This is a genomic window from Sphingomonas sp. BL-S-29, from assembly GCF_055521495.1.
On record NZ_CM145482.1, the window covers coordinates 4085668 to 4198896 of the forward strand.

Below are 113229 nucleotides of genomic sequence, written 5' to 3' on the forward strand. Positions count from 1 at the left end.
TCGAGCGCTTCATCTCGGCGCGCTTGGGCGGCACGACCTTGCGGTCGAGGCTGGCGATCGGCCCTTCCGGCATCTCGTTCAGGCACTGCTTCATGATCCGCACTGACTGGCGGACCTCCTCCACGCGCACCATGAAGCGGTCGTAGCAATCGCCGCGGGTGCCGACCGGCACGTCGAAATCCATCTTCGCGTACACGTCATAGGGCTGCGACTTGCGCAGATCCCACGGAATGCCCGAGCCGCGGATCATCGGGCCGGAGAAACCCCATTTGATCGCATCGTCGCGGCTCACCGTCGCGATGTCGACGTTGCGCTGCTTGAAGATGCGGTTGTCGGCGACAAGGCTGATCGCATCCTCGAACAGGCGCGGCAGGCGGCCGTCGAGCCAGTCGGCAATGTCGGTCAGCAGCTTGAGCGGCGTATCCTGGTGTACCCCGCCCGGCCGGAAATAGGCCGAATGCATGCGGGCGCCGGAGACGCGCTCGAAGAAGTTGAGGCAATCCTCGCGGATCTCGAACAGCCACAGGTTCGGCGTCATCGCGCCGACGTCCATGACATGGCTGCCGAGGTTGAGCATGTGGTTCGAGATGCGCGTCAGCTCGGCGAAGAACACGCGGAGATATTGCGCGCGGATCGGCACTTCGAGATCGAGCAGTTTCTCGATCGCGAGCACGAAGCTGTGCTCCATGCACAAGGGCGAGCAGTAATCGAGCCGGTCGAAATAGGGCAGAGCCTGGATATAGGTCTTGTGCTCGATCAGCTTTTCGGTGCCGCGGTGAAGCAGGCCGACATGCGGATCGACGCGCTCGACGATCTCGCCGTCGAGCTCCATCACCAGGCGCAGCACGCCGTGCGCGGCCGGATGCTGCGGGCCGAAATTGATCGTGTAGTTCTGGATCGCGATATCGCCGACTTCGGGGTCGGCGGCGTCGGTCCTGCCCTCGATCGCTTCGAGATGATCAGCCATGCGCGCCTCCCGGCACTACTAGCTCTTCCCCGGCGAAGGCCGGGGTCCAGTTGGGAAGGTTGAAGTGAAGAAGCGCAACGCCAGCCAAGGAAAGTCCCCCAACTAGGCCCCGGCCTTCGCCGGGGAAGGAAAGAAGAATATCCATCACGACGCCTTCGGCTTGCGCGGCGCGCGCGGCTTCTTCACCACATCCGGATCGGCGGGCTTGGGTTCCGCGTCGGGCGATGCTTTGCCTGCCCCGGTCTGCGCCGTGCTCTCGGTGACCTTCGGCGTCGCCGGCGGCGCAGCGGCGGCGGTCTTGGCCGCATCCGCCTTCTGGATCTCGTCGGCCTTGAGCGGCGTCGGCGCGCCCTTGGCTTCGGGCAGCTTCGCCTTCTCGTCGCCGGGCAGGATATATTCGGCGCCTTCCCACGGGCTCATGAAATCAAAGCTGCGGAAATCCTGGGCGAGCTGGACGGGCTCATAGACCACCCGCTTCGCTTCCTCGGAATAGCGCAGCTCGACATAGCCGGTCAGCGGGAAATCCTTGCGCTGCGGATGGCCGCGGAAACCGTAATCGGTCAGGATGCGGCGCAGATCGGCATTGCCCGAGAACAGCACGCCGTACATGTCGTACACTTCGCGCTCGAGCCAGCCGGCGACCGGCCAGATGCCCGTCACCGACGGCACCGGCTTTTCCTCATCGGTCTGCACATGCACGCGAATGCGGTGGTTGCGGGTCAGCGAGAGCAGGCAATAGACCACTTCGAACCGGTCGGGCCGCTCCGGATAGTCGACGCCGGCGATTTCCATTAGCTGCTGATATTCGAGGCCGGGCGTGTCGCGCAGCGCGATCATCGTCTCGACCAGCGTCTCGCGGTCGACCGTCAGCGCGACTTCGCCCACCGCATCGAGCGACGACACCAGGCTCACGCCGAGCAGCTCGCCCGCGCGATCGATCACCCCGTCATTGGCCGTGTAGGCCGGCGCCGGCGCCCTCACCGTTCGATCGTTCCGATGCGGCGGATCTTCCGCTGCAACTGCATGATGCCGTACAGCAGCGCCTCCGCCGTCGGCGGGCAGCCCGGGACATAGATATCGACCGGCACGATCCGGTCGCAGCCGCGCACGACGCTGTAGCTATAATGATAATAGCCGCCGCCATTGGCGCAGGAGCCCATCGAGATGACGTATTTCGGCTCGGACATCTGGTCGTAGACGCGGCGCAGCGCCGGAGCCATCTTGTTGCAGAGCGTGCCGGCGACGATCATCACGTCCGACTGGCGCGGAGACGCGCGCGGCGCGGCGCCGAAACGCTCCAGATCGTAGCGCGGCATGTTCACATGGATCATCTCGACCGCGCAGCAGGCAAGGCCGAAGGTCATCCACCACAAAGAGCCGGTGCGGGCCCAGTGGAACAGATCCTCGGTCGAGGTGACGAGGAAACCCTTGTCGGTCAGCTCGCCGTTCAGATCGTCGAAGAACGCCTGATCGGGTGGGATGATCGCGCCACCGGAGGCGGCTGGTGTGAGTTCTACTCCCACTCGAGCGCTCCCTTCTTCCATGCATAGACGAGGCCGAGCGCGAGTTCGGCAATGAAGCCCATCATCGCGAACCATGCCGTCCAGCCCAGCGAGAAGACGCTGACCGCCCAGGGATAGAGAAACGCGGCTTCGAGATCGAAGATGATGAACAGGATGGCGACGAGATAGAAGCGCACGTCGAACTGGCTGCGCGAATCCTCGAAGGCGGGGAAACCGCATTCATATTCGGTCAGCTTTTCAGGCGTCGGCTTATGCGCGCCGGTGAAGCGCGCGGCGATGATCGGCAGGAACACGAACGCGCTGGACAGCACGATCGCGACGCCAAGGAACAGCAGGATCGGCAGATATTGCGACAGGTCGACCAATGGGCTTCTCGCAGGTGCGAATGATTGGCGCGGCTTTAGGACGATGACCCCTATTGGGCAAGGCCGCGAGGAGTGAGAATCACTCGCAAAAACCAAGCCTTCCGTTCCTCCCCGAGCTTGCTCGGGGAGGGGGACCACGAAGTGGTGGAGGGGCTTGGAGCGCGGGACAGATGTTCCGCGCTTCAAGCCCCTCCACCACCCGCTGAAGAAGCGGGCGGTCCCCCTCCCCGTTCCGGGGAGGAATGATTAGCGCAAAGCGTTCGCCAGCAGCTTGTGCAGCTTGGATTGCAGCGCGTCGTTCGCGGCCAGGAATTCGCCGCGTTCCATCATCCGGTCGCCGCCGCGGAAATCGGTGACGAAGCCGCCCGCCTCGCGCACCAGCAGGATGCCGGCGGCGACGTCCCAGGGCTTCAGGCCCGATTCCCAGAACCCGTCGAAACGGCCCGCCGCGACCCAGGCGAGATCGAGCGCGGCCGCGCCGATCCGGCGGATGCCCGCCACTTCCGGCGCGATCGCCCCGAAGATGCGGCTCCACTGGGCGAAATCGCCATGGCCGAGGAACGGAATGCCGGTCGCGATCAGCGCGTCGGGCAGGTCGCGGCGCGCCGACACGCGCAGCCGCTGTTCCTGCATCCAGGCGCCCCGGCCCTTTTCGGCCCAGAAACTGTCGTCCGTGATCGGGTTGTAGATCAGGCCGGTGGTGATCTCGCGCTTGCCGTTGGCGAGCGGCTCCTCGACCGCGATCGAGATCGCGAAATGGGGAATGCCGTGGAGGAAGTTGGTGGTGCCGTCGATCGGGTCGACGATCCAGCGCGGCTTGTTGGGGTCGCCGGCGATTTCGCCGCGCTCCTCCATCAGGAACCCCCAGTCGGGGCGCGCCTTGGACAGCTCCTCGAAGATCGTCTGCTCGGCGCGCTGGTCCGCCATGGTGACGAAGTCGGCGGGCCCCTTGCGGCTCACCTGCAGGTGCTGGACCTCGTTGAAGTCCCGACGAATTCGCGGCGCGGCCTTGCGCGCGGCGCGATCCATGACGGTGATGAGGCCTGAATGGGATACCAATGCAATTCTCCTCCCCTCCCGCTTGCGGGAGGAGTGTACGTTCGTCGCTGGGTCCGAAATGCCTCCCAGGCATTTCTCGATCATGCCGGGGGCATGATCGACCCAGCGGCGAACGTACACTGGGGGAGGGCCTGTCAACAATCGGTGGAGGACATGAGGCCCTGGACAGGCCCTCCCCTAGCCCCTCCCGCAAGCGGGAGGGGAGCTTTAGTCCGCGCGCCTTACATAGGTCTGCTCGTAGACATCGACCACGATCCGCGTGCCGGCGCCGATATGCGGCGGCACCATCACGCGCACGCCGTTCTCGAGGATGGCGGGCTTGTAGCTGGAAGACGCGGTCTGGCCCTTCACCACAGCATCGGCCTCGACGATCAGCGCCTCGATCGTGTCGGGGAGCTGCACCGAGATCGGGCGCTCCTCCCAGAGCTCCATCACCACGTCCATGCCATCCTGCAGGAACGCGGCGGCGTCGCCGAGCAGGTCGGCGGGCAGCGTGATCTGCTCGTAATTGATCTTGTCCATGAAGGTCAGCTGGTCGCCCTCGCGGAACAGGAACTGGAAATCGGTGGTTTCCAGCCGGACCTTCTCGAGCGATTCGGCCGAACGGAAGCGGACATTGTTCTTCCGCCCATCGATCAGGTTCTTCATCTCGACCTGCATATAGGCACCGCCCTTACCCGGCTGGGTGTGCTGGATTTTCACCGCGCGCCAGATGCCGCCTTCATATTCGAGGATGTTGCCGGGACGAATCTCGACCGCGTTGATCTTCATGGGGGATGCCTGTGATGGAAAGAGCGAAGGCGGGGCCTTTAACGGGATGACGGCTTTCCGGCAAGGTAGGGGTAGGGATTGATGTCCTGCGCCTGATACCAATGCTGCTCCGGCGTGGCGCGGCTGAGCCCGAAGTGCAGATGGAAATTGCCCGCGCCGGCATTGCCCGTATCGCCGACATAGCCCAGCGGATCGCCCGTCTTCACCACCTGCCCTTCATGGATTCCCGGCGCGTAGCCGGAGAGATGGGCGTAATAATAGACCCATAGCCGGTCGGGCGAGCGGACATAGAGAGTCGTCCCGCCCGCCACGCTCTGGAACAGCTTCTCGATCGTGCCGGGCGCGGCCGCGGTCACCGGCGTGCCGCCGGGCGCCATGATGTCGGTGCCGTGATGCTGGCGGGCGCCGCCGTCGCGCGGATCTTCCCAGCTGTCGGCGATCATGCTTCGCGCCACGCCCGCGACCGGAACGGCGAGTGGTCCGCCCGGGTCGGCCATGGCCGTTGCCGGCGCCGGCGCGGGTACGCCCGCCGGGTTTGCCACCGTGGTTGCGACCGCGACCTTGGGCTGCGGCTTCGCGTCGGGCAGGGCCTGACCGAACAGCACCAGGGCGACAAAGATGCCGGCGATCCCGCCTATCACCGTCAACAGGCCGCAACCGAGCTTTTTCATCGCCTCACTCCTGGAAGATCGCCGGCGTGCCGGGCTTCACCATCAACGATAGCCGCGCCGCGTCCCAATTGCTGAGGCGGATGCAGCCATGGCTTTCGGCGCGGCCGACCGTGCTCGGTTCGGGCGTGCCGTGGATGCCGTAATGCGGCTTGGACAGATCGAGCCAGATCACGCCGACCGGCCCATTCGGCCCCGGCGGCAGCCGGGCAGCCTTGGCACTGTCCTTCGCGTCCCAGAACAGGTCCGGATTATAGTGGAATGGGGGGTTATAGGACGCGCCCTGGATCTTCCAGGTGCCGATCGGCAGCGGATCGTGCGTGCTGCCCATCGTCGCCTGGAACTGGGCGACGAGCTTGCCGTCCTTGTCCAGCACGCGCAGCACCTCGTCCGATTTGTCGACCACGACCTTCGCACCCTCGGGCTGGCTCGCCGACACGTTCAGGTCGTTGAGCGTCTTGCGCCAGTCGGCCGGCAGTTTCGCATCATAGGCGCGCGACAGCGGCAGCGCATTGGGGAAGGTCATCATCGATCCCGGTGCGAGCCGGGTCTGCGGGTCGTTGAGCGCGATCAGCACCTCGGGCGTGGTGTGGAACATCTCCGCCAGCTTCTCGATCGGCGCACGATAACCGAGCGTCGGGAGCTTCGCCTGCTCCTGCGGATCCTTGGGCAGCGGGTTGGTATAGGGACCGGCCAGCGTCTCCGGCGTCAGCGCCAGGGTTCGCGTCGGCCGCCAGGCGCGATAGGGATGAAGCGCCCACAGCGTCGCCTTGTCCATATCCCCGGTGATCTCGAGGCCCCGGCTTTCCTGAAACCCCTTCAGCGCGGCGGTAAGCGACTTGCCCGGCTTGCCATCGAGCATGCCGGGCGAAAATCCGAGATGATCGAGAATCACTTGAACATGCAGAATCGACCGGTCGATCGCTTGCACTTCCTTAAGCTTTGTTCCCTGCGCGGAGACACTAACGGGACAAAAAGAGACAAAAGCGAGACAAGCCGCGCCGATCGTTATTTTTCTCATCATTTCAGGTCCCTACATTGCCACTCATGCAATCAACGATGGACAGCCGGCTTGTTTCCGGCCCGGAACGAGCTGACGGCCCAAACCTTTCGCGACGCGCGCTGCTTGGCGGCGCGATGGCTGCCGGCGCCGCGCTCGCTTTTCCTCTGCCCGCCATGGCGACCGGCGCGGAATTGCGGCTGGCGATCCGCAACGTGCACACCAATGAAAGTGTCGATGCCGTCTTCGCGCGGGGCGGAAGCTTCGTGGCGGACGGGCTCGCCGAACTGAACCACGGCCTGCGCGACTGGCGAACCGGGCAGGTCCACCCGATGGACCCCAGGCTGCTCGCGCTGCTCGTCCAGCTTCGCGAGAAGCTCGACGTGGGCGGCAGCCGCAAGATCGACCTGATCTCCGGCTATCGCTCACCCCAGACCAACGCGTCGCTGCGCGCCCGGGGCGGCGAGCATACCGGCGTCGCCAGCCAGAGCCAGCACATGCTGGGCAAGGCCACCGACATCATGATTCCGGGCGTCTCGCTCGATCGCCTTCGTGGCGCGGCGCTCGCGCTGGGCGGCGGCGGCGTCGGCTATTATCCGCGCGACGGTTTCGTCCATGTCGATACCGGCCCCGTGCGCCGCTGGTAACGACCGACGGGCGGGGGCAACCCGCTTTATAGCCAACCCCGTCAACGAGATGCGGCCGCCGCGCAGGTCGTGATATCATGCACGGCCCAAGGCAGGCCAAGCCACTCACCTGCTTGCTGGACAGACCGCGACAGCTCAGCCACACTCCCTGCCCGTGCGCAGGATTTTTGCCGACGCTGAAAGCGTCCTTGGCTCCCCCGTCCGGAATCTCCTGTCGATCCTGGCTTTTGTCGCCATGGTCGTGGTGGTCGCTACCTGTGCCTATATGGCCGCGGGCTGGAGCTTCAGCGACGCCTCCTACATGGTGGTGCTGACCGTCTACACAGTCGGCTATGGCGAGATCCGGCCGATCGACACGCCCTATCTCCACGCCGTCACCATGGCCACGATGGTGCTCGGCTGCACCGGCATGATCCTGCTGACAAGCGCCCTGGTCCAGATCTTTACCGTCCTTCAACTCAGGCAGTTTTTTGGAGCGAACCGCATGCAGAGCCGCGTCGACAAGCTGTCGGGCCATGTCGTGATCTGTGGCTTCGGCCGGATCGGGGTGATGCTCGCCCGCGACCTCGCGGCGGCGGGGATGCCGCTCGTCGTGATCGAACGGGGCGCGGCCAGGCTCGCCGAGGCGGAGGCTGCGGGTTATCTCTGCCTGGCAGGCGACGCGACGGACGAGGAGACGTTGCATGCCGCCGGGATCGAGCGCGCCAAGGTGCTCGCGACGGTGCTGCCCGACGATGCCGCGAACGTCTTCATCACGCTGAGCGCGCGCAATTTAAACGCGGGCCTGGAGATCATCGCGCGCGGCGAAGCGCCGACGACGGAGCGCAAGCTGCGCCGCGCGGGCGCCGATCACGTCGTGCTGCCGACCCATATCGGCGCCGAGCGGATTGCGCGAATGATCCTGTATCCGGCCAGCGGCGCTTTTGCGTCCGACGAAGAACTGGCCCGGGCGAAGCACGATCTCGGTGAGCTCGGAGTCGATCTCGAACTGGTCATCACGCAGGATGGCGCCGCGATGACCAACCTCACGGTCGGCGAAGCGGAACGCCGGGGCAGCGGCGCCTTTTTCATCGTCCGGATTCGGCGCGGGGAATCCAGCATCGCACGCCCGCCGAGCGACGAGATCATCCGGGCGGGCGACGAAGTGCTGGTGCTGGTTCGGGATGCGGGTGCGGCGGCGCGCAAGATGTTCAATACGAAGGTGGAAATCCGCGCCGGGCGGAACATCTTCTGAAACCGGCGCGCCCGCTCAGCCGAGCACTGCCGCAAACGACTTGATCGCCGCCGCTTCGTCCCCGCCCCACACCGCGTTCGACACGGCGAGGAAATCGGCGCCCGCGGCGACCAGCGCCGGCGCGTTGGCCGGCGTGATGCCGCCGATCGCGACGCACGGGATTTCGAACACCGTGGTCCACCAGCTCAGGATCGAGGGATCGGGGTGGTGGCTCACCTCCTTGGTGGTGGTCGGATAAAAGGCACCGAATGCGACATAGTCGGCCCCCGCCTCGCCGGCCTCCATCGCGAGATGGCGGCTGTCATGGCAGGTGACGCCGATCTGCGCCGCCGGGCCAAGCACCGAGCGCGCCTCGCGCGGATCGCCATCGCCCTGGCCGAGATGCACGCCGTCAGCGCCGAGCCGCTTGGCCAGCGAGATGCTGTCGTTGACGATGAAGGCGACGTCGCGCTCGGCGCAGAGTGCGCGGAGCGGCTCGCCCAGCCGCGTCGCTTCGTGCTGATCGACATCCTTCACGCGAAACTGGAACGCCGCGACCGGTCCAGTATCGAGCGCCCGGGCCAGCCGGTCGGGAAACGTGCCGCCGACATCGAGCGGCGACACGAGATAGAGCTGGCAGGGCGGCCGGCGGATGTCGCGCGTGAACTTGGCGGCGAAATCGGGATCGAGCGGGCCGAGGGGATCTTCTTCAGTCATTCGGGGGCGCCTAGCACGGCCAGCAGGAACCCGTCCCATTTCTTCGCGCCGACCGTCTGGACTGCCGTCGCGCTGAGCCGCGGTTCTGCGGCAACTGCCTCGAACAGCGCGCGCGTGCCCTGGATGCGGTCATCGTCACTGTTCGCGTCGAGCACCCCGCCCTCCCGCACGACATTGTCGACGATGATCGTGGTGCCCGGCCGCCCCAGCGCGATCGCCGCGCGCAGATAGGCAACGTTGCTCGGCTTGTCCGCGTCGATGAAGATGAAGTCGAACGGCCCTTCGCCCGCCGCGATCATCGCCTCGAGCGTCCCGACCGCCGGACCGGTGCGCACATCGACCCTGTCGGCGAAACCGGCCGCCGTGATGTTGGCGCGCGCGACATCGGCATGGTGCGGTTCGAGTTCGAGCGTCACCAGCGCGCCGTCCTCGGGCAGTGCCCGCGCCAGCCAGATCGTCGAATAGCCGCCGAGCGTACCGACTTCCAGGATGCGCCGGGCGCCGGCCATGCGCGCGAGCAGGTGGAGCATCTTGCCCTGCGCCGCGGATACATCGATCGGCGGCAATCCGCCTGCCTCGTTCGCCGCCAGCGCGGCGTCTAGCACCGGATCGGCACCGAGCAGATGGCCGACGATATAGTCGTCGACCGCGGTCCAGGCGGCGTCGCTCATGTTGTCACCACGCCGCTGATCGGGCGGGTCTGGGCCACGGTGTCGAAACCCGCGATCAGCGGTCGGCCGACGGCGATCGCCGCGCGCACCGCCGGGAGCGACAGCGACGCTTGGTGCGCCGCCTTGCTCTCCCAGATCTCGGTGACCCAGAGCGCGTCGGCGTCGGCCACATCTTCGGCCACGACATAGGCCAGGCAGCCCGGCATCGCCTCAGACCCGCCGGCGAGCGCGGCAGCCAGCGCGGCGCGCTGGCCGGGCTTGGCGGTGATCTTGCCGATCATGCCGTAGCGCTCATTCTCCGCCGCGATGGCGGATGCCGGCCAGCCGATCATGGCGATGGCAACGGCACCGCCGATGACCTCGCGACGACCGATGGCCGGCATGTCGCTCACTCCTCGTTCTTGTAGATGCGCACCAGCTTGTCGAGCATCGCCAGCGCTTCGTCGCGCGGCCGCTGGAAGGTGTTGCGGCCGATGATCGAGCCGTTGCCGCCGCCGTCGCGAATGTCGCGCGCGTCCTGATAGACCGCATCGGCGCCCTTGGCCGCGCCGCCCGAGAACACCACGATGCGGCGGCCGGCAAAGCTCGACTGCACGACGTGGCGGACGCGGTCCGACTGCTTCGACCAGTCGGTGCCCTCGTACATCGGCTTGGCTTCCTTCTGCTCGATATGGTCGCTGGGCAGCTTCACCTTGATGATGTGCGCGCCAAGCAGCGCCGCCATGTGCGCGGCATAAGCACCGACATCGAGCGCGAGCTCGCCCGACTTGGGCAGCGCACCGCCGCGCGGATAGGACCAGATGACGGTGGCGATGCCGACCGACTTGGCCTCGGCCGACAGCTCGCGGATCTGGCCGATCATCTCGAACAAATCGTCCGAGCCGGGATAGATGGTGAAGCCGATCGCCGAGCAGCCGAGCCGCACGGCGTCCTCGACACTGGCGGTGACCGCCTGGTTCGCGCCCTGCGCCCAGCTGTTCGAGCTGTTGACCTTCAGGATGGTCGGGATCTGGCCGGCAAAGGTCTCGGCGCCCGCTTCGATCATGCCGAGCGGCGCTGCATAGGCCGAGAGCCCCGCATCGATCGCGATCTGGTAATGGTAATGGGGATCATAAGCGGCGGGGTTGACCGCGAAGCTGCGCGCCGGGCCATGCTCGAAGCCCTGGTCGACCGGCAGGATGATCAGCTTGCCGGTACCGCCGAGCTTGCCCTGCATCAGGATGCGGGCGAGGTTCGCCTTCACGCCGGCGTTTTCGGACTCGTATTTGTCGAGAATGGCCTTCACGGTCGGCGTCATCGTGATCCCCTTTGCTGCTGCAGATGTTGCCCGGCTGTTAGCTCGCGATTGCGCCAGGGGCAACGGGGATGCTGCAATGCGGCACGGCGTCTCGACCGCGCACGGGAGATGCCGCCCATATTGACGCAGCCCCAGCCCTGCATCAGGTTCGCGACAAAGGGGAAAATATCATGGGGGTGTCTTTCTCGCAGGGGTTGAAGCTGGTCGGCCTGGGCCTGGCCGCTCTCCTGCTGACTGCGGCCAAAGCGCCCAAGGTCGGCGATGTCGCGCCCAATTTCGAACTGACCATGATCGACGGATCGAAGGTGACGCTCGACCAGCTTCGCGGCCAGGTGGTGGTGCTCAATTTCTGGGCGACCTGGTGCGTGCCGTGCCGGGAAGAACTGCCGCTGCTGGATAGATATTATGAGGTCCAGCAGAAGGCGGGACTGAGGGTCTTCACGATCGCGACCGAGGATTCGGTGCCGCTATACCAGTTGAAGAAACTCTTCGCGGTAATGCACATCCCCTCGGCGAGGAGGATCAAGGGCGGCTACCCCATCCTGACCGGAGTACCGACCAACTATATCATCGATCGATCGGGCCATATCCGGTACGCCAGGGCCGGGGCGTTCGATCTCGACGCGCTGAACGAGACGATCGTGCCGCTGCTCGAGGAACAAGTGCCGGCGACGGCCGCGAACTGAGCGCATGACAATCGACCCGCCGGACGAAAGACGGATCGGCCGAGGACGGGATCGTCGATGCAAGCGAGTTCGCCAGCTACGGACCGATCCTCGGTTGTGCCGCGATCGCAGCCTTGTTGGCGGCGTAGCTGACGATCGTCGCCCTGCACGCTCTCGGCGCGCCGGATTGGGCGGATTACCTCGTCGGGCTGGCCTATGCCACCCTGCCCTATGCCGCCTTCACGCGGTGGGTCTGGCATAGCAAAGCCGTTCGGCTTGCCAACGGCAGGATCGTCACGGGCAGGGAAGCGCGCCGATTGGCGCTGATGATCTGGGCGCTTACCGCGGCGCTCATCGCGATTCGCCTGGTGGTGGTGCTGAACGGCTGAGCGGCCCCTTCGACTCGGTCTACTCGCCGACGCGTTCCATCGTCACATGATTGTCGCGCACGGGGTTCAGGATGCTCCGGGCGGGGGAATCGCATGGAGACTCCGACATGACCGATGCACCGACGGACAATGACATCGACAACGACACGATCGAAATCGACGAGTCGGACTGGCTCATCGCTTCGAACAAGGTCGAAGGCACCGCCGTCTATAATGAAGACGGCGACAAGCTCGGTACGATCCACAACTTCATGGTCGACAAGCAGTCGGGCCAGGTCGAATATGCCGTGCTCAGCTTCGGCGGCCTGTTCGGGCTGGGCGCCGACTATTACCCGCTCCCCTGGGAAGCGCTGACCTACGACACCGATCAGGGCGGCTATATCGTCGATATCGACAAGGAAATGCTCGAAAAGGCGCCGCGCTACGGTGCCGATGAAGAGCCGACCTTCGACCGCGCCTATGGCGAGCAGGTCTATGGCTATTACGGCCTTACCTACCCCTGACCCTCAGCGCATGGCCCACCCGGCGGGGCAGTTCGAGCTTCGGAGCGGCGCCGCCGGGTGCGCCCTCCAATTCCGGGGCGCTCCACTGGCCATGAAGCCCATCATGACGATCGACTTCGAGGCCTCATGCCTGCCCCGGCACGGCCGGTCATTCCCGATCGAGGTCGGTATTGCGGATTCGCGGGGAATTGCGCGCTCCTGGCTTATCCGTCCGCACGCTTCCTGGTCGGGCTGGACATGGACCGCCGAGGCACAGGCATTGCACGGCCTAACCCTCGATCACCTTGTCTCGCACGGCAAGCCCGCCGATCACGTCATGGCCGAGCTGATCAGCGTCACCCGCGACTATCGCATCGTGGCGGACAGCAAGCTCGACAGCGCCTGGCTGGAGACGCTCGCCCATGCTGCAATGCAGCCGGTGCCATGGCCGATCGACCATGTGGCGACCCTGTTCGACGAGCTCGATATAACCTCGGATGACATCCGTTCGGCTCTCGCCATGATGGACCGAGTGTCGCGCCGGCGGCACCGTGCCGGCGACGATGCCGCATGGCTGGCGGGCCTGATCCGCCACCTGCAGGAAACCGCCACGCGACGCCTTGAAGCGGAAAACCGGCCGATCTTCAGCTGGAACAGCGTGCCCGTCGCCGTGCCGGCGAGCGGATGAGCGCGCGGGTGACCGCATGACGGCGCGAGGAATGTACGCCGCGTATCAGGCCAAGTTGTCGGAGCGATGCCAACGATAAAGAGAGGATTTCGCGTGAACGGAAAACTGGTCGCCGCGGTCGCGGCATGTGCAATGGTGAGCGCCTGTAGCGGACAGGACGCGTCACAGAACAACAGCGCGGCGCAGGCCAAGGCAAGCCTATCGGGCGCCGGCGCGACCTTCCCCGCGCCGCTCTACGCCAAATGGGCGGAAGGCTATCGCACCGAGGCCGATGTCGCGGTCAACTATCAGCCGACAGGCTCGGGCGACGGCATCAAGCAGATCGAAGCGGGCAAGGTCGATTTCGGCGCGTCGGACCGGCCGCTGCAACCGGAAGAGCTGGACAAGAACGGCCTTTACCAATTCCCGACCGTCATCGGCGGCGTGGTGCCGGTCGTCAATCTGCCGGGCATCCAGCCGGGCCAGGTCAAGCTCACCGGCGCGCTGCTCGGCGACATCTATCTCGGCAAGGTGGAGAAGTGGAACGCGCCCGAGATCAGCGCGCTCAACCCCGGCCTGACCTTGCCCAATCTGCGGATCACCCCAGTGCACCGCTCCGACGCGTCGGGGACCAGCTTCCTGTTCACCTCCTATCTGGCGATGAAGAATCCGGCCTGGAGCGCCAAGGTGGGGGCAAGCGACTCGGTCACCTGGCCGGCCGGCATCAGCGGCCAGGGCAATGAGGGGGTCGCGTCGTCGGTGCAGGTGGCCCCCGGGTCGATCGGCTATGTCGAATATGCCTTTGCCAAACAGACCAAGGCGACCCATGTGCTGCTGCAGAACAGCGCCGGGGCCTATCCCCAGCCATCCTCCAGGTCGTTCGCGGCCGCCGCGCTGGGCGCCGACTGGGCGCACGCTCCGGGCAATTACCTGCTGCTGCTCGACCAGGCGGGCGCGCCGAGCTGGCCGATCACCGGGGCGACCTTCATCCTCCTGCCCAAGACCAGGGCGGACGCCGGCAAGCGAGCGGCGGTGCTCCAGTTCTTCGACTGGGCCTATCGCAACGGCGACGCGGCCGCCGGGCGCCTGGACTATGTGCCACTGCCCGCGTCCATCAAGGAACGGATGCGTCAGCAATGGGCATCGACCATCACCGCGAACGGCAAGCCGGTTTATACTGCCGCGCCCTGACCGCGCCGTGCTAGGGGCTGGCGCGACCGTCAACCTCATGCACGGAGCCACTGCGATGGACGCGTCCCCTGCCGACCCGACGGACTATGACGCCCTTCTCCGGGCGAATGCAGCGCGCGTGTTCAGCGAACCGGACGCCGCCGCGCGGCTGCGGGCGATCGCCGAGCTCTGGACCGATGATGCGATTCTTCACGAAAAGGAGGCGACCATTGCCGGTGCGGAGGCGATCTCCGCCAGCATCGGCGCGCTGCTCGCGCGCTTGCCGCCTGATACCCTGTTCGTCCCGATTGCCCCGGCGGCGGGCCATCACGGCGTCGGAAAACTGCTTTGGCGGGCCGAAACCGGCGGCGTTCCCGGCCCTGTGACCGGCACCGACATTGCCGTGATCAGGGACGGGAGGATCGCAACACTCTATGTTTTCGTGGACGCGCCTGCCTGAGCCGGTTCGCCCTACGGTCTCGAGCTCTACGCCGTCAGCGCGGCGACCCCGGGCAGTTCCTTGCCTTCCATCCATTCGAGGAAGGCGCCGCCCGCGGTCGAGACGAAGGTGAAGTCATCGCCTGCCCCCGCCTGGTTGAGCGCGGCCACGGTGTCGCCGCCGCCCGCGACCGAGACGAGCGAACCATCGCGGGTCAGCGCGGCTGCCGTACGGGCGAGCGCGACAGTCGCCGTGTCGAACGGTGGCGTCTCGAACGCGCCGAGCGGGCCGTTCCACACCAAAGTGCGGCAATTCTTGAGCACATCGGCCAGCGCCTCGACCGCGGCGGGGCCGACATCGAGGATCATCTCGTCGGCCGCGACCTCGTGCACGTTGATGGTGCGGATTGGCGGGTTGGCGCGGAATTCCTTCGCCACCACCACGTCGTACGGCAGGTGGATGGTGCAGTTGGCGCGCTCCGCCGCCTCGAAAATCTCCTCCGCGGTGCCGGTCAGGTCATGCTCGCACAGCGACTTGCCGACATCGACGCCGCGCGCGGCGAGGAAGGTGTTAGCCATGCCGCCGCCGATGATCAGGTGATCGACCTTGGCGACGAGATGCTTGAGCACGTCGAGCTTGGTCGACACCTTGGCGCCGCCGACCACCGCCGCGACGGGATGCTCGGGATTGCCGAGCGCCTTGTCGAGCGCGGTCAGCTCCGCTTCCATCGCGCGTCCGGCAAAGGCGGGAAGGAGATGCGCGAGGCCTTCGGTCGACGCGTGCGCGCGATGCGCAGCCGAGAAGGCATCGTTGACATAGAAATCGCCGAGTTTCGCCATCTCGGCGGCCAGCGCGGGATCGTTCTTTTCCTCGCCCGCATGGAAGCGGGTATTCTCCAGCACGGCGATGTCGCCGTCCTTCAGCGTCGCGATCGCCTCGGCGGCGCCCTCGCCCACGCAATCCTCGATGAAGCGCACCGGGCGGCCGAGCACCTGGCTGTACGGCTTGGTTACCAGCGCGAGCGACATCTCCGGATCGCGCGTCCCCTTGGGGCGGCCGTAATGCGCCAGGATCAGCACGATCGCGCCGCGATCCGCGAGTTCGGTCACGGTCGGCAGGGTCGCACGGAAACGCGTGTCGTCGGTGACCGCGCCATCGGCCATGGGCACGTTCAGATCCTCGCGGACCAGCACGCGCTTGCCGGAAACGTCGCCCATATCGTCGAGCGTCTTGAAGGAATTGGTCACGAGTCTTTCGTCCTCTTTCTCAACCGTTCGTGCTGAGTAGGGACTGAGCTTGTCGAAGGCCCGTATCGAAGCACCTGTCCTTCGATACGCCATTTCGACAAGCTCAATGGCTACTCAGGACGAACGGGGATTGGTGGGTCTTCAACCCTGATAACATCACCGATGCGGATTTCTCCGCCACGAATGACTCGCGCCAGTGCGCCGCCACGCCAGTCGGGCGTCAGTGCCGCCTTGAGACCGGGTTCGATCTGCTCCATGCGGCTGCAGGGATCGCATTCGATCGTGATCTCCAGCGCGACCTCGTCGCCGATCCGCAGCAGGGCGCCGGCCCGTTGCGGCAGGTCGAGCCCGTCGACCAGCAGGTTGGCACGCCGCGCCGACCAGTGATGATCGACCCCCAAATCGGCCATCGCCGCCTCCCAGTCGATCCGCTCGATCAGCGAGACCTGCCGCCTCGCCCTGGCGCCGGGCTTCACCGCGCCGCGGAAATCGCCGGCCAGCCCCGCCTCGACCGTTACGCGGACCGACTCGAGCAGCTCGATCGGTCCGCGCGGGCGGCCGTGACGGGCGATGCCGGCAAGCACGCCCATTGCCTTAGAGGAAGGCGCCCATTGCGCCGGCGGTGTCGACCATGCGGTTCGAGAAGCCCCATTCATTGTCGTACCAGCTGACCACGCGGACGAGCTTGCCGTCGAGCACCGCGGTCTCGAGGCTGTCAATCGTGGAACTCGCCGAGGTGTGCATCAGGTCGATCGAGACCAGCGGCTCGTCGGTGTAATCGAGGATGCCGACCAGCGGGCCGCTTTCCGATGCCGCCTTGAGGATCGCGTTGACCTCTTCCTTGGTCGTGTCGCGCTTCGGGGTGAAGGTCAGGTCGACCAGCGAGACGTCCGGCACCGGCACGCGGATCGCCGAGCCGTCGAGCTTGCCCTTCAGCTCGGGCAGGACCTCGCCGACCGCGCGGGCGGCGCCGGTGGTCGTCGGGATCATCGACATGGCCGCGGCACGGGCGCGGCGCAGATCGGGGTGGATCTGGTCGAGGATCTTCTGGTCGTTGGTATAGGCATGGATCGTGGTCATCAGGCCGCGCTCGATGCCGATCGCATCGTTCAGCACCTTGGCGACCGGCGCCAGGCAGTTGGTGGTGCACGACGCGTTGGACACGATGTTGTGGCCGGCCTCGAGCTTGTCGTTGTTGACGCCGAACACCACGGTCAGGTCGACGCCCTTGGCCGGGGCCGAGATCAGCACCTTCTTGGCGCCTGCGTCGATATGCTTCTGCGCGCTTTCGCGATCGGTGAAGAAGCCGGTGCATTCGAGCACGATGTCGATGCCGAGTTCGGCGTGCGGCAGCTTGGCGGGGTCGCGCTCGGCGGTGACGCGGATGCGCTTGCCATCGACGACCAGGTCATTGCCCTCGGCCGAGACCTTGCCCGGATATTTGCCATGGACCGAATCGCGCGAGAACAGCCAGGCATTCGACTTGGCATCGGCAAGGTCGTTGATCGCGACGAGCTCAAGTCCGGTATCGCCCCGCTCCAGTACCGCGCGTGCAACGAGGCGACCGATCCGCCCGAAACCATTGATCGCAACCTTCACCGTCATCGCAATTCCCTCCATCGCGTGAAACCGGGCGCGGCGCGGACTTGCGCAAAGGGGCGACCGGCGAGTCTGATAAGCCGGGCGGTCTTTGCGGTGGGCGGACCCGCCCGTCAACCGTGCCGAGGCCTTTGCGGGGCAAATCGATCTTGCCCGCCCGAAAAGCCGTGCTATCCGGGAGCGATGGCAGACGAGACGCCTCCGCCCGCGCTCGACCGGATCGATCGCGCGATTGCGAGAATCGAAGCAGCAGTCGCTGAGAGGGACCGTGTGGCCGAGGCAGCGGTGCGCCGCCATGCGGTCCTGCGAGCCCGGATCGAGCAGGCGGTGTCGACGCTCGACGACGTCATCGCCCGCGGCGAGGCTGGCGGAACCGGCTGATGGCGGACGTCACCCTCACCATCGGCGATCGCCGCCATACCGTCGCCTGCCGTGACGGCGAGGAGCCGCAGCTCCGCCGGCTCGGGGAATTGCTCGACAGGCATTGGGCGACCGCGTCGCGCGCCTCGGGCGGGCTCAATGGCGAGCGGACCATGTTGTTCGTCGCGCTGATGCTGGCGGACGAACTGGACGAGACGCGTCGCCGCCCGCCCGAAGGTGCCGGAGCGGTGCTGCTCGACCAGGTTGCCGAGCGGCTGGAAAAGCTGGCGGCTACCCTTGAGAAATCGCCCGTAAAAGCCTAGATGAGGGGTGGCGGGCACTGCCCGGTACGAGCCTTACCGATTATCCCTGAGGCGATTATTCTTCCTAGGGGGTTGTCCCTGCGCTGGCCCTGGCCTGTCGTACACGATCCCCACCTGATGCTAACGGCGTCAGAGGATATTCAGGCAAACGGCCATGGCGGTCCCGCCACCGCTATTTCGGCGATGCGTCGGTCATCTACCCTTCTGCTCCCCGGCGAAGGCCGGGGCCCAGTTGGGGGACATTTGCGGGTGAATGCAACGCTTCATCACGGGGGCCTTCCCAACTGGGCCCCGGCCTTCGCCGGGGAACAAGCTAGATGAACCCCGAAAAATCCGCCCTCCGCGCCCGCATCCGCGCCGAGCGCGACCGGTTCTTCGCCGGCGGCCCGCCCGCGATTACCCCTTCGCCCCAATTCCTCGCCCGGCTCGAGCACGGCCTGACCGTCGCCTCCTATGTGCCGGTGGGCAGCGAGATCGACCCTTCGCTGCTTGCCCGCGCCGCGGTGGAGCGGGGCTGCGCGATCGTGCTGCCGCATGTCACCGTCCGCTCGGCGCCGATGCGCTTCCTCGCCTGGGACAGCGAAGCCGCGCTGATCCAAGGCCCGTTTGGCCTGTCGCAACCGCATCACGAGGCCGCGGCGATGGCGCCCGACATCATCCTGACCCCGCTGCTCGCGTTCGATTCGGCGCTGAACCGACTCGGCCAGGGCGCCGGCTATTATGATCGCGCCTTTGTGCAATTCCCCGACGCGTGGCGCGTCGGGCTTGCCTGGTCGGTGCAACAGGTCGAGAGCCTGCCGCACGACCCGTGGGACGTGCCGCTCCACGCCATCATCACCGAACGAGACTGGATCACTGCGAAATGACCCCTTCCTGGCGCAAACCCGTCGGCATGCTCGCGATCCTCGGCATGATCCTGGTCTGGGTGGTTCTGGTGGCGAGCCTGTCCGGCACGGTCGGCCAATGGCACGTGCTGCTCCAGCTCGCCTTCTATCTGGTGACCGGCATCGTCTGGCTGTGGATATTGCCGATGCGCCGCATGCTGCTGTGGATGGAAACCGGACGCTGGCGGTGAAATCTGCGCCTTCCCTCCCGAAATCAGGGAGGGTGGCGCGAGTGACGGGGCTCGAACCCGCGACCTCCGGCGTGACAGGCCGGCGCTCTAACCAACTGAGCTACACCCGCTTGGAAAGCGTGAGGCGGCGCAACTAGGCGAGGTGCCGGAGCCTGTCAACGCCTCGTTTTCATGCCCGCTCAACTATTCCCGGCAACCGTGCCCGTCGGCAGGTCCGGCCGCTCGCGCAACGGCCGGAACGCGAAATACAGGCCTGCCGCGATGATCGGCAGGGTGAGCGTCTGGCCCATCGTCAGCCCCCACCAGAGATGCTCCAGGCCCTTGTCGGGCTGCCTGACCATCTCGAGCAGGAATCGCGCGGCGCCGTAGATCAGCAGGCCCGTGCCAAGCAGCCGGCCCGGCCGGTTGCGGGCATTGGTGAACCAGAACAGCCAGAACAGCACGATCCCCATCACCAGCCCCTCCAGGCCTGCCTCATAGAGCTGGCTGGGATGCCGGGGCAGATCGTCGCCCGCACCGGGGAACACCATGCCCCAGGGAAGAGTCGTCGGCCGCCCCCAGAGCTCGCCGTTGACGAAGTTGGCGAGCCGCACCAGCACCAGGCCGAACGGCGTGGCGCAGGCGACATAATCGCTGACCCGGACCATGTTCAGCCCCTGCTTCCAGGTGAAGAGGCCGAGCGCGACGAGCACGCCGATCAGGCCGCCATGGAAGGACATGCCCCCTTCCCACAGCTTCAGCACCTGAAGCGGATCGCCCCATATCTCGGGCTTGTAGAACAAGGTGTAGCCGAGCCGCCCGCCGGCGATCACCCCGATCATCAGGTAGAAAGCGAGATCGTCGACATGCTCCCGGGTCATCGGCGCGCCGGGTTGCACGACCAGCCTGCGCAGATACCACCAGCCCAGCACGAACATCGCGAGGTAGCTCAGGGCGTACCAGCGGATGTCGAGCGGGCCGAGATGGAAGGCGACCGGCGAAAGGCCGAGATCCTGCCACCGCCAGGGGGCATGCGCGTCGTTCATCATGTCCCCCATCCCGGCCCGGTATCAGTCGTCTCGGTATCAGTCGGCATCGTCTCGCGCGGCCCGCCGCTCGCGACGCTGCTGAGTCAGCGTGCCGTGCTCGAACAGGAAGCCGGCGATGTCGGGCTTGCCCGCGGCGCCGATCACCGTCTGGATGATGATCAGCAGCGGCACCGCGAGCAGCGCGCCGGGCGTGCCCCAGACCCATCCCCAGAAGCTCAGCGAGATCAGGATCATGATCGGGTTGATCGTCAGCCGGTGGCCGACGATGAACGGCGTGATCGCATTCGCCTCGAGCAGATGCGCGCCGATCATGATCGCGGCCGGCAGCAGCGCGACCCAGACGTCGGGAAAGGTCATCAGCCCACCCAGCGCGAGCAGCATCGCCGCGACGATCGGCCCGAAATAGGGGATGTAGTTGAGCAGCGCGACGATGCCGCCCCACATCAGCGGATAGGGCATGCCCATCAGCCACAGCGCGAAGGCGATGACCAGCCCGAGCGACAGGTTGATGATCGTGATCGTGCCGAGATAGGCCGAGGTGTCGTCGACCACATCCTGGATGACGCGCGCCGTCGCCATGGCGCCGCCGAAGCTCGACCGGCTGGTGATCGTCCGCCGCCGCAGCCGGGTCCAGCCCGACAGGAAGAAATAGACCACGAGGATGCCGAAAAAGACCTGGACGATCGCGGTCGGCGCCGAGGTGGCGGCGAGTTCGAGGATCGAGCTGGGCGGCGCGACGGCCGCGGTCTGCGGCGCATTTACCGGCCCGGGCGCCGCGAGATGACGCACGGTGCGGTTCACATATTTTTCGAGGCTCGAATAAAGATCGAGCACCGGCGCGATGTTCATCTGGATCCGGTCGATCCGGTCGGGCAGCTTGCGGAAGAACTCGGTCGCCGGGACGATGATCGCCGCCAGCGCGATATTTGCGGCGACGAGGAACAGCAGCACGCAGGTGAGCGAGGCGAGCGCCGAGGGCACGCGGTGCCGTTCGAGCCATTCGAGCACCGGCACCAGCGCGATGGCGATGACCAGGGCAGCCGTGGTCGGCAGGAAGAATTCGGCGCCCGCCTTCAAGGCGAACGGCGTGCCGAGCGCGAGGCCGAGACCGGCGATCAGGGTCAGCGCGGCTAGCAGCCTGTCGCGGCGTTGCCCAACACGCGCTTCGTCGCCCCCTTCATCGCCGTCGAACGGCAAACCGAAGGCGCCCTCGCCGGAGGCCTGTCCTGCGCCTTGCCCGGTACCGTCCGCCACTTGCACGCCCCTTCACGTTACACCCGCGGGAGCAGCGTAGCCGCATTCCCCTCGCCTGTAATCCCCGCTAGCTTGCCGTCATGTCAGATCTGATCCTTGTCATCGACGAAGGCACCACCTCGACGCGGGCGATGCTGTTCGCTCCGGACGGCAAATGCCTTGGCAGCGAAGCCGCCGAACTGGTGCAACATTATCCGGAAAGCGGGCGCGTCGAGCATGATGCCGCCGAAATATGGGAAAAGACGCTCGCCGTCTGCCGCACCGTGATCGAGCGCGGCGGCGGTGCCGAACGAATCGCGGCGATCGGCATCACCAACCAGCGTGAGACGGTGGTGTTCTGGGACCGTGAGACCGGCGAACCGCTGGCGCCCGCGATCGTCTGGCAGGACCGGCGCACCGCCGCGATCTGCCGCGACCTGCGTGAGGCGGGGAACGAGCCGGTAGTGCAGGCCAAGACCGGGCTGCTGCTCGATCCCTATTTCTCCGGCTCGAAGATCGGCTGGGCAATGGCCAACTGGCCGCAGCTCAGGGAGGCCGGCAGCCGGCTTGCCGTGGGCACGATCGAGAGCTGGCTGATCTGGAAACTGACCGGCGGGCAGCACATCACTGACGCGACCAACGCCAGCCGCACCGCATTGATGGCGATCGGCAGCGGCCAGTGGGACGACGGGCTGATCGACCTGTTCGGCGCGCCCCGCGCCGCCCTGCCGGAGATCGTCGATTGCGCCGGGCAGTTCGGCGAGACGACCCTGTTCGGCGCGGCGATCCCGATCTGCGGCATCGCCGGCGACCAGCAGGCCGCGACGATCGGCCAGTCCTGCCTCAAGCCGGGCGAGACCAAGGCGACCTTCGGCACCGGCGCCTTCGTGCTGACTCAGGCAGGGCCGATCCCGCCAACCTCGCGCAACCGCCTGCTCTCGACGATCGTATGGCAGCTGGGCGGCCGGCGCGCTTATGCGCTGGAGGGGTCGGTGTTCGTCGCGGGCAGCCTGATCAAATGGCTGCGCGATACGCTCAACCTGATCGGCAATGCGGCCGAGACGGAGAAGCTGGCGCGCAGCGTCGACTCGAGCGGCGGCGTCTATTTCGTGCCGGCCTTGTCCGGGCTCGGCGCGCCATGGTGGGAGCCCGATGCGCGCGGGACGATCTCCGGCCTCAGCTTTTCCAGCGAGCGGGCGCATATCGTGCGCGCGGCGCTCGAATCCATGGCGCATCAGGCGAACGACCTGAAGACCGCGTTCGCGGCGGACGGTGTCGATTGGCAATGCCTGCGCATCGACGGCGGCATGGTCGCCAATAACTGGATGGCGCAGGACCTGGCCGACATGCTCGGCGTCAGCGTCGAGCGGCCGCAATTCGCCGAGACGACCGCGCTGGGCGCGGCGATGCTGGCGGGCGTCGGATGCGGGCTGTTCAGGGATCTCGAAGCGGCCAGCGTGATGCGCGGCGCGGTCGAGATGTTCGAGCCGGCTTTGCCGGACGCGGTGCGCGATGCCCGGCTGACGGGGTGGAAGAACGCGGTCGACGGTGTGGTGCGGGCAGCGCGGGAGACGGTAGCGAAAGGGGCGTGATGAGCAGCGAGCAGCAACGTATCGATCTTCTCACCATCATCGGGCTGGGCATGCTGCTGATGCCGTCGCTCACCATGTGGCATGAGATTGGCGGGCATGCTGCCTTTTGCGCGGCACAGGGCGGCCATGTGGCGACGATCGGTGCCTTTTATGTGGACTGCGCCGGACTGACCGGTGCCCCGAGGCTGCTGGTCGCCTGTGCAGGCGTGCTCGTCGATACGATCCTGGCCTGTATCGCTTATGCCCTGTGGAAGAGAGCGAGGGGCGATCGTACGCGCCTGATCCTGTGGCTGATCTGGGTTACCAAGGGATTCGTGGCAGCGGGCTATTTCTGCTTCTCGGGCGCAAGCGGGGTCGGCGATCTCGGCCCGACAGCCGATGGCGGGCTTGGCGCGTTGGCGATGCCCTGGCTGTGGCGCGCGGGCGAGCTCGCATTCGGGATCGCGGCCTATGTCCTGCTCGTACGGGCAGCGATCCGCACCCTCACCGGGATGCTCGGGGATTCGCAGGCGACCGCTGCCCCGCGCAGGGTCATCGCGCACGGCTATTACGCCACGATCGGGGTTGCCGCCGTGCTTGTCGGGCTGCTCAATCCGGTCGGCATTTTCATCACGATCATGTCGGCGGCGGCATCGTCCTTCGGCGGCAATGCCGGCATGATCTCGGTCGGATACGCCGCGCCCCATGGAACGACGGTGCGGCCTTTCACCGTGGCGCGCAACTGGCCGATCATCATGGGCGGCGCCGTCCTGCTTGCGGGATTCGCGCTGATCCTCGGGCCGTCGCTTCGCTTTCCGGGATGAGCGTTTTCGGCGCCCCACCTTAACGGGGAAAGCACGGCTCGATCCAACATTGCTCGAGCCGACGATCGTCGCCGGGATCAGGGTACAACGCCTGACCGGTTGGAACAAAGCGGTACGTAGCGTCATTGCGGGCGAGCGATGCCAACGAAAGGAGATGGGGATGCGTGGATCGACGATCGGCTTGGTGGCCATGAGCGGCGCGCTCATACTTGGCGCCTGTTCCCCAGAGCCCCGCGATCCGCGCGGTGTCCGCCATGACGAGGTGCTGCTCCAGGTCACCGCCAGCGGCCAGGCCGAGACGGCGCCGAACGAGGCGCGCTTCTCCGCCGGCGTCTCGTCGATCGGCGCGACCGCCGATGCGGCGACCACCGCCAACAACAATATCATGAACAAGGTCGTGTCCGCGCTGGAGGGTTTCGGCGTCGCCAAGGCGGACATCCAGACGCAGCGCCTGACCGTCTCGCGAATCGAGTGGGGCGCGAACAAGAACAAGTTCGAGGCGAGCAACGTCGTGGCGGTGCGTATGCGGGCGGTGGACAAGGCGGGCGCGGCGATCTCGGCGGTGACTCAGGCCGGCGCTAACGTGCTGTCCGGCCCCGACCTGCGCGTCGGCGACCCGGAAGCCGCGAGCCGATCGGCCTATGCCAATGCCTACAAGGCCGCGCGGGCGCGGGCGGATACCTACGCCCAGGCGGCCAACCTCAAGGTCGCCCGAATCCTCACCATCCGCGACGGCGGCGCATCTGGCGTACCAATGGGCTATGAATCGATGGGGATGATGGACCGGGTCGCGCCACAGGCCGTCGCGGCGCCGCCCGTCATGGCGGGCACCAATTCCAGCCAGGTAAGCGTCAGCGTCGATTTCGCGCTCGCGCCGAAATAGCGGCGGCTCGATTCAACATCCTGGCGGTCGCGATATCGGGGCGTCGGGCAGCGCGCTGTTTCGAGCGCTGCCCTGCTCTTTCTCACGTTGAAAATCGTTGCAGATCACCGCTCTCTCGCGCGCGATAACAGCGGAAAAATGCGCTGTTATCGCATTGTTTTCCGCTGTTATGGCGTAACAGGGAAAACGAGTATCAAACCGCTGAATTCACACGCTGATTTTCGCCTGAAAATCCAACATAACAGCGGAAGAAAAAATTTAAGCGCCAAGGTCGCATGCGACCAGGTAGAACGTCACCCCGGACTTGTTCCGGGGTCCACTGTCCCGCAAACCTGGGCGCCGATGACTGTGCGGCGCAGTGGATGCCGGAACAAGTCCGGCATGACGGTTAAACCTGATCGTCGAAAATTGGCGCCGGCTATTTCGCCGGCTTGACGAACTTCAGCGTCATGCGGTCGCTCTCCCCGATCGCGGCATATTTCTCGCGGTCCTTGTCGCCCAGGCGATAGCTTGGCGGCAGAGTCCAGACGCCTTCGGCCCAGTCGTGGGTGTCCCTGGGGTTCGCATTGACCTCGCTCGATCCGGCGAACTGGAAGCCGGCGGCTTCGGCCAGCGCGCGAACGGTGGAGACCTTGATATAGCCGCTGGTCTTCTCCCGCGCGCTGTCGGCGTCTTCCGGCAGGCGGTGATCCTCGATGCCGAGCACGCCGCCCGGCTTGAGCATCGCATAGATCTCCTGGAATGCGGCGGCGCTATAGTCCGTCTTGTCGGGGCGCAGATACCCCATCCGCCAGTTATGCACGTTGCGGAAGGTCAGCACCTTGTCGGCCGTGCCGGGCGCGACGCTCGTGCCGCCGAGCGCGCTCGGGAAATTGGCGCGGGCGACCTTGCCATAGGTCGCGGCATCCTTGTCGAGCTTGGCGTTGATGCCTTCCGAGGGGCGCCCCGGCGGCGATACCACGGTCAGCTTGCCGCCAGCGGAAAGATAGGGCGCCAGGATCTCGGTGTACCAGCCGCCGCCGGGCCAAATCTCGACCACGGAATCGGTCGGCTTCACGCCGAAAAAGGCAAGCGTCTCGGCCGGATGGCGGTGCGCGTCGCGCGCGACATTGGCGGGCGAGCGGGTCGAGCCGGCCACCGCGGCGGTCAGCGCCGGCTCCGACTGGAGCAGCGGCATCGAGACGGCGGCACCCGTCAGCGACAGGCAGGCGAGCGAAAGGGCGATGAACGGCAAACGCATGATGACTCTCCCTAAGCGAGATCATGGTCTCGCGACTGACATCTGGCGTGTCGGCGGGGAGCATAGCGTGCCGCCCGAGCATGGGGCAAATGTTAGAGCATTGCTGGATTGTTACGCCCGCCCTTTTCATCGTCCGGTTGAAACGCGGCAAGCGAGATGCTTGAAGCCGGCCAACCCGCCCGAGGAATTGCGCCGTGACGATCGACTATGCCTCCCGCCGCGGGGAAATCTGGACCTGGTACTGGCGCGCGTGGCGGCAGCGGCTGTGGAAATCGCACCTGCGGATATTTCTGATTGTCGCGGTGCTGGCCGATTTGATCCTGTTCGGCACCGCGTCGCCTCATCTGGCCGTTCCGATGGCGATCGGCGCGATCCCGGTCGTCCTGCTGATCCTCTACCCGCAATTGCGCTTCAAGCCGCAGCGCCGCACCGTCACCATCGGCACCTCCGGCATCACGACGGTGGTTGGGCGAAAGAGCGGCAAAATCTCGTGGAAGAATATTTGGTCCGTCACCGAGGAGCGGGGCTATGTGGTCGTCCAGGGCAGCAGCGGGAACGCCTTCATCATCCCGCCCCGCGCCTTCGAAACGCCGGAGGGGCGAGCGCGGTTTGTGGAGGCGATCCGCGAGCGGATGACGACGGCGGAGTAGGCACAGCCCTCCCTCTCTCTCCCGTTCGCCCTGAGCTTGTCGAAGGGCTGTTCTTTCTTCGTCGCACAAGAAGAGCAGGGCTTCGACAAGCTCAGCCCGAACGGGGTTAGGTCTCCGATCCAGGTGACAGGATGGCTATCCCGCCTCTAGGCCGCCTGCCCCACCCGGTCCTCGAACAGTATTTTCAAATCCTTCTTCAGGATCTTGCCGTTGGCGTTACGCGGCAGCGTTTCGTGGACGAAGCGGATCGCGACCGGGGTCTTGAAGATCGCTAGCCGCTCGCGCACCCAGGCCTGGAGTTCGGCCTCGCTCGCTTCCATGCCCGGCGCGAGATGCACCACCGCCGCGGGCTCCTCGCCAAGGGTCCGATGCGGGATGCCGATCAGCGCGCAATCGGTGACGGCGGGATGCGCGTAGAGGACGTTCTCGACCTCCGACGAATAGATGTTCTCGCCGCCGCGGATGATCATGTCCTTGGCGCGGTCGACGATATAGACAAAGCCTTCCTCGTCGACCCGCGCGAGGTCGCCGGTGCGCACCCATCCGTCGATGAAGGTAGCCGCGGTCGCCTCGGGCTTGTTCCAATATCCCTTCACGATCATCGGCCCGCGCGCCCAGAGTTCGCCGACTTCGCCCACGGGCAGTTCGTTGACGCCCTCCTCGTCCATGATCTTCAGGTCGGCGACGGGCACGGGCGGTCCGGCGCTGGTCGGGCGATTGAGATAGTCCTCGCTCGAATGGCCGGTGACGGTCGCCATCGTCTCCGTCATGCCCCAGCCATTGCCGGGGAGTGCGCCGAACTCGGTATGGATGCGCTTGACCAGTTCGGGCGCGGACGGCGCACCGCCATAGGCGATCGCCTCCAGCGAGGAGAGGTCGTATTTGCTGCGGTCGGGATGTTCCAGGATCTGCCAGGCGATGGTCGGCACGCCACCGGTGATGTTGACCTTTTCGCGCTCGATGATCTCCATCGCGCGGACCGTGTCCCATTTGCGCATAAAGATGAGCGAGCTCCCCGCCGCGATGCATCCCATCATGCCCGCGCTGCAGGCCGTGACATGGAAGAGCGGGATGACGGTGAGCGTCACCCGCGGCGTCGGCGCCGGGATTTCCTCGCCGCGGCGGAGCAGCGAGCGCGCGGCGTTATAGCCACTCGACATGATGTTGGTGGTCATGTTGCGGTGCGTACCGAGCGCGCCCTTGGGATGGCCGGTGGTGCCGCTGGTGTAGAAGATCGTCGCCTCGTCGTCGGGCGCGATCTCCACCGTCGGCAGCGCCGCGTCCGGCAACATGGCATAGTCGCCCGGCGTACCGATCAGGTCCTCGAGTCGGGCCGCGCGATCGTCGAGCGGAGTCGAGGCGCGCGAGACGATCATTCGCTCGAGCGCCGGCAACGCGGCGCCATGCGCCTTGACGCGCTGGTAGCGCTCGTCGTCGACGAACAACAGCCGCGCGCCCGAATCGTCGATGCCATATTCCAGTTCGCCGGCCGTCCACCACGCATTGAGCGGCACGACGATCGCGCCGATGCTGACCACGGCGAAGAAGATCACCGGCCATTCGGGCAGATTGCGCATCGCCAGCGCGACCCGGTCGCCCTTGCCGATGCCCATGTCCCGCAGCTTGTTCGCCAGGGCCGCCACCGCACGGAAGTTCGCGTCATAGGTGACGCGCTCCTCCTCATAGATGGTGAAGACCCGATCGCCATGCGCGCGCGACGCCTGGGCAAGCCAGGCGAGCGAGGGCGGCGCGTGCTTCCAGGTGCGCGTCGGCACGCCGTGGATCGTCACCGTCTCCATCTCGAACCGCCCGCCCGGCCCGGTCAGCGCGGCCTCCACCTCGGGCAGGGTCATTTTCGGCCAGGCCGGATCGAGCGCGATGAGCGGTTCGGTATCCAAGACGCATTCTCTCCATGTGAGCAGAGCCGTCTGCGGGCTCAACTTGAATGTCGGGTTTGGCTTATCCGCCATTTTTTCCAAGGTTAGTGTTGATTCACGCGCCGCTCAAGGCAATAGGAAAGTTGATGTTTCGAATGAGGGGTATGGGCAACACATGAAGATCGCCAAGCCCGAGTCGCAGGGTTTCGATGCGTCTCGGCTCGCCCGGATCGATGCGTTCCTGCAGGAACGCTATGTCGATTCCGGCAAGCTTCCCAATGCCCAGCTGCTCGTCGGCCGGAACGGCGAGATCGTGCATTTCGCCCATCTCGGGGCCGCGCGCGAAGGCGGCAAGGCGATCGACGAATCGTCGCTGTTCCGTATCGCCTCAATGACCAAGCCGGTCACCTCGATCGCCTTCATGATGCTGGTCGAGGAGGGCAAGGTCGCGGTGGACACGCCGGTCCATCACGTCCTCCCCGAGTTCAAGAACCTCGGCGTCTATAATGGCGGCGGTGCCGGCGTACCGTTCCAGACCAAGGCGACCGCCGAGCCGATGCGCATGGTCGATCTGCTGCGCCATACCTCGGGCCTGACCTACAGCTTCCAGAATCGGTCGAACGTCGATGCGGCCTACCGCGAAGGCAAGATCGAGAACTGGCACGGCAATCTCGATCTCGACCAGTTCGTCGCCGCGCTCGGGCAGATCCCGCTCGAATTCTCGCCGGGCGAGGCATGGAATTATTCGGTGTCGACCGATGTGCTCGGCGCGGTCGTCCAGCGCGTCTCGGGTATGCCGCTCGCCGAGTTCTTCCGGACCCGCATCTTCGCCCCGCTGAAGATGGACGATACCTTCTTCGAGGTGCCGGCGGACAAGATCGACCGGCTTACCGATTGCTACACCTTCGTGCCCGGCAAGGGACGCGTGATGTACGACCGCGGCGCCGAGAGCGCGTGGAGTCGCCCGCCCAGGCTCGTCTCGGGCGGCGGCGGGCTGGTGTCGACCTCGCTCGACTATCATCGTTTCTGCCGCATGTGCCTGAACGGCGGCGAGCTGGACGGCGCGCGGATCGTCGGGCGCAAGACGCTCGACCTGATGACGCGGAATCACCTGCCCGGCGGATCCGACCTGTCGCGCATGTCGAGATCGCTGTTCAGCGAGGCGGCCAATGCCGGCACCGGCTTCGGGCTGGGCTTCGCGGTCAATATCGACGTCGCCCGATCGATGATCCCCGGTTCGGCCGGCGAATATTATTGGGGCGGGATGTTCTCGACCGCCTTCTTCATCGACCCCGTCGAGCGGCTGACCATGGTGTTCATGACTCAGATGAGCCCGTCCAATGTCTATCCCATTCGCCGCGAGCTGAAGACGCTGATCTATTCGGCGCTGACCTGATCCCCCGCCGTCCCGCGGGACGGTGCTACGAAATCCAAGATTGCAGGAGACACCCATGACTTCCCCGATTCGTACCGAACGCCATGACGATGTGCTGGTCATCATTTCGGACAATCCGCCGGTGAACGCGCTCGGCGCGGCGGTCCGCCAGGGGCTCGAGGCCGGCGTCAAGGAAGGCCTGGCCGATGCCAGCATCAAGGCGATGGTGATCCGCTGCGACGGCCGGACCTTCTTTGCCGGTGCCGACATCACCGAATTCGGCAAGCCGATGCAGGAGCCGGGCCTGCCGACTTTGGTCGACATGATCGAGGCATCCGACAAGCCGGTGGTCGCGGCGATTCACGGCACTGCGCTGGGCGGCGGCTGCGAGGTGACGCTGGCCTGCCACTACCGCATCGCCGTGCCCTCGGCGAAGATCGGCACGCCCGAGGTGAAGCTCGGCCTGCTGCCGGGTGCCGGCGGCACGCAGCGTATCCCGCGCATCGCCGGGGTGCCGCTCGCGCTGGAGATGACCGCCAAGGGCGATCCGATCTCGGCCAAGCGGGCGCTCGATGCCGGGTTGATCGACAAGCTGGCCGGCGAGGGCAGCCTCGAGACCGACGCGATCGCCTTTGCGCGCGGGGTCGCCGATACGACTCCCCTGCCCCGCGCCAGCCAGAAGACGGCCAAGGCCGATCCGGACGCCGTCGCTGCGTTCAAGAAGGAGAATGCCAAGCGCTTCCGCGGCTTCGACGCGCCGGCCGCGAACATCGCCTGTGTCGAAAAGGCGTCGGACGGGTCGAGCTATGAAGAGGGCGTCGCCTTTGAGCGCCAGGAATTCATGAAGCTGATCATGGGCGTCCAGTCCGCCGCGCAGCGCCACATCTTCTTCGCCGAGCGCCAGGCAGCGAAGATCGACGGCGTGCCGGCCGACATCCCGCTCCGCCCGATCAAGCGCGTCGGCGTGATCGGTGCCGGCACCATGGGCGGCGGCATCTCGATGAACTTCCTCTCGGCCGGCATTCCGGTGACGATCGTCGAGATGGCGCAGGAAGCGCTCGACCGCGGCACCGGCACGATCCGCAAGAATTACGAAGCGAGCGCCGCCAAGGGCCGGATGAAGCCGGAACAGGTCGAGGCGGCGATGGGCGCACTCAACCCGACGCTCGATTTCGACGCGCTCAAGGACTGCGACCTGATCATCGAGGCGGTCTATGAGAATATGGACGTGAAGAAGGAGATTTTCGGCCGGCTCGACACCATCGCCAAGCCGGGCGCGATCCTCGCCTCCAACACCTCCTACCTCAACATCGACGAGATCGCCGCGAGCACGTCACGGCCCGAGGACGTGCTGGGCATGCATTTCTTCTCGCCCGCGAACGTGATGAAGCTGCTCGAAGTGGTGCGTGGCGCGAAGACCGCGCCGGACGTGCTGGCGACCGTGATGGCGCTGGCCAAGACGATCAAGAAGGTCTCGGTCGTCGCGGGCGTCTGCTACGGCTTTATCGGCAACCGCATGCTGATGCCCCGCCAGGTCGAAGCCAACAAGCTGCTGATGGAGGGCGCGACGCCCGAGCAGATCGACCGCGTCCATGTCGAGTTCGGCATGCCGATGGGGCCGTTCCAGATGAGCGACCTCGCCGGCGTCGATATCGGCTGGCACCGCGATCCGACCCGGATCGAGAATATCCGCGACGCGCTCGCCGCCGAGGGCCGCTGGGGCCAGAAGACCGGCAAGGGATTCTATGATTATGACGAGAAGCGGAACCCGACGCCATCGCCCCGGGTCGCCGAGATCATCGAGGATTTCCGCTCCAAATCGAACCTCGCCAAGCGCGAGATCAGCGACGAGGAGATCATCGAGAAGACGCTCTACACCATGGTCAACGAAGGCGCGCTGATCCTCGAAGAGAAGATGGCGCAGCGTGCGTCCGACATCGATGTGGTGTGGATCTATGGCTATGGCTGGCCGGTCTATCGCGGCGGCCCGATGTTCTGGGCCGATACCGAGGGCCTGAAGAAGATCGTCGCCGGGCTGGAGAAGCACGGTTTCGCGGTTGCGCCGCTGCTCAGGGAAAAAGCCGAGAGCGGCGGGCGGTTCAACTGAAGCGCGCCACGGGAGAGAGACGATGAGCGATACCGATCTGGAGAGCTTCCGCGCCGAGACCCGCGCCTGGCTCGAGGAGAATTGCCCGCCCGAGATGCGTGAGCCCATGCGCTCCGAAAAGGACGCCGTGTGGGGCGGCCGCGACCAGAGCATACTGACCCCGGCGCAAAAGGCCTGGATGGACCGGATGGGCGCACGCGGCTGGACCGTGCCCGACTGGCCCAGGGCCTATGGCGGCGGCGGGCTGAACGCCGCCGAGAGCAAGATCCTGCGCGAGGAGATGGGGCGCATCCGGGCGCGCAATCCGCTCAACAGCTTCGGCATCTCGATGCTTGGCCCCGCGCTGCTGAAATATGGCACCGAGGAACAGAAGCTCGACTATCTGCCCAAGATCGCGCGCGGCGAAATCCGCTGGTGCCAGGGTTATTCGGAACCCAATGCCGGCTCCGACCTGGCGGCGCTCGCCACCTCAGCGGAGGACAAGGGCGACTATTATCTCGTCAACGGCCAGAAGGTGTGGACCTCTTACGCCGACAAGGCCGACTGGATCTTCTGCCTCGTCCGCACCGACAAGACGACCAAGCAGGGCGGCATCAGCTTCGTGCTGTTCGACATGGCGAGCGAAGGCGTGTCCACCAAACCGATCCTTCTGATCTCCGGCTATTCGCCCTTTTGCGAGACCTTTTTCGACAATGTGAAGGTGCCCAAGTCGCAGCGCGTGCACGACGAGAACAAGGGCTGGGACGTCGCCAAATATCTGCTCGGGCATGAGCGCGAGATGATCTCGGGCATGGGGCTCGGCTCGGTGGGCGGCAATCCGCTGATCGACGGCGCGATCGCGACGGTCGGGCTCGATCATGACGGGCGGCTCGCCGATCCGCTGCTGCGGGCGAGCATCGCGCTGTTCGAGGTGCGGTCCAAGGCATTCGGCAGCATGTCGGAGCGGTTCATCGACGAGCTGAAGGCAGGGCGAGCGCATCCGGCACAGCCGAGCATGATGAAATATTACGGCACCGAGCTGAACAAGAGCCGGCACGAGTTGATGATGGCGGCCGGCGGATCGGACGCGCTCGAATGGGAGAGCGAACGCTCGTCGGGCGGGGCGGGCGCGCGGGCATGGCTACGGACCAAGGCGAATTCGATCGAGGGCGGCACCAGCGAGGTTCAGCTCAACATCATCGCCAAGCGGATCCTGGATCTGCCGAGCAACTGACAAAGAGCCCTCTCCCCTCTGGGGAGAGGGTTGGGAGAGGGGCAGTCCAGACATTTCACCAATCGGGCCGGACGCGAGAGACTGCCCCTCTCCCCGGCCCTCTCCCCAGAGGGGAGAGGGAGTTTTGAATGCCTCTCTATCTCAACGACGAACAGACGATGCTGCGCGACACGGCGCGCGATTTCGTGGCGGAGCATGCCCCGGTCTCGCACATGCGCAAGCTGCGCGACGACAAGAACACGGCGGGCTTCTCGCGCGACTTGTGGAAGAGCTTTGCCGAGATGGGCTTCACCGGCATCCTGATCGGCGAGGATGATGGCGGGCTCGGGCTCGGCCATGTCGATGCCGGGATCGTGCTGGAGGAGATCGGCCGCAACCTCTCCCCCTCCCCGTTCCTCTCCACCGCCATTGCGGCAGTCGAGGCGTTGAAGGGCAGCGCGCAAGCGGGGCGCTGGTTTCCCGGCATCCTCGCCGGCGAGACCGTCGCCGCGTTGGCGATCGACGAAAGCGCCAAGCATCGCGACAGCGTCGCGCTGAAGGCGGAGCGGTCGGGCAATGGCTTCCGGCTGTCGGGCAAAAAACAGTTCGTCACGCACGGCCATATCGCCGATCTGATCATCGTCGCCGCGCGCACGGCCGGTTCGGCGGACGATACGAACGGCATCACCCTGTTCGCGGTCGAGAAGGGCGCGGCGGGGCTGACCGCCGAAGCGGAGCGGCTGGCGGATTCGAGCATCGCCGCACGGCTCGAATTCGACGGCGTCGAGCTGACCGCCGATGCCGTGATCGGCGAGGTCGATGCCGGCCGCGATCCGCTCGCGCGGCTGCTCGCGGCGGGTCGCACCGGTGCGTCGGCCGAGTTGCTCGGCGTCGGCGGCGGGGCGATGGACATGACCGTCTCCTATCTCAAGGAGCGCAAGCAGTTCGGCGTGACGATCGGCAGCTTCCAGGCGCTGCAGCACCGTGCGGCGCATCTCTATTCGGAGATGGAAGTGGCCCGCGCCGCCGTGCTCAAGGCGCAGCAGCTGCTCGATGCCGGTGATGAAAAAGCAGATGCAGCGGTGTCAGTCGCAAAGGCGATGACCGCCCTTGCCACCACGCTCAGCGTGCAGGAAGGCGTGCAGATGCATGGAGGCATCGGCATGACCGACGAATATGACATCGGCTTCTACATGAAGCGCGCCCGAGTCCTGGCCGAGATGTTCGGCGATGCGAACTTCCACGCCGACAAGCTCGCGCGCGCGGCAGGCTACTGATGGACCTCAACACGCCACCCGACACGCCGCCCGAAGCACTCGCCCAGGGCCTGGTCGATCTGCTCGAGGTCGAGGAGATCGACACCGATCTCTATCGCGGCAAGCGCCAGCCGGGCGGCGTGGGGCGCGTGTTCGGCGGGCAAGTGATCGCCCAGGCGCTGCAGGCGGCGCAGCGATCGACTGATGCGCCCAAGATGGCGCACTCGCTGCACGCCTATTTCATGCGGCCGGGAAATGAGGATTTCCCGATCATCTTCCGCGTGGTGCGCGATTTCGAAGGGCGCAGCTTCGCGACGCGGCGCGTGATCGCGATGCAGCAGGGCCAGCCGATCCTCAACATGGCGGCGAGCTTTCAGGTGCCGGAGGAAGGGCTGCACCATCAGGACCAGATGCCCGACGTGCCGGGGCCCGACGAGCTGAAATCGGATGTCGAGCTCCGCCGGGACATGATCGACGAGATTCCGGAGAAGTTCCGGCGCCACATGCTGCGGTCGCGGCCGATCGAAATCCGGCCGGTGCATCCGCGCAGCTGGTTCAGGCCGGTCAAGCAGGAGCCGAAACAGGATAGCTGGTTCCGGCTGGTCGCGCCGATCGGCGACGATGCGGCGATGCACCGCGCGATCCTCGCCTATGCGTCGGACATGTCGCTGCTCGGCACGTCGATGCTGGCGCACGGGATCAACTGGATGACGCACAATGTGCAGACCGCCAGCCTCGATCATGCGCTGTGGCTGCACGAGGAATTCCGCGCCGACGACTGGCTACTCTATTCCTGCGACAGCCCCTGGGCCGGCCATGCCCGCGGCTTCAACCGCGGCCGTATCTACAGCCGCGACGGGCGGCTGGTGGCGAGCGTGGCGCAGGAAGGACTGATGCGGCTGCGCGAATAGCCGGCTGCCCTGAAGCTCAGCGCAGGCCACCCTGGATCAGCGAGAAACCCGGCGGAAGCCGGCGGCGACCGCTGACCGCTTCCTGTTCCTCGGCCAGCCGCGCGGCGATCCGCGCGCCATGTTCGGTAAGGAAAGGCATTTCGTGAAAGACGAGCACACCGACCTGCCAGTTGCCGACCGCGATCAGGCCGCGCTGCTCGAGGCTTCGCTCGGCCTGCGCGTCCACACCGAAGGACCAGCCGCCATGCAGCGCGCGCAACGCATCCCTTTCCGGGGCGCTGAGCGGGCCGTGATCGGGATCATTGGCGTGCACTGTCATCATGGCTGGCAAATCTCTTCACTTGGCGATGAACGGGACATGAAACCGGGTGGCGCAAACTGTCGGCACGCCCCACCGCAACCGTACCGGCTGTGGGATTCGCCCACTAAACACCAGTCGCGGAGTCGATATTAGGGCATCTACCAATGGAGACGCTTGGTGGTTCCCGACATCAGGCCAAGAAAAATGCGGGCCGCGAATCAGTACCAACCACCGCCTCTATACATTTTTTGCTGCACTGCGCAAAGATGGCCGGTTTCAACGCCACGGCACCGACGCCGCGCATGAGTCTAGACTGCGGTCTTGCCATATTCCTGGCGAATCACCGGGTGGCTGGACGAAAGCCCCCCATCGACCGCCAGTGCCTGACCGTTGACATAACTGGCATCGTCCGAGGCGAGGAAGGCGGCGACCCTGGCCAGTTCCTCGGGCTGGGCGCCGCGGCGCAGCGGGTTGAGGCGGCCGACCCGGTCCATCTTCCCGGCCTCGCGCGCATAATCGAAGGTGGGCTTGGTCATGCCGGTCTCGGTCAGGCCGGGGCAGATCGCGTTGACCCGCACGTTCGATCCCGACAACTGCTGGGCGGAGACCATCGCCAGGTTGATCACGCCTGCCTTGGACGCCGAATAGGCCGGGCTGCCGGCGCCCGAGCGAATGCCGGCGACGCTCGCGGTCAGCACGATCGCCCCGCCGCCGCGCTCGGCGATCTTCGGCGCGGCGTGCTTGATCGCCAGATAGGGCCCGATCAGGTTGACGCGCAGCACCTCGGTGATCAGCGCGACGTCCGTGTCGAAGATATTGGCCATGCCGCCCGAGATGCCGGCATTGGCGAACATCACGTCGAGCCCGTCATAATATTCGCAGGCGACCGCGACGGCACGGATCACGTCTTCCTCATTGCCCGCATCGATCCGGATGGCGTGGCCGGTACCGCCGGCCTTGTCGATCATGTCGGCGGTCTCGTCGACCGCGTCCGTGATATCGGCGGCGAGCACTCGCCCGCCTTCGCTGGCGAAAAGCAGCGCCGCAGCGCGCCCGATGCCCGAGCCGGCGCCGGTGACGATGATCGATTTGCCGGTGAACCTTGCCATGTCTCTTCCTCCGTCATGCCGAACTTGTCGCGGCATCCGCCGGGCGGCTGGCCCGGCCTTTGATATTCAACCCTGGGGCCGCCCGCACTGAACTCACAAAACCTCGCTCTTCCCCGGCGAAGGCCGGGGCCCAGTTGGGGGACGATGCTGACTGATGCCGCGCTTCGTTACATCAACCTTCCCACCTGGGCCCCGGCCTTCGCCGGGGAAGCAGAACCTTACACGGCATCAACCCGACCAGGCCCGGGGCGACGCTAGATCGTCACGCCGCCATCGATCACGATCGTCTGACCGGTCATGAACGCGCTCGCAGTCGAGGCGAGGAACACCACGCCGCCGGCAATCTCCTCGGGATTGCCGATGCGGCGCAGCGGTGTCGTCGCATTGCGTCGCTCGGCCAGCTTCTCGTCCTCCCACAGCGCGCGGGCGAAATCGGTCTTGATCAGCCCCGGGGCGATGCAGTTCACGCGCACATTGTCCGGCCCATATTCGACCGCGAGGTTGCGGGCGAGCTGCATGTCGGCCGCCTTGGAGATGCAATAGGCGCCGATCACCGGCGATCCGCGCAAGCCGCCGATCGAGGAAATGATGATGATCGAGCCCGACCGTCGCGCGCGCATCTCCGGCGCGACCATCGAGATCAGCCAGTGGTTGGACACGATATTATTGTCGAGGATCTTGCGGAACTGGTCGTCCGCGATGCCTTCCTGCGGACCGTAATAGGGGTTGGACGCGGCGTTGCAGACCAGCACGTCGATCTGGCCGAAGGCAGCGCGTGTTTCGTCGACCAGGTTCTGCAGCCCGGCCTTGTCCGAGATGTTCGCCGCCACCGCGATCGCGGTGCCCTCGCCGTACCGCGCGTTGATCTCGGCGGCGACCTCGTCACAGGCATCCTGCTTGCGGCTGGAGATGACGATCTTCGCGCCATGCTCGGCCAGCTCGACCGCGCTGGCCTTGCCGATGCCCTTGGACGAGCCGGTGATGACGGCGACCTTTCCGGTCAGATCGAACTGGCTCATTCTCAATCCTCTCTTTCCGTCAGGCCCCCGCCTTCTGGGCAAACCCCCAGGCCGCGGCCGCCAGTCCCGGCACACGCTCGGCGGTCTTTGCCGCCTGGGCGCTCGAGGCAGTGCCGTCGACGATGCGTTTCTTGATGCCTTGGACAATCCCGGTCAGGCGGAACAGATTATACGCGAAATACCAGTCGAGCTGGGGCACGCCGTCGCGCTTCGTCGCGGTGCAATAGCGCGCGACCATGTCCTCGATCGTCGGGATGCCCGTCTCCGGCCCGGCCAGCCCCATCACGCCCGAGCGGCCTTCGGGCTGCGTGACCCAGTTCATCAGGAAATAGGAAAAGTCGGCGAGCGGGTCGCCCAGGGTCGACAATTCCCAGTCGAGCACCGCGATCACCCGCGCCTCGCCCCCCGCGAAGATCATGTTGTCGATGCGATAGTCGCCATGCACGATCGAGGTGCGCGTCTGCTCCGGCAAGGTGCGCGGCAGCCAGTCGATCAGCGCCTCGACCTCGGGCATATGCTCGGTCTCGGACGCACGATATTGCTTGGTCCAGCGCGCGACCTGGCGCTCGAAATAATTGCCCGGCTTGCCGTACTCGCCAAGGCCGGCCGCGCCATAATCGGTGTTGTGGAGCGCGGCGAGTGTATCGACCATCGCATTGTAGATATCGCGCCGTCCCTCAGGCGCCATGCCGGGCAGCGAGCCGTCCCACAAATTGCGGCCTTCGACCAGCTCCATGATGTAGAACATCGACCCGATCACCTCGGGATCGTCGCACAGGCCGAACGGCGCCGGGACCGGGAAGCCGGTCGGGTGCAGTCCGGCGATCAGCCGATATTCGCGGTCGACCGCGTGCGCCGAGGGGAGCAGCTTGCCGAAAGGCTGGCGGCGCAGGACATAGCTCCTGCCCGGCGTGTCGACGCGGTAGGTCGGGTTGGACTGGCCGCCCTTGAACTTCGACAGCGTCACCGGGCCGACAAAGCCTGGCGTATGCGCAGTCATCCAGCGTTGGACGGCGCCCGTATCGATCGAGTCGTCGGCCGGCACCGGGATGGTGCCGACCATCGTGACATCAGCATTTTGGGGCGCCTCGACCATCAGCTGAACTCGATCACCGAGCGCACCGTGTCGCCGGTGCGCAGATTGGCGAAGGCGTGGTTGATGTCCTCCAGCCTGATCCGCTCGGCGACCATGGTGTCGAGATCGAGCTTGCCGTCGAGGTAGAGCTGGACGAGCCGGGGCATGTCGATCGGGAAACGAGTCGAGCCGAGCAACGAGCCCTGGAGCTTCTTGCCGGTGAGGAAGGTCGGCCCCGCGATGCTGACATTGTTGCCGGGCGCGATCATGCCGAGGATCGTCGCCGTGCCGCCGCGGCGCAGGATCGTCCAGGCGAGCTCCGCGGTGTTGGAGCGCCCGACTGCCTCGATCGCATAATGCACGCCGCCGCCGGTCATGCCGATCACCTTCTTGGCGAGATCGGGGTCCATCGCGTCGAGCGCGTGAGTCGCCCCCAGCTTCTCGGCCAGGGCGCGCTTGTCCGGCACCGGATCGATCGCGATGATCTGGCCGGCGCCCGCGATCTTCGCCGCATTGACCGCGGCGAGGCCGATGCCGCCACAGCCGATCACCGCTACCGTCTCGCCGGGACGAAGCCGGCTGTCGTTGAAGATCGATCCCGCCCCGGTGATCACCGCGCAGCCGAGCAGCGCGGCGCGATCGAGCGGCATGTCCTTCGAGATCGCGACGCACGCATTTTCGTGCACCAGCATCATCTCGGCAAAGGCGGACAGGTTGAGAAACGGCGCGAGCGGGGTGCCGTCCTTCAGGCTGAGGCGCGGCGGCGCATCCTTGGCGCGGCGCGTCGAGGGATCGACGCACAAGGACGGGCGGCCGGTGACGCACATCTCGCAGCTGCCGCAGAACACGGTGAAGAAGGTGATGACATGATCGCCGACCTTCAGATGCGCGACGTCGCTGCCGACCGCCTCGATGATGCCGGCCGCCTCATGTCCCGGCACGGTCGGCACGGGATGCGGGAAGGCGCCGTCGACGAAATGCAGGTCCGACCGACAGACACCGACCGCCACCGTGCGGATCAGCACTTCGCGCGGGCCGGGGTTCGAGACCGAGACATCCTCGATCTGCAGCTCGGTCTTCGGCTCGAAAAGGACGGCAGCTTTCAACCCAGTTCCTCACATCCGTTCGCCCTGAGCTTGTCGAGCCGTAGGCGGGCGCAGCCCAACGGCTGCTCTTTCTTCACCGCGTCCAAAGAGAAGGACAGTGCTTCGACAAGCTCAGCACGAACGGAGTTGTGTTGGCTCTACCGACGCACCGCCTCTTTCGCGGCAACCGCCTCAGGCAGATCGGCGTACTTCCCGAACTCGTTGCGCGCGATGGCGCGGTTGTGCACTTCGTCCGGCCCGTCGGCGAAGCGCAGCGTGCGCATCGCGGCCCAGGCATGGGCGAGCTCGAAATCCTGGCTGACGCCGCCGCCGCCATGCGCCTGGATCGCATCGTCGAGGATCTGCAGCGCCATGGTGGGCGCCGCGACCTTGATCATCGCGATCTCGAGCTGGGCGGACTTGTTGCCCGCCTTGTCCATCATATCGGCTGCCTTGAGGCACAGCAGGCGGGTCATCTCGATATCGATGCGCGCCTTGGCGATGCGCTGCTCCCAGATCGAATGGTCGGCGATGCGCTTGCCGAAGACGACGCGGCTGAGCAGGCGCTTGGCCATCGCCTCGATCGCGACCTCGGCGACGCCGATCGTGCGCATGCAATGATGGATGCGGCCCGGCCCGAGACGGCCCTGCGCGATCTCGAATCCACGGCCTTCGCCGAGCAGCAGATTATCCACCGGAACCCGCACATCCCTGAGCTCGACTTCGCCATGCCCATGTGGTGCGTGATCATACCCGTAAACCGAAAGCATGCGCTTGATCGTCACGCCGGGCGCGTCGAGCGGGACCAGGACCTGGCTCTGCTGGCTGTGGCGCGAGCTTTCCGGGTTGGTCTTGCCCATGACGATCGCGACCTTGCAGCGCGGATCGCCGACGCCCGAGGACCACCATTTCGTGCCGTTGATCACATAGTCGTCGCCATCGCGGACCATCGAGGTCTGGATGTTGGTCGCATCGGACGAGGCGACCGCCGGCTCGGTCATCAGGAAGGCGGAGCGAATCTCGCCGTTCATCAAGGGCCTGAGCCACCGCTCCTTCTGCTCGCGCGTACCGTAGCGGTGGAACACCTCCATATTGCCGGTGTCGGGCGCGGAGCAGTTGAAGCATTCCGACGCCCAGCCGACCTTGCCCATCTCCTCGGCGCAGAGCGCATATTCGAGGTTGGTGAGCTGCGTGCCCTCGAACTCGAAACTGTCGTCGACATGGCTCTGGCCGGAATGCGGCGGCATGAAGAAATTCCACAGGCCGGCCTCGCGCGCCTTGACCTTCATCTCCTCGATGACGGGAATGACCTTCCAGCGCTCGCCCTCCTGCTCCTGCCGGTGATACTCGTCCTGCCGGGGCCGGATATTCTGGTCGATGAAGGTCTTTACGCGGTCCCGAAAATAGGTCTCGCGCTCGCTCAGCGTGAAATCCATGGTGCATCCTCCATCGCTCTTTCCATGGCCGTTAGACCGTACCGCGTTTTCGGTAAAGCGCCTTTGCGGCCGAAATCGCAGTCGAACCGGCGCGCAGAAAAAACACTGTCTCTTCGAAAAGAAGATGTTACAGTTTCACTCATGCAAGCTGCCGAAGACGTCCAGGGGGAGGAGGAGGCAGGCACGAAGCGGTTCCGCGCCAAGCGGGATGCGATTCTCGCCGCCGCCGCCGAAGCGATCAACGAACAGAGCGCGAAGGGCATGACCTTCGCCGACGTGGCGCGGCGCGTGGGGCTCAACACCACCAGCGTCACCTATTATTTCAAGCGCAAGGAAGATCTCGCCGCTGCCTGTTTCGAGCATACGCTCGACCGGCTTCAGGCGATGCTCGACGAATCGCAGCAAAAGCCGACGCCGCAGGCGCGGGTCGCGCATTACCTGGCGCTCAACATGGAGCGATTCGCCAGGATCGAGCGCGGCGAGGAGCAGGCCTTTGCCGTGCTCTCCGATCTGCGCGCGATGGAGGAGCCGGTGCGCGGCCGCCTGCTGGCGGGCTGGCAGCGGGTGTTCCGCACGACTCGCAGCCTGTGGGGGCCTGCCGCCAACCGCGCCGAGACCGACCTGCACGGCGCGCGCGCGCACGTCCTGCTGGAGAACACCTTCTGGCTGCCGCTCTGGCTCGTCCGGTACGAGCTCGACCAGTTCGGCCGGATCGAGGAACGGCTGATGGATGTGTTCGAGCACGGCATCGCGGGCCCGAATCAGAATTGGGCGCCCGCGCTGATCAACCTCGAGCATGAAGAACCCGAGCCGGGGCGCGAGGCCTTCCTGCTCGCGGCGACCCGGCTGATCAACGAGCTCGGCTATCGCGGCGCCTCGGTGCAGAAGATCGCATCCGAGCTGAACGTGACCAAGGGCAGCTTCTACCATCATCTCGATGCCAAGGATGACCTGGTCATCGCCTGCTACAAGCGCAGCTTCGACACGATCGCCGATGCCCAGCAGCTCGCCGACGAGCGCGGCGGGAGCCATTGGCAGCGGTTGACGGGCACGATCGCGACCCTGCTCGACGTGCAATTCTCCGAGCGCGGGCCGCTCCTGCGCACCACGGCGCTGTCGGGCCTGCCGCGCACCGTGCGGCGCGCGATGGTCGAGCGCTCCAACCGGATCGCGCGGCGCTATGCCGGCACGATGATGGACGGGATCGCGGAAGGATCGATTCGCCCGGTCGACGCGCTGGTCGCGTCGCAGGCGCTGATGGCGCTGCAGAACGCGGCCTTCGACATGCGCAAATGGGCAAGCACCATGCCGCGCGAGAAGGCCGTCGCCTTCTACGCCTCGACCCTGGCCTTCGGGCTGTTCGACGATCGCGTGCTCGATTTGTGACATCCTCTACCCGTTCGTGCTGAGTAGGGACTGAGCGAAGTCGAAGGCCCGTATCGAAGCAGGGTTGGAGCGGGGTAACGCTTGTCCTTCGATACGCCGCTTCGACAGGCTCAGCGGCTACTCAGGACGAACGGGAGTGGTTGCAAACCCATTTCCCTGCTGGCAGCGGGGCCGCAAGGAGACATTACATGGCCGGCATGGGCGCATTCGACTGGGCGGACCCTTTTTTCCTCGACGATCAGCTCGAAGATGACGAGCGGATGATCCGCGATTCGGCGCGGGCTTATGCGCAGGACAAGCTCGCCCCGCGCATCATCGACGCCTTTGCCAACGAGACCACCGACGAATCGATCTTCCGCGAGATGGGCGAGCTCGGTTTGCTCGGGCCGACCGTGCCGGAGGAATATGGCGGCGTCGGCGCATCGTACGTGGCGTACGGCCTGGTCGCGCGCGAGGTGGAGCGAGTCGATTCGGGCTACCGGTCGATGATGAGCGTCCAGTCGAGCCTCGTGATGTATCCGATCTACGCGTACGGATCCGAGGAGCAGAAGCGCAAATATCTGCCCCAGCTGGCGAGCGGTGAGTGGATCGGCTGTTTCGGCCTGACCGAGCCCGATGCGGGCTCCGACCCCGGGGGCATGAAGACGCGGGCGGTGAAGACCGCGGATGGTTATCGCCTGTCGGGCTCCAAGACCTGGATCTCCAACGCGCCGATCGCCGACGTCTTCATCATCTGGGCCAAGTCCGACGAGCATGGCGGCGGCATTCGCGGCTTCGTGCTGGAAAAGGGCATGAAGGGCCTCAGCACGCCGAAGATCGAGGGCAAGCTGAGCTTGCGCGCCTCGATCACCGGCATGGTGATGATGGACGATGTCGAGGTCGGCGGAGAGGCGCTGCTGCCCGACGTGCAGGGGCTGAAGGGCCCGTTCGGCTGCCTCAACCGGGCGCGCTACGGGATCAGCTGGGGATCGATGGGCGCGGCCGAATTCTGCTTCCATGCGGCGCGGCAATATGGGCTCGACCGGGCGCAGTTCGGCAAGCCGCTGGCGGCGAACCAGCTCTACCAGAAGAAGCTGGCCGACATGGAGACCGAGATCGCGCTGGGGCTACAGGCGAGCCTTCGGGTCGGGCGGCTGATCGACGCCGGCCGGTTCGCGCCCGAGATGATCTCGATCGTGAAGCGCAACAATGTCGGCAAGGCGCTCGATATCGCGCGGGCGAGCCGCGACATGCATGGCGGCAACGGCATCTCGGGCGAATATCAGGTCATGCGCCATCTGATGAACCTGGAGACGGTCAACACCTATGAGGGCGCGCATGACGTCCATGCGCTGATCCTCGGCCGCGCGATCACGGGGATCGCGGCGTTTTGAGGGGCGTCCTCCTTTGTGCTCCCGCGAAGGCGGGAGCCCAGGGTGGGCTCCCGCCTTCGCGGGAGCACAAGGAGTGAACACCCCTCCCCTCACAGGCCTCAAGGTCATCGAACTCGCCCGCATCCTCGCCGGCCCTTGGGCGGGGCAAACCTTGGCCGATCTCGGCGCCGAGGTGATCAAGGTCGAAAGCCCCGAGGGCGACGATACCCGCACCTGGGGACCGCCCTTTATCGAGAACCCCGACGGCAGCCGCGACGCCGGCTATTTCCACGCGACCAATCGCGGCAAGAAATCGGTCGTCCTCGATTTCCGCACGGCGGAAGGCCAGGCCGAGGTGCGGCGCATGGTCGCCGATGCCGATGTGCTGATCGAGAATTTCAAGGTCGGCGGACTCGCCAAATACGGCCTCGATTATGCGAGCCTCAGCGCGATCAACCCGCGGCTGGTCTATTGCTCGATTACCGGCTTCGGCCAGGACGGGCCCTATGCGAGCCGTGCGGGCTACGACTTCATCATCCAGGGCATGAGCGGCATCATGGACCTGACCGGCGAACCGGACGGCGCGCCGCAAAAGGTCGGGGTGGCGTTCGCCGACATCATGACCGGGCTCTATTCGGTGATCGCGATTCAGGCCGCGCTCGCCCAGCGCGAGAAGACCGGGCGCGGGCAGCAGATCGACATGGCGCTGTTCGACACGATGGTCGGCGTGCTCGCCAACCAGGCGATGAACTATTTCGTCAGCGGCGTGACGCCGCCGCGGCTCGGCAATGCGCATCTCAACGTCTCGCCCTATGCGGTTTTCCCGACCAGCGACGGATGGTTCATCCTCGCGGTGGGCAATGACGGACAGTTCGTCCGCTTCTGCGACGCACTCGGACTGGATGCGCTCCGGGCCGATCCGCGCTTCGCGACCAATGCCGGGCGGCTCGAATGTCGCGAGCCGCTGTTCGCGGCGATCCGGGAGGCGACGTCGCAGCACGAACGCGACGCCTTGCTGGCGACGCTCGAAGCCGTGGGGGTGCCCGCGGGACCGATCAACTCGGTGGCCCAGGCCTTTGCCGATCCGCAGATCGTCCATCGCGGCATGGCGCTGACGCTCGACCGGGACGGCATGGCCATCCCGGGGCTGCGCACGCCGATCCGCTTTTCCGACGCACCGCTCGCGCTCGAGCGCGCCGCGCCGATGCTGGGACAGGACGACCCCTTATGAGCGGACCTCTGGCCGGCCTGCGTATCCTCGAAATGGCGGGGATCGGCCCCGGCCCGTTCTGCGCGATGATGCTCGCCGATCACGGTGCCGAAGTGATCCGGATCGAGCGGCCGGGCGACGGCGGTGGTTTCTCGGTGGCGGCGAAGGATCCGTTGCTGCGCTCCCGCCGCGTGATTCAACTCGACATGAAGAAGCCCGAGGCGATGTTTGCCGTACGGCGGCTTGCACAGGGCTGTGACGGCCTGATCGAGGGCTTCCGGCCCGGCGTGATGGAGCGGCTGGGTCTGGGCCCCGAGGTACTGCTCGCCGACAATCCGGGGCTCGTCTATGGCCGTATGACCGGATGGGGACAGACCGGGCCGATGGCGGCCGATGTCGGGCATGACATCAACTACATCGCGATCTCGGGCGCGCTCCATGCCTTTGGCGAGGCGGGCGGCAAGCCGGTCGCGCCGATCAACCTGGTCGGCGACTTTGGCGGCGGCGGCATGATGCTCGCCTTCGGCATGCTTGCCGCGATCCTGCAGGCGCAGGCGACCGGGCGCGGCCAGGTGGTCGATTGCGCGATGACCGACGGCTCCGCGCTGCTGATGAGCATGATGTGGGGGTTCCGCGCGATGGGCCGCTGGGGCGATGCGCGCGGCACCAACCTGCTCGATGGCGGCGCGCATTTCTACGACAGCTATGAGACCGCTGACGGCAAATGGGTGGCGATCGGGGCGATCGAGCCGCAATTCTACAAGGCGTTGCGCGCGGTGATGAGCCTCGAAGGCGCGGAATGGGACGCTCAGTTCGCGCCCGCCATGTGGCCGACGCTGACGGCCGACCTGGCGCGCCGGTTCCGGGAACGGTCGCAGACCGAGTGGGTCGAGGCCTTTGCCGGGCACGAGGCATGTTTCGCGCCGGTGCTCGGCTTCGACGACGCGGCGGCGCACCCGCATAATCGCGCGCGGGGCACTTTCGTGGAAGCCGGCGGCGTGCTCCAGCCGGCCCCTGCCCCACGCTATTCAGTCAGCGACACCGTGCCCCCGGTGATGGCCGGTCCGGCCGAGTCCGACACGATCCTGGCCGACTACGGCTTTTCCGAAGACGAGATCGCCGCGCTGCACGCGGCGGGGGCAATGGGCGCAGCCTAGGGACGCCATGGCGCATCGTATCATGCACGAAACGATCCCCCCTGACTTCACGGATCGCGATGGGAGAAAACTTCATCAAACTATTGATATTCAATATAATATTCTGAAATTCTGATCGACAGATATGGGACATGCTGGTGTCCCATATCTTCCCGAGGATCGATCCCGGCGGACCGAAAGATTTGCCTGTCTCGCGCCGTCATGCGATATGGGTTGCAAAGAAGAACCCATAGGAGAAAGCGCCATGGCCACCGCCGTCCTTCGCAATTCGCAGATGAGCGAAGCCGAATGGGAGGCGCGCCAGCAGCTCGCCGCCTGTTACCGCGTGTTCGCGATGCTCGGCTGGTCCGAGATGATCTACAACCACATCACCTTGAAGATCCCGGGCGAGGAAGGCGCGTTCCTGATCAACCCGTTCGGGCTGCATTTCAGCGAGGTCACCGCCTCGACCCTGGTCAAGATCGACATCGACGGCAACAAGCTCGACGACAATCCCTATCCGGTGAACCGGGCGGGCTTCGTCCAGCATGCGCTGTTCCACCGGCACCTGCCCGACGCGCATTGCATCATGCACACCCACACCACGGCGGGCATGGCGGTCAGCTCGGTCGAGGGCGGGCTGCGCGCGACGAACTTCTACGCATGCAACTTCATCGGCCAGATCGCCTATCATGACTTCGAGGGCGTGACGGTGCGCGACGAGGAGGGTGAGCGGCTGCTCGAGCATCTCGGCGACAAACGCGTGATGCTGCTGAAGAACCACGGCATCCTGGTGATGGGCCGGACCCTGCCCGAGGCCTTTATCAAGCACTGGTCGCTGCAGCGCGCCTGCGAGATCCAGGTCGCGACCGCCGGCATGGGCACGCCGATCGAAGTGCCGCCCGAAGTGGTCGCGGTGCACCAGCGCGACCTGCACCAGGTCTCGATCCCCGGCGGGCCGGGCAAGGCCGATTTCGACGCGATGGTGCGGCTGGTCGACAAGATCGACACGAGCTGGCGGAACTGATCCTTCTATTCCTCCCCCGGGAACCGGGGGAGGGGGACCACCCGCTTCTTCAGCGGGTGGTGGAGGGGCTTGGAGCGCGGCGACGTGGCCTCGCTCCAAGCCCCTCCACCACTTCGTGGTCCCCCTCCCCGTTCCGGGGAGGAACTCTAGCCGAACCTGTAGCCCGACACCGCCCAGCCCATCACATGGTCGGCATAGTCGCACACCGCCGGCCCCTCACCGCCGGCACCAACCGCCACCATCAGCGGCAGCAGATGCTCCGCCTCGGGATGCGCGAACCGCGCATGAGGCAGCTCCTCCCAGCGCGCCACGCGATCCGCGCGTGCGGCAGGATCGGGATCGGTCACGGCCGCCGTCAGCGCGGCATCCCATTGATCCGCCACCGGCGTGACCTGCGGGCCGCGGGCGCGCAGGTTGTGGAAACTCATGCCCGACCCGACGATCAGCACGCCTTCGTCGCGCAACGGCGCCAGGGCGCGGCCGATGGCGATATGGGTCGCGGGGTCGAGATCCTTGCGCAACGACAGCTGTACCAGCGGGATATCCGCGCCGGGCACCGCGACCATCATCGGGATGAAGACGCCGTGGTCCCAGCCCCGCGCCTTCTCCTCGCGCACCGGGAAGCCGGCATGTTCGAGCAGCGCCTCGGCTCGGCGCGCGACATCGGGCGCGCCGGGCGCATCCCAGCGCAGATGATAGGTGTGCTCGGGAAAGCCGTAATAATCGTACAGCAACGGCTGGCCATTGCCGACATGGACCGTCACATCCTCTTCTTCCCAATGACCGGAGACCATCAGGATCGCTTTGGGCCGCTCGGGCAACGACGCGATCAGGCCGGCGAGATACGCCTGCATCGGCCGCCACATCGGATCGGGCGGGCCGCCGGCCGGGTCCATGAAGAAGCAGGGGCCGCCGCCATGCGGCACGAAGAGCGTGGGAAGTGTCATAAACGGGATATCGGCCCTGCCCTGTCCCATCGCAATCGCGCGCCCGGAAACACGCCGTTTCCCAATACCCGCCTTTGCCCTAAGCTGCTGGCATGACCCGCTTCACCGTCAACAACCAGCCCGTCGAATATAAAATGGATCCGAAGACGCCCCTGCTCTGGGCGTTGCGCGACGCCTCCAACCTGACGGGCACCAAATATGGCTGCGGCAATGGCGAATGCGGCGCCTGCACGGTCGATATCGACGGTGAGGCGGTGCGATCCTGCCAGGCGACGATCGGCGCGATCGAGGGCAGCTTCGTCACCACCATCGAAGGCCTGTCACGCGAACGCACCCATCCCGTGCAGCTCGCCTGGATCGCCGGGAATGTGCCGCAATGCGGTTTCTGCATCCCCGGCATGGTCATGGCCGCCGCGGTGTTGATCAAGAAGAACAGGAACCCGTCCGAGGAGGATATCAAAAGCGCGATCACCAATCTGTGCCGGTGCGGCGTCTATCCGCGCGTCGTCGAGGCAGTGATGCGGGCTGCGCGCGTCCAGCGCGGCGACGAAACGATCGATGCCGGCCCCCCGCCCGGAATCGACCCCGCGAGCGCGGCAAGGCTCGTCCCGGCGCTGACGCCGGGCGGACGACAGCAGCGCTGAATCCTTTCGCAATGCTGTCGCCCCAATTCAGAAATGGCTCATCGCCAATAGTGCAAAAGCCATGCATCGTTCGGGCCAATCATGCGCCCGCGTACCGGAAGGACTAAGATGCGTACTTCTTTTATCATCGCGCTTCTGGCGGCGACGGCGGCCATCGTGCCGGCGACCGCCTATGCGCGCGACGCGGACCGTCAGGATCGCGGTGGGGACCGCGGCGCCGAACAGCGCCAGGCACGTCCCGATTTCCAGCGCCCGCAGCAACAACCTGCGCAGCAGCCGCAGCAGCAGCCCCGCGCCGAGCGGCCCGCCAATAATGGCGCTGGCTGGGGCGGCGACCGGGGCCGTGGCAATTGGCAGGGCCGCGCGCCGCAGCAGCAGCAGGGTCAGGCGCAGCCGCAACCGCAGCGCCCGCAGGCAGCCCCCGGCAACCCGGCCGGCCGTCCGGATTTCCGTGGCGGCAACCGTGTCGACTGGCGGAACGGCGGCGCGGCCGTCCCGCCCCAGCAGCCGCAACAGCCCCAGGCCAATGGCGGCCGCCCGGGTGGTCGTGGCGACTGGCAGCAGGGCCAGGGCAATGGCAATCGCGACTGGCGCAACAATGGCGGCCGCGGCGACGGCAATGTGCGTGGCAATGACGGCCGCGGCAACGACGGTCGCAACGACGGCAACTGGCGCGGTAACAACGGCCGCGGCAATGATGGCCGGAACAACGGCGATTGGCGTGGCAACAATGGTCGCGGCAACGACGGCAACTGGCGTGGCAACAATGGCCGGGGCGGTGGCTGGAACGGCAATGACGGCCGCAACTGGAACCGTGGCTGGCGCAGCGACAATCGCTACAACTGGCAGTCGCGCCGCAACCAGTACCGTAACAACTACCATCTGCCGCGCTATTACGCGCCCTACGGCTGGGATTATGGCTATCGCCGCTTCAGCATCGGCCTGACGCTGAACTCGATCCTGTTCGAGCAGAATTACTGGATCGACGATCCGGAATATTACGGCCTGCCGCCGGCCTATGGCCCGTATCGCTGGGTGCGCTATTACAACGACGCGCTGCTGGTCGATGTCTATAGCGGCCAGGTGGTCGACACGGTCTACGACATCTTCTGGTAAGAGGATGCGGTGAAGCGAGGGGTCCGGCGGCATGGTCGCCGGACCCCTTGTTTTTGAGCTCTTGTTTTTTGGGGGCGTAGCGGCAGATTGCGGCGCGATGTCCCTGTTCTCGAAAAAACCCCTTGTCCCGAAAAAACCGGGCGGCCCGTCCCCGATCCGCAAGCTCGCGGGCGAAACCGTCTCGCAACGGCTGGAGGCGAATCCGGCGGTGAAGCGCGCCAGGATCGACAAGGCCCAGGTCTACTACCATCTCGATTTCCTGAACCCGGCACAGTGCACCGCGCTGATGCGGCTGATCGACTCGAACCGCCGGCCCTCCACCCTGCTCTCCGAATCCGGCGACACGACCTTCCGCACCAGCGAGAGTTGCGACATGAATCGCTGGTCGCCGGAGGTTCAGCCGATCGACGAATCGATCGCCAACCTGCTCGGCCTTCCCCCCGTGAATGGCGAGACGATGCAGGGGCAGCGCTACGCGCCCGGTCAGCAATTCCGCGCCCATCACGATTTCTTCCATGAAGGCCAGCATTATTGGGAGGCGATGAAGGCAAGCGGCGGCCAGCGCACCTGGACGGCGATGATCTATCTCAACAATGTCGAGGAGGGCGGCGCGACCTGGTTTCCCCAGGCCGGTATCCGCGTCGCACCGAAGCGCGGATTGCTGCTCGCTTGGAATAACATGAATCAAGACGGCAGCCCGAACGAATTCACCTTGCATGAAGGCATGCCAGTGGTGAAGGGCACGAAATACATCGTCACCAAATGGTTCCGCGAGGGAGCCTGGCTGAAGCAGTAAGGCGGCGCGAGCCGAATGTCGTCGAGCCGATCATGGGTACAATCCTGCTTACGACCGTCGGGACGCTCGGCGACCTTCATCCTTTCCTGGCGATCGGCCTTGCGCTCAAACGGCGCGGACATCATCCCATCCTGGCAGTCCCGGAGGATCATGTCGCCAAGACGCGCGCCGCGGGACTGGACGCGGTCGCCGTGCTGCCGAGCTTTGACGCGATCCGCGAACGCATGGGCCTGGGCGAGGACGATGCGGTCAAGCGCGTCATGGCCGACCAGACCTATCTGCTCGAGCAGGTGCTGCTGCCCTGGCTCGAATCGAGCACCGCCGCGCTCGATGAGATAGTTGGTGGCGCCGACATACTCGTCGGATCGCTGTTCGTGTTCGGCGCGCCGATCATCGCCGAGAAACGCCGCGTGCCACTCGTCTCGGTGATCCTTCAGCCGATGGCCATCCTTTCGGTCCACACGCCGCCGAAAACCTCGGATTTCTGGATGCTGATCCAGCGGCCGGGCAGCCCGATCGGGGTCAGGTGGAATCGGCTTGCCAATGGCGTCATCCGCAAGGTCATGCGGCTACGCTATGGCCGGCGGGTCGACGAGGTCCGGGCGCATCATGGCCTGAGCCCGGCCTGTGACCCGTCGATGTTCGACATCAGTCGCGAAACCGCGCTGACCCTGTGCTGCTACTCGCCTATCTTCGGCCCACCCCAGAAGGACGCGCCAGCCAATACCGATATCGTCGGCTTCCCGGTCTATGACAGCCAGGGCGGCGAGACCGAGGCGCCCGATCCGGAGCTCGAGGCCTTTCTGGCCGACGGCCCGCCACCCCTGGTGTTCACGCTCGGCTCGTTTGCGGTCTATGCACCCGGCGATTTCTACGAGGAGGCCGCCGCCACGGCCAGGCTGCTCGGCGCCCGCGCGGTGCTGCTGACGGGCGAGAAAACCAAATTGAAGTCGGAGGGCAACATCCTGGTGCGCGCCTATGCGCCGCATTCCACGCTGTTCCCCAGGGCCGCAGTGATCATCCACCATGGCGGCATCGGCACGACGGGCCAGGCATTGCGCGCGGGCAAGCCGCAACTGGTCGTGCCGCATATGGGCGATCAGGCCGACAATGCGCATCGCATCCGCAAGATGGGTATCGGCCAGGTCCTCAAGGCGCGGCGCTTCAACGCACGCCGGGCGGCCGTAATGATCTCCTCCCTGCTCGACCGGCCGGCCTATCGCGCCGAGGCGGAACGCGTGGGCGCACTGATCAGTCCCGAAAACGGTGCCGAGGCAGCGGCGATTGCGATCGAGCGGCTGCTACCTTCCTGAGGCCCCTCATCGTTCGCCCCCTGTTCCAGCCATGGCAAAATGTGCGAGAGCAAGCCGGTGAACACCGTACTCAACATCTCGCATTCGATCCTTGGCCAACCCTGGCGCTGGCGCGCGCTGGAAACCGACACGCGCGATCCGGGCTTTTCGCCCGACGATCTGGTGACTCAGCTGCTGCTGTCGCGCGGATGCCCCCGCGAGGCGCTGGACGCGCACAAGGCGCCGAGCATCCGCGGCTTCATGCCGGACCCTTCCATCTTCCGCGACATGGACCGTGCGGCCGAGCGACTCGCCGATGCGATCCAGGCCGGCGAGAAAGTGGCGATCTTCGGCGACTATGACGTGGACGGCGCGACCTCCGCCGCGCTCATGATCCTGTTGCTGCGCGATCTTGGGCTGGAGGCGCGGGCCTATATCCCCGACCGGCTGATGGAGGGGTACGGCCCCTCGGGCGAAGCGCTCGTCCGGCTGAAGGAGGAAGGCGCGAGCCTGATCGTCACGGTCGATTGCGGCGCCCAGGCATTCGAGGCGCTGGAGATGGCGCGCGTGGCGGGCGTGGACGTGATCGTGGTGGATCACCATAAATGCGCGGCCGCCTTGCCTTATGCGCATGCGCTGGTGAATCCCAACCGGCTCGACGAGGCCGAGGGCACCGCGTTCGGCCATCTCGCCGCGGTCGGTGTTGCCTTTCTGCTCGGCGCGGCGCTGGTCCGGCTGCTCAGGACGCGCGGCTTTTTCGAGGGCCGCACCGAGCCGCGCCTGCTCGACCTGCTCGATATCGTGGCGCTCGGCACCGTGGCCGATGTCGCGTCGCTCAAGGGGCTCAACCGCGCCTTTGTCAGCCAGGGGCTGAAGGTGATGGCGCAGCGGCGCAATATCGGCCTGAACGCGCTGATCTCCGCCTCACGGCTGACGCGCGCGCCGACCGCGACCGATCTCGGCTTTGCGCTGGGGCCGCGGATCAATGCGGGTGGGCGGGTCGGCAAATCCGATCTCGGCGTGCGCCTGCTCACCACGCGCGATCCGGCCGAGGCCGCCGGCATCGCCGCCGAGCTCGATCGCCTCAACGAGGAACGGCGCGCGATCGAGACGATCGTGCAGGATGCCGCCGAGGGTCTTGCCAGCGCCAAGGGCAATCGCGCGGTAATGGTCGTGGCCGGGCGCGGCTGGCACCCCGGTGTGATCGGCATCGTCGCCGGACGGCTGAAGGAAAAATTCGGGCGGCCCTCGCTGGTGATCGCGCTCGACGAACAGGGCATCGGCAAGGGATCGGGCCGGTCGATTCCGGGCGTCGATCTCGGCGCGGCGGTGCTGGCCGCCAAGGACAGCGGCCTGCTCGTCGCGGGCGGCGGGCATGCGATGGCGGCGGGCCTCACGATCGCCGAGGACCAACTGGAGGCATTTGCCGATTTCCTCGAGGAAAGGCTCGACGCGGCCGTCACGCGGTCAATCGGCGATCGCGCGCTGCTGCTGGACGCGTTGCTGACCGCGGGCGGCGTCACCCCTGCGCTGGTACAGGCGATGGATGCCGGCGGGCCGTACGGCATGGGTTGGCCTCAGCCGCGCGTGGTTGCGGGGCCAGTGCGCATCGTGAAGGCGGATATCGTCGGCAATGGCCATGTCCGCGCGATCGTCAGCGGCGATGACGGACGGGTGTTGAAGACGGTCGCGTTCCGTCAGGCCGAGACGGCGCTGGGCGCGGCCTTGCTCGGCGCCCCGCCGCATCGCCGGCTATGGCTCGCCGGGCGGGCGCGAATCGACGACTGGGGGGCCAAGCCTGCCGCCGAGTTGCACCTCGACGATGCGGCATGGGCTGACTGAGGAGGAGACGGCGATGTTCAGTCACATCACTTTCGGCACCGATGATATCGAGCGCGCGCGCCGCTTCTACGAGCCAGTGATGGCCACGCTGGGCGTCAAACAGCCGTTTGAACTGCCGGGTACGCTCGTGTTCGGCGAACTGGCGGGTCTCAAGCTGTTCATCGTCAGCCCGTTCGATGGCGGTGATGCTCATCCCGGCAATGGACCGCACGCGGCCTTTCTCGCGCCTGATCGCGCCGCGGTCGATGCCTTCCATGCGGCGGCACTATCCCATGGCGGCACCGATGAAGGCAGCCCTGGCCTGAGGCCGTATTATCACGCCCATTATTACGGCGCCTATGTCCGCGATCCGGACGGAAACAAGCTCCAGGCGGTCTGCCATCGTCGTCAAGATGACGCAGTGGGTTGACCAGCCCGCCGCATTTGCCTAACCGGCACGCCCACGCTCGGTAACGAGTATGGCCCCTTCGTCTAGCGGTCTAGGACGCGGCCCTTTCACGGCTGAAACACGGGTTCGATTCCCGTAGGGGTCACCATCGTCAGGCGGGAAATGGCGCATTGGCGCCGGTCCGGGCGAGGCAGCAAGGTCCGCGTCCACATTTCGTCCCACAATTTACGGGCTTTGATGAGATGCGTTGGCATATCTTGCCAATCGCAATTACCGGCGGTCACGTCATCGAAATCGGCCACATCCAGCTTGAACGAGGACACATCGCAGCAGGCCTATATCCAGGGCATCTCGACCCGCGCGGTCGATGATCTCGCGAAGGCAAATGGTGATGTCGGGATCTCCGAGAGCCAGGTAGCCGGCTCTGCGAGGCGATCGGCGTTGATCGTCACTTTGCCGCAACGCACAAAAGATATAATGGATACATATGGAGCGATTTGTGTGGATGAGTTTGGTACCGAAACGAGAGTGCGTGAAGCCCACCGAAAAAGGCACGGAGTTTCTCCGCCATTTGGCGTGGTCGAGAAGCGCGAACCGCCATCCGTCGTTTCGGATATTCCGCGACATTGCGGACAGACCGGGAAGCGCGGGAGACTCGTAAATTTCTCGCGAATAGGTTTGCTTACGCATTACGACCATGAGCTAACATTCTGAATTTCTCGTCAGAAACTTGAACCCGGCAAAGATTAACCGCAAAATATGCTAAAAAGATTCTTTTCTCCCAGTACTTCTGTCACGCCAAGGCTGGCTCCTCGAACGCCGCCAGGCGAACGCTTGTATGCAATTGGAGATATCCACGGGCGAGCTGATTTGCTCGACCTACTACTGGACTTGATCGACACTGACGATAGGAACCGCGGGCCGGCACGGACGAGGCTGATCTTCTTGGGTGATTTAATCGACCGAGGCCCGGATTCGGCGGACGTCGTCCAGCGTCTCCTTTTGCTCGCGAAGACCAATACAGAGGCACGGTTCCTGCTGGGCAACCATGAGGAGGTGTTTCTATCTGCGGTCGCCGGCAACCTTGGAGCGGTCAAGTTCTTGCACCGGATAGGTGGAGACACGACGATTACCAGCTATGGTATGAAGGAAGCCGACTATCTCAACGCCAATTTTGATGATCTCATGGAATTTCTGCAGCGTGCGGTCCCTCCATCGCACGTCGCGTTCCTCAGCAGTTTCGAAGATCAGATCAATATCGGCGACTATTCGTTCGTGCACGCAGGGGTCCGTCCAGGCGTCGCCCTTTCGGATCAAAAACCCGAAGACCTCCGCTGGATCCGCGGGGAATTCCTCGGAGCCGGCGAACCATTCGAGAAGATGATCGTGCATGGCCACACGATCAGTCCGGATGTAGACGAGCGTTCAAATCGTATCGGACTTGATACCGGGGCCTATCTGACGGGCCGCCTGACAGCGATGGGCTTCGAAGGTACCGAGCGATGGGTGCTTCAGACTAACCCCGCAGAACCGAAACCAGCCTGAGATCGGACTCTCAACGCCGCATGGTCCCGCGAAGGCGGTGCAATGAATGACGTTCAGCCTATGGCTGACGCGCGCCCGCTTGCGCGGCTCTACTTCGCCGGACTGGCGCCGAAGCCGCCTGGCGAGCGCTCTTACGCGTTCCTTCCTCCGCCGCATCGCCCGACGGATTGTCGCGGTCGTCCGCGCACCGGTATATATAGCTTGGAACTCTGGCTCGTCCCGAAGCGCGTGCAGCAGGTTGAATACCCGACGTCTGGGATTTTATGAGCGCGAACTATTCCACCTGAATGCCGTTGCCCCAGAACAGCACGATGTCTAATGGAAGCGGGTCAAGCATCGCTAGAGGGTAAAGGCCCACAAAACGTTGCCGCTGACCTATGCATCATATTGGGCAGGGTAAGACATGGCCGAATTGCCCTTTTCTGTTATAATCCCTGCACATAACGAGGAAGCTGTGATCCGCCGCTGCCTCGAGGCCATATTAGGCGACGCACCTCCCGATGCACTTCCGGAGATAATCGTGGCGGCCAATGGTTGCAGCGACCGGACAGTCGAGATCGCGCGTGAAGTTGCGCCTCACGCTACTGTGCTCGACCTTCCCAAAGGCTCCAAACCGCTTGCCCTCAATGAAGGCAACGCGCTTGCGACCGTGTTTCCGCGGTTTTTCGTGGATGCGGATGTGATGGTTAGCTACGCGACGCTCGCCGCCACGGCAGCGCTGCTCCGCTCGGGCGAAGCGCTCGCCGCCGCTCCAGCGATCCGGGTGGATACCAGTGCCTCGGGCAAAGCGGTACGTGCTTATTTCCGTGTTTGGCAAAGCCAGCCATATATTCGGGATAACATGATCGGATCCGGGATCTTCGGATTGTCCGAGGCGGGGATGGCACGCGTTGGGCGCTTCCCTAACATCATCGCTGATGATGGCTATGTCCGGACCCGCTTCCGATCGGAGGAGCGGCGCAGCGTCGCCGTCGATGCGAACGGGAAGCCCGCCAGCTTCACCGTCTTTCCACCGCGAGATGCTGGCTCTTTAATTCGCATAGAGAGCCGCCGTCGCGCGGGCGACCGACAGCTCCGCGAAGGCTTCCCGGCGTCGGTGCCACAGGCTGGGACGGGCAGCGGATCGCTCACACGGGCTTACCGGGCCGGTATCTCGCCAATCGATATCGGCACTTACCTGTCAATAAAGACGCTGGGACGCTGCCTCGCGCTTTGGAATCGCCTGCGCGGTCACGCCAATGTGTGGCACCGCGATACCAGTTCACGATAGGAATTCTGGATGAGCGTCGTGAAGATTCGCTGCGCCACCATTTAACGCCCGACGCGACGGATACCTGGTCCATTTCGCCACTCGACGCGACGATTCCATGCTTCCCGCCATTGCGCGGAACTTTCGGCGTGACGCTTATTTACCCTCGCCGACAAGCTGTAGAGTCTGGCGCGCCACCATGCCCAGAGGAGTACCAGCGCACGTCCATAAGCGCGCCAGCCGGGCTTGAAATGCCGATTTATCAACCCAACCCGGCATCCAAGTTTGTAGATGATCTTCTGCGCCGCATCCCGTGTGCTACGCCCCCCGTAGTGAATGATGGTCGCCTCTGGCGTCATTCGCGGGCGAGCGCCAACCGAGCGGGCCCGGGCACACAGATCAGCTTCCTCGCCATACATGAAGAACGCCGGATCGAAGCCGCCAAGCTCGTTCCAGAATGCCTTTTCGATCAGGAAGAACGAACCCTGGACGACATCGACTTCGCGCTCGCTATCTCGCCGCCAGCCGCCATAGCCTTCGGGATTGAAGAGGCGGCTCGAACGAAAGAGAGTGGTCAACCCACTCGTCATGCAGAACATACTCCAGGGCGTGATCTTGCCCCACACCGAGCCAGGATTGAGGCTGCCATCGGCAAACACCGTCCGGCCACCCCATATGCGCGCGCCGGGCACACGCTCGGCAAAGGCCACCAGCTTGTCGATCGCGCCATCGAGCACGACAGTATCGGTGTTGAGCAGCAACAGATAGCGTCCCAGCGCCCGCGCGGCCGAGATATTCGTAGCGAACGCAAAGCCATGGTTCTCCCGTTCCGCCATCAGCACGATATCGGGAAATTCTGCGGCGATCGCCTCCGCTGATTCGTCCTGCGAACCGTTGTCGACAACGATAACTTCGAACCGCGCCTCCTTCGTCTCGGCATAGATCGAGCGGATGCACTCAAGCGTCATCTCCCTCGTGTTCCAGTTGACGAGCAGGACCGATACCAGGGGTATCTCCATCGCTGCATTTGGCTCTGCGGCGGTCGATAGACTCGGCGAGTTCCCGCGATTGAGCATTGGCATTCTCCGGCTCGGGCGCCGCTCAACGCGCGTTGATGGGATCGCCACCCAAAGCCTCTAACGTGGCGTGATCTCTTCTCGCAAGTGCGAGATGCGCTTACGGACACCCCAAGAGGTGCCCAATGGCGCATCGTCCGCCATTTTCTCGATCGCGGTCAGTGCATCCTGCGGAGCGTAACCCGCCTCTCGCATCCAGCCGAGTGCAAGATCGTCGACCCGTCGCTCGACGTCACGACCCGCTCGCTCGCTTCGCCGTCGTAGCACGATATGTCCAAGTTCATGCCCAAGGACGAAGGCCAGTTCACCATCCTTAGGCAGGAGCGCGATCGTCGCTTCGGACAGCTGTATCCAGCTCCCGCGCGATCGCGCGGAGACCTTATTGCTTCGTGTCAAGTCGAGCCACACGTCACAGCCGGGGTCTAGCGACAATGCGATTGACCGTATCTCCCCATTCCGTTCCACCTGCAAAGCCAGGTGCCCATCGCGGCCTTGCTCGGCAATCATCTTAATCGTCATTTCAACAGCAGCGAGGCCGCCATCAGTTGCTGGGTGCGGGGCGGGCAACGCGCCAATCAAGCGGATCGCGTCTTCTCGAGCGAGTCCCGCGTCGGCGGCGGGCGACGAATCGGCTACGGCAAGGATACGCGGAAACGGGACGCCATCAGAGAACCCGACCAACGGACGATCGCGGGGCGCGTACATACCGGGATGATCGAGCACAAGCCCAGCGATCGATTCGCCAGGACATTGATTCACCGCCGTCCGTGACAAGCGGTACAGCACGGAGACCATACGCTTGTACGCAGTTACGCGTTGCTCAAAATCTCCACCGGACGGGCGCAGCACCGCAGGCGCCTGTGCCGAGCCAACAAATATGAGCAAAAAAAATGGGGCCAGGAAACGCATTTCCCAGCCCACATTACACTTCGAAAATAGGTGCCAGCCGCTTAGCGATTGCTACGCGAATCATCGACGGCAACGATAATCACCCCGCCAATCACGACGAAGCCAAGGATGAAGAAAATCGGCGCAACGCCGAAAAAGCTGTCGCCCTTGCCCGTGTCGACGCTTTCAACAACCGACGGTCCGGAATAGGGTGCAGGCGCCGCGAGGGCTGCGACCGGCGACCCCACGAGAGCCACACCAGCAATCGTCGCAACCAACTTCTGAATGGTTTTCATAGTGGGTCTCCGTTAATTCCTACGTGAGGAGATACCTTCGAATCGCCAGCAAAGCAAGTCACTTCTTTCGCAGGTGCGGCATAAACGCCCAGCCCAGTATGATCGGGAGCACTTTGGGGCTTCGGATAAGGTACCGTCTCCATAGTCGCCGCGGCTCACTCACCAGCCGATGAAGCCATTCGAGCCCCATGCGCCGCATCACGAGCGGCGCACGTTGCTTGCGCTCTACCAGGAACTCGACGGCTGCGCCGATACACAGCGCAGTGCCGCTGATGCTGCCATCGAGCTTTGCGCGATAGGCCACCACTTCCTGTTGAGGCGAACCACAACATAACAAATGATAGCTCGCCGCATTCGATCGCATAAAATCGACCGCCGCCGCCATTGCCGCGGGATTTTCAATCATCCCCATGGGAGGAAAGTGCGTGGTAATCCGCGTGTCCGGCAGGATTCGCCGCAACCGCTCAGCGAGCTCAGCGTCGCCGCCCACCAGATTGATCGTCTCACCCGGCAAGATCATACCTGGGATGAGCCTCAGCACCAGATCGCTCCCGGTGATTGTGCTGAACTGGATGCCAAAAGGTTGCGCCAGCAACCGCAGGACCTGGCTGTCGCAAAAGCACAGATCTGCAGCCTCATAGGCTATTTTGACTTCCGGATCCTTGCTCTCGTGCAAGCGGACGATGTGGTCGACATTCGGCGTGACGACATAGCGAAACGCCCCATTTGAAGGCCGCACCTGAATCGCCGCCAATGCTTCGTCGAAGCTGAGACTATCGAAACGGATTCCAAGGAACTCGATGACTTCCATCAAACCAGCCGTACGGAGAGCATAGACTCGGGCATTCAATGAAGCGGCGTCAAGCCGACCTTGCTCACTGTTTCGCTGCCAGATGGTACCCATAATGCGAGCGCCTGGATAGGACAGTTCGTGTCGAGTGCGATCACGGCGCCGCTCGCGAAGGAAGTAGTGCCACTACCGCAGGATGTTTGCAGCCGCACGCGCGCGTCGGCAGCAGCGATGGCGAGACGATATTGCCCTGCCGGGAAGGCTGTCGTCAACTTCGCCACGATCGCCCCGGCGGCGCCCTCGATGTCGTACCGCAGCGCACCATTGCCAAACGTCACCCGCCCGGCGAGTTCGTCCGGAACAGACCAGGAGTAAGGCATTGCCTCTGGCGCATCGCTCCCCGGCCAGCTCAGGGGGTCCGCGCCGCTCCGCGTGCTCCAGATGCGCCACCCATCGACCTTGTGGCCTGTAACGCCGAAGGAAAGGCGCTGCACCAATGGAATGAGCACGGAGTCTGGCAGAGGCGTACCGCGGCGCCGCATATCTGCGAGCAGCAGCCTGATCGATTCGACTTGACCGGGGGAAGGATCGATCTGCCCGAAGAAGGCACTGCGCCACGAATGTTTTCGTGCAAAGATCGCTGCAACGCTTGCACGCGCGGTGGGGTTGGCAAGCATGTCGCCCAGTATCGCGAAATAAGGTTCGGGCCCGGTTGTCTGGGCGAACAGTTCGTCGAACACCGCGACCGCGCCGGAAATGTCGCGCTGCCGCCGCAAACTGGCGACGTAAACTTCCAGCATCGGACGATCGCGTCTCGACAACGCGTGCGCGTGCATGAGCAGGGCTTCGGCGAGATCGGGCCGTGGCACCACGCGCGACGTCGCGAAGAAGGGTTCATGATGCAGCGGCGAAGAAGCGACGGCGGCGACTGAAAGCTGCACGATTTGCGGCGTCGCCGCGCCTCTCAACGCCTCCCGGCGCGCAGCCACGGCCAGTGCCTCACCACTGCCGAACGGGAGGGACCAGCCGAGTTCAGGCCGATTGCTGCGCGCCATGGCCGCGCCGGCCAGGCTCACATAGCTGACCAAGCCAAGCACCACGGGGACTCCAACCGCCATTATAAGGCGACCGACCCGCATCTCAGGCACTTTCCCCCTTATAGTCGTAATAAGACAGGTAATAATTGTAGCCATAGCCGCTCGAGCGTGCATCGAACTTGGTGATGACCGTACCGAGAATGCGGCCGCCGGTGTCGCGCAGTCGCTTGAGCGTATTCTTTCCCTGGCCACGATGGGCGCGACCGGCCTCGACCACCAGGACGATGCCCTCGACCGAGCGCGCTATCAGTGGCGTATCGGCGAGGCCCATGACAGGCGCGGTATCGAGGATGATGATGTCGAACTTTTCCGACTGCGCCTCAAGGAAGTTCTCGAAAACATCGCTCGAGAATATCTGCACCGAGTTACTGGCAACCTTGCCTGCGGTGAGGATGCTGAGCGCGGAATTCGGCACCTTCTTGATGGCCTTCTCAAGCGGCATTGCGCCCGACAACACGTCGACCAACCCCTCGGCCAGGGGAAGTTGCGCAAGGCGGTGCACACCCGGCCGGCGGAGATCGCAGTCGATCAACAGCGTCTGCAGCCCCATTCTCGCATAGTCGACTGCGAGCGCGAACGCGGTTGTCGTCTTTCCCTCCGAGGGAGCACTCGACGTCACCAGGAAGCTGCGCGGTCGGCCGTGAGCTGCCGAGAAGTCGAGTGCGGCCCGGATGGAGAAATAAGCCTCCGCCATCGCCAGCTTCGGGTTCGAGACGATGTTCTCGACGGTGATTTCCCCGGAGCCCGCTACCGGCACGCTACCAAGCACTGGGAGCCTTAGCTTGTTTTCGACATCCTCCGGCGACCGCACAGTATCGTCTATGCCTTCACGCAGGAGCCCAGCGAGAATCGCCAGCGCGATGCCGATCGCCAACGCGGTCAGAATGTTGCGGAACGCGTTCGGCTTGATCGGCGCGCCCGGCACAATCGCCTCATCCACCAACGACAGGTTGTTATTGATGATTCCCGACGCCGCATTCACTTGGTTGTAGCGCTGCAACAGATCGTTCAGGGTCTGACGATTCGTCGACACATCCTGCGCAAGGAGATTGAGCTGAACGCGGCGCTGCTGTTCGCCGAGCACGTCCCCGCGCGCGGATTGGATACCGCTACTGATATTGGCTTCCTGGCGTTGCGCGGCAAGATAAGCATTCTGGAGCGACTCCCGAATGTTTGTTGCAGTTCGCATAATCGCCTGATCGATGGACGCAAGCCGTGCCTGCGCCTGCTTCACATCGGGATGATCCGGCTCATAGCGCGCGCGCAGCTGGTTGAGTTGGGACGCGACGTCAGCACGCTGCTGCTGCAGTGTCGCCACGGTCGCATTCGATACGACTTCGGGCAGTTGCAGCAGCGAACTCGCCTGGGCCTGCCGCCAGCGGCTCTCGGCCGCAATACGATCCGCCCGGACCTGGCCCAGCTGCTGATTGAGTCCAACCAGGCTGGCAGTCGTCAGAGACCGGCCCGCCGCAGATCCCTCCTCTGTACGCGATGCTGCTGCGTCGCTGGCATCGATCAGTTGTGTGTTGCGAGCATATTCAATCGACTTCTGCTCCGACTCGGACAACCGTGAGCGGGCCGCCTCGATCTGGTGCGACAGGAAGTCGCGCGCGTATTTGCTCGAGTTGAACGACGTCTCGACATTCTGTTCGATGAAAGCTTCCGCATAGGCGTTCGCAACGAGCGCTGCATAACGCGGCGAAGGGCTATTGAAATGGAGCGCAAGGATGCGCGAGCCCATGGGTAGCGTCGTCGAAACGTTCCCGGCCAGGAGTGCGACCACACGCTCATGTCGGGCGCTGCGAAGCTGGCTGGCGGGCACCTGACCCTGGAGAGGCTTGCCCTTCATCGCCACGATAAAATCATCGCTGCGATCGAGCTTCAGCTTGTCGGCGACACGCTCCGCAATCGAACGGCTGGCGATCAGGTCCTGCTGCGTCTGAAGATACCGTGTCGCATCGGCGATGCTAGTGGCGGGATTGACGTCCTGCCCCTGGACGATGTTCGTCGACTCCTGCTTGATCTGCACGGTCGACTGGGCCTGATAGATCGGCGTCATGAGCAGCGTGATGACGATACCGACAAGGACCGCCGCGACGACAATGATCGCGGCCGGCCAGCGTTGCCGCCACGCCATCGCGCGAATGTCGGCCAAGCTGATGGAAAATCCTGAACTCTCCCGAGTCTCCTCGGAGTGCGACCCCATATCCGACGGGGAGGAGATTGCGCCCGCGCCGTCACGATCGTCCGAGACAGGCAGGTAACGGTCTAAATTAGCCATTGGTTACAACAATCCTTGGCGCTCGGGGCGTCGCTCAGAGTAGCTGGAAGGGACATCAGAACTTCGTGAAAAGCCCAACCAATGGTGCGACCTGCAGGAAGCCGCGCCAGAATTCGCGTCGTCCCGATCGGCCAACGACCACATAGTCTTTGGGCTGCAACTGAATATCGGACATGCGGCCGGCGCGGATCGCTTCCAGGTCGAACACGCCGAGATACCGACCTGTCGGCGTCGTGCGGATGACGCTGACCTCCGCGGTCCTCGCAATCGGTGTCGGGCTCTTTGCAACCGCGACAGCCGACAGCAGCGTCATGCCATTCTGATACTGGAACACACCAGGATTATTTACCTCGCCCTCGACGGTGAAGGTGCGCGAATTATAGGAGGTGATGTTCACCGTAACCCGCGGCGAGACGACGAAACGCGCCATATCCCCCTGGATACGGGCGCTCAATTGCGCTGCGGTCAGCCCAGCCACGGCGGTGGTGCCCGTCAGCGGCATTTCAATGTTGCCCGAAGGATCCACAGTGACGGCGGCGAGCGACAGTTCGGGCTCGCGATAGACCTGGACTGCCAACTGATCCCCACTCTCTATCTTCGCGTTCGTGAGATCGGCGACGAGCAATTCGGGTGCGATGGAGTCCCCCGCGGGTCGTACAATACCCTGTTGCGGGTGCGGCGAGCCGCTGCACGCGCAGAGAAGCAGGCCAAGGGATGCCCCAATCAATCTTTTCATCTGGAACCAACCTCGTTCATGGCCCGAGCAACGCGCGGGTAAGGACAGCCAACTTCGAAACCAGTTACCCACAAAGTTCACCGGTCCGCAATCTCGATACGGTCTGCGCTTGGCCCGCCAACACGCAGACCGCGGCTGCGAATAGCGTCGCCAGCGCCGTCATGCGCAAGGGATAGTCGACAACAGAATGGAGTAGAAGGAGCAGGATAACGACGCTCGCCGCCCTGGGCAGCACCGCATCGATTCCCGGCCGCCGCCACACCTGAGACATCCGCCGCGCCAGCCACACCAAAAAAACGATACCCAGCGCAGGCCCAAACAAGCCCGTTTCCAGCATTAACTCAAGCCAGTCATTATGGGCGTTATAGAGGTGCAGTGGCGCGAGCAAGCCGACCGGCTCATGCACCTGGAAGATCTGATCGAACGTGCCGATTCCACTCCCGACCGGGAAATACACCATGGCGGCGTTAAAGGCCGCCGGCCAGTAGCTGAATCGATCCTCCTCCCCCGTGATCGCTCGCGAGAAGACAAGGCCAAGCGGACCTCCCATATTGGGCAGAATCGTCAGTGCGATCGTCCCCACCGCCAGGATCCCCGCAACAATCAGCAACGCACGCCTAGACACGCCGGGCAACCCGTTACCAATCACCGCAGCAGCGCCTATTGCTGGGACCAGCAATAGGCTGCCGGTACGCGATCCGGTGAGCAAGGCACCGATGGAGAATATGCCGAAGATCATAATGCAAATGATCCACCGACCGGTCGGGGCAGGCAGGCCCGCGCGCTCAGCGAAGCGATCGCCCAAGCCGTGCCGTATGATGAATGCAGCGCTGATCGGGATCGCACACGCAAACATGATCGCCTGATGGTTGCGGTTGGCGAAGAGACCCGTCGGGGTCGCCGATCTGGTTTCGTAGAGATAGAATCCCGACCCGAAAAATGCCTGCGCCAATGCCAGAAGCAGCGACAAACCCGCAAAAACGACGAATATTGCGAAGAATTGTTCGATGCTTTTATCTCTCTGGGTAGCCCGGAGAAAGGCGTAGACGCCGAGTGGCGCGAAAAGGAAGACAGCGTCAGCAATTGTCGCGTCGGGGTCGAGGCTGACAGGACGGTTCGGCAGAACACCCACCATCAACTGGTCGCCGTAGACGAACAGATCGCGCCCCGGCAATGCGGACCAGATCGACGGAGGCAGCGGCACGAGTTGGATCACGAATAGCGCGCCCACTCCCATCAGCACCCAAGAGAGCAACCGGTCTTCTGCATAGAATTGTCGCCAGTCGAGCCTGTAGAGCGCCACTCCCAAGAGCGTCAGCCCTATGCCGATGCTGATCATACGGGGTGCCACGCTCTGCTGATTCGAGCCGCCCAGGGCCAGGAGCGTGAGCAGTGAAGCGGCGACCAACCACGCGCCCCACGGAGACTCCACGCCGCGACTCCAATGGCCCTGATCATGACGAGACGCAGCTAGCATTGTGTTGATCAGCCCCTATGCCGCACTGCAATAGAAAGTCCCGCCGCTATTGGCAAGTTCTCCCGTCGGATATAGAAAATGGCCACAAATTGGGCTCGGCATGGTGGGGGCGATGTGACTGAAGGCCCCGATCCAGACCTCTCGGTGCTTGTCGTAAACTGGAATACGCGGGCGATGACGATCGATTGTCTCGAATCGCTGTACGCGCAGACCAGGGGAGTCACTTTCGAGACAATCCTGGTCGACAATGGATCGCAGGACGGATCGGCCGATGCGATCGCTGCCACATTTCCACAGGTCCGGCTGATGGCAGAGCCCATCAATCACGGCTTCGGGCACGCAAACAACCTTGCCGCCGCGAGAGCACGCGGACGCTACCTGCTGCTGCTCAACAGCGATACGGTCGTTCTCGATCAAGCGGTTGACCGGCTGATGGCTTTTGCCGCCAAACGGCCCGAAGCGCGGATCTGGGGCGGTCGGACGATCTTCGCCGACGGCAGCCTCAACATCGGCTCGGCGTGGGGCGCGTTCGGCACCTGGAGCGCCTTCTGCTTCGCAGCCGGCCTCACGCTGCTGTTCCCGCGGAGCAACCTCTTCAATCCGGAAGGGCTTGGCGGCTGGGATCGGTCCACCGAACGGGAAGTCGATATCGTTTCAGGCTGTTTCTTCCTCATCGAGCGCTCGTTCTGGGAAGAGCTCGGAGGGTTTGCGCCGGACTTCTTCATGTATGGCGAGGAAGCCGAATTATGCGGACGGGCGCGGCGGCTCGGGGCACTGCCGCGCACCACACCTACTGCCACGATCATCCACCATGGCCAGGCGAGCGCATCCAACCGTTACGATGCGCGAATGCGGATTTGCGAAGCAAAGGTCGAACTCGCGCGCCGCACCATGGGCACGATCAAGTCACGTTTCACATGCGGGTTGATGATCATCGGTGTCGGCGTGCGCGCCCTGCTCTATCGACTAGCTGCAGGCATCATAGGGCGGCTGCGTGAGCCGGCGGAGATGTGGGGTGAAGTATGGGCGCGGCGCCGGATATGGAGCGCGCCCAAGCGTCAGGCGAACAATCGCTGGTAGGCGTTTATCAGCGGTGCGATCTGCTTGTCCCAGCCAAGCTCGCTATGAACCCGATCATGGCCGAACGAGCCCATCCGCTCACATCGTTCCGGATCGTCAAGCAGGGCGACGATCCTGGTCGCGAAATCGACCGGATCATTGGGTGTAGCATAGACCGATGCCTCGCCCGCGCTGGCCCGCCCCTCACGTACTTCGAATTGCACGATAGCCTTGGAGAAAGCCATATATTCCATGATCTTGTTCATGGTCGACAGATCGTTCATGGTATTAACGCGGTCGGGATTCACGCAGATGTCGGCAGTCGAAAGCAGTTCGAACAAATCGGCATCGGGCGCGCGGCCGGTAAAGGTCACATAGTCCGCCACATCAAGCTTGACCGCGAGTTGCTTCAACTCATCGAGTGCGGGCCCACCACCGACCAGCCCGAACTGAATGTCGGCTCGTCCGAGACCGTGGACGAGGTGACGGATGCTTTCGAGCAGCAGGTCGATCCCCTCCTGCGCGCCCATCACGCCGACATAGCCGACCAGATAGCGGCGCCCGTTACGCCAGCGCGGATTGGGTGGTACCGGCTTCACCTTGGCGAGATCTGGCCCCGAGCGCACAACGAACACTTGATCCGGGTCCATTCCGCCACGTTCGATGGCGATCTGCCGATAGCTCTGATTGGTGGCGATGCTGACCCGCGCAGCGCGGAACGTCAGCTTCTCGAATAGCACCATCAACCGCCAGAAGAAGCCGCGCCGGCCGAACTTGGCTTCGTAGAGCTCCGGATTGATGTCGTGATGATCGAACAGGTAGCGCACGCCCCAGGGGCGGAACAGCAACGCGACAAGGAAGATGAGATCAGGCGGATTGCAGCCATGGATCGCATGAAACCGGTTCTTGCGGAAGATACGCCACGCAAGCCGGCTTTCCCACCACAGGGCTGCGCCATATTCGAGCAGGTAGCCGACGGCCCCATTCGCGTCGAGGGGAAGCGGGTGACGCCAAATCTCGATCCCCTCGATCATCTCGTACGCGGAATCGAAGCCCTTGCCGGTCGGGCAGATTACCGACACCTTGGCGCCAGCGGCCGCCAGCGTGCGGGCCTCGGCCCAAACACGACGATCGAATGGCACCGGCAGGTTTTCAACTACCATCAACACATGCCTGCCCGCCAGCGGCTGGGCCTTCAAGACATCGTAGGTCGCCCGCCAATGCTCGACTGATGAGGTTTCGGCTAGCTGCATTTCAGAAGGCGAGCCTTTCAACGTCCATCACTGGCGTGCCAGGGGGGAGCGAAAGATCGTCAAAGGTTGCGTTCGTGCGAATCGCCAGGTCGAATTGAGACGCCGCGGCAGTCACGCCATCAATGAGCAACCGCTCGAGCGAGGGCAGCTGAGTGAAGGCATAGCCCAGATTTTGCCCTACCAGTCGGTCCGCGGTGATAGCCGGGTCGTAGATTCTGATCTCCTTGCCGGCGGCTATCAGCGCTCGGGCGATATGGACATTAGGGCTCTCGCGCAGATCATCGGTACGCGCCTTGAACGCGAGGCCGGAAAGAAGCACCGTCCGCCCCTCGCCCAGCCGCTCCAGCACGGCAGCGGCGACGAAATCCTTATGCGTCTCGTTACTGTCCACCAGATGGTCGATAAGGGGTATGCCGGCGCCGAGGTCCTCACCAAGCGCCTTGAGCGCACGCACATCCTTGGGCAGGCATGACCCGCCGAATGCTCCGCCCGGACGGGTATAATAGGCCGACAGGTTGAGCTTGGTGTCGGACTTGAAGATCGCGTGCACTGCGGCAGGATCGATGCCTTGCCGCTTGCAGATGCGGCCGATCTCATTGGCGTAGGCGACCTTGACCGCGTGCCAGGTATTGTCGACGAACTTGGTGATCTCGGCCGTCGCCCATTCGACGTGGAAGATCGGCGCCTCGATACCGTGATGGAGCTGGTCCATCATCTCGGACGGGCTTGCATCCCGGGTTCCGATCACGATCTTGGGCGGCGCGAAATAATCCGCGATCGCACTGGATTCGCGCAAGAATTCGGGGTTGTAGACCAGTTCCACCATCGAATCGGTGGCATCGCCGAATCGCGCCTCGATCATCGGCCGAATCATGTCGGCCATGGTTCCGGGCCGCATCGTCGAGCGATAGGCAAGCGTCAGCGGTCGGGCGCGATCGGCCGGCAGCGCGCCGGCGATCGCGCGCGTGACCGACAGGATATAGCGCATGTCGTGGCGACCATCAGGACCGCTTGGAGTACCGACGCAGACGATAGCAATGTCGGCGTCGGCCAACTCGTCACCCGGTTCGGTTGCCGCCGAGAGCAGGCCGGCAGCACGGCCATCGCGAATGAGGTCGCCAAGGCCGGGCTCCTCGATCGGGCAGCGACCCGCGTTCAAGGCGTCGACCTTTTCCTGGCTGACATCGATGCCGACAACTTGGTGTCCCTGGCTCACGATGCAGCCTGCGGCCGTGCAGCCAACATAACCCAGCCCGAAGATTGCGACTTTCACCCTGCTCTGCCCCCGGATTCCATGCCAGCCAACGAATGTTGCGCCGCACAACGACTAATGCCGATCTTTTTGCGTCGCACAAGCGTCTAATGTCGATATCCCAGTCTTTAGTTGCCGAGCGCGAAGTTCCGACCTGCGCGTGACCGCGGTACCCCGCGCTTTGCGTCGGAAACTATTGGTGGCTGATAGCCCAGACTATAGGCGCGCTGGGCGCACGCTACGCAGGTTCCCAGCAGGAGGTTGAACCATGACAGTGCCGAACCCCAGAGCGTCACGGTGAACATCATCAGCGCAAAGCCGGTTAGCGAGATGGCGATACCCCGGTAGAAACGCTGGTTGACATAAGAAACATGGACGCTCGCCTTGGCCAGCGCGGAAATCGCCATCACCGTAGCCCAGATCAACGCAACCGCCGGGACGAGGCCGAAGCGGACCGCCAGCAGCAGCCAGTGCGCGTCGATGCTGGTGGTGACCATCCAGACCGGTCGCTCATAGTCCTCGAACCCGACGCCAAACCACGGATGCTTGCGCACCGATGCTGAACCATATGTCCAGATCAGCTCCCGGAAAAAAGCGGTGGATGAATCAAACACGAGATAGCGCTGGACGAAGCCGATCGCGCCAATATTGGTCGTGAGCTGCATGACAAGCAGCCCTCCCCCAAAAACCGTGAGGGCCAGACGCCAACTCAGTTCGCGGAACCGACGCTGCACCGTGTCGAAAAACATCGCGAGATAATTGATCATGAGCGCAGCGAAGGCCGCCGAACTGACGGTGAAGATGCTGCACAGCGACGCGAAGCGTCCGCACCATGCTGGCCAGCCGCGGATGCCGGACATCCCATACAGTGCACCCATCGACGCCAGATGGACTCCGGCCAGGATTGGATGGGAAAAGGGTCCCCTGGCACGCATTAGACCCATGCGAACACCCCCACCTTCCTGGAGAGCCGTTCCCACATCGCCAGCACTGGCAAACGCAGGAAGCCTGCCAAACAACGCCTCGGCAAGCGGCTGCACGATCGGTTGGTGGGAAATCGATTCGACCATGATGGACGCTCCGACGATCGCGAGACCGGGAGAAAATACAATCAGCGCCCGGCGTATTGCCGTAAGAGATCGGAAACTGATCCGTGCAAGATAATAACCCACGGTCGCGTCGAGCGCCTGTGATCCGCCACTGATAAATCCCTTCGTTATTCCGTAGTTGGCGGCCAGCGCGACAACCATCCAGATGCCGGCAAGCACCACGAGGAAATCCGGGAGGACGAAACGAATGGCGCCTTTGAAAAGCTTGTAGAGAACCCAGGGCAGCGCGATGATGAGCGCCAGACGATCGGAATAGAATGCCAGCCCGCCAGCGAAGAACGCGACTTCGCGTGGCAGTAGCGTCGCGTAGAGCACGATCATGATCGGGATCAACGAGACCTGAACATCCGGCCTGGCCAAGGGTGTCGAGGCAACCCGCGGTGGCGCACCGGGATGGGGGACTGGGGCACCTCGCTGCATTGATTTCCGCTGCCCTTCCATGTCAGATTCCTAGCTAAGTCCTAGCTTTCCCGAATACCGTCAACCGAAAAGAGCCATAAGTTCGTTCAGGCATGTGCCCTTCCGCACTTCAACCTGGCTGGCGAACGGCGCTACGTCGGCGCAGCGACCGGCCTGCGCCGCCTGAGCCACTCACGCGTCAGGTGGTGCATGGGAATCTCGACGCTGCGCGCGACCACAATGCCGACCCCCACCACCAGCACGAGCGCGACGACAACGAAAAGATGGGCGGGCAACTGTACGGGCAATTTGGCCCATATCATGCTGAGGCCACGAATCGTGAACAGATGCGTAAGATAGATGCTGTAGGATGCGTCGCCGACCACCTCACCCCAACGAAGACGCGGGAAGTAGCACTGGCGATCTCCGATCACCGCGGCAGCCACAACTAGCGCGGCAGGAACACCAAAGAAGAAGAAGCGCCAGTCCGTTCTAACATATTCTCCGAACCACGGCACCAAATACCAGCCCAAGCCGGTCAACAGCAACCCATATACCATGAATTTAGGCCAACCATCGAGACGGCCTCTCACAAGAAGATCACCCAACAGCATGCCGAAGACGAATTCCAACAGGATTGGACTGGACCAAAATGCCAGTTGTGGCTGCTCCGAGTGGCTCAAATTCCCAAGAATCACAATCAACGCCAACACGCCGATCGTCACCCACAATCCTCGCCTGCCCCAAAACGCGAGGCCCACCGCAAATACCACATAGAACATCATCTCATAATTGAGCGTCCAGCCGGGCCCAACGATGGGAAAGAGATCACCGTCTTCATTGCGGTACGGAATATAGAATAGGGATGTCAGCAGCCGCGCCGCATCGGGCGCCGCATGGTTGAATCCCGTGCCGATTGTCGAAGCGAGCAAGGCGGCAACAAACGTCACAACCCAGTAGAGCGGCGAGATTCTCAGGAATCTCGCGACGAAGAATCGCACCCCATTCTCTACAGCAGCCGACTGCCCGGCCGTCGAGTAAACCATGATGAGCCCGCTGATGACGAAGAAGACATCGACACCGAAATGATATTTGGCGTGCGCTGGGTCGAACCCAAACATCCGCCCGCCAGGAAGATGCAGCGCCTCGGTCATGATATGACCGGACGCCACGAGTACCGCTGCGAACGCGCGCAAAAGCTGCACTGTCGGCAGCGGACTTCTCGTTTCAGTTCCCACGGTCACCCCGCGCACCAGCGAGGGAAGATACCTGCGATTCTTCGGACGGGTGACGCAGGCGTGACAAGGTGAATATCCGGTCCGGAGATGCGGTAATCTTTTTGCCCAGAGCCATGCCGGGCAACTCGGCATAGCGGAAGATCAGGCCGGAAATGATGATGGCGACTACCGCCGTCGCGACCGCCAGGACAATCATCGCGGCGATCGGCGACATGCGTGGTAGCGCGCTGGCTATCAGCACCAGTATCGGGGCATGAACCAGATATAGGCTGTAGGATCGTTCCCCAAGCCTCTGCAGCGCCATGGACCGAAGCCAGCGCGCATCGAGCGCATCGCTCGTCAGTGCACTAATGAGCAGCGCGGCGCCGCTAGCCTCGACAAATCCCACGAAATAGTCCTGATAGAAAAAGGTCGCAGGTTGGAGTTGGCCCGTCTTCAGCAGCAGGTAGAGCACCGGACCCACCGTGATGAGCAAGATGCCAGCCACCAATGCGAGTGGCGCCGCATTCGCCATCCGGCGCGACGGGAACAGCGCAAGAGTCACACCGATCGCAAAATAGACTAGATAACGCGCAGGAAGTGCCGGCTTCGGCCAATGCATGGCCACACAGGCGATAACGGCAAGGGCGATGATCATGGCCACTGCCGTTGTTCGGCCTCTGATTGCAAGCCAAGCCATCAGCGGGATTAGAAATGACCCAACGAGTTCGACGTAGATCGTCCAGAGCGGCATCAGGACGGTGTTGTCGGCGGCCGCCAAGCCAAGCAATATCTGCTTAGGAGTCGGCGGTACGATATATTTCATCATCCAGGCCGTGAAGTCAGGATCGCGCGCGATCCAGTGGCCCAGGTAGAGCGCGGGCACGCCTACGATGGTCGCCACCCATATGGCCGGATAGATTCGCGCCAGCCGACGGATGACGAAACGACCGGCGGAAATCACGCCCGTACCCAGCCTCTGCCACGAAAGAGTCAACACGTACCCGCTGAGCACGAAGAACAATATCACCGCACCATGGGCATTGAACACGGGCGCGACCGCCAGATGAAACGCGGCGGGCACCGGAAACGCCAGCGTCGCATGGTATAAGACGACAATTAGCGCCGCGATTCCACGCAGCGAGTTCAGCTCTACGACAGCCCGCCTGTCCAAAACCTGTCCCCCTAACCACCCCAAGACATACCGCCGATTCAGTCGACATTCTCCGCCGCGATCTGGCAGGTGGGCGCTGAGCAGCCAAAAACCTCTGGTTGCACTGCACAAATCGAAGCTTTCCGCCGAGGCGTCAAGCCGTTTCAGCAATGCCGACGCCGATATGGTGAAGTGCGCGATCGTTAGCGCAACATGGATGAGGACGAGCTGGGTTAGTGCCCGCGGTAGCCGGCCCTCCCAGTTACAGTCCATGACGAGGGCACGCGGTGTGTTCCGCCTGAGGTGACCGCGGCGGCGACCTGCCAACAGTCGATGCTGCACTGCGAAAGAGGCTTATCATGCGCCGCGGGCCGGTTTATAGCCGGCACGGAATCAGGGGGAATGGAATAGGTGAACGTAGCTCACATTCTGTTGACGAGGTTCAATTTGGCGACTCCGGGCCGGGAGACCGCGCACCGCCAGAGCGCAGGCTGGCTGGCTGGCCGGTTCGACCTTTTTGAGCGCTATTGCCTGCCCAGCATCGCGGCTCAGGACAGCCGCGATTTCCAGTGGCTCATCTTCTTCGACGTCCACACGCCCGACTGGGCACGAGAGCGGATCGAGGCGGGTCAGAAATCCTTCCCTTTCACGCCCGTGTTCACGGAGTTGTTCGAGGCCGAAGGTTGGGCCCGTAACGTTCGCGCGGCGATCGGCCCCGCTCAGGCCGACCGGATCGTCATCACCTCGAATCTCGACAACGACGATGGCCTCGCCAACAACTATATGCGCAGCGTGCGGGAGACGGGCGCAGCGAACTGGAATGGCAACACCTTCGCGGTCAATGTGCCCGACGGCTATGTGCTGGCCGGAAGCAATCTTTACGCTCATCGCCATCTATACAATGCCTTCACCAACCTGGTCGAGGCGGACGACGATTCGTTGGCGACGACCAAGACGATCCGGCACATGGACCTGCCTGATCGAGTCATGATCGTGCAGGCCGAGAGTGGCCCAGGCTGGCTCCAGTTGGTCCACGATGGCAACGTATCAAACAAGATCCGAGGATATCGAGTCCAGCGTCCGGAGGGAGGGCAATTCGCCGACGGCTTGCTTGCCGGGGTGGGTGACGCTTCTTCGGCGCGTCTCTTCTGGGACAATCAGGTCGAAGCCCGCATCCGAAAAGGGCGAGACGACGCGTTCAGGCTGATTCGTCGCCTTATTCCAGCCGACCGGCACGTTGGGTGACACAAAAGAGCGCGGTGTCGACGGGCACTCTTGTCTCCAGGCTGCGGCAGCGGCTTGCCGGTAGCCTTCACCTGGAGCTGTTCCTCGGCCTCGGGATGAAGGCCGCAGGGGCGGGCTCGAGTTTCGTCTTCACTTGGCTGGTCGCGCGGGGTTTCGGCGCTGACACCATCGGCCGTTTCCAGATTGCATTGCTTACGGTCACCATGACGTCGGTCTTCACGGGCCTCGCACTGGACAATATCATGCTCCGGACCGTGGCGCGCGCGCTCGGCACGAATAGACTGGCTGACGCGCTCGCTTCCTTTGTCCGCGCGCTTCTGATCACCCTTGTCACGACCGGGGGCGCGGCTCTGCTCGTCTTCGCGGGCGCACCGTATTTCTCGACAAATCTGCTCGGCAGTCCCGAGGTCGCAACCTTCCTGCGGGTGCTTGCGCCAGGCATCGTCCTCTTTGCACTGATTCGTGTAGCCGCGGCGCTTCTTCGCAGCCGCGGAAAACTCCTGTTCTCCCAGTCGTTGGACGGGGTCGGCTATACGACGGTGGCCATGTTCATCCTGGTCGTGGCCTGGGCCGTCGGCGCGGCGAAACTGCCGTTGCTGGTGCCGGTTGCGTATCTGTGCGGACTGCTGGTTGCCGCCGCGCTGGGACTTCTCGTCGCCCGCCGTGAGGTGGCACCCTGGCCGCGGGGCGGCACTCCCGACATCTCGATCCGGGCGGGGGCGATCCTGGCCTGGGTCTATCTAGCGATACAGGCTTCCGATTGGATCGGCCTGCTGGTCGTGACGCGCCATCTCGGCACGGATGGGGCCGGTGTCTATCGCGTAGCGTTCCAAGTCTGCATGCTGTTCCTGATCGTGAACACCGCTTTCACGGTGATGATGGGCCCGCATCTCGCGGCGGCGACAGGAGCGCGGGACCGGGCCGGCATTATCCGTGTCATCCGCACTGCCTCTGGGACCGGCCTGCTGATCTGCGCTCCGCTGTTCATCCTGATCCTTCTATGGGCAGAGCCGATCCTCAGCCTGTTCGGGCCGGAGTTCGTCCAGGGCGGGCGCGCACTCAGGGTGTTGGCGCTGGCGCAGTTGCTCAGTGTGGGCTTCGGCCCGGTGGGGACCGCGCTGATGATGATGCACCGCGAAAAACTGATGCTGGCAATCGAAAGTGCCGCGACGACGCTGGCCGTGGCGACGGCGCTATGGGCCGTCCCGAGATACGGAATGATCGGCGCGGCCACTGCGGCCCTGCTGGCGTCGATCGTGCGCAATGGCGGGGGCTTCGTCTCGGTTAGACTCATTCTTCGATCGATGCCCCGCTCTGCTCAATGAAAGGTCGTTATTCATCATCGGCAAAGGGCGCGATACCAGCACTGGACTTATGTCTGCGCGCAGATGCTGCAGATCCGACTTGAGCGGGTCGCCGATTTCTGGCTCGTTTCTAGCCCGATGCGATGCATCGATGGATTGACCAGCGCGAACGAGAGAACATCATGGATTTTCTGATAGTCTGGCTTCGACGGCAGCGCGCAATGGGCCGTGGCACTCGGATCATCAATGCGATGATGAACGGCCGGCAATATATGAAGGACGTGATCGACTACACGCGGCGCGGCAAAATGCGCGATGCGTTGTTACACCTGCACGCCGAGACGCCCGAGGCGCTGGTCGATTTCGCATTCAACGCCGGCGACGGTTTCTTGCGCCCGATGCAGAACACCCATGAGATCACCGAGCTGCTGCGGATGGTTCAGACTAGGAAACCCAAGCGTGTGCTGGAGATTGGCACCGCCAAGGGCGGCACCCTGTTCCTGCTCACCCGGGCGGCGGCGGACGACGCGCTGATCGTCAGCGTCGACCTGCCCTTCGGCATCAATGGCGGCGGCTATCCCGACTGGAAGGGCGAAATCTACCATAAATTCGCCAAGCCCGCCCAAACCCTCACGCTGATGCGCGCGAACTCGCACCTCGCAGGGACCAGGGACAAGGTGAAGGCAATCATCGGCGATGAAGGCTTCGACGTTATTATGATCGACGCCGATCATAGCTACGAAGGCGCCAAGGCCGATTATGATCTATATAGCCCGCTGGCGGCCGCCGGAGGGCTGGTCGTGCTACATGACGTGCTGGTCAATCGATTCGATGCCGAGATAAACGTCGCGCCACTGTGGAAAGAACTGAAGGCTAAGCATGGCACGGCCGCCAAGGAAATTGTCGATCATCCCGAACAGGGCAATTTCGGCATCGGCGTTATCGAGGCACCCTGACCTGGTCGATCGACGCGACGTGAGCGAGCGCGTTGTATTACCGGCAGGCCACATCCCCGCTCGCCGCGAACCCCTTACCTACCATTTTCAGAGTCATTGCGGGAAACGCGCCGACGGGAAGCATAATCGCCGGTGCTGTGGTACCGGTTGCGTGGTGCCGGTCCGTCCTTCGCTACCTATCCACAGGATCGCAGATGACCTTTGAAGCACCACCTTATCATTCGCACGTTCGCCGCGACGTGTTCGACCATATACCGCTCGGCGGCACCGTCCTTGATGTCGGCGGCGGCGATGGCGCGACGGCGGCCACGCTGAAGGCTGAGGGCCGGGTCGCGCGGATCGGTGTCATCGACATGGTGCCGCCTGCGAATCCGCAGGCGATGGACTTCGCCTATCAGGGCAATATCGAGGAACCCACCTTGCTCGCTAAGGTCGGCGCCGAGCAAGGTCCTTTTGACACGATCCTTTGCCTCGACATCCTCGAGCATTTCGTCGATCCGTGGGCCGTGGTGGCGCGACTGACCACTATGCTGAAGCCGGGCGGGGTGATCGTCGCGTCGATCCCCAACGTGCGTCACTACAGCGTGCTGCTGCCCCTGCTGCTGCGCGGCCGCTGGGACTATATCGATGCCGAGATACTGGACCGCACCCATTTGCGGTTCTTTGTGCGCCGGACGGCGATCGAGTTGATGACCTCAAGCGGACTGACACTCGATCGTGTAGCCACGATCCCACGCCTGCGCGCGCGCGACAAGGCCGCACGGAAACTGACACTGGGCCTGCTCGACGGCTTTATCGCCCTGCAATATGTCGTGCGGGTCCGCAGCGATGGCTGAGCGCTGGCGCTACCGCGCGGGATCCGGGATCACTCCGGCACCCTCGCGCCGCCAAAAGGCCATCCATCGTTCAGCAGCCGGTTTGGCCAGCGCCAACGAACGCTTCTCAACCAAATGCCATGACAGGATCGCGCAAAGCAGCGTCGGCGGGAACGCCAGCGCGATGTTTGTCGCCCAGCTCTGCCCCGGGACTAGATAAACCATCAGCTGCTGCAAGGGAAAGGCGTAGATATAGACCCCGTAGGAATAATCACCGAGGCGGTTGTAGCGAAGCAGTGCGCCTTTGGGCCGGTAGGCGAAGACCAGGGTCGTATAGCCGACCGCCAGAATGTAGAAAGGCGTGAACACCGGCGTAAACCAAGCAATCACGGCGACAATCCACACCGGCCCAACTAGCCGCCAGTCAAGCAAAAGCCGATCGCGCCATACATACGCAGCCATGCCGAGAACAAACGGGAGAGCAAGTCTGATAAGAGGATCGAATCTCGGCCCGAACTTCAGATCCAGCCCGGAAGACAGCGCATAAAGAGCGATAAATAACGCTACGCCGATACCGAATGCAAACTTCTTCCGTAACAATCCCATCCAACCGGTCAGAAAAACGAGGCCATAGCATGCGACCTCATTAAAGAGCGTCCAAAGACTGCCATTAATCACATGTGGAACCGGATTATTCGGAAAAACCTCGGGCAGCCCGACCTGTATAAAAGCGAGGACCATATCTTTTGGCAAATAAGTCCAAGTCTCGGCTTTGGAAAAATAGGTGACGACAGGTAGCGTCGTGACAAATGGGCCAAGGACAAACACCGTCAACAACGACATCACGAATAGGCCCGGCGCCAGGCGCAGAATACGAGCAAGCAACCAATGCCACCCGCTGAGGCGTCGATCGTAGCTCCGCGCGATTAAGAAACCCGAGATTATGAAGAATATTGCGACCGCGAGCCATCCGAGCGTGTGGCCGGTCAAGGTCTGCAATGGTTCGGGCCCGGTGCCGCGCGTAATAAGGAAGCTGTGAGAGACGATAACGGAACTGGCGGCGATCACACGGATTAAATTGAGGTTGTTGTCGCGACCGCCGCACAGGTCCGCCAAGGTCAGCGATCGCCCTTCCCCATCCACGTCAGTCTGGACGCGCAACCGAACCTCCTGCAATCCCCCATACCCGGCCTAACTGGACGTAGGCGGGACGGGGGTCAAGGTACATGCTGCGGCGCACAAGCATTCTACCTACACGGCCCTTAATTACGGGCGGCGCAGTCCATCCCGGGGCATGAGTTCCGCGATTCCGTGTGCGGCATCGCCACGCGCGACCGCCAAATAGCGATTCGCTCGGGAGTCGAGGGCGAGTCATCGTATCGCAGCATGGGAGATCCACCCTGCGGTTGGAGCGCTGAACCCAATTTGCGCTTCAAACAAGCTATTTACGCGGGCCCGATGAAGCTCAGGACGCGATGCGGCGGCGCACAAACCAGTCGGTTAGAACGGCCCGCAACGGTGGCGGCGCGATTCCCCACGCCGGCACGAGCGCTGCGATCCCGGCACACAGTCCCGCGGCGATCGACCAACCCCAACCCAGCGCCGCATCCTCGCGCGCAAGCACCGCCGAAGCACCGACGAGCAGCAACAGGGTCGCGCCCAGGAAGCCCGCATGCGGGAGCTTGCGGTCGGTCAAGCGGAACATGATAGACGTATCAATCGCCACCCGCGCCAGGAAGACGAGCGCCGCACCCATCAGCCCGGCATGGGTGATCGCGAACCACAAGCTCGCAAAATAGAAGGGCAACTCGATCAAATGCGTCTTGCCGACCAGGTCGGGGCGTCCCCCGGCCTGCAGTCGCGCAAAGGGCATCTGCGCAAAGGCGTTGAGCCAGGTCGCGACGAGCAGGAAGCGACCAATCGGCGCAGATTGCGATCCGATCTCCGGGCCGAGCCACAACACCAGCGCTGGGTGCATCAGGAACAGGGCAGCCGCGACGGGGGGCGTCAGGATCGCGTAGAGCGCGCCGACCGACGCTCCAGTCAGCCGGCGCGCTTCCTCTCCGGTCGCGGCCGCAAGGCGCGGAAACAGCGCGTTCCCCAGCGCCGCGGAGATGCCACCCAGGCGATTGGCGAGATCGGACGGCACGGTATAGATCGTCACTGGCACGGCACCCATCAGCGCGCCGACGACGAAGCGGTCGGAAAGGACCAGCAACGGCCCGACTGTTCCGGTCAGCGTCACCCAGCCCCCAAAGCCGAGCAGCGGACGCAACTGCGCCCGGTCGAAAGGCTCGGCCGGCGACCCGCCAAAGGCACGCGCGGTCGCGCCCCATGCGAGCACGACCCCTACCAGCCGCGCCGCGAATGCGCCCGTGACCAGGCCCACCAGCGCGGGGCCGGCAATCCAGGCGACGAATAATGGCATCAGTTGGAACAGGGACGTGACGAGGACGACGATGCCGTTCGCCTGTGCGAAGCGCTGGCGCCCCATCAGCGCGCCGTTGAGCACGCCCGATACGACGGCGAGCGGCAGGATCGCGGCGATCGCCGGCATCGCGGCGGCGATCTCCGCGCGCAAGCCGGAATCGAGCGCAATCGCACGACCGAACACCAGATGCCCGACGAGCGCCAGGGCGAGAGCGCCTGCCAATCCAAGCACCATGCTGGCGCGGAGTGCGGTCGCAAGCGCAGTCCGCGCGGCCAGCGCTTCGCGCTCCGATGCGATCCGATGCATCACCGCGCGCGCCAGCCCCAGATCGAACAAGCCGAAATATCCGAGCAGCGTCCATACAAGCGCGAGGACGCCATATCGCGCTGGCCCGATCGCGGTCAGGTAGAGCGGCACGGTCGCTACGGCGAGCACCATCGGCACCAGAAAACCCGCAAGGTTATAGGCAGCGTGGCGACCGAGGCTCATCGCGGCCCTTTGTGCGTTATGCCAGGCATTGGCAAGGCGCGACGGCCGGGCTCTTTCACGGCCAGGTGAAAGCTGTTAACTGGCCGGCGCGGGCACTCGGGCAATCGGGCAAATGGCACTTTACAGCATCATCATTCCCGCACGCAACGAAGCTGCGCTGATAGCCGGTACATTGCGATTCCTCCTTGCCGACGCGGATATCGGGGCCGGAGCGAGCGACGCGCGTATCATAGTCGTGTGCAACGGATGCACTGACACGACAGCGGATTGCGCGCGCGAAGTAAGCGGGCCGATCAAGGTGGTCGAACTCGCCACCGCAGGCAAGGTCAAGGCGATCAATTATGGACTGGAGCATGTTCAGCCCGGCCCCGTCTTTGTCATGGACGCCGACATCCATATGCGTTTGAGCGGATTCGATCGCATGGCCGAAGCCTTGATGAAAGGCGATGCGGACGCGGTATCGCCGTCGCCATATTTCCTGTGCGATGCCAGCGCGCCGGTGGTCCGGCGCTACTTCCGGGTCTACGAGCGCCACCCATATCTTACGAGAGGCGTCGGCGGATCAGGGGTCTGGGGCGTTTCGACGGAAGGTCGCGCCGCGTTGGGAACGCTGCCCGACATCATGGCTGACGACAATTACGTCCGCGCTCGTTTTCCGTCGCATCGCCAGGCGCGGATTACGCTTGGCCGCGAAATCGGCCCCCTCATCCAAGCTCCCCGTACGCGCGCCGACCTCCTGCGCTGCGAGGCCAGGTGGCGCAGCGGCGACGCGCAGCTCGCACGCCTGCGGGACGACATCGTCAACCGCAACGATGCCCTGTTTCGTCCCGGGGACCTTATGGTGGCGATGCGACGAAACTGGTCTGACCCACTGGGTCTCCTGTCCTATTTTGGCATCAAGATTCTTGGGCGCGGCACCCGGCTCGGGAACCAGGCACGACAACGCGATCATATCTGGCACCGTGACGAGACCAGCCGCGTTGCCGTCCCGTCCGCGTCAGTCGCGACGCGCTAGGCGGAGAGAGACAATTAACGGGCTGTCGTTCATCGGATGGCTGGGGGTCGGCGTGCTGATCTTATGTGCAATCGTCGCGCTGCTACCTGTGGCATCAGGCAAGTCGGGACGTGGCTTCTGGCTGACCATCGTCGCCATTCTTGCGCTGCTCGCGCTCTATCGCTTCCTGAATCTCGAGCAGGTCGTACCGAATGAGGCACGGGTCGTGGCAAGGGCGAACGACGTGTATGATGAGCGTCGGCTGCCGCAGGCACTGATGGTGTCCGCCATCCTGATTGCGGGAAGTGCTTTCGCGCTGTGGCTGGTTTGGTGGCGGGAGCGGTTGAGTCGAAAAGCCGCGCTCGGCATGACCGTCGCGCTACTGGCGCTATATGGTGTGCGCCTGCTCTCGTTGCACATGACCGACTCTATCCTTTACGCCTCGGTAGCGGGACTGCATCTTAATTGGGCAATCGAGGGAGTGCTGCTTGCGGGACTTTGCGGTGCGGCGTTTTACGAAGCGAGGAAAGGCGGGCCCAAGTGAGGGAGCCAAAGATATGCTGCAGCGCACACAAATAGGCTTGACGGAATTTCCAACTCCCATCACTGGACTCGGTCGAAAAGGGGCACCCGTTTCGCAAGAGTAAAATGCGTCGCCGACATGAGCCGTTACCGTTTTCGTCGGATCGGCGGCAACGGATATCATCGACTGAGCAGGGAGCAGTGGCGGAATGAGTGACAGTGGGAAGAACCGGCGCGGCATCATTCTGGCGGGCGGCTCAGGCACGCGTCTCTATCCGTTGACCAAAGGCGTCTCGAAGCAGTTGATGCCGGTCTACGACAAGCCGATGATCTATTATCCGCTGTCGACCTTGCTTCTCTCCGGCATCCGCGACGTGCTGATCATCACGACACCGCACGATCAAGCTGCGTTCAAAGCGCTACTCGGCGACGGTACTGATCTCGGCATCGATCTTCGGTACGCGGTCCAGCCCGATCCGGGGGGGCTGGCGCAGGCCTATCACATCGGCGCCGATTTCGTCGGCGACAATCCGTCCACGCTCGTGCTGGGTGACAATATCTTCTATGGCCATGGCCTGGTGGATCTGCTGGCGCGCGCCGCGAGCCGCCCGAGCGGCGCCACCGTGTTCGGCTATTATGTCAACGATCCCAAGGCATATGGTGTCGTTTCGTTCGATGCCGACGGTCGCGCTGAGACGATCGAGGAAAAGCCGGCCGAACCGAAGTCCAATTATGCGGTAACGGGCCTCTATTTCTACGATGACAAGGCAGTGAGGCTGGCCCGTGACCTGGCCCCTTCCCCACGCGGCGAACTGGAGATCACCGATCTCAACCGACTCTATCTCGAGGCCGGGGAACTGGCGGTCGAGATTATGGGCCGCGGCTACGCCTGGCTCGATACGGGCACTCACGGATCGCTGACCGACGCAGCCCTGTATGTCCGAATTACGGAGGAGCGGCAGGGCCTGAAGATCTGCTGCCCCGAAGAGATCGCCTGGCGTAACGGCTTCATTGACGACGAACAGCTCGAGCGGATCGCAGCGCCGTTGCGCAAATCGGGTTATGGTGAATATCTCATGGGATTGCTCGCGGGCAAAGGAGCGATCGGATGAACGTCGTCGAGACCGCCATCCCGGACCTCAAGATCATCGAGCCGCGTGTGTTCGGTGACGATCGTGGCTTTTTCTTGGAAAGCTGGAATCGCAAAACGTTTGCAGAACTCGGGCTTGATCTCGACTTCGTGCAGGACAATCACAGCCGTTCGGCGGCGGGCGTGCTGCGCGGGCTTCATTTCCAGAACCCCGATCCACAGGGCAAGCTGGTACGTGTGACCGCCGGTCGCGCCTGGGACGTGGCTGTCGACCTCCGCCGCTCCTCACCCTGCTTCGGCAAATGGGTCGGCGTCGAGCTGTCGGCAGCGAACAAGCGAATGTTCTGGGTTCCCCCCGGGTTCGCGCACGGCTTCGTCGCACTCGAGGACGGGACCGACTTCCTCTATAAATGCGTAGGCTTCTACGAACCAGCGAACGAGCATTCGCTGCTGTGGAACGATCCGGAGGTCGGCATCGAATGGCCACTCGAAGGGCTGGAGCCACAGCTGTCGGGCAAGGACAAGCTGGCCAAGCCGCTCAGCGAGATCGAGGCATTCGTATGAAGGCGCTGATCACCGGAGCCAATGGCCAGCTTGGGCGGGCGTTACAGGCGACCGCCCCCAAGGGCTGGGAGTGTGTCGCGTCGGACGTCGACACGCTCGACATCACGGACCCCGCAGCAGTGCAGGCCTGGGTGGAGACTGAGAGACCCGATTTCCTGTTCAACGCCGCCGCCTATACCGCGGTCGACAAGGCCGAGGGCGAAGAAGCGACAGCGCAGGCAGTAAATGCCGATGCGGTTGCCCTTCTGGCCGCCGCGGCGCGTGGCGCAGGCGCAAAGTTCATCCATGTCTCAACCGACTTCGTCTTTGACGGCGAATCGGCCACCGCATACGCGCCCGACGCACCGCGCAATCCGCTGTCTGCCTATGGACGAACCAAGGCGGCCGGCGAGGATGCGGCCGGACCGGACGCGCTGATCGTGCGCACCGCCTGGGTCTATGCCGCCGGCGGCGCCAATTTCGTGCGGACGATGATCCGCCTGATGAGGGAACGCGAGTCCCTCCGCGTCGTGGTCGACCAGATCGGCGCGCCGACTTGGGCCACCGGCCTCGCCAATACCCTGTGGGGCTTGGCCCTGAAGGGCGAAACCGGCTTGTTCCATCACAGCGATGCGGGCGTGGCGAGCTGGTACGATTTCGCAGTCGCGATCGGCGAGGAAGCTGCGGCGCTGGGGCTAATTGCCAAGGCCGTGCCAATCGAGCCGATCCCCTCTTCTGCCTACCCGACCCCTGCCAGGCGCCCGACCTTCTCGTTGCTCGATAGTTCGGCGACGCGCGCGGCATTGGGCGAGGCGTATGTCCATTGGCGGACTAACCTCAGAATCATGCTCAAGGAGGAAGCGGCGCTTGGCTAACCTGCTCATTACCGGCGGCGCCGGTTTCATCGGCGGCAATTTCGTCCATTATTGGCGCGAGCGCCATCCGGACGACGGGATCACAGTGCTCGACGTACTGACCTATGCCGGCAATCGGTCAACGATCGAAGACGTGCCCAATGCCGAATTGGTTGTTGGCGACATCCGTGACACGGCACTGGTCGAGAAGCTGCTCGCCGAGCACGACATCGATACGATCGTCCATTTCGCCGCCGAGAGCCATGTCGACCGCTCGATCGAGGGCCCAGACGCCTTTATCGACACCAATATTCTTGGAACGCACAGCCTGCTCAAAGCGGCACGCACCAAATGGCTTTCCGGCGGCGGAAAGCCGCACCGCTTTCACCATGTTTCGACCGACGAGGTCTATGGTTCGCTCGGGCCTAACGACCCTGCGTTCAGCGAAACGACGCCATACGCGCCCAACTCGCCCTATTCTGCGTCGAAGGCTGGATCGGACCATCTGGTACGTGCCTATCATCACACTTTCGGACTCGATGTCACGACCAGCAATTGCTCCAACAATTACGGGCCTTACCAGTATCCCGAGAAGCTGATCCCGCTGTTTCTCCTCAATGCACTCGAAGGGCGCAGCCTCCCGATTTACGGCGACGGCATGAACGTGCGCGACTGGCTGCACGTCGAAGACCATTGCCGCGGCATCGAGGCTGCCATCCTGCGCGGCGTGGCGGGTGAGACCTATAATATCGGCGGCGGGCAGGAATTGCCCAACCTCACGGTGATCGAGGAGATTTGCCGGACGGTTGATGCAGCCTTTGCGGCCGCCCCCAAACTTGCCGAGCGCTTTCCCGACGCGCCGGCGGCCAGTGGTACGTCGACCGCAACCCTCAAGACCTTTGTCACTGACCGCAAGGGCCATGACCGGCGCTATGCGATCGACGAAGCCAAGGCGCGCGCCGATCTGGGGTATACGCCGAGCCGGGACTTCCCGGGCGGATTTGCCGAAACACTGGCCTGGTATCTCGCCAACGAAAGCTGGTGGCGCCCCCTGCTCAAGCGTTGATCGATACCCCGCCGGGGTAGCCGACTAGTCGGGGCCGGCGGGGCATGTTTGTGTGGGTGTCGACCGCTGTCGGGTAGCAGGCCACAAGGACGCCCCGCGCAGCGACAGGAAAGTTCGCAGGTCGATGCGTCGTCTGATTTGGCGCTCAAGATTCGGTGCCGGCCGGCGTGTCAAAACCAGCAGGCCGCAACCCGAACGGCGATTGTCGATGGTCGGTTCGCGCAATCCATGGTATCGGATTTCAGCGAATTCGCGCGTCCGGGAGAAGTGTCGTCGAAACTCGCTTGATAACAGCCTACGGGCTCATCATAGTTCTGTTCGCAGGCGCAATAATAGTAGCTCTGCTTGTTCGCCGTAATAGCTGGCCTCGGAAAAACGCCAGAAATGAGAAACGCGATCGCGCTCGCTACAGGGTGGACCCGTTGGAGTGATCACTAGGCGCTGAGTTGAGACAACGCGGCTTAAATGCCCAGGCACCGCTACTGTGAGGTAGTTGTGCAAGCGTGATCTTGCTGAACATGCCCTATCAATTTGAGACGAGCTCGTTCGGCCGCCAATCTGATCTGTCAGCGTTCTGACAGAATATCCTCCTCCACTTGCGCCCCCTGCTGCGAATTGCCGGCCACACGGTAATGCGCTCGATGACATGTTGCGCCAGCCCGTCGCGCCGGATACTTCACTCGAGCCCAATATTTTCCTCGTAGCCGACTGGAGCCATGCTGCACCTGCGAAAAAGGGTTGCGGACCGACAATCGGCTCGATAAGAAAAAAAGCGCCCCGGGGGAATCAAGATCCCTTATCAGGCACGCCTCCGCGTGGATGGGCAACCGGCCAAGCGAGACTTTCGATGGGGATACGGAACGGCCATGGACCGCGCAGACATTGTGACCCAATTGACCGAAGTGATCGAAGACGTATTTGATCTCGACGATCTGGAATATCGAGATAGCCTGAGCGCTGCCGACATCGAAGAATGGGACAGCCTCTCCAACATCCGCTTCGTCGTAGCCGCCGAGCGGAAGTTCAACGTTCGCTTCACGAACAGCGAGATAGAGGGCCTTGAGAACGTTGGCGAAATGGTCGATTTGATCGGCCGCAAGTTGGCTTGACTTTGCCCAAAAGGCGTTTGTGGCGGAGGCTTCGTTGACGGATCTTCTCAAATTACCGTGGCTACGTCACCCGCCGGCTGATTTCCGGACCAAGACCAAGGCGTTGCGTGACGCCGAGGCTGTCGATTCCACGGCTGCCAGAGTGCTGGCAAGCTATGGTCTCGACCTGTCCCAGCTTGGCCAACTAACCAAGCTGGTTACTACGCGCTATCATGATCTTGCTGCGTCGGGGATGTTTCGCGAGCTCAAGATTTGCTTGGCCTCGACACATACCATCGACCTGATCGGCGATGCGCTGCCCGCGACTGGTCTGCGCCACGGCCTACTCGTCGACGTCCACAAGATCGCTTTCGGCCAGATGGCGCAGGAATTGCTGTCCCCGCAATCGGGACTGGCGCTGGCCAAGCCGGATTTCGTGGTTCTTGCGCTCGACGCACCCAGCCTGGGGCTCGCACGCGCCCGTTTCGACGCCGACGATGCCGAGGCGGCAGTGCAATCGGCAATAGATTACGTCGGATCGCTTCGCGATGGTGCCCATGTCAATGTCGGCGCCGGCGCTATCCTGCAGACGCTGGCGCCGCCGCCGGAAACATTATTCGGCAGCTATGACGCCCAGCTGCCTGGAAGCGTTTCGCGGATGATTGCGCGTTTCAATCAGTTGCTGGTCGACAAGGTCCTGGGCGAAGGCGATCTTCTTCTCGACGCCGGCTTTATCGCGCAGACCGTCGGACTCGCGACTTGGCACGACCCGCTTCGCTGGCACGATGCAAAGATGCCGTTCGCGCTCGACGCCGTGCCGCTTTACGCTGATCATCTTTGCCGCCTGCTCGCTGCTGCGCGCGGCCTGTCCCGCAAATGTCTGGTGCTCGATCTGGACAATACATTGTGGGGTGGCGTGATTGGAGATGACGGTCTCAACGGGATCAAGCTAGGCCAGGGCTCCGCGCGTGGAGAAGCACATCTGGCCGTTCAGTCCCTGGCACTTGAGCTGCGACGGCGCGGAATCATTCTCGCGATATGCTCGAAGAACGAAGAAGCGGCTGCTCTCATCCCATTCCGCGAACATGATGAAATGCTCCTCAAGGAGGATCATATTTCGGTGTTCGTCGCGAACTGGGTCGACAAGGCGACCAACCTCAAGGAAATTGCCAAGACGCTCAACATCGGAACCGACTCATTCGTATTCCTCGACGACAATCCAGCCGAGCGCGAACGCGTTCGCCAGGAGATGCCTGAGGTAGCGGTGCCCGAAATTGGAGACGAGGCGTCAGACTATGTACGCCTCCTGTCCATGGCAGGATATTTCGAAGCGATAACGTTTGGCGACGAAGATAGAAAGCGCGCCGACATGTATCAGGCCAACGCCCAGCGCGTCTCGGCCCTGCAGAAGGTCGGTAATCTGGACGATTATCTCGAATCCCTCGAGATGGTCTGCACTATCACTCCATTTGACGGGCTGGGCAGAGGGCGCATAGCCCAGCTCATCAACAAGTCGAACCAGTTCAATCTGACGACCCGCCGTTACACCGAAGCGCAAGTGGCGGAAGTCGAAGCGGCGGCCGAGAAGTTCGCGATCCAGGTGCGGTTGGTGGACCGGTTCGGCGACAACGGCATGATCTCCGCCGTGATCTTCGATCGCGGGGACGAGGAGTGGCGGTGCGACACCTGGCTCATGAGCTGCCGGGTGCTCGGGCGGCGTGTCGAGGAAGCAGTGCTCGCGCATGTCGCCGCAGCTGCCCGCGCTGCAGGGGCAAGCAGCCTTATCGGCGAATATCTTCCGACACCCAAGAACGTGATCGTCGAAAAGCATTTCGAAAAGCTGGGATTTTCGCATTGCGCTGATCGCACGGATGGCGGCACGGTGTGGGCGCTGGATCTAGAATCCTATCGGCCGCCGGAACTGCCGATGCGAATCGAGATAGTCGACAAACAAGTGGCTAGCCAACGGCAGCAAACCGTCCCGTAGACGGCACCATAGGGGGCAAAATGACGATCGCTGCACTAGACAGGCTCGATTTGCTGGTGGCTGGCCGGCCAGCGCTCAGGCGGCTCACCGACGTGGTGTTGCGGGCATGGCCTGATCATGCCGACTACCTCGCCACCAGCTACGCGGCGCGCACCTCGGCACTCATGGACACCAGCGAGGCGATGGCTGAAGTCGTGCTACGCCTTGCTGGCGATCGCGCCGAACAGGTCGCGGTCGACTATCGATGGCTGTGCGGTCAGATTCGCGAGGAGGAAATCAACTTCGCGCGCACCGACGCTTATCGTTACTCAAGCTTTGAGCAGACCAACGCGCACGTCTATTCTGACGACGTGTTCATGGAACGGTACATGCACGGCCTGCTGTACAGCCATGTATTGTGGTATATGCATCTTTCCAGCCTGCATTTCTTCCGCGGACGCTTGGCCGCCCGGGTGTTTCCGGGTGGGCGAGTGATGGAAGTAGGGTCGGGCCATGGCCTGTTGATCTACCTCGCGCTTGTGGAACTCGGCATGGCCGAAGCTGTCGCGTGGGACATCAGCCCGATCTCGCTCGAGCAGACCCGTGCCGCCCTGTCTCTCCTGGGCGCCGCCGATCGGGCACGGTACGCGATCCAGGACATGCACAAGGTGGAACCGGGCGGCGAAACATTTGACCTGATCATCCTGAGCCATCTTCTCGAACATCTGGATGACCCGATCGACGCTTTACAAAAACTCAGGCACACCGTGGCCAAGGGCGGCCATCTGTTTGTCAATATCCCGCTGAATGCGCCGATGCCCGATCACCTCGTTCTGCTGCGCGATCCCGACGAGGCGGTAGATCTGATCACCAAGGGCGGATTCCGCGTGATCGAGATCGCCTCACATACGACCCAGGCCGCGACCCTGCCCCGCGCCTTGAAGCGGCAGATCGCGGTTACCTGTTCAATCATCGCTGAACCGGCCTGAACGCTACGCTTCCGGGGGGAAACATTAGGAAATGCTGTTCAATTCGACCCTGTATCTGTTCGCGTTTCTGCCGGCGGTACTGGTCGCCTATTACATTGTATCAGGTACTCGGCTGCAGCCACTTCGCCGGCCTCTACTGATCGTCGCAACACTGGTTTTCTATGGCCTTGGCGGATGGCGTTTCGTGCCTCTGCTGATCGGGTCGGTCGTGTTCAATTATGCCATCGCCTGGACCATAACACGGCTCGCCGCTCGGCCGGTGGCGGAAAGGCTGGTTCTCGCGATCGGAATCGCAGGGAATGTGGTGCCCCTGTTCTATTTCAAGTATTTCAACTTTATATTGACCAGCGCGAATGCTGCATTCGATGCTCATTTCATGATCGAGCGGATTATACTGCCGCTCGGCATCTCGTTCTTCACCTTTCAGCAGATTGGCTTTCTGGTCGACCTCACCCGCAAACGCATAACCCTCGGCTCGCCACTCGATTATTCGACATGGGTCCTCTTCTTCCCACAGATTCTCGCGGGTCCGATCGTACTCTACCGGGAGACCGCTCCGCAACTCGCAGCGCAACCCGAGCGCAGCCGCATCGGTGCCAATATTCTGATCGGCATTGCGATACTTTCCATCGGCCTGTTCAAGAAAACCGTCATCGCCGACACCTTCGCACTCTATGCGTCCCCAGTATATCGCAGCGCGCGCGAGGCTCACGCGATTGGCTTTTTGGACACATGGATCGGTGCTTTCGCTTACACTGGTCAGGTCTATTTCGACTTTTCCGGTTATTCGGATATGGCGATAGGCACGGCACGGATGTTCGGCATCCTGCTGCCGCTCAATTTCCACTCGCCACTGCGATCGGCAAGCATCGTCGAAATCTGGCGTCGTTGGCACATCACGCTTGGCCGATGGGTTCAGAGCTATGTGTTTCAGCCCATCTCAATGCCCCTTGCCCGTGTCGCGGCCGTTCGTGGCGCCGGCAAATACGGCATGCTGGTTGCGTCTGTACTGGTTCCAACGATGATTTCGATGCTCATCGTCGGCGTCTGGCACGGCGCGGGGTGGCCGTTCGTCGTCTTCGGCCTGATGCAGGGCCTCTACATGGTCGTGAACGAAACCTGGGCTGCCGTCCGCAAGAAATCCCGAAAGAAGCGCGGCCCGGCGCCGGGATGGCATCGCCCCCTTGCCGGTGCTGCGACGCTTGTCGCATTCGTGCTGACGCTCATCCCGTTCGGCTCCCCTGACCTGGCAAGCGCTGGAAGGATGTTCGCGGCGATGACGGGTGCATCCGGCGGCATCGTGTTGCCACCGGACTGGCCGATAGGGCTGCCGGGCGCCGTCATCGTGATGCTGATCGGCTATGCCGCCATTTATCTTGTGCCCAATACGCAACAGATCATGGGCCGCTTTGAGCCGGTTCTGGAATGGGAAAAGTGGCAGAAAATGGATGCGGGTCCATTGGCGATAACCTGGCGCATGACCGTACCATGGATGTTCGCGACCGCGTTGGTCTTCTTCCTTGGTTTCGCGCTCATAAGCCGCGGCACAACCCAGTTTATCTATTTCAACTTTTGAGGGGGCGAAGGTGAACGCGATGCCAGATCCGGTCGATGCCACCGCTCCCGCCTGGCGCTTGATCCTGATTTTCCTCCTATCGTTTTTCGGCCTGTGCGCCGCCACTCTGCTGTTGCCGCACGATCCTTACATCCGGATGCAACAGCTCGCGCCGACGATTCAGTTTCAGGCGATCTGGGGTTATGAGCGACTTGCGTTCGACAAAACCCCGATCGATGTGGCCGTTCTGGGGAATTCGCGACTCCAGGCGGCGGTCGCGGCACCACTGCTGACGCGCACGCTGTCCCAGCAGCTCGGCCGCCCCGTTCGCGTCGCCAATCTAGCCATGCCTCAAGAAGGCCGGAACGCCCAATATGTCATCGCCAAGCACCTGTTTGCGAGCCATCCCGAGGTCAAGCTCGTCATCCTGTCGGCGATCGAGCAGATGCCGCGCGAAGGCCACCCAGCCTTTCGCAATATCGCGGATTCCGTCGATGTTGTTGCCGCCCCGCTGCTGATCAATCGAGGCTATGTCGACGACCTGGCATATATTCCGTTCCGGCAGATGTCGTTGTTCGTGCAAACTCTCTTTCCCGGCGCGTTCGGCGTTCACCGCGACTTCGACAAGCCGAGCTATCGCGGGTCCGAGTATGATACGACGCAAAGCTTCGACACGCCGACTGGCAACCATGTCGACCGGGATTCCGTCATCCAAGCAGAGACACTGCGGCCCATTGCCGCCAAGCGAATCGCTGAAATCACACCCCCTATCCTGCCGCCATGGGCTGCTGACTATGAATTCGCGGTGGAACGGACCTATGTCCGGCGCATCGTTGAGCTTGCCAGGGCGAACCGCTCGGCGGTCGCGTTTCTCTATCTGCCCATCTATTCGAACGAGGGAGCGGTTCGCGATGCGGATTTTTACCGTGCCCGAGGCACGCTGATCGAAGCTCGAATGCTCGCGGCCGATCACCGAAACTATTCCGACTACGGTCACGTCAACCGCATCGGATCGGATCGCTTGACCACCTCGCTCGCCACCTACATCGCTGACCACAATCTGATTGAGCGGCGCGATGGGCAGGCTGGCGCCGTTACGGGAAATCGCTGATGTTCTCTGCCTATACTCTCCACCATGTTGGTATAATCCTGCCTTCGATCGAGGAAGCCGAAACATTCATGACCAGTATGGGCCTGGTCGAGGACTATCGGGGTTTCGTTGAGACATGGTCCTGCTGGTGCATCTTTACCAAATCGTCGAGCGGCGCGACGATCGAGCTGGTCGTCGCGGAAGCGGGTCCGCTTACTCGTTTCAACAAGGGTTTCGGCGGCGTCCATCATTTCGCTTTCGAGATCGAGGATTTCGAGGCAGTCGAACGCTGGTGTGCCGAGCGTGACCTCAAGCTGATTGAACCCAAGCCAGTCAAAGGTGCCGGAGACTTCTGGTGCAACTTCATTCACCCGATCTCGACCCGCGGGATCCAGATCGAGTTTGTGCAGCCATGGAAATAAGAGACGTTCACCCCGACGCCGGAGACATTGGCAGCATCGGCTTTCCCGCCGACTTGCGCAGCCTGACGAGCCTTCGTTATCTGGCGGCCTTCTGGGTGGTCACCTTCCATTATCACTACTTCTTTTTCGGCGCCGACGCCAAGGTTCACCCGCTGCTGTGGAACGGCTGGCTTGGTGTGGATTTCTTCTTCATATTGTCCGGCTTCGTGCTGGCACATGTCTATCTTCCCCAAATGCGCGAGGGCCGCTTTGACTATTGGCAATTCCTGGGCCGTCGAATTGCGCGTGTTTACCCGCTTCATCTGCTAACCTTTGCCCTCATGCTCGCCTTCGCTCTCATCGCGAGGAAACAGCATTGGCACTTCAGCGTCTTTGATCCCGCAGCGATATTCGAACTACCTGTGGGCGATGTGATTCGCACGATCTTTGCCAATCTTTTGCTGACCCATTCCTGGGGGGCCACCAACGGGCTTTACTTAAACAGCCCATCCTGGTCGATTAGCGCTGAATGGTTCGCCTATCTTCTATTTCCGTTGTTCGCTGCGGCAGCGGGTTTTGGTGTGCGCCAAGCCGGCTGGCGGCTGGCGATTGCCGTTGCAATTCTGCTTTGTGTCGCGACACTGGCAGTCGCATCGCCGCATTTTCCCTACTACAAGACGACATGGAACCTGGGCATTCTGAGGATCGCACCCGAATTCTTCTTCGGAGTCGCGCTGTACGTCTTCGGCGCCCGGCACTCAGCTGGCAAACTCGGCGCCGCGATCGGCCTGATAGTATCGCTCATGGCGGCGATTGCGATATTGATGGTCGGGCTTCCGACCACGCTGGCGGTGATCGCGCTAGGCGCGGTGATTCTGTTCGCCGCTGATCTCGAACGTCACGTTTCGATAGGCGTGCTAACCCACAGCTTTCCGGTATTGCTCGGCGAGGTGAGCTACGCGGTCTATATGTTTCATTATGGCGTGGGCATCCTCATGTTCGATTTGGTGCTGCCTGCATCGCTTCGTACCCCCGCGATGGCAGCGCCGGTCATCGTTGGCGTGCTCATGCTGGTAACACTGATCTCCTATTGCTCGCATCGCTGGTTCGAGTTGCCCACGCGACGCTGGATGATCGCCAGAGTCAGTGCCATCGGGCGCGGAGGCAGGCCGCAACAGCGTGTTGCCGAGCTAGGTCGATGAGCGCAGCGCGTACCTCGCGGATGCGCAATCGATAAATTCCGGGCGCCCGCCGGGCGGCATCTTCATCGCGTTGCAGTATCGCTGACATCGGCGATTGCGACTTGCTGGACCCATGGCGTTGGGGATCGTGGGACACAGTCCACGCCGCGTTGCCGAGGTTTCGCATGCCGTTCACCTATCCACCCCGACGCTGCGGCGTCGACGGCCCGACTTGCGGCGCCGGGGGAGTTGGAGCGGGGCGACGCACGAGCACCCATATCGACTCTCGAAAATGATATGGTGTGCGAACATAATGGGTGCCCAGATACCGATAGGTCAGCGGATGCGTGTGCCGAAAGCTGCGTGCCGGATCGCCATCGAGAGCGGCATCGGCAAAGAGGACCAGCGGCGGCCGAACCTGATCGAGCCGGGCGATATCCGCGGTTTCTTCCTGCGGTTTGGCAACCCAGAGCGGATACGTGTCCTTCAGGGGAGAGGGCTTGCCGAGCAACGGATAGGCCCCAGGCAGATAGGGAAGCACAAGTACCGGTGCGTCGCCGGGTGCGAACCTGGCGTTGGCGGCAGTAACGAACCGGACCTGTTCGGCATACCATGGATTAACCCATATCGTCGCACCGCGTGCCTGGACCGGCTGACAATAGCGATTGCGAAAGCACTCCCAAGCAGGCGAACGCGATCCCAGCACGATCATCGCGCCGGCAAGCAGCGCGCCGGTGATCAGCCAGCGCAACAGTCGCGGCGTCCCTGCAATCACCAGGAGAAGACCGATGAACATCGGCATGCCGCCCCGTGCGAGGTGCGACTCGCCAGCTCGGGAAAGCGCGTAGTGCGCATACGGCAATGCGACCAGCGCGGCCGCCGCCACCGACGCCGGCACGTCAACGCCCCTGTGTTTTCGTGACAACATCCAACAAATGGTGGTGATGGGAAAAGCGAGTAGCGCCATCTCGAATACCGAGAATATTGCACGATCTACAAGCATACGCGCGCCGAGCGGGCTACCGATCAAGGTCCAGGGCCAAACAATCGGCAGCGCCAGATTGGTTTCGCCCCGCTCAAAGAGCACGGAAATACTGGTCACGAACGGCGCAGCGAAACCCGGTACGAGGAGCATCATCAGAAGCAATGGAGCGTAGCCGATGAGGACCCCGCCCGCGATCCGCCCGAGAACCGCCGGGCGCAGCGCCAGTAGGCCGATCAGGTAAAGCCAGCCGAGCGACAAAAAGGTCGCAACCGCAGCATAGAGTCCATGGTTGCGGCCCCAGCAACCCGCAAGACCGATCGCCATGCCTACCATCCACTGCCCGCTCGATCCCGGCGCCTTGTGGAATCGATAGACCGCGAAGAGCACAAGCAATGCGATCGCGGAGTCCGCGACGTAGTAGAGCTTGAACGGAACGATAACGATCAGGAGCCCCGCGACGGCGAGATAACAGCCCTTCTCAACGCTGCCCCAGTCAAGTTCGTCGAGGCGGTCGGCCAGGAGCCGCAGCGCAAGAAACGCCGCCGCCGCCTCCAAAGGTACGAGCGCGACCCGCATCGCCACCACGCTCTCGCCGCCACCAGCCCACATCAGCGCTGCGAGCCAGTAATAGCGGGCTGGGTCATAACTGCTGAAGTCGCGGATCGGTACGCCACCGGAAAGCACGGTGTCGGCGCCAAACCAGAGATACCCCTCGTCGTAGAGCTCAATTCCGTAGTGCAGCGTCGTCAGCCGCACGAGTGCCGCTGCGGTCATGGTAACCGCGACCAGCCACCAGTTCATACCCGAGCCGCACCCGAGCGCCGCGCGCGCCTTGGCAATCACCTCCAGGCTTCCTTTCCCGACACTTGAGAACATTCCCGCCAACGTGGCATACCAATTCAATAGACGATCAGCAGCGTCTATTCGGCGCGCATCTGCCACCTGAAATAGATCGTGACACACGGACGACCTGGTGCAAAAGCGTTAGTGTGTCAGCACGCGACAAATTTCGTCTATCGACGGTGCGCCGTGCGGCCGGTCTCATCCGAAATCGGTGTGTCTTCCCACCTATCGCCATGATGCGCAGGATTCGTTTGTGAGCGCGGCGGCGGCGCGTGCAAAAACCATCGCGGTCGTGCAATCCAACTACATCCCGTGGAAGGGCTATTTCGACCTGATCGCAGCCGTCGACGAGTTCATCCTTTACGACGACGTCCAATATACCCGGCGCGACTGGCGCAATCGCAATCGCATCAAGACACCGGCCGGGCTGCACTGGTTGACGGTCCCGGTCGCTTCCAAAGGAAATTATGACGCGTCGATTCGGGAGATACGCGTCGATGGGCTGGACTGGATCGACCGCCATTTGCGCGCATTGGACGCCAACTATGCCAGAGCGCCCCACGCCGCAGCCGTACTCGACTGGTTCGAGCCGATCCTGCGCAGCAGACACAGCCATCTGTCATCGCTCAATCGCGCGCTGATCGAACGCATCAGCACCGAACTTGGGATCAGCACCCGCATCCGGAGCTCGTCTGATTTCCAGCTTGCGGCAGGAAAGACCGAGCGGTTGCTGGACCTTTGCGTCCAGTCCGGAGCCGACCGCTATGTCAGCGGCCCGGGCGCGCGTGCCTATCTCGACGAGGCCCGCTTCGCCGAAGCTGGGATCCGCGTTGAATGGTTCGACTATGGCGGCTATGCCGAATACCCTCAGCTCTGGGGTCCGTTCGAACACGCAGTGACAATACTCGACCTCCTTTCGAACTGCGGGGCCGACGCGGCGCGCTATATGAAATGCGGCGCGCCTTGACCGAGGGCATTACGGCTGGAGCAACGTGCGTGAGCACACCGATCGCGTTGACCATCGTCGTGCCAGTCTATGGCTGTGACGACTGTCTCGCCGAATTATGCCGGCAGATCGCGGCGGCGCTGGCTGACCTGGCGGGCGAATACGAGATTCTCCTGATCGACGATCGGAGTCCCGATGGGTCCTGGGCGCAGATCGTCGCACTCCAGGCCATCTATCCCCAGCTCCGCGCATTACGATTTAGCCGCAACTTCGGTCAGCAGATCGCCATCACTGCCGGCTTGGCTGCAGCGCAGGGTGCCAGGGTCGCCGTCATGGACTGCGATTTGCAGGATCCGCCTGCGCTGCTCCCCGCGATGATGCTGCAAATGGATGTAGGCGCCGATATTGTCCAATGCAGGCGTACGCCACAGAGTCGCGCGCCCATCCGGCGAATGCTGGCGGCCGGCTATGGCCATTTTCTGGGACTGGTCACTGGCGCGCGGGTCGATCCCTCGCTGGGAAGTTTCAGTCTGCTCTCGCGCAAGGTCGTCGACGCTTATCTGCGCTTCGGCGAGCGGGAGCGGCATTATCAATTTATTCTCCACTGGCTGGGCTTCGAAACCGCCTATCTCGACTACGCGCATGCGGAGCGCCACGCGGGCCGCAGCAGCTACAAACTCCACAAGCTGATCGCGCACGCGCTCGACGGCGTGTTCTTCCAATCAACGCGGCTGCTCCACTGGATCACGGCGCTTGGCACGATGTTCGCTGCAGGCGGCTTCATCTTCGCAGGCTATGTTGCCTGGCGCGCCATCTTCCGGACGGCGCTTCCCGGCTGGACGAGCCTCGCCTTCCTGATCTTGATCGGTACGGGGTTCATTCTGATGTCGCTGGGGGTGATCGGCATATATGTCGGCAAAGTGTTCGCCCAGACGAAGGGACGACCGCTCTACATCATCGACGAGGAGGTGGGACTGAAGCGATGACGGCGGCGCTCGATCAGGTCGCGAGCTATTATACTGGACGCCTTGCCGAGCATGGCGCGACCGCGCGTGGCGTTGACTGGAACGGTTCGGAAGGTCAGCAGCGACGCTTTATCGAGCTTTGCCGAGTTATCGATGCGGATGCACCGGCTTCGGTGAATGATCTGGGCTGTGGCTATGGCGCGCTTGCCGATTACCTGGCTGAGCACCACCCTCATCAAATCGACTATCGGGGCTTCGACATCGCCGACGCCATGGTAATGGCCGCTCGCGACCGGATCGGCATGATGCCGGGCGTTAGCTTCACCATCGGTGCGCAGCCAAACCACATGGCGGATTATGGTATCGCGAGCGGCATCTTCAATGTCCGTCTGGACGCATCGGAGGAAGAGTGGCGCGCCTATGTGGAGACGACGCTCGACGCGCTCGATGCCACCAGCCGGCGCGGTTTCGCGTTCAACTGCCTGACGCGTTACTCCGACGCGAATCTCATCCGACCCGACCTCTACTACGCCGACCCACTGGCGTTGTTCGATCGCTGCAAGAGGCGTTATTCACGGAACGTCGCGCTGCTGCACGATTACGGCCTGTACGAGTTCACCATCATCGTCCGGAAGCCCGCATGAGCAAGCTCGTGATCTTCGGCACTGGCCAGATCGCCGAGCTGGCACATCATTATTTCACGCACGACAGCGATCACGAGGTCACGGGCTTTACCGTAGACGGCGCGCACATGGCGGCGGACAAGTTTGCCGGGCTTCCCGTCTGTCCGTTCGAAGAAGTAACGCGCGCTTTTCCGGCGGCCGATCATCATATGTTCGTGGCGCTAAGCTACAGTCGGCTCAATGCACTGCGCGCCGAGAAAGTCGCCGCCGCGCGCGGATCCGGCTATCCTCTGGCGCGCTATATCAGTTCACGCGCCGCGGTGGCGCATCCCGACCGGATCGGCGAGCACTGCTTCATCCTTGAGGATTCGACGATCCAGCCCTTCACGACACTTGGCACCAACGTGTTCGTCTGGAGCTGGACTCACATCGGTCATCATGGCCTGATCGGTGACCATTGCTTCCTCTCGGCCTGCTGCGTCGCCGGAAACGTCGTTGTGGGCGACTATAGCTTCATCGGCGCCGGCGCGACGGTGCGCGACAATGTTGCCATCGGCGAGCGCTGCGTGATCGGTGCGGGCGCGCTGATTCTGTCGAGCTGCGAGTCCGATGGCGTTTACATGGGCCCGGCGACGGAGCGGGCACGGGTGCCGAGCTCGCGGCTGCGGGGATTGTGAGCGGATGGCGCCGCCTGGGGCAGTTGTTCACGCCGCCTGACCCGCCCTTGCACCCGGCACTGGCGTCTCACGCCTCCAATCCGCTTGCGCTACCACTCGGCCGCAATGTGGTGCGAATATTCTACAATGGCCGCGATGCCACCAACCGATCAGCGATCGGCGCGGTCGATGTGGATTTGTCGAGGCTTGAAATCGCGACCCTTCATCGTGAGCCCTTCCTGTTGCCGGGAGCACAAGGCACCTTCTGCGCCGACGGCGTCAGCATCGGCGGATGGTTCGACCAAGACGGCGGTCGCTGGCTGCTGCTAATGGGCTGGACGCTGCTTGGTGCGGGCCGGTGGCGGGGCGCGATCGGACGGATCGCCATCACTGCCGACGGACGGTTTGAGGATTCAGTGGAACAACTACTCGAAGCCGGTGTCGCGCTCGATCCGCTGAGCCTTTCATATCCATGCGCGTTTCGAGATGCCGGTGGCATTTCCGTCATGCTCTACGAAAGCACGCAGCCGGGCGAACCGCGCACGCACCCCCTTCACGCCGCCACATCCAGGGACGGCACCTCATGGCAGCGCATGGGCGTGGCGCTCGGCCCCGTCACGGGGCTCACCACGGGCTATTCCCGACCGAGCGTCCTGCGCATCGGGGACCATTGGCATCTCTGGGCCAGCCGGCTGGGCGCCATGGGCGAACGGTACCACATTGCCCATGCGGCCAGCCCGGACGGCCGCACCTGGACGGCCGACAGGGATGCAGCGCTCCTTCCATCGGGCGAAGGCTGGGACTCGGCGATGGTCTGTTACCCCTCTGTATTCGAGCATGGCGGGTCACGTTACATGCTGTACAACGGCAACGATTTCGGCCGGAGCGGGTTCGGACTGGCAAGGTGGGACGGCGCGTGAGGGGGAATATCTACGATCTCGGTTACATTCTGACGGTAATAGCGTTCACAGCCTACGGCCAGATCGTGCTGAAGTGGCGTGTCAGCCAATTCGGCTCGATGCCCGAAGACGTAGAGGGTAAGCTGCGTTTTGTCGTCGGCTCGCTGTTCGACCCCTTTATTGCCTCAGGGCTCGCGGCGGCCGTGATAGCCTCGCTTGCCTGGATCGCAGCGATGACACGTATGGATCTGTCCTATGCTTACCCGTTCCTTTCGATCAATTTCGTGGTCGTGATGGTTCTGAGCGCCTGGCTTCTCGATGAACCGCTCAATGGCGGACGGGTGGCCGGGGTCTGCCTGATCATGCTCGGCACGATCCTGGTCTCGCGCAGTTGAACCGGGCTCATTGATTGCCCCGCTTCGACGTTCCGCTTAGTCGCGTGCACCTGACGGGACGTGAGCGTGCTTATCTCGATCAGGCGCTGGAGGACGGACACCTTTGTGGCGACGGGCCCTTCACGGCTCGGTGCGAGCGTACCATCGAGGCGTTGACCGATTCGCCACGCGCGTTGCTGACTCATAGTTGTACCGCCGCACTGGAGATGGCGGCCCTGCTGCTCGAACTCGTACCCGGCGACGAGGTCATCATGCCCTCGTTCACCTTTCCATCTACGGCCAATGCTGTCGCACTACGCGGCGCCGTGCCAGTATTTGTCGATATTCGCGCAGACACGCTCAATCTCGATGAGCGACGGATCGAGGCGGCGATAGGCCCTCGAACACGCGCGGTTCTGCCGGTTCATTATGCTGGGGTCGCCTGCGAGATGGAAGCCATCATCGCCATTGCCCAACATCACAAGCTGATGGTGATTGAGGATGCGGCGCAGGGTGTCGGCGCGACCTGGCGGGGTAAAGCACTGGGGTCAATCGGCGATTTGGGCGCGCTCAGCTTTCATGCGACCAAAAACATCGTCTCGGGTGAAGGCGGGGCACTGCTTGTGGCCGATGACGCCATGGCTCGGGACGGCGAGATCATTCGGGAAAAGGGCACGGATCGCGCCCAATTGGTACGCGGCGAAATCGACCGCTACGAATGGCAGGGGCTCGGCTCCTCCTATCTTCCAAGCGAACTCACCGCCGCCTTTCTGCTCGCTCAGCTCGAGGCTGTCACCGAGATTACAGCGCGGCGGGTAGAAATCTGGGAAATGCTGCACGATGCCCTGGAACCGCTAGAGGCTGCCGGGCGAATACGCCGCCCTATCATACCGCCGGACTGCGGCCATAATGGCCACATCTATTATGTGTTACTGTCCGATCCTGCCGAACGCCCAGGCGTGCGGGCGTCGCTGGCGGCGGAAGGCATCCAGTTGCTCTCGCATTACGAGCCGCTTCACTTGTCCCCTGCGGGCCGTCGTTTCGGCAAGTCCGCGCATCACATGGACGTAACCGAGGCGAGCGCCAGCCGACTGCTGCGCTTACCCGTCTGGCCAGACATGACTCACAGTCACGCGGAGCGGATTACAAGGGCCTTTGCCCGGGCGATGTCAGTCTGAGCCGAGTGCTCGCCGAGAGCTTTTATATTGCCCGCCGCCCGGTCAGGTCAGGTCGGCGGTGCTTTCTTCCGAGCTGTGAGCGTGGCGATCGGAGCAAGCGAAGCAATTGCCATCAATATGCGTTGCTATGCACCAGGACCCGGAACGTCAGTGCGATAATTTTCAGGTCGCGCCAGATCGACCAGCCACCGAGATATTCCAGATCGGCGTGCAGCCGATCGGTAAGATCCGAGCGGACGTTGGTCGCGCCACGATATCCCCTAACCTGCGCCAGCCCTGTCAGGCCCGGCTTGGCGGCATGGCGGTGCCAATATCGACCGTCGATTTCCCAGAACAACTGGCCCTCGGCCCGCGACCCAAGCGCGTGCGGCCGCGGCCCGACGATACTCATGCTGCCAAGGAGCACGTTGATCAGCTGCGGCAACTCGTCGATGCTGACCATCCGGATGAAGCGGCCGACCGTCGTGATCCGGTCATCGTCGCGACGCGTGGAGGCAACACCATCGCCGTCACAAACCTCGTTGCGCATGCTACGAAACTTGAAGACGCGGATGATCCGGTTGCTTCGTCCGATACGCGACTGAATGAAGAAGACCGGTCCCGCACTCTCAATCTTTATTGCGATCGCCACGATCATGAACAGCGGCGCGAGAAAGATCAGCGCGGTGCCCGCAACTGCCAGATCGAAGAGGCGCTTTACAAGTCGGTCGAACAGCCCGAGCGGGCCCTGAGCGACGATGATCGTCGGGACGGCGCCGAAACGACCCAGCCCTCGTGGCCGCATGTCGGAGAGTTCGGGCACGATGATCTCGGCATGGATGTTGGCGCCCTGAAGGGCATTGGCCCAAGCGAGCCTGAGGTCCGGCGCACAGTCCAGCACGACCCTGTCGGCGCCGCGCAAGGCGGTCCCGAGCTTGTCATACATGATGGGAGAACTGCTCTCCGGATCGAAATCGGACAATTTCAGGAAACCGGAAAACTCTCCATTCAGATGGCGCGGCGCCTCCTCCGCGATCAGGACGATGGAATAGGGACTTCCGCCAAGTATCGAAAATGCGCGGCGCAGAAAGAAGGTGCGTGTCCCGGCGAGGCTGACGGCGCTGGCGACAATACCGATCGCGAAGGCAAGGCGCGAAAGTTCCTGGCTCGATTTGAAATAGAAGGCGACGAACAGCACAGTGGCAGCCGCGAGGAGCAACGCGCGTAGCGCGCGCTTTACCCCGGTCTCCGGTGTCGTGGTTATGTCTGCGGAATAGGCGCCCGCGCTGGCGGCGCTGCCGAGATAGACGATCGCTATGGTGGTTCCAATCACGCTCCATTGCGAGCCGAATGGCGGGTAGACGAGACGCGCGAACGCAAAACTCGCATAGATGCACAGCATATCGAGGAGGATCAGGAAAGCGTGGAGACGCAGCCTCACCATGCGGCGTGACTTTAGTCCCTGCGCGCCGGTGCCGGAACCGTTTTCTACCTTTGCAGGCTCCAACCGTAGACCAAGCTCAACATTCATCGCCGGCCCCCTGCCTGGCCTCGAATCAACTTTTCGAGGGCGCAGCATAAGCAGGCAATCATTACCTGTTCAAGACTCGTCCTGCAGCGCAGCATTCACTCTAACATGATATTTACGCAATCTGCCGCCAAAATTGCCGCTCGCAGGCTGGCTCTGCTCTCCCCTTTCAACGGCGGTGCAGCAAAGGGAAAATCAATCGCCGATACGAAGCGCGACGTCGGATCGGCGCCGCGGCGCGGCCGGGGCGCCCAAAACGCCCCAATTGCCTTGGGCTGATATCTGGTGTTTTATTGCGCCAAAGCGGAGTTCGATCCGTCATGATGAGAGAGGAGGTAACCGAGGATATTCTTCATGACGATGCTTGAACGGATTGCCCGCGGCATTCACGCCAGTCTTAGCGGTGCTGCCTCCATCGAAGCCGACGCGACATGGGATTCGATGCCGAATGGCGAACGAGAGCCTTATTATGCCGCGGCGCTCAGGATGCTGACCGTCATCCGAACACCGACGAAAGCAATGTTGCTCGAGGGGAATCGGGCCGGCGCGCCGATGGATGCCGCCAATGTCTGGGAGCGCATGGCTTACACTGCACTCTATGAGTCGAAATAGCCGCGGGCCTTGATCTTGCGTATCGGCCTCAATCCTCCCGCAGCGCGCGCGCCGGCCGCACGTTGAGCACCGGCAGGCTGCCGACGACCCCGATGCTCAGCGTCACCAGGACCGACGCCATGAGAGTCAACGCGACCAACCCCCAGTCGGGCGCCCAGGGCAGGCCGAAGACCTGGACGACGACATACCACCCTGCCCCCGCCCCGATCGCCAGTGCCACGCCGGCAAGGAGCAGCCCGAGCAGCGCATATTCCATCGCCTGCACGCCCAGCACCTGAGCCCGGCTGCCGCCGAGCAGCTTGAGGATCACCGCATCCATCCGCCGGGCGCGGGCCGAGGCGGCGACCGCGCCGACCAGCACCGCAACGCCGGCGGCGACGGTAACCGCCGCCGCCGCACGGACGGCGAAGGCGATGCGGCCGAGCAGTTCGCCGAGCTGCCCGATCACATCGCCGACGCGGATCAGGGTGACCGAAGGCAGGACCGCGCCGACCTCGCGCGCGATCGGCCCGTCGCGACCGGGCGGGGCATAGACGCTGGCGAGCAGGCTGTGCGGCGCTTCCTCGATCAGGCCGGGCGAGAAGACGATCGCGAAGTTGAGGCCGAGCCCGCTCCAGTCGATCGTGCGCAGCGCGGCGATGCGGGCCGGCACGTCGACGCCGAGCACGGCGACGGTGATCTCGTCGCCGACCTTCAGGCCGAGCGACGCAGCGGCCTTGTCCTCGATCGAGACGAGTGGCGGGCCGCGATAGCCGGCCGGCCACCATCTGCCGGCGCTGATCGTGTTACGCGCGGGCAAGGTTGCTGCCCAGGTGATGGTGCGGTCGCCGCGGAGCACCCAGGCATCCTCGGGCAGGTTCTTCATGTCGGTCACGCGCCGGCCCTTGAGCGCCACGACCGAGCCGCGCAGCGACGGCGTCGCCTCGAACCGCGCGTCCGGCGCGGCGCGCCTGACCGCGGCGCGGAAGATGCCCGCATCCTCGGGCTGGAGATCGATCGCGAAGAAGCGCGGCGCCTTGGCCGGGGCGGCATTGGCCATCTCGCTCGACAGGCTGGTGTCGATCACCGCCAGCGCGACGAACAGCGAGAAGCCGAGCCCCAGCGCGACCACCAGCCGGTCGGTCTGTGCGCCAGGGCGGTGGAGATTGGCCAGCGCCATGCGCAGCAGCGGCCGGCGGGGACGAGGCAGCCGGGCAATGCCGCGCCGGAGCGCCAGGCCGATCAGCCAGAGCGCGACGATGAGGACGGCGATCGCACCAACGAAGCCGAGCGCCAGGATCGGATCGGATGCCGTCAGCACGGCGAGCGCGACGAGCGCGACGAGCAGCCCGGCCATCGCCCCGATCACCCGCCAGGACGGCAGGCGACGGCGCGCGACCGCGCCGCGCAGCAATCGCGCTGCCGGGACACTCCGTGCCCGGGCCAGTGCGGGAAGCGCGAAGAGGATGCCGACGATCAGGCCCAGCGCCGCTGCGCTCAGCAAGGGCACGGGATAGAGGCCGAGGCGTGGCGGTACAGGCAATGCGTCGCCGGCAACGGCCGCGACGATCGGCGGCACGGCCGCGCCGAGGATCAAGCCGCTGCCGATGCCGGCACCCGCGACCAGGCCAAGCTGGATCAGGAACATCGAGGCGATGGTGCTGGAGCGTGCGCCGAGCACCTTGAGCGTCGCGATGATCGGGGTCTTGCCGGCGAGATAGGCGCTGACGCCGCTGCCCACGCCGACCCCGGCAATGGCCAGCGCGGCGAGGCCGACGAGCAGGAGGAACTGGCCGAGCTGGGCGATGCCGCGCCGGAGCCCCCCCGCGGCGCTGTCGGCGGTGCGTTCCGACCAGCCCGCCCCCGGGAAGCGCGCGGTCAGACGCTTGCCCAGCGCCTCGGCATTGACGCCCGGCGGCAGCGCGAGGCGGTAGCGGCTCTCGTACAGGCTGCCGGGTTGCACCGCATTGGTCGCGTCGAGCCCGGCCATGTCGACGATCACGCGCGGGCCGAAGCTGAAGCCGTCGCCGAGCGCGTCGGGCTCCTCGGCGATGATGCCGATCACCGCGAGGCGCGCGGTGCCGATGCGGATATGGTCGCCGACCTTCAGCCCCAGTCGGTCAGCGAGCGCGGGCGCGATGGCCGCCTGACGGCCGTGCGGGCGCGACGCAAAGGCGCCGGGCTCGAGCCTGAAGCTGCCGACGAGCGGCCAGCGATCATCGACGCCCTTGAGGTCGATCAAGGTCGGCGTCGCGCCGTCCTCGGGCTGGACCATCGCGCGCATGCCGACGGTCTCCGACATGCGGCCGCGCGCGGCGAAGGCGGCGCTTTCCTCGACCGTCGCGCGGCGCTGCGAGATACGCATCTGCAGGTCGCCCCCGAGCATCGCCCTGCTCTGCCCTTCGAGCGCGGAGAGGATGCTCGCCGAGAGGCTGCCAATCCCGGCGAGCGCGGCAGTGCCGAGGAACAGGCAGAGCGCGAGCAGCATCAGGCCGCGCCCGCCCCGTCTCAGGTCCCGCAGCGCCAGCCGCCAGGCGAGCCTCACGCGCGGCGCCGGTCAGCGACGATGCGGCCGTCGGCCAGCTCGATCACCCGGGCGCAGCGTGCCGCCAGCGCGGGATCATGCGTGATCACGAACAGGGTCGCGCCGGTGTCGCGGTGCCGCGCGAAGAGCAGGTCCATGATCGCGGCACCCGTCGCGGTGTCGAGATTGCCGGTCGGCTCATCGGCGAACAGCAAGGCCGGGCGAGGGGCGAGCGCGCGGGCGATGGCGACGCGCTGCTGCTCGCCGCCGGAAAGCTGGGCGGGATAATGGTCGAGCCGGTGGCCCAGCCCCACGCCTTCCAGCTCGGCCGCGGCGCGCGCGAACGCATCGCGCTCGCCGGCCAGTTCGAGCGGGACGGCGACATTCTCCAGCGCGGTCATGGTCGGCAGCAGGTGAAAGGCCTGGAGCACGATGCCGATCCGGCCGCGTCGCGCGACCGCCAGCGCATCCTCGTCGAGCGTGGCGAAATCCAGCCCGGTGACGCCGACCGCGCCGCTGCTCGGCCGCTCCAGCCCGGACAGGATCGCCATCAGCGACGACTTGCCCGACCCCGACGGCCCGAGCAGCGCGACGCTGTCCCCGGTTGCGACCGACAGGTCGATCCCGTGCAGAATCTGGACCCGGGCGGGCGGTTGCCCGAGCGCGAGCGTGACCCCGGCGGCAACGATCACGTTGCTTTCGGGAGGTGTGGGGCTATCCGGGATACCGGCCGATGCGGAAGAAGATGATGATGCCACGATTCCCGGGATATGGCGTGCTTCGCCGACTTGTCCAACTCGGCCTGTTGCTGGCGCTGACCGCCGCCGCACCGGCGCCGCCCAAAAAGCTGGTCTGGGCGTTCGGCGACAGCCTGATGGCGGGCCTCGGCCTGCCGCCCGACCAGGGATATGTGCCGCAGCTGCAACGGGCGCTCCGGCAAGCCGGGGTCGATGCCGAGGTGCGCAATGGCGGGGTGTCGGGCGACACTGCCGCTCAGGGACGGGCACGGTTGTTGTGGGGCCTGCGCGGGCTCGGCCGGAAGCCCGATCTCGTGCTGCTGGAGCTTGGCGCGAACGACATGCTGCGCGGCCTGCCGACCGATCAGGTTGCAAGCAATCTCGACCGGATCCTGGCGGAGCTGAAGCGGCGGCAGATCCCGGTGCTGGTCATGGGCATGCGCGCCGCGCCCAATCTCGGCGCCGACTATCGCGGCGCGTTCGAGAGCATCTATCCGCGCCTTGCGAAGCGCCATGGCGCACCGCTCTATCCCTTTTTCCTCGAGGGCGTGGCGGGCAACCGGGCCCTGATCCAGGCCGACGGGCTGCACCCCAATGCGAAGGGCGTCGCGATCGTGGTGCGCAGGACGCTGCCGAGCATAGGAGCCGCGCTACGGCGGAAGGCTCCACTTTTCCCTGTTCCGGCCCGTTAACAGGGAAAAAGCAGGGAAGGGAAAAATTTTCCCCTGTCACGTTGGATTTTGGACGCCTTATTTCGTATAAATATCAAATGCTTATTGGAATCTACCCTGTTCTGCGGAACAGGGTAGAATTTCGCCATAACAGGGTAACGCCATGCCAATAGCAGGGTGGGCAGGCGGCGTACGGGGCGCCTTTTCGGTCGGTCATGTCAAAGAGCGCGGTGGCTGCCTGTGGAACACGCAGCCGGCAGCATCATGCAGCTATTTGGACCGAGTTGAATCAATCCCAACCTTGATAACTATTATCCATCCGCGATATAATGTACTTGGAGAATGCCCCATGGCCAGCAGCGTCGACCTCGGAAACCATCTCGAAAATTTCGTCGGCCAACTCGTCAAAACGGGCCGTTACAACTCGCGTAGCGAAATCCTGCGCGAAGGGGTTCGTCTCATTCACGAGCGTGAGACTCGTCTTGCCGCGCTGGACGCATCCATAACGCGTGGCATTGCCGACGCTGACGCCGGGCGAATCCAGAGCCTGGACGCTGCAGCAGCGATGCTCGACGCGAAATATGCGTCGATGCCGGAAACGCGCGAGGCGCGGTGAAGGTTGTCCTGACTGACGAAGCGCTTGGCGATCTGGAGCGGATCGGCGACTATATCGCGCGGGACAATCCGGATCGTGCCCGCAGTTTCATACGAGAGTTGCTCGACAAGGCGCGGCAACTGGGTGACCTTCCTCAAGGCTTTCCACTGGTGCCCCGTCACGCGCATCTTGGCATTCGCCGCCGCGCGCACGGCAGCTACCTGATCTTCTATCGAGCGGAGCCGGACCGCGTGACCGTCATCCATGTCCTTCATGGTGCGCGTGACTACGAGGCGCTGTTGTTCCCCGACGATTGATCGACCCGGCCACCCCTCGCTCAGCGCGTGTCGATCAGCAATATCTCCGCGAACTTGCGCGATTCGATGCGGATGGCGGTTTCGTTAGTGATCGCGGCGCCTTCGAGCGGGCCGATGGCCTGGCCGTTGACGTCCACCGTGCCGGCCAGCGCCATCACATAGGCATGGCGCGACCGGGTGAGCGCATAATCGATCGCTCCCCTGGCCGGCAGGCGGGCGCCGAACACCCGCGCATGCGATTGCAGCGGCATGGCAAGGCGATCCTGCGGAAAGCCGCTGGCGAGGAGCGCGAGGCGGCCGGTGTGGGCGCGGTTGGGGAATTTCACGATGCGCCGCTGCACACGCTCCGGCACCGTTTCCATGCGCAGCCGGATCTCGACGAATTCCGCGGGCCTGGCGCCAGGATTGCTCTGGGCATGCGTGATACCGCGTCCGGGACAGAGCAATTGCACTTCCCCCGCCAATGTCCGGTCGACGGCATCCATGTTGACGTGATGCGCGATCACGCCCTTGCGCACGATCGTCAGGATATCGACCCCGTCGATGGCGTGCGGCGGCATGTCGGCACGCGGTTCGAGGATATTGTGGTTGAGCGTGGTCAGCGCACCCCAATGGCCGCGCGCGGAATCCTGATATTGCCCGAACGAGAAATGATGCAGCGCCTCCAGCCCGGGCAGGCGGCTCCGTCCCAGCTCGTCACGCGCGCGCAACACGACCATCGCTCACACGCCCGGCGTCAGGCGATAGCCGACGCCGGGTTCAGTCAGCAGCAGCCGGGGATCGCTGGGATCCTCCTCGATCTTCTGGCGCAGCAGGCCGATATAGACGCGCAGATACTGGCTGTCGGCACCCTCCGATCCCCAGCCGGCGGCGAGCAGCCTTTTGTGAGTCACCACCTGGCCGGCGCTGAGCGCGAGCACGCGCAGAAGATCGAACTCCTTCGGAGAAAGCCTGACCACATCGCCGTCCAGCCTGACCTGGCGCGCCGCGAAATTGATCTCGAGCGGAGCACCCGAATAGGTTTCCGGCTCGCTCTCCAGGCTCTTGCCGCGGCGGATCGCGGCGCGGATGCGCGCCATCAGCTCGCCGATCTCGAACGGCTTGTTGACGTAATCGTCCGCGCCATTGTCGAGCGCGGCGATCTTCTCCGCCTCCTGGTGCCGCGCGGAGATCACGATGATCGGCACCGCGCTGGCCGCACGAATCCGCCGGATAACTTCCTTGCCGTCCATGTCGGGCAGACCGAGATCGAGCAGGACGACGTCCGGCCGCTCATCCAGGGCCAGGCGCGAGGCGCTGCTGCCATCGGAGGCGACGCGCACTTTATAGCCCGCGGCGCCCAAGACGGGCTGAAGCACGGCGATGAGCGACGGCTCGTCATCGACAAGCAGGATATGAGTCATGAGCGGTCGCTCCCCATGGCAAGCGGAAGGCGAATGGTGATGCAGGTGCCGCGTCCCTCGATGCCGGGAATCGTCGCGCCGATGGTGCCACCCAGCGCCTCGACGAACCCCTTGGCGATGGCGAGGCCCAGACCGCTGCCGCGCGGCGACGCCTCGCTGCGCGCGACGCGGTGGAAGCGGTCGAACACACGCTCGGCATCCTGTTCCGGGATGCCATAGCCTTCATCGGCGATGGCGATGCGGCAAATATCCTCCGCCCCGGATATGCCGATGCGGATGCGGGTGCCGTCCTCGCTATAGGTGATCGCATTGTCGAGGATGTTGATCAGGACGAGCTCGAACAGGGCCGGGTTCGCGGCGATCTGAAGCTCGGATGCCCGGTCCTCCAGGGCAATCGACCGCGCGCCGGCCCGAGACCTGACTCGCTGGACCGCCGTCGCGACCATCTCGGACACGCCGAGCACCTGGAGCGAGGCAGGCTCTCCACGCGTTTCGAGCCGGCTCATCTCAAGCAGGTTGGCGGTGTAGCGGTTGAGCCGCTCGCCTTCCTCGACGATGCCCCGCAACAGGCGAAGCGAGGTTTCCGGATCGAGCTTCTCGCCATAGGTGATCAGGCTGGAGGCCGATGCGCAGATCGCGGTCAGCGGGGTGCGGAAATCATGGCTGACCGACGCAAGCAGCGCCGTCTTCAGTTCCTCGGCCCGGGCCGAGGCCTGACGCTCGGTCATCCGTTCGGACAGGGCCGCGCGCTCGAGCGCGAGCGCGACCATGTTGCCGAGCGCGTCGACGAATGCGGGTTCGATCCCGCGTGGGCGGAGCGGCTCGACGATCATCAGGATGGGGAGGCCGGTGCTGCCTTCGAGACGGCGACCGATGAGATTTCCGTCGTTGAGCGTCAGTGCCGGACCCGACAGCAAGGCCTGGGCCAGGGCCTGCCAGCGATCGTCGCGCTCCACCAGGTCGAGCGGAACCGCGGTCCGTCCCTCGGCGCGGAACAGCGAAATCCGCGCGCCGAGGATTTCATGGGCCGCCCCGTCGACGGTCGCGACCACATCCTCCGGGCGCTGGGTGGATTGAAGTTCGCGGCTCAGCTCGAGCAGACTGTTGAGCTGGAGATTGCTCGACCGCGCCGCCTCGGCATGATCCTTGAGCCGGCCGGCGAGCACGCCCGACACCAGGGCGCACAGGTTGAAGATGACCAGCGGCGCGATGTCGCTGCCCGTCGCCAGCCGGAAGGTCAGCACCGGCTCCGTCAGGTAGAAATTGTAGATCAGGAAGCCGACCAGCGCGGCGATCAGCGCAGAGGCCAGACCGCACAACGCGCCCGTGACGGTAATGCCGAGAACGAAGACCAGCGCCGCCGCCACCTCGCCATAGCGGGCTGCGGCGAAGGAACCGGTGGCGGACACGGTGACGAGCAGGAGCGTGAGCAGGAACTGACCGCTGCTCAGATGCAGCTTCACCTTGCGCATGGTGCCGAGCAGCGAGGTGGGAGATTCCGTCATCGACTAGCGTGTTTGCCCTCATCACCGGGTTTGGTCCACGGCGGCTGAGGCGGGCCTGTCGGGAGCGAATGCCCGCCCGCCGCCGTGGTGGGTGGAGCACCGCCTTTCAGGAGGAGGGTCCGTGCCGGGGGGCACGGCGGTGCTCGCCCAATCGGGATAGGCGCCGCCCGGCCGACCCGTCCATGCATAAAAAACCTATAGTAACGCTCCCTGCCCGCGCAGCCCTAGGGAGAGAGCGAACGCTGTCCCTTGGGGGGAAGAATGATGAACAAGATGGTCCTGACCGCCGCGATCGGCGCCGCGATGCTTGCCGGCTGCGCGAGCAAGAAACTGCCGGTCGACGGCAACAGCTATGCGCCGGGCGCCGGCGAGGCCTATACCGCGCCGGACAGCCTGTCCGGCCTGCAGGCCAGCCTGGTTGCCGCGGCAGGGAGCGACCGGGTGCTCTTCGGCTATGATTCCTTCACGCTCGAACCCGAGGCCCGCCAGACACTGGCGCGGCAGGCCGAATGGCTGCGGCAGCACCCGGACATCGGCTTCTCGATCGAAGGCCATTGCGACGAGCGGGGCACGCGCGACTATAATCTCGCGCTGGGCGACCGCCGCGCCCGCGCCGCCGCGGCCTTCCTGACCGCCGAAGGGATTGCGCCGACGCGAATCCGCACCATCTCCTATGGCAAGGAGCGCCCCGAGGCGCTCGGATCCGACGAGGGGTCCTATGCGGCCAATCGCCGGGCGGTATCGATCGTGATCGGGAACAATGGCAGCTGACCGAGGATGTGGCTATCGGCGCGGGACAGCGATCCTGGCCGCGACGCTTGCCTGCTGGACCGTTGCCGCCTGCGCCCAGCGATATAGCGACGATAGCTCGACCGACGAGCGTCAATATGACTGCGACGCGGGCAAATCCTTTTCCGCGGCCTTCTCCCAGGACCGGGTCCGGATCGATACCAAGGGGTATAGCTACGAGCTGGAGAAGCGCCCGTCGTCGGTGGGCGTCCGTTATGGATCCAAACGGGTCGCCTTCGCCCAGGACGAGGATCGTGCCGTGCTGATCGGCGCGGGTGACGGGCCGTACCAGGGCTGCACTGAAACCGGCTTCCGCATCAACAGGTGACGTCGCCCAGCGTCCGGCAGATGCCTTGACTCATGCATCGCCATTTAGCTATATAGCCAAATGGCGATGCAAACCGACCCCAGCCTCGACGCAGTCTTTTCCGCTCTCGGCGATCCAACCCGCCGGGCGATCCTGGCCAGGCTGAGCCTGGGCGAGGCGACCGTCTCCGAGCTCATGCGGCCCTTCTCGCTCAGCCAGCCGACCATCTCGAAGCATCTCAAGGTGCTGGAAAATGCCGGCCTGATCGAGGGTGGCCGCGATGCGCAGCGCCGGCCGCGACGGCTGCGCGCCGAGGCGATGAAGGACATGGCCGACTGGATCGAGCCGTTCCGCCGCCTGTGGGAGCGCCGCTTCGACAATCTCGACCATCACCTCGCCGCCCAGGCCGCGAAAAAGGAGGACTGACCGATGTTCACTGCCACCGACACCGATGCCGATCTCGTCAACCCGACCGGCTTCACGATCGATCGCGACACGAACACGATCCGTTTCGAGCGCGCTTTCGACGCACCCTCCATCCGCGTCTTCGACGCCTGGACTCAGCCCGAGCAGGTAGCCGGCTGGTGGGACCCGACGGGCGAGCGCCTGAGTTCCTGCGAGATCGACCTGCGCCCCGGCGGCGCCTTCCGCTTCGTCAGCCGACATCACCCCGACCGGCCCTTTTCCGGCGTGTATCGGGAGATCACGCCGCCCAATCTGATCGTGTTCGACGCCA

Annotated in this window: 114 protein-coding genes, 2 tRNA genes and 1 other RNA gene (2 of these 117 cut by a window edge); 68 read left to right on the forward strand and 49 right to left on the reverse strand. The window is 63.9% G+C overall.

Features of this window, described 5'->3' with window-relative positions; all coding sequences use genetic code 11:
• The 8 genes from ACZ1I2_RS19385 to ACZ1I2_RS19420 form a co-directional block, all read right to left on the reverse strand.
• On the reverse strand, positions 1-967 hold the 5' portion of the coding sequence (locus tag ACZ1I2_RS19385; RefSeq protein WP_465172557.1) for an NADH-quinone oxidoreductase subunit D. The gene continues 269 nt to the left of window position 1, outside the view; only the first 967 of its 1236 coding nucleotides appear in the window; its start codon is at positions 965-967; its stop codon lies off the left edge, out of view.
• A gap of 144 nt (positions 968-1111) precedes the next feature.
• Positions 1112-1948, reverse strand: coding sequence for an NADH-quinone oxidoreductase subunit C (locus ACZ1I2_RS19390; protein ID WP_465176155.1), 837 nt, complete (start codon positions 1946-1948; stop codon positions 1112-1114).
• Positions 1945-2490 (reverse strand): NuoB/complex I 20 kDa subunit family protein, encoded by a 546-nt coding sequence (locus tag ACZ1I2_RS19395; RefSeq protein WP_465176154.1) that lies wholly within the window; start codon positions 2488-2490, stop codon positions 1945-1947. Before ACZ1I2_RS19395 ends, ACZ1I2_RS19390 begins: the two co-directional genes overlap by 4 nt.
• Entirely contained in the window at positions 2481-2855 is a 375-nt protein-coding gene (gene ndhC, locus ACZ1I2_RS19400; RefSeq protein WP_272625746.1) for an NADH-quinone oxidoreductase subunit A, read from the reverse strand. Before ndhC ends, ACZ1I2_RS19395 begins: the two co-directional genes overlap by 10 nt.
• Positions 2856-3101: 246 nt before the next feature.
• Positions 3102-3914 (reverse strand): inositol monophosphatase family protein, encoded by an 813-nt coding sequence (locus ACZ1I2_RS19405; RefSeq protein ID WP_465172555.1) that lies wholly within the window; start codon positions 3912-3914, stop codon positions 3102-3104.
• A 207-nt stretch (positions 3915-4121) separates the two neighbouring features.
• The gene (gene efp, locus ACZ1I2_RS19410) at positions 4122-4685 is read right to left on the reverse strand and encodes an elongation factor P (RefSeq protein ID WP_332716856.1); all 564 of its coding nucleotides are present in this window, start codon (positions 4683-4685) and stop codon (positions 4122-4124) included.
• A gap of 38 nt (positions 4686-4723) precedes the next feature.
• Positions 4724-5356: a M23 family metallopeptidase gene (locus tag ACZ1I2_RS19415; RefSeq protein WP_465176153.1), complete on the reverse strand. Its 633-nt coding sequence runs from the start codon at positions 5354-5356 to the stop codon at positions 4724-4726.
• 4 nt (positions 5357-5360) lie between these two features.
• Positions 5361-6374 (reverse strand): L,D-transpeptidase family protein, encoded by a 1014-nt coding sequence (locus tag ACZ1I2_RS19420; RefSeq protein ID WP_465173891.1) that lies wholly within the window; start codon positions 6372-6374, stop codon positions 5361-5363.
• Between the two features lie 116 nt (positions 6375-6490).
• Here ACZ1I2_RS19420 and ACZ1I2_RS19425 point away from each other — a divergent pair, with 116 nt between their 5' ends.
• Positions 6491-7000, forward strand: coding sequence for a peptidoglycan L,D-endopeptidase MepK (locus ACZ1I2_RS19425; RefSeq protein WP_465181671.1), 510 nt, complete (start codon positions 6491-6493; stop codon positions 6998-7000).
• A gap of 154 nt (positions 7001-7154) precedes the next feature.
• Positions 7155-8234 (forward strand): potassium channel family protein, encoded by a 1080-nt coding sequence (locus tag ACZ1I2_RS19430; protein ID WP_465176151.1) that lies wholly within the window; start codon positions 7155-7157, stop codon positions 8232-8234.
• A gap of 15 nt (positions 8235-8249) precedes the next feature.
• Here ACZ1I2_RS19430 and thiE read toward each other — a convergent pair whose 3' ends face one another.
• Genes thiE through ACZ1I2_RS19450 form a run of 4 tightly spaced genes read right to left on the reverse strand, consistent with a single transcriptional unit; the run spans position 8250 to position 10898 of the window.
• Positions 8250-8930: a thiamine phosphate synthase gene (gene thiE, locus ACZ1I2_RS19435; RefSeq protein WP_465176150.1), complete on the reverse strand. Its 681-nt coding sequence runs from the start codon at positions 8928-8930 to the stop codon at positions 8250-8252.
• Entirely contained in the window at positions 8927-9601 is a 675-nt protein-coding gene (locus ACZ1I2_RS19440) for an O-methyltransferase (RefSeq protein WP_465172550.1), read from the reverse strand. The genes thiE and ACZ1I2_RS19440 overlap by 4 nt, the downstream gene beginning before the upstream one ends.
• Positions 9598-9984, reverse strand: a complete 387-nt coding sequence (locus ACZ1I2_RS19445) for a putative quinol monooxygenase (RefSeq protein ID WP_465172549.1) — start codon at positions 9982-9984, stop codon at positions 9598-9600. Before ACZ1I2_RS19445 ends, ACZ1I2_RS19440 begins: the two co-directional genes overlap by 4 nt.
• A gap of 5 nt (positions 9985-9989) precedes the next feature.
• Positions 9990-10898 carry a class I fructose-bisphosphate aldolase gene (locus tag ACZ1I2_RS19450; RefSeq protein WP_465172548.1) on the reverse strand — a complete coding sequence of 303 codons (909 nt, stop codon included), beginning with the start codon at positions 10896-10898 and terminating at the stop codon, positions 9990-9992.
• 170 nt (positions 10899-11068) lie between these two features.
• Between ACZ1I2_RS19450 and ACZ1I2_RS19455 the strand changes: the two genes are divergently transcribed.
• The 5 genes from ACZ1I2_RS19455 (at position 11069) to ACZ1I2_RS19475 (ending at position 14731) form a co-directional block, all read left to right on the forward strand.
• Positions 11069-11584, forward strand: a complete 516-nt coding sequence (locus tag ACZ1I2_RS19455; protein WP_465172547.1) for a TlpA family protein disulfide reductase — start codon at positions 11069-11071, stop codon at positions 11582-11584.
• Between the two features lie 475 nt (positions 11585-12059).
• A complete protein-coding gene (locus ACZ1I2_RS19460) occupies positions 12060-12455 on the forward strand; it encodes a PRC-barrel domain-containing protein (protein WP_465172546.1) in 396 nt (131 codons plus the stop codon).
• 103 nt (positions 12456-12558) lie between these two features.
• Positions 12559-13122 (forward strand): hypothetical protein, encoded by a 564-nt coding sequence (locus ACZ1I2_RS19465; protein ID WP_465172545.1) that lies wholly within the window; start codon positions 12559-12561, stop codon positions 13120-13122.
• A 93-nt stretch (positions 13123-13215) separates the two neighbouring features.
• A complete protein-coding gene (pstS, locus tag ACZ1I2_RS19470) occupies positions 13216-14292 on the forward strand; it encodes a phosphate ABC transporter substrate-binding protein PstS (RefSeq protein ID WP_465176149.1) in 1077 nt (358 codons plus the stop codon).
• Positions 14293-14410: 118 nt separating this feature from the next.
• Positions 14411-14731, forward strand: a complete 321-nt coding sequence (locus tag ACZ1I2_RS19475) for a nuclear transport factor 2 family protein (RefSeq protein ID WP_465176148.1) — start codon at positions 14411-14413, stop codon at positions 14729-14731.
• A gap of 26 nt (positions 14732-14757) precedes the next feature.
• Here the strand turns inward: ACZ1I2_RS19475 and ACZ1I2_RS19480 are convergent, their stop codons facing one another.
• The 3 genes from ACZ1I2_RS19480 to gap all read right to left on the reverse strand — a co-directional run bounded on the left by ACZ1I2_RS19480 (position 14758) and on the right by gap (position 17562).
• Positions 14758-15927 carry a phosphoglycerate kinase gene (locus tag ACZ1I2_RS19480; RefSeq protein WP_465173890.1) on the reverse strand — a complete coding sequence of 390 codons (1170 nt, stop codon included), beginning with the start codon at positions 15925-15927 and terminating at the stop codon, positions 14758-14760.
• A gap of 140 nt (positions 15928-16067) precedes the next feature.
• Positions 16068-16547 (reverse strand): MOSC domain-containing protein, encoded by a 480-nt coding sequence (locus ACZ1I2_RS19485; RefSeq protein WP_465172542.1) that lies wholly within the window; start codon positions 16545-16547, stop codon positions 16068-16070.
• Positions 16548-16551: 4 nt separating this feature from the next.
• Entirely contained in the window at positions 16552-17562 is a 1011-nt protein-coding gene (gene gap / locus ACZ1I2_RS19490; protein WP_465176147.1) for a type I glyceraldehyde-3-phosphate dehydrogenase, read from the reverse strand.
• A 177-nt stretch (positions 17563-17739) separates the two neighbouring features.
• Here gap and ACZ1I2_RS19495 point away from each other — a divergent pair, with 177 nt between their 5' ends.
• The 5 genes from ACZ1I2_RS19495 to ACZ1I2_RS19515 all read left to right on the forward strand — a co-directional run bounded on the left by ACZ1I2_RS19495 (position 17740) and on the right by ACZ1I2_RS19515 (position 19314).
• Positions 17740-17937: a hypothetical protein gene (locus tag ACZ1I2_RS19495; protein ID WP_465172540.1), complete on the forward strand. Its 198-nt coding sequence runs from the start codon at positions 17740-17742 to the stop codon at positions 17935-17937.
• Positions 17937-18239, forward strand: a complete 303-nt coding sequence (locus tag ACZ1I2_RS19500) for a cell division protein ZapA (protein WP_465172539.1) — start codon at positions 17937-17939, stop codon at positions 18237-18239. The genes ACZ1I2_RS19495 and ACZ1I2_RS19500 overlap by 1 nt, the downstream gene beginning before the upstream one ends.
• A gap of 11 nt (positions 18240-18250) precedes the next feature.
• A non-coding RNA gene (gene ssrS, locus ACZ1I2_RS19505) (6S RNA) lies at positions 18251-18407 on the forward strand.
• A 149-nt stretch (positions 18408-18556) separates the two neighbouring features.
• Positions 18557-19105 (forward strand): 5-formyltetrahydrofolate cyclo-ligase, encoded by a 549-nt coding sequence (locus tag ACZ1I2_RS19510; RefSeq protein WP_465172538.1) that lies wholly within the window; start codon positions 18557-18559, stop codon positions 19103-19105.
• The gene (locus ACZ1I2_RS19515; RefSeq protein WP_465172537.1) at positions 19102-19314 is read left to right on the forward strand and encodes a DUF2842 domain-containing protein; all 213 of its coding nucleotides are present in this window, start codon (positions 19102-19104) and stop codon (positions 19312-19314) included. The genes ACZ1I2_RS19510 and ACZ1I2_RS19515 overlap by 4 nt, the downstream gene beginning before the upstream one ends.
• Positions 19315-19347: 33 nt before the next feature.
• Here ACZ1I2_RS19515 and ACZ1I2_RS19520 read toward each other — a convergent pair.
• The 3 genes from ACZ1I2_RS19520 to ACZ1I2_RS19530 form a co-directional block, all read right to left on the reverse strand.
• Positions 19348-19424, reverse strand: a tRNA-Asp gene (locus ACZ1I2_RS19520).
• Between the two features lie 69 nt (positions 19425-19493).
• Entirely contained in the window at positions 19494-20342 is an 849-nt protein-coding gene (lgt, locus tag ACZ1I2_RS19525) for a prolipoprotein diacylglyceryl transferase (protein ID WP_465176146.1), read from the reverse strand.
• A gap of 36 nt (positions 20343-20378) precedes the next feature.
• Complete coding sequence (locus tag ACZ1I2_RS19530) at positions 20379-21539, reverse strand: AI-2E family transporter (protein WP_465173889.1); 1161 nt, start codon at positions 21537-21539, stop codon at positions 20379-20381.
• Positions 21540-21676: 137 nt separating this feature from the next.
• Here ACZ1I2_RS19530 and glpK point away from each other — a divergent pair, with 137 nt between their 5' ends.
• The 3 genes from glpK (at position 21677) to ACZ1I2_RS19545 (ending at position 24853) form a co-directional block, all read left to right on the forward strand.
• Positions 21677-23167 (forward strand): glycerol kinase GlpK, encoded by a 1491-nt coding sequence (glpK, locus tag ACZ1I2_RS19535; RefSeq protein ID WP_465176145.1) that lies wholly within the window; start codon positions 21677-21679, stop codon positions 23165-23167.
• Positions 23167-23970: a hypothetical protein gene (locus tag ACZ1I2_RS19540; protein ID WP_465176144.1), complete on the forward strand. Its 804-nt coding sequence runs from the start codon at positions 23167-23169 to the stop codon at positions 23968-23970. Before glpK ends, ACZ1I2_RS19540 begins: the two co-directional genes overlap by 1 nt.
• 160 nt (positions 23971-24130) lie before the next feature.
• Positions 24131-24853 (forward strand): SIMPL domain-containing protein, encoded by a 723-nt coding sequence (locus ACZ1I2_RS19545; RefSeq protein WP_465176143.1) that lies wholly within the window; start codon positions 24131-24133, stop codon positions 24851-24853.
• A gap of 418 nt (positions 24854-25271) precedes the next feature.
• Here the strand turns inward: ACZ1I2_RS19545 and ACZ1I2_RS19550 are convergent, their stop codons facing one another.
• Positions 25272-26093: a class I SAM-dependent methyltransferase gene (locus tag ACZ1I2_RS19550; protein ID WP_465176142.1), complete on the reverse strand. Its 822-nt coding sequence runs from the start codon at positions 26091-26093 to the stop codon at positions 25272-25274.
• Between the two features lie 194 nt (positions 26094-26287).
• Between ACZ1I2_RS19550 and ACZ1I2_RS19555 the strand changes: the two genes are divergently transcribed.
• The gene (locus tag ACZ1I2_RS19555) at positions 26288-26743 is read left to right on the forward strand and encodes a YcxB family protein (protein WP_465176141.1); all 456 of its coding nucleotides are present in this window, start codon (positions 26288-26290) and stop codon (positions 26741-26743) included.
• Positions 26744-26889: 146 nt separating this feature from the next.
• On the opposite strand, the gene ACZ1I2_RS19560 is transcribed toward ACZ1I2_RS19555, so the two are convergent.
• Positions 26890-28596: a class I adenylate-forming enzyme family protein gene (locus ACZ1I2_RS19560; protein ID WP_465177106.1), complete on the reverse strand. Its 1707-nt coding sequence runs from the start codon at positions 28594-28596 to the stop codon at positions 26890-26892.
• A 199-nt stretch (positions 28597-28795) separates the two neighbouring features.
• Here ACZ1I2_RS19560 and ACZ1I2_RS19565 point away from each other — a divergent pair, with 199 nt between their 5' ends.
• The 5 genes from ACZ1I2_RS19565 to ACZ1I2_RS19585 all read left to right on the forward strand — a co-directional run bounded on the left by ACZ1I2_RS19565 (position 28796) and on the right by ACZ1I2_RS19585 (position 35461).
• Positions 28796-30016, forward strand: a complete 1221-nt coding sequence (locus ACZ1I2_RS19565) for a serine hydrolase domain-containing protein (protein ID WP_465176140.1) — start codon at positions 28796-28798, stop codon at positions 30014-30016.
• Positions 30017-30071: 55 nt separating this feature from the next.
• Entirely contained in the window at positions 30072-32102 is a 2031-nt protein-coding gene (locus tag ACZ1I2_RS19570) for a 3-hydroxyacyl-CoA dehydrogenase NAD-binding domain-containing protein (protein WP_465176139.1), read from the forward strand.
• Between the two features lie 22 nt (positions 32103-32124).
• On the forward strand, positions 32125-33315 hold the full coding sequence (locus ACZ1I2_RS19575; RefSeq protein ID WP_465176138.1) for an acyl-CoA dehydrogenase family protein: 1191 nt from the start codon (positions 32125-32127) through the stop codon (positions 33313-33315).
• A 128-nt stretch (positions 33316-33443) separates the two neighbouring features.
• Positions 33444-34571 carry an acyl-CoA dehydrogenase family protein gene (locus ACZ1I2_RS19580; protein WP_465176137.1) on the forward strand — a complete coding sequence of 376 codons (1128 nt, stop codon included), beginning with the start codon at positions 33444-33446 and terminating at the stop codon, positions 34569-34571.
• Positions 34571-35461, forward strand: coding sequence for an acyl-CoA thioesterase (locus tag ACZ1I2_RS19585; protein ID WP_465176136.1), 891 nt, complete (start codon positions 34571-34573; stop codon positions 35459-35461). Before ACZ1I2_RS19580 ends, ACZ1I2_RS19585 begins: the two co-directional genes overlap by 1 nt.
• A gap of 16 nt (positions 35462-35477) precedes the next feature.
• Here the strand turns inward: ACZ1I2_RS19585 and ACZ1I2_RS19590 are convergent, their stop codons facing one another.
• From ACZ1I2_RS19590 to ACZ1I2_RS19615, 6 genes are all read right to left on the reverse strand, one after another.
• A complete protein-coding gene (locus tag ACZ1I2_RS19590; protein ID WP_465176135.1) occupies positions 35478-35783 on the reverse strand; it encodes a hypothetical protein in 306 nt (101 codons plus the stop codon).
• Positions 35784-36070: 287 nt separating this feature from the next.
• Positions 36071-36871, reverse strand: coding sequence for an SDR family NAD(P)-dependent oxidoreductase (locus ACZ1I2_RS19595; protein ID WP_465172524.1), 801 nt, complete (start codon positions 36869-36871; stop codon positions 36071-36073).
• A gap of 254 nt (positions 36872-37125) precedes the next feature.
• Positions 37126-37890, reverse strand: coding sequence for an SDR family NAD(P)-dependent oxidoreductase (locus ACZ1I2_RS19600; protein ID WP_465176134.1), 765 nt, complete (start codon positions 37888-37890; stop codon positions 37126-37128).
• A gap of 19 nt (positions 37891-37909) precedes the next feature.
• Positions 37910-38986, reverse strand: a complete 1077-nt coding sequence (locus ACZ1I2_RS19605; protein ID WP_465176133.1) for a phosphotransferase family protein — start codon at positions 38984-38986, stop codon at positions 37910-37912.
• Complete coding sequence (locus ACZ1I2_RS19610) at positions 38986-40071, reverse strand: Zn-dependent alcohol dehydrogenase (RefSeq protein ID WP_465176132.1); 1086 nt, start codon at positions 40069-40071, stop codon at positions 38986-38988. The genes ACZ1I2_RS19605 and ACZ1I2_RS19610 overlap by 1 nt, the downstream gene beginning before the upstream one ends.
• 137 nt (positions 40072-40208) lie before the next feature.
• On the reverse strand, positions 40209-41486 hold the full coding sequence (locus ACZ1I2_RS19615; protein WP_465176131.1) for an acyl-CoA dehydrogenase family protein: 1278 nt from the start codon (positions 41484-41486) through the stop codon (positions 40209-40211).
• 141 nt (positions 41487-41627) lie between these two features.
• On the opposite strand from ACZ1I2_RS19615, the gene ACZ1I2_RS19620 reads away from it, so the two are divergent.
• The 5 genes from ACZ1I2_RS19620 to ACZ1I2_RS19640 all read left to right on the forward strand — a co-directional run bounded on the left by ACZ1I2_RS19620 (position 41628) and on the right by ACZ1I2_RS19640 (position 47597).
• Positions 41628-42872, forward strand: coding sequence for a TetR/AcrR family transcriptional regulator (locus tag ACZ1I2_RS19620; RefSeq protein ID WP_465176130.1), 1245 nt, complete (start codon positions 41628-41630; stop codon positions 42870-42872).
• 188 nt (positions 42873-43060) lie between these two features.
• Entirely contained in the window at positions 43061-44245 is a 1185-nt protein-coding gene (locus ACZ1I2_RS19625; protein ID WP_465176129.1) for an acyl-CoA dehydrogenase, read from the forward strand.
• Positions 44246-44318: 73 nt separating this feature from the next.
• Entirely contained in the window at positions 44319-45455 is a 1137-nt protein-coding gene (locus tag ACZ1I2_RS19630; RefSeq protein WP_465176128.1) for a CaiB/BaiF CoA transferase family protein, read from the forward strand.
• On the forward strand, positions 45452-46591 hold the full coding sequence (locus ACZ1I2_RS19635; RefSeq protein ID WP_465176127.1) for a CaiB/BaiF CoA transferase family protein: 1140 nt from the start codon (positions 45452-45454) through the stop codon (positions 46589-46591). Before ACZ1I2_RS19630 ends, ACZ1I2_RS19635 begins: the two co-directional genes overlap by 4 nt.
• A 244-nt stretch (positions 46592-46835) precedes the next feature.
• On the forward strand, positions 46836-47597 hold the full coding sequence (locus ACZ1I2_RS19640) for a class II aldolase/adducin family protein (protein ID WP_465176126.1): 762 nt from the start codon (positions 46836-46838) through the stop codon (positions 47595-47597).
• A gap of 146 nt (positions 47598-47743) precedes the next feature.
• On the opposite strand, the gene ACZ1I2_RS19645 is transcribed toward ACZ1I2_RS19640, so the two are convergent.
• Positions 47744-48544, reverse strand: coding sequence for a DODA-type extradiol aromatic ring-opening family dioxygenase (locus ACZ1I2_RS19645; RefSeq protein WP_465176125.1), 801 nt, complete (start codon positions 48542-48544; stop codon positions 47744-47746).
• Positions 48545-48636: 92 nt separating this feature from the next.
• On the opposite strand from ACZ1I2_RS19645, the gene ACZ1I2_RS19650 reads away from it, so the two are divergent.
• The 9 genes from ACZ1I2_RS19650 to ACZ1I2_RS19690 all read left to right on the forward strand — a co-directional run bounded on the left by ACZ1I2_RS19650 (position 48637) and on the right by ACZ1I2_RS19690 (position 57437).
• On the forward strand, positions 48637-49188 hold the full coding sequence (locus ACZ1I2_RS19650) for a (2Fe-2S)-binding protein (protein WP_465176124.1): 552 nt from the start codon (positions 48637-48639) through the stop codon (positions 49186-49188).
• 108 nt (positions 49189-49296) lie between these two features.
• Entirely contained in the window at positions 49297-50304 is a 1008-nt protein-coding gene (locus ACZ1I2_RS19655; protein WP_465176123.1) for an RcnB family protein, read from the forward strand.
• Between the two features lie 97 nt (positions 50305-50401).
• Complete coding sequence (locus ACZ1I2_RS19660) at positions 50402-51100, forward strand: prolyl hydroxylase family protein (RefSeq protein ID WP_465172511.1); 699 nt, start codon at positions 50402-50404, stop codon at positions 51098-51100.
• A 32-nt stretch (positions 51101-51132) separates the two neighbouring features.
• The gene (locus ACZ1I2_RS19665) at positions 51133-52413 is read left to right on the forward strand and encodes a glycosyltransferase (protein ID WP_465176122.1); all 1281 of its coding nucleotides are present in this window, start codon (positions 51133-51135) and stop codon (positions 52411-52413) included.
• A gap of 57 nt (positions 52414-52470) precedes the next feature.
• Entirely contained in the window at positions 52471-54234 is a 1764-nt protein-coding gene (recJ, locus tag ACZ1I2_RS19670; RefSeq protein WP_465172509.1) for a single-stranded-DNA-specific exonuclease RecJ, read from the forward strand.
• A 13-nt stretch (positions 54235-54247) separates the two neighbouring features.
• Entirely contained in the window at positions 54248-54643 is a 396-nt protein-coding gene (locus ACZ1I2_RS19675) for a VOC family protein (protein ID WP_465176121.1), read from the forward strand.
• A gap of 51 nt (positions 54644-54694) precedes the next feature.
• Positions 54695-54770 (forward strand) — tRNA-Glu (locus ACZ1I2_RS19680).
• A 743-nt stretch (positions 54771-55513) separates the two neighbouring features.
• Positions 55514-56167 (forward strand): metallophosphoesterase, encoded by a 654-nt coding sequence (locus ACZ1I2_RS19685; protein ID WP_465181500.1) that lies wholly within the window; start codon positions 55514-55516, stop codon positions 56165-56167.
• A 403-nt stretch (positions 56168-56570) separates the two neighbouring features.
• Positions 56571-57437, forward strand: a complete 867-nt coding sequence (locus tag ACZ1I2_RS19690) for a glycosyltransferase (RefSeq protein ID WP_465172493.1) — start codon at positions 56571-56573, stop codon at positions 57435-57437.
• A 41-nt stretch (positions 57438-57478) separates the two neighbouring features.
• Here the strand turns inward: ACZ1I2_RS19690 and ACZ1I2_RS19695 are convergent, their stop codons facing one another.
• From ACZ1I2_RS19695 to ACZ1I2_RS19730, 8 genes are all read right to left on the reverse strand, one after another.
• Complete coding sequence (locus ACZ1I2_RS19695; RefSeq protein WP_465176120.1) at positions 57479-58492, reverse strand: glycosyltransferase family 2 protein; 1014 nt, start codon at positions 58490-58492, stop codon at positions 57479-57481.
• Between the two features lie 60 nt (positions 58493-58552).
• A complete protein-coding gene (locus ACZ1I2_RS19700) occupies positions 58553-59401 on the reverse strand; it encodes a M48 family metalloprotease (RefSeq protein WP_465172491.1) in 849 nt (282 codons plus the stop codon).
• Positions 59402-59442: 41 nt separating this feature from the next.
• Complete coding sequence (locus ACZ1I2_RS19705) at positions 59443-59676, reverse strand: hypothetical protein (RefSeq protein ID WP_465176119.1); 234 nt, start codon at positions 59674-59676, stop codon at positions 59443-59445.
• A gap of 58 nt (positions 59677-59734) precedes the next feature.
• Positions 59735-60487: a WecB/TagA/CpsF family glycosyltransferase gene (locus ACZ1I2_RS19710; RefSeq protein WP_465172489.1), complete on the reverse strand. Its 753-nt coding sequence runs from the start codon at positions 60485-60487 to the stop codon at positions 59735-59737.
• 35 nt (positions 60488-60522) lie between these two features.
• Complete coding sequence (locus ACZ1I2_RS19715) at positions 60523-61566, reverse strand: hypothetical protein (RefSeq protein ID WP_465172488.1); 1044 nt, start codon at positions 61564-61566, stop codon at positions 60523-60525.
• A gap of 40 nt (positions 61567-61606) precedes the next feature.
• Complete coding sequence (locus ACZ1I2_RS19720; protein WP_465172487.1) at positions 61607-63718, reverse strand: GumC family protein; 2112 nt, start codon at positions 63716-63718, stop codon at positions 61607-61609.
• Positions 63719-63899: 181 nt separating this feature from the next.
• Positions 63900-64469, reverse strand: coding sequence for a polysaccharide biosynthesis/export family protein (locus ACZ1I2_RS19725; protein ID WP_465176117.1), 570 nt, complete (start codon positions 64467-64469; stop codon positions 63900-63902).
• A gap of 175 nt (positions 64470-64644) precedes the next feature.
• Positions 64645-65919: an O-antigen ligase family protein gene (locus ACZ1I2_RS19730; RefSeq protein WP_465176116.1), complete on the reverse strand. Its 1275-nt coding sequence runs from the start codon at positions 65917-65919 to the stop codon at positions 64645-64647.
• Positions 65920-66171: 252 nt separating this feature from the next.
• Between ACZ1I2_RS19730 and ACZ1I2_RS19735 the strand changes: the two genes are divergently transcribed.
• Positions 66172-67137 carry a glycosyltransferase family 2 protein gene (locus ACZ1I2_RS19735; RefSeq protein WP_465172484.1) on the forward strand — a complete coding sequence of 322 codons (966 nt, stop codon included), beginning with the start codon at positions 66172-66174 and terminating at the stop codon, positions 67135-67137.
• Here the strand turns inward: ACZ1I2_RS19735 and ACZ1I2_RS19740 are convergent.
• The 5 genes from ACZ1I2_RS19740 to ACZ1I2_RS19760 form a co-directional block, all read right to left on the reverse strand.
• Positions 67116-68369, reverse strand: coding sequence for a glycosyltransferase family 4 protein (locus ACZ1I2_RS19740; protein ID WP_465172483.1), 1254 nt, complete (start codon positions 68367-68369; stop codon positions 67116-67118). The genes ACZ1I2_RS19735 and ACZ1I2_RS19740 overlap by 22 nt on opposite strands.
• 1 nt (position 68370) lies before the next feature.
• Positions 68371-69693 carry a nucleotide sugar dehydrogenase gene (locus ACZ1I2_RS19745; RefSeq protein WP_465176115.1) on the reverse strand — a complete coding sequence of 441 codons (1323 nt, stop codon included), beginning with the start codon at positions 69691-69693 and terminating at the stop codon, positions 68371-68373.
• Between the two features lie 56 nt (positions 69694-69749).
• A complete protein-coding gene (locus ACZ1I2_RS19750; protein WP_465172482.1) occupies positions 69750-71051 on the reverse strand; it encodes a hypothetical protein in 1302 nt (433 codons plus the stop codon).
• 230 nt (positions 71052-71281) lie between these two features.
• Complete coding sequence (locus ACZ1I2_RS19755; RefSeq protein WP_465181501.1) at positions 71282-72283, reverse strand: acyltransferase family protein; 1002 nt, start codon at positions 72281-72283, stop codon at positions 71282-71284.
• 73 nt (positions 72284-72356) lie between these two features.
• On the reverse strand, positions 72357-73670 hold the full coding sequence (locus ACZ1I2_RS19760; protein WP_465172480.1) for an acyltransferase family protein: 1314 nt from the start codon (positions 73668-73670) through the stop codon (positions 72357-72359).
• A 276-nt stretch (positions 73671-73946) separates the two neighbouring features.
• Here ACZ1I2_RS19760 and ACZ1I2_RS19765 point away from each other — a divergent pair, with 276 nt between their 5' ends.
• From ACZ1I2_RS19765 to ACZ1I2_RS19780, 4 genes are all read left to right on the forward strand, one after another.
• Positions 73947-74744: a glycosyltransferase gene (locus ACZ1I2_RS19765; RefSeq protein ID WP_465181502.1), complete on the forward strand. Its 798-nt coding sequence runs from the start codon at positions 73947-73949 to the stop codon at positions 74742-74744.
• A gap of 14 nt (positions 74745-74758) precedes the next feature.
• The gene (locus ACZ1I2_RS19770) at positions 74759-76069 is read left to right on the forward strand and encodes a lipopolysaccharide biosynthesis protein (RefSeq protein WP_465172478.1); all 1311 of its coding nucleotides are present in this window, start codon (positions 74759-74761) and stop codon (positions 76067-76069) included.
• 122 nt (positions 76070-76191) lie between these two features.
• Positions 76192-77004 (forward strand): O-methyltransferase, encoded by an 813-nt coding sequence (locus ACZ1I2_RS19775; RefSeq protein ID WP_465172477.1) that lies wholly within the window; start codon positions 76192-76194, stop codon positions 77002-77004.
• A 137-nt stretch (positions 77005-77141) separates the two neighbouring features.
• Positions 77142-77840: a class I SAM-dependent methyltransferase gene (locus tag ACZ1I2_RS19780; RefSeq protein WP_465181503.1), complete on the forward strand. Its 699-nt coding sequence runs from the start codon at positions 77142-77144 to the stop codon at positions 77838-77840.
• 9 nt (positions 77841-77849) lie between these two features.
• Here ACZ1I2_RS19780 and ACZ1I2_RS19785 read toward each other — a convergent pair whose 3' ends face one another.
• Positions 77850-78980, reverse strand: coding sequence for an acyltransferase family protein (locus ACZ1I2_RS19785; protein WP_465172475.1), 1131 nt, complete (start codon positions 78978-78980; stop codon positions 77850-77852).
• A 304-nt stretch (positions 78981-79284) separates the two neighbouring features.
• Positions 79285-80739 carry an oligosaccharide flippase family protein gene (locus ACZ1I2_RS19790; protein WP_465172474.1) on the reverse strand — a complete coding sequence of 485 codons (1455 nt, stop codon included), beginning with the start codon at positions 80737-80739 and terminating at the stop codon, positions 79285-79287.
• Between the two features lie 112 nt (positions 80740-80851).
• Between ACZ1I2_RS19790 and ACZ1I2_RS19795 the strand changes: the two genes are divergently transcribed.
• The 13 genes from ACZ1I2_RS19795 (at position 80852) to ACZ1I2_RS19855 (ending at position 94099) form a co-directional block, all read left to right on the forward strand.
• The gene (locus ACZ1I2_RS19795) at positions 80852-81754 is read left to right on the forward strand and encodes a glycosyltransferase family 2 protein (protein ID WP_465176113.1); all 903 of its coding nucleotides are present in this window, start codon (positions 80852-80854) and stop codon (positions 81752-81754) included.
• Positions 81755-81806: 52 nt separating this feature from the next.
• A complete protein-coding gene (locus ACZ1I2_RS19800) occupies positions 81807-82277 on the forward strand; it encodes a hypothetical protein (protein ID WP_465176112.1) in 471 nt (156 codons plus the stop codon).
• 187 nt (positions 82278-82464) lie between these two features.
• Positions 82465-83367 carry a glucose-1-phosphate thymidylyltransferase RfbA gene (gene rfbA, locus ACZ1I2_RS19805; RefSeq protein WP_465172471.1) on the forward strand — a complete coding sequence of 301 codons (903 nt, stop codon included), beginning with the start codon at positions 82465-82467 and terminating at the stop codon, positions 83365-83367.
• Positions 83364-83909 carry a dTDP-4-dehydrorhamnose 3,5-epimerase gene (gene rfbC / locus ACZ1I2_RS19810; protein WP_465172470.1) on the forward strand — a complete coding sequence of 182 codons (546 nt, stop codon included), beginning with the start codon at positions 83364-83366 and terminating at the stop codon, positions 83907-83909. The genes rfbA and rfbC overlap by 4 nt, the downstream gene beginning before the upstream one ends.
• Positions 83906-84763: a dTDP-4-dehydrorhamnose reductase gene (gene rfbD, locus ACZ1I2_RS19815; RefSeq protein WP_465172469.1), complete on the forward strand. Its 858-nt coding sequence runs from the start codon at positions 83906-83908 to the stop codon at positions 84761-84763. The genes rfbC and rfbD overlap by 4 nt, the downstream gene beginning before the upstream one ends.
• Positions 84756-85808 (forward strand): dTDP-glucose 4,6-dehydratase, encoded by a 1053-nt coding sequence (gene rfbB, locus ACZ1I2_RS19820; RefSeq protein WP_465176111.1) that lies wholly within the window; start codon positions 84756-84758, stop codon positions 85806-85808. Before rfbD ends, rfbB begins: the two co-directional genes overlap by 8 nt.
• 866 nt (positions 85809-86674) lie before the next feature.
• Positions 86675-86917 carry an acyl carrier protein gene (locus ACZ1I2_RS19825; protein WP_465181504.1) on the forward strand — a complete coding sequence of 81 codons (243 nt, stop codon included), beginning with the start codon at positions 86675-86677 and terminating at the stop codon, positions 86915-86917.
• 34 nt (positions 86918-86951) lie between these two features.
• Positions 86952-88883 carry an HAD-IIIC family phosphatase gene (locus ACZ1I2_RS19830; RefSeq protein ID WP_465172466.1) on the forward strand — a complete coding sequence of 644 codons (1932 nt, stop codon included), beginning with the start codon at positions 86952-86954 and terminating at the stop codon, positions 88881-88883.
• Positions 88884-88903: 20 nt separating this feature from the next.
• The gene (locus tag ACZ1I2_RS19835; protein WP_465172465.1) at positions 88904-89851 is read left to right on the forward strand and encodes a class I SAM-dependent methyltransferase; all 948 of its coding nucleotides are present in this window, start codon (positions 88904-88906) and stop codon (positions 89849-89851) included.
• Between the two features lie 31 nt (positions 89852-89882).
• Positions 89883-91427: an MBOAT family O-acyltransferase gene (locus tag ACZ1I2_RS19840; RefSeq protein ID WP_465172464.1), complete on the forward strand. Its 1545-nt coding sequence runs from the start codon at positions 89883-89885 to the stop codon at positions 91425-91427.
• A 10-nt stretch (positions 91428-91437) separates the two neighbouring features.
• On the forward strand, positions 91438-92517 hold the full coding sequence (locus tag ACZ1I2_RS19845; protein WP_465181505.1) for a hypothetical protein: 1080 nt from the start codon (positions 91438-91440) through the stop codon (positions 92515-92517).
• Positions 92518-92585: 68 nt separating this feature from the next.
• On the forward strand, positions 92586-92918 hold the full coding sequence (locus ACZ1I2_RS19850) for a VOC family protein (protein WP_465181506.1): 333 nt from the start codon (positions 92586-92588) through the stop codon (positions 92916-92918).
• Positions 92852-94099: an acyltransferase family protein gene (locus ACZ1I2_RS19855; protein ID WP_465172461.1), complete on the forward strand. Its 1248-nt coding sequence runs from the start codon at positions 92852-92854 to the stop codon at positions 94097-94099. Before ACZ1I2_RS19850 ends, ACZ1I2_RS19855 begins: the two co-directional genes overlap by 67 nt.
• A 175-nt stretch (positions 94100-94274) precedes the next feature.
• Here ACZ1I2_RS19855 and ACZ1I2_RS19860 read toward each other — a convergent pair whose 3' ends face one another.
• Positions 94275-96005, reverse strand: a complete 1731-nt coding sequence (locus tag ACZ1I2_RS19860) for a hypothetical protein (protein WP_465181507.1) — start codon at positions 96003-96005, stop codon at positions 94275-94277.
• 154 nt (positions 96006-96159) lie between these two features.
• Here ACZ1I2_RS19860 and ACZ1I2_RS19865 point away from each other — a divergent pair, with 154 nt between their 5' ends.
• From ACZ1I2_RS19865 to rffA, 7 genes are read left to right on the forward strand one after another with little or no spacing between them, the layout of a single operon-like run.
• A complete protein-coding gene (locus ACZ1I2_RS19865) occupies positions 96160-96873 on the forward strand; it encodes a WbqC family protein (RefSeq protein WP_465172459.1) in 714 nt (237 codons plus the stop codon).
• Positions 96874-96902: 29 nt separating this feature from the next.
• Positions 96903-97838 (forward strand): glycosyltransferase family 2 protein, encoded by a 936-nt coding sequence (locus ACZ1I2_RS19870; protein ID WP_465176109.1) that lies wholly within the window; start codon positions 96903-96905, stop codon positions 97836-97838.
• The gene (locus ACZ1I2_RS19875) at positions 97835-98461 is read left to right on the forward strand and encodes a class I SAM-dependent methyltransferase (protein WP_465172457.1); all 627 of its coding nucleotides are present in this window, start codon (positions 97835-97837) and stop codon (positions 98459-98461) included. Before ACZ1I2_RS19870 ends, ACZ1I2_RS19875 begins: the two co-directional genes overlap by 4 nt.
• On the forward strand, positions 98458-99117 hold the full coding sequence (locus tag ACZ1I2_RS19880; RefSeq protein WP_465176108.1) for an acetyltransferase: 660 nt from the start codon (positions 98458-98460) through the stop codon (positions 99115-99117). Before ACZ1I2_RS19875 ends, ACZ1I2_RS19880 begins: the two co-directional genes overlap by 4 nt.
• A gap of 47 nt (positions 99118-99164) precedes the next feature.
• Positions 99165-100016 carry a hypothetical protein gene (locus ACZ1I2_RS19885; protein WP_465172455.1) on the forward strand — a complete coding sequence of 284 codons (852 nt, stop codon included), beginning with the start codon at positions 99165-99167 and terminating at the stop codon, positions 100014-100016.
• On the forward strand, positions 100013-100390 hold the full coding sequence (locus ACZ1I2_RS19890; RefSeq protein WP_465176106.1) for an EamA family transporter: 378 nt from the start codon (positions 100013-100015) through the stop codon (positions 100388-100390). The genes ACZ1I2_RS19885 and ACZ1I2_RS19890 overlap by 4 nt, the downstream gene beginning before the upstream one ends.
• A gap of 14 nt (positions 100391-100404) precedes the next feature.
• Complete coding sequence (rffA, locus tag ACZ1I2_RS19895) at positions 100405-101547, forward strand: dTDP-4-amino-4,6-dideoxygalactose transaminase (protein WP_465172453.1); 1143 nt, start codon at positions 100405-100407, stop codon at positions 101545-101547.
• Positions 101548-101659: 112 nt separating this feature from the next.
• On the opposite strand, the gene ACZ1I2_RS19900 is transcribed toward rffA, so the two are convergent.
• Positions 101660-103057, reverse strand: a complete 1398-nt coding sequence (locus ACZ1I2_RS19900; protein WP_465176105.1) for a sugar transferase — start codon at positions 103055-103057, stop codon at positions 101660-101662.
• Positions 103058-103408: 351 nt separating this feature from the next.
• Here ACZ1I2_RS19900 and ACZ1I2_RS19905 point away from each other — a divergent pair, with 351 nt between their 5' ends.
• Positions 103409-103666: a hypothetical protein gene (locus tag ACZ1I2_RS19905; protein WP_465176104.1), complete on the forward strand. Its 258-nt coding sequence runs from the start codon at positions 103409-103411 to the stop codon at positions 103664-103666.
• Positions 103667-103694: 28 nt separating this feature from the next.
• Here the strand turns inward: ACZ1I2_RS19905 and ACZ1I2_RS19910 are convergent, their stop codons facing one another.
• Entirely contained in the window at positions 103695-106190 is a 2496-nt protein-coding gene (locus tag ACZ1I2_RS19910) for an ABC transporter permease (RefSeq protein WP_465176103.1), read from the reverse strand.
• Complete coding sequence (locus tag ACZ1I2_RS19915) at positions 106187-106861, reverse strand: ABC transporter ATP-binding protein (RefSeq protein WP_465172449.1); 675 nt, start codon at positions 106859-106861, stop codon at positions 106187-106189. Before ACZ1I2_RS19915 ends, ACZ1I2_RS19910 begins: the two co-directional genes overlap by 4 nt.
• Positions 106862-106920: 59 nt before the next feature.
• On the opposite strand from ACZ1I2_RS19915, the gene ACZ1I2_RS19920 reads away from it, so the two are divergent.
• The 3 genes from ACZ1I2_RS19920 (at position 106921) to ACZ1I2_RS19930 (ending at position 108489) form a co-directional block, all read left to right on the forward strand.
• Positions 106921-107598 (forward strand): arylesterase, encoded by a 678-nt coding sequence (locus ACZ1I2_RS19920; protein ID WP_465176102.1) that lies wholly within the window; start codon positions 106921-106923, stop codon positions 107596-107598.
• Between the two features lie 328 nt (positions 107599-107926).
• Positions 107927-108193, forward strand: a complete 267-nt coding sequence (locus ACZ1I2_RS19925; protein ID WP_465176101.1) for a type II toxin-antitoxin system ParD family antitoxin — start codon at positions 107927-107929, stop codon at positions 108191-108193.
• Positions 108190-108489, forward strand: coding sequence for a type II toxin-antitoxin system RelE/ParE family toxin (locus tag ACZ1I2_RS19930; RefSeq protein WP_465176100.1), 300 nt, complete (start codon positions 108190-108192; stop codon positions 108487-108489). The genes ACZ1I2_RS19925 and ACZ1I2_RS19930 overlap by 4 nt, the downstream gene beginning before the upstream one ends.
• A gap of 20 nt (positions 108490-108509) precedes the next feature.
• Here the strand turns inward: ACZ1I2_RS19930 and ACZ1I2_RS19935 are convergent, their stop codons facing one another.
• From ACZ1I2_RS19935 to ACZ1I2_RS19945, 3 genes are read right to left on the reverse strand one after another with little or no spacing between them, the layout of a single operon-like run.
• Complete coding sequence (locus ACZ1I2_RS19935) at positions 108510-109208, reverse strand: pirin family protein (RefSeq protein WP_465172444.1); 699 nt, start codon at positions 109206-109208, stop codon at positions 108510-108512.
• Between the two features lie 3 nt (positions 109209-109211).
• Positions 109212-109892: a response regulator transcription factor gene (locus ACZ1I2_RS19940; protein ID WP_465172443.1), complete on the reverse strand. Its 681-nt coding sequence runs from the start codon at positions 109890-109892 to the stop codon at positions 109212-109214.
• Positions 109889-111397, reverse strand: a complete 1509-nt coding sequence (locus tag ACZ1I2_RS19945; RefSeq protein ID WP_465181508.1) for a sensor histidine kinase — start codon at positions 111395-111397, stop codon at positions 109889-109891. Before ACZ1I2_RS19945 ends, ACZ1I2_RS19940 begins: the two co-directional genes overlap by 4 nt.
• 264 nt (positions 111398-111661) lie before the next feature.
• Here ACZ1I2_RS19945 and pal point away from each other — a divergent pair, with 264 nt between their 5' ends.
• The 4 genes in view from pal to ACZ1I2_RS19965 are tightly spaced (at most 60 nt apart) and all read left to right on the forward strand, a layout consistent with a single transcriptional unit that may run on beyond the window.
• A complete protein-coding gene (gene pal / locus ACZ1I2_RS19950) occupies positions 111662-112168 on the forward strand; it encodes a peptidoglycan-associated lipoprotein Pal (RefSeq protein WP_465176098.1) in 507 nt (168 codons plus the stop codon).
• Entirely contained in the window at positions 112158-112514 is a 357-nt protein-coding gene (locus tag ACZ1I2_RS19955) for an MliC family protein (RefSeq protein ID WP_465176097.1), read from the forward strand. The genes pal and ACZ1I2_RS19955 overlap by 11 nt, the downstream gene beginning before the upstream one ends.
• A 60-nt stretch (positions 112515-112574) precedes the next feature.
• On the forward strand, positions 112575-112919 hold the full coding sequence (locus ACZ1I2_RS19960) for an ArsR/SmtB family transcription factor (protein WP_465176096.1): 345 nt from the start codon (positions 112575-112577) through the stop codon (positions 112917-112919).
• A gap of 3 nt (positions 112920-112922) precedes the next feature.
• Positions 112923-113229, forward strand: partial view of an SRPBCC domain-containing protein gene (locus ACZ1I2_RS19965; RefSeq protein ID WP_465172438.1) — the 5' portion only. It continues 170 nt past the right edge of the window; 307 of the gene's 477 nt are visible here — the first part of the coding sequence; its start codon is at positions 112923-112925; the stop codon falls past the right edge of the window.

Coding starts and splice junctions, on each gene's coding strand:
- efp (WP_332716856.1), bottom strand. CDS start 4,685: ATGAAGATCAACGCGGTCGAGATTCGTCCCGGCAACATCCTCGAATAT.
- ACZ1I2_RS19415 (WP_465176153.1), bottom strand. CDS start 5,356: ATGAAAAAGCTCGGTTGCGGCCTGTTGACGGTGATAGGCGGGATCGCC.
- ACZ1I2_RS19420 (WP_465173891.1), bottom strand. CDS start 6,374: ATGAGAAAAATAACGATCGGCGCGGCTTGTCTCGCTTTTGTCTCTTTT.
- ACZ1I2_RS19425 (WP_465181671.1), top strand. CDS start 6,491: ATGGCTGCCGGCGCCGCGCTCGCTTTTCCTCTGCCCGCCATGGCGACC.
- thiE (WP_465176150.1), bottom strand. CDS start 8,930: ATGACTGAAGAAGATCCCCTCGGCCCGCTCGATCCCGATTTCGCCGCC.
- ACZ1I2_RS19440 (WP_465172550.1), bottom strand. CDS start 9,601: ATGAGCGACGCCGCCTGGACCGCGGTCGACGACTATATCGTCGGCCAT.
- ACZ1I2_RS19445 (WP_465172549.1), bottom strand. CDS start 9,984: ATGCCGGCCATCGGTCGTCGCGAGGTCATCGGCGGTGCCGTTGCCATC.
- ACZ1I2_RS19450 (WP_465172548.1), bottom strand. CDS start 10,898: ATGACGCCGACCGTGAAGGCCATTCTCGACAAATACGAGTCCGAAAAC.
- ACZ1I2_RS19455 (WP_465172547.1), top strand. CDS start 11,069: ATGGGGGTGTCTTTCTCGCAGGGGTTGAAGCTGGTCGGCCTGGGCCTG.
- ACZ1I2_RS19460 (WP_465172546.1), top strand. CDS start 12,060: ATGACCGATGCACCGACGGACAATGACATCGACAACGACACGATCGAA.
- ACZ1I2_RS19465 (WP_465172545.1), top strand. CDS start 12,559: ATGACGATCGACTTCGAGGCCTCATGCCTGCCCCGGCACGGCCGGTCA.
- ACZ1I2_RS19480 (WP_465173890.1), bottom strand. CDS start 15,927: ATGGGCGACGTTTCCGGCAAGCGCGTGCTGGTCCGCGAGGATCTGAAC.
- ACZ1I2_RS19485 (WP_465172542.1), bottom strand. CDS start 16,547: ATGGGCGTGCTTGCCGGCATCGCCCGTCACGGCCGCCCGCGCGGACCG.
- gap (WP_465176147.1), bottom strand. CDS start 17,562: ATGACGGTGAAGGTTGCGATCAATGGTTTCGGGCGGATCGGTCGCCTC.
- ACZ1I2_RS19495 (WP_465172540.1), top strand. CDS start 17,740: ATGGCAGACGAGACGCCTCCGCCCGCGCTCGACCGGATCGATCGCGCG.
- ACZ1I2_RS19500 (WP_465172539.1), top strand. CDS start 17,937: ATGGCGGACGTCACCCTCACCATCGGCGATCGCCGCCATACCGTCGCC.
- ACZ1I2_RS19510 (WP_465172538.1), top strand. CDS start 18,557: ATGAACCCCGAAAAATCCGCCCTCCGCGCCCGCATCCGCGCCGAGCGC.
- ACZ1I2_RS19515 (WP_465172537.1), top strand. CDS start 19,102: ATGACCCCTTCCTGGCGCAAACCCGTCGGCATGCTCGCGATCCTCGGC.
- lgt (WP_465176146.1), bottom strand. CDS start 20,342: ATGATGAACGACGCGCATGCCCCCTGGCGGTGGCAGGATCTCGGCCTT.
- glpK (WP_465176145.1), top strand. CDS start 21,677: ATGTCAGATCTGATCCTTGTCATCGACGAAGGCACCACCTCGACGCGG.
- ACZ1I2_RS19540 (WP_465176144.1), top strand. CDS start 23,167: ATGAGCAGCGAGCAGCAACGTATCGATCTTCTCACCATCATCGGGCTG.
- ACZ1I2_RS19545 (WP_465176143.1), top strand. CDS start 24,131: ATGCGTGGATCGACGATCGGCTTGGTGGCCATGAGCGGCGCGCTCATA.
- ACZ1I2_RS19550 (WP_465176142.1), bottom strand. CDS start 26,093: ATGCGTTTGCCGTTCATCGCCCTTTCGCTCGCCTGCCTGTCGCTGACG.
- ACZ1I2_RS19560 (WP_465177106.1), bottom strand. CDS start 28,596: ATGACCCTGCCCGAGGTGGAGGCCGCGCTGACCGGGCCGGGCGGGCGG.
- ACZ1I2_RS19565 (WP_465176140.1), top strand. CDS start 28,796: ATGAAGATCGCCAAGCCCGAGTCGCAGGGTTTCGATGCGTCTCGGCTC.
- ACZ1I2_RS19570 (WP_465176139.1), top strand. CDS start 30,072: ATGACTTCCCCGATTCGTACCGAACGCCATGACGATGTGCTGGTCATC.
- ACZ1I2_RS19575 (WP_465176138.1), top strand. CDS start 32,125: ATGAGCGATACCGATCTGGAGAGCTTCCGCGCCGAGACCCGCGCCTGG.
- ACZ1I2_RS19580 (WP_465176137.1), top strand. CDS start 33,444: ATGCCTCTCTATCTCAACGACGAACAGACGATGCTGCGCGACACGGCG.
- ACZ1I2_RS19585 (WP_465176136.1), top strand. CDS start 34,571: ATGGACCTCAACACGCCACCCGACACGCCGCCCGAAGCACTCGCCCAG.
- ACZ1I2_RS19590 (WP_465176135.1), bottom strand. CDS start 35,783: ATGATGACAGTGCACGCCAATGATCCCGATCACGGCCCGCTCAGCGCC.
- ACZ1I2_RS19595 (WP_465172524.1), bottom strand. CDS start 36,871: ATGGCAAGGTTCACCGGCAAATCGATCATCGTCACCGGCGCCGGCTCG.
- ACZ1I2_RS19600 (WP_465176134.1), bottom strand. CDS start 37,890: ATGAGCCAGTTCGATCTGACCGGAAAGGTCGCCGTCATCACCGGCTCG.
- ACZ1I2_RS19605 (WP_465176133.1), bottom strand. CDS start 38,986: ATGGTCGAGGCGCCCCAAAATGCTGATGTCACGATGGTCGGCACCATC.
- ACZ1I2_RS19615 (WP_465176131.1), bottom strand. CDS start 41,486: ATGGATTTCACGCTGAGCGAGCGCGAGACCTATTTTCGGGACCGCGTA.
- ACZ1I2_RS19620 (WP_465176130.1), top strand. CDS start 41,628: ATGCAAGCTGCCGAAGACGTCCAGGGGGAGGAGGAGGCAGGCACGAAG.
- ACZ1I2_RS19625 (WP_465176129.1), top strand. CDS start 43,061: ATGGCCGGCATGGGCGCATTCGACTGGGCGGACCCTTTTTTCCTCGAC.
- ACZ1I2_RS19635 (WP_465176127.1), top strand. CDS start 45,452: ATGAGCGGACCTCTGGCCGGCCTGCGTATCCTCGAAATGGCGGGGATC.
- ACZ1I2_RS19640 (WP_465176126.1), top strand. CDS start 46,836: ATGGCCACCGCCGTCCTTCGCAATTCGCAGATGAGCGAAGCCGAATGG.
- ACZ1I2_RS19645 (WP_465176125.1), bottom strand. CDS start 48,544: ATGACACTTCCCACGCTCTTCGTGCCGCATGGCGGCGGCCCCTGCTTC.
- ACZ1I2_RS19650 (WP_465176124.1), top strand. CDS start 48,637: ATGACCCGCTTCACCGTCAACAACCAGCCCGTCGAATATAAAATGGAT.
- ACZ1I2_RS19655 (WP_465176123.1), top strand. CDS start 49,297: ATGCGTACTTCTTTTATCATCGCGCTTCTGGCGGCGACGGCGGCCATC.
- ACZ1I2_RS19660 (WP_465172511.1), top strand. CDS start 50,402: ATGTCCCTGTTCTCGAAAAAACCCCTTGTCCCGAAAAAACCGGGCGGC.
- ACZ1I2_RS19665 (WP_465176122.1), top strand. CDS start 51,133: ATGGGTACAATCCTGCTTACGACCGTCGGGACGCTCGGCGACCTTCAT.
- ACZ1I2_RS19675 (WP_465176121.1), top strand. CDS start 54,248: ATGTTCAGTCACATCACTTTCGGCACCGATGATATCGAGCGCGCGCGC.
- ACZ1I2_RS19690 (WP_465172493.1), top strand. CDS start 56,571: ATGGCCGAATTGCCCTTTTCTGTTATAATCCCTGCACATAACGAGGAA.
- ACZ1I2_RS19695 (WP_465176120.1), bottom strand. CDS start 58,492: ATGCTCAATCGCGGGAACTCGCCGAGTCTATCGACCGCCGCAGAGCCA.
- ACZ1I2_RS19700 (WP_465172491.1), bottom strand. CDS start 59,401: ATGCGTTTCCTGGCCCCATTTTTTTTGCTCATATTTGTTGGCTCGGCA.
- ACZ1I2_RS19705 (WP_465176119.1), bottom strand. CDS start 59,676: ATGAAAACCATTCAGAAGTTGGTTGCGACGATTGCTGGTGTGGCTCTC.
- ACZ1I2_RS19710 (WP_465172489.1), bottom strand. CDS start 60,487: ATGGAAGTCATCGAGTTCCTTGGAATCCGTTTCGATAGTCTCAGCTTC.
- ACZ1I2_RS19730 (WP_465176116.1), bottom strand. CDS start 65,919: ATGATCAGCATCGGCATAGGGCTGACGCTCTTGGGAGTGGCGCTCTAC.
- ACZ1I2_RS19740 (WP_465172483.1), bottom strand. CDS start 68,369: ATGCAGCTAGCCGAAACCTCATCAGTCGAGCATTGGCGGGCGACCTAC.
- ACZ1I2_RS19750 (WP_465172482.1), bottom strand. CDS start 71,051: ATGATCGTGCTCTACGCGACGCTACTGCCACGCGAAGTCGCGTTCTTC.
- ACZ1I2_RS19755 (WP_465181501.1), bottom strand. CDS start 72,283: ATGACCGAGGCGCTGCATCTTCCTGGCGGGCGGATGTTTGGGTTCGAC.
- ACZ1I2_RS19775 (WP_465172477.1), top strand. CDS start 76,192: ATGCATCGATGGATTGACCAGCGCGAACGAGAGAACATCATGGATTTT.
- ACZ1I2_RS19790 (WP_465172474.1), bottom strand. CDS start 80,739: ATGAGCCTCGGTCGCCACGCTGCCTATAACCTTGCGGGTTTTCTGGTG.
- ACZ1I2_RS19795 (WP_465176113.1), top strand. CDS start 80,852: ATGGCACTTTACAGCATCATCATTCCCGCACGCAACGAAGCTGCGCTG.
- rfbA (WP_465172471.1), top strand. CDS start 82,465: ATGAGTGACAGTGGGAAGAACCGGCGCGGCATCATTCTGGCGGGCGGC.
- rfbC (WP_465172470.1), top strand. CDS start 83,364: ATGAACGTCGTCGAGACCGCCATCCCGGACCTCAAGATCATCGAGCCG.
- rfbD (WP_465172469.1), top strand. CDS start 83,906: ATGAAGGCGCTGATCACCGGAGCCAATGGCCAGCTTGGGCGGGCGTTA.
- ACZ1I2_RS19825 (WP_465181504.1), top strand. CDS start 86,675: ATGGACCGCGCAGACATTGTGACCCAATTGACCGAAGTGATCGAAGAC.
- ACZ1I2_RS19835 (WP_465172465.1), top strand. CDS start 88,904: ATGACGATCGCTGCACTAGACAGGCTCGATTTGCTGGTGGCTGGCCGG.
- ACZ1I2_RS19840 (WP_465172464.1), top strand. CDS start 89,883: ATGCTGTTCAATTCGACCCTGTATCTGTTCGCGTTTCTGCCGGCGGTA.
- ACZ1I2_RS19850 (WP_465181506.1), top strand. CDS start 92,586: ATGACCAGTATGGGCCTGGTCGAGGACTATCGGGGTTTCGTTGAGACA.
- ACZ1I2_RS19875 (WP_465172457.1), top strand. CDS start 97,835: ATGACGGCGGCGCTCGATCAGGTCGCGAGCTATTATACTGGACGCCTT.
- ACZ1I2_RS19880 (WP_465176108.1), top strand. CDS start 98,458: ATGAGCAAGCTCGTGATCTTCGGCACTGGCCAGATCGCCGAGCTGGCA.
- ACZ1I2_RS19900 (WP_465176105.1), bottom strand. CDS start 103,057: ATGAATGTTGAGCTTGGTCTACGGTTGGAGCCTGCAAAGGTAGAAAAC.
- ACZ1I2_RS19905 (WP_465176104.1), top strand. CDS start 103,409: ATGACGATGCTTGAACGGATTGCCCGCGGCATTCACGCCAGTCTTAGC.
- ACZ1I2_RS19920 (WP_465176102.1), top strand. CDS start 106,921: ATGCCACGATTCCCGGGATATGGCGTGCTTCGCCGACTTGTCCAACTC.
- ACZ1I2_RS19925 (WP_465176101.1), top strand. CDS start 107,927: ATGGCCAGCAGCGTCGACCTCGGAAACCATCTCGAAAATTTCGTCGGC.
- ACZ1I2_RS19935 (WP_465172444.1), bottom strand. CDS start 109,208: ATGGTCGTGTTGCGCGCGCGTGACGAGCTGGGACGGAGCCGCCTGCCC.
- ACZ1I2_RS19940 (WP_465172443.1), bottom strand. CDS start 109,892: ATGACTCATATCCTGCTTGTCGATGACGAGCCGTCGCTCATCGCCGTG.
- ACZ1I2_RS19945 (WP_465181508.1), bottom strand. CDS start 111,397: ATGACGGAATCTCCCACCTCGCTGCTCGGCACCATGCGCAAGGTGAAG.
- pal (WP_465176098.1), top strand. CDS start 111,662: ATGAACAAGATGGTCCTGACCGCCGCGATCGGCGCCGCGATGCTTGCC.
- ACZ1I2_RS19955 (WP_465176097.1), top strand. CDS start 112,158: ATGGCAGCTGACCGAGGATGTGGCTATCGGCGCGGGACAGCGATCCTG.
- ACZ1I2_RS19960 (WP_465176096.1), top strand. CDS start 112,575: ATGGCGATGCAAACCGACCCCAGCCTCGACGCAGTCTTTTCCGCTCTC.